The organism is Streptomyces sp. NPDC004111 (assembly GCF_042874215.1).
GTDB lineage: Bacteria > Actinomycetota > Actinomycetes > Streptomycetales > Streptomycetaceae > Streptomyces.
The window spans coordinates 223,548-338,890 of sequence record NZ_JBIAMU010000010.1 but is presented as its reverse complement, the minus strand read 5'-3'; the positions used below and the strand labels follow the sequence as shown (position 1 = coordinate 338,890).

Below are 115,343 nucleotides of genomic sequence, written 5' to 3'. Positions count from 1 at the left end.
CATCCGCACCCACCACCGGGCCCGCCGCCTCCCGCACCCCCGGTTCCGGCGTCACGACCGGTGGCGGCACCACGGCGGACGCCCCGGTACAACGAGCCGCCAAGGGACAGGCCCGTACGCCGGACAGCGGTCCGACCGGCACCGGGACGCGCCCTGCGGCCACCTCCGGGAGGCGTGCGTCCGACTCGCGCCCCGGAGAGGGTTCTTCCGGCACCGCTTCCGCACCGAAGTCCTCGAAGTCCTCGGCGACGGCACCTTCTTCGGTGCCCGCGCCTCCGCCCATACGCCCCGACCGGGCAGCCTCAACCGCGCAGCCATCGGCAGCCCGCACCGGTGACGGCGGGACGGTCAACTCCCCTTCTTCCCAGTCCACTTCGCCGGGTAGGTCCGCCGCACCCGCTCCCGTGCAGCTGAAGCGCGCACAGCCCGCGGACGGGCGCGGGTCCGCGGAGAGCCCCGGCCCCGGTTCCTCGGCCGCCTCCTCCGGGCCGTCGTCCGCCCGTACTCCGGACAGCCCCCGTCCCGTGGAGCGCGCCGACCGGCACCCGGCAGCAGCGAACCCGGCTCCGCCCGCCGTTCAGCGTTCCGCACAGCACGGCCCGGGTACGGCGGCACCTCGTCCCGGCACACCGGCCCCCTCGGCGGACCGTTCCGCGCCGGGCGCGCCCGGCGTCGAGCACCCCCGGGCCGCCGGTACCGCGGGCTCCGAGCGCCCCGGCACCACGGCCGCGCACCCGGTCCAGCGGTCCGCCCGGCAGCCGCTTGCGGGCGCCGCCGAATCGACGTCCCCCGCACCCCGCGCGGAACGAAGCGGCACTTCGGCGGGCAGCGGAGCGACCCCGGTCGTGCACCCGCTGCCGCCCGTCCAGCGCAGTGCCTCCGCCCGGCGTCCCGGTCTCGGCGCACCGCTCCCGTCGACGTCGGGAACCGCTGCTCCGGCCCCGGCTCCCCGCGCGGTCGCGCCCGCTTCCACGGCTCCGTCCGTTACTCCGTCCGTTCAGACCTCCCGGGCCGCCGCCGCAGCGACGAACGTGCCCGCCGCGTCACCGGCTTCGCCGACCGCGCCGACGGCCGCACCCAGGGCGCCCGCCCTGCCGACGGCCCCGTCCGCCGGCAGCTCCGCCGTCCCTCCGCAGCCGGCCCCCGCGCCGCAGCCTGCCCCCGCACCTCAGTCGGCCCCCGCGCCGACGGTGGCCCGGCGCCGCTCGCCGCTGGGCGCGCCGCTCCAGGCCGCACCGGCCGACAGCGCACCGCTCGCCGCACCGGGCGGCATGCCCGTCCCCGCGGTCTCCGTACCCCGCACGGCGGGCGCCGCTCCGCCGCAGGTGCAGCGTGCCGTCACACGCACTGCTCCTGCGGCCCCGGCCCCGGCCGGTCCACCGGGCGGTGCGCCCCTGCCGCCCGTCGCCACAACTGTCCTGCCCGTCGCCACAACCGTCCCGCCCGCCGTCACGGCGCCCGTACCTCCTGCCGCCACGGCACCCGCACCGCCGACCGTCACCGCGCCCACGCCACCGGCGGCCCCTACTCCCGCCGCCACCGGTCCCGCCGTCCAGCGGGCCGCCGCCGCACGTCCGGCGGGGGCCGCCTCGGTGGTTCCGCTGCGCCGGGCCGCCCGGTCCGGTGCGCCCGTGCCGCTGCCCGTCGCCCCCCTCAACGCCCCCGCTCCCGCGTGGTCGCCGCCCACCGGCCCCGCGCAGCCGGCACCTTCCGCCGGGCCCGTCGGCCCGGTGGGGCCCGTCGCCGCTCCGGCCGCTGCGGCCGCTCCTGTCGTGCAGCGTGCCCCGGGCGGTTCCGGCGGCTTCACTGGGGCGCTCGCCGCCGCGGCGGCGGCCACCGTCTCCTCGGCCATGAACCGCTTCACCGGTCAGTCGGCCCCGCAGCACGCGCCGCCCGGCGGTCCGCCGCCGCCCTACAGCCCGCCCGCCCCGCAGGGTCCGCCGCCGCCGTACTCGGCCGCCGCACCGGCCAACGGCTCGGCGCCGCCCCCGTACTCGCCGGTCCCCGTCTCCGGCTCCGAGCCGCCGCCCGGGTACTCACAGGCCCCGCCCGGCGGGTTCGACCCGGACGAGCTGACCGACTTCCAGCTCGACGCGCTGACGCACCGGCTGATCGGCCGGATCACCCGGCTCGTCCGTACCGAACTGCGGCAGGACCGGGAGCGGATCGGCCGGCTCCGGGACCCCCGGCACTGACCGGAGCGCTCCTGTCCGCCGCCCGTTCACCTCGTCCGTCCGTACACCCCGTCCGCCGTCCACCGCCCGTCACTCGCCACCCGCACCACCGCCGTCGGTCCCCGTCGCGGAGACCACAGAAAGAGGCCCCGATGCCCCGTCAGGACCCGGGCTCCACCATCTGGTTCACGCTGACCATCGACGGCGAGAGCCTCGGCTACTTCAACGGGTGCGACGGGCTGTCCTCCCAGGTGGAGGTCGAGCACCGGCAGGAGGGCGGCAACAACGGCTTCGTCTGGACGCTGCCGACCCGGCTCACCTTCTCCACCATCCGGCTGACCCGTCCGCTCACCCCGGACACCACGAAGGTCGCCAAGTGGATCTCCTCGGTGCAGACCGGGATCAAACGGCCCACCGCCCAGATCGCGGCGCTGCGGGCGGACGGTTCGGAGGTCGCCCGGTGGGGGCTGATCGACGTACTGCCCGTCAGCTGGCAGGGACCCACGCTCAACCCGGACAGTCCCGCCGTCGCGACGGAGGTCCTGGAGATCGCGCACCACGGCTTCACCGACTGACCGAGGACGAGCGGCCGAGGACGAGAGACGGCCGACGCAGGACCCCACCGGCACCGGAACCGGCGGGACGCAGGACCGCAGAGGAAGACCACGAAGACCCCATGGCCAACAGCAGCAAGGGCGCGGGCAAGAGCCTGGTACGCGCCACCCTCGCCATCCACGAACCGCCCCTGGGCACCAGCACCAACCCGGGCGGGCTGATCCGGACGTTCTCCTTCTCCTTCAACCCGTCCGAGCTCACCATCAGCCGCCGCGCCCAGTGGAAGGTGACGACGGCGCCCGCGGTGCGGGACGGTGCGAAGCCGGAGTTCCTGGGGCCCGATCCGCGCGAGATGAGCGTGGAGATCTTCCTGGACTCCTCGGCCAAGCCGACGAGCAACACCGTGCTCAAGCAGGTGGAGACGCTGCTGGGCTGCTGCGAGACGACCGCCAAGTCCATCGCCGCCGACCAGCCTTCGCCGCCGTGGGTGGTGTTCGAGTGGGGGGCGTTCGCCACGGCGCGCTTCGTCGCGTACGTCTCGTCGGTCGAGGCCTCGTACACCCTCTTCAGCACCACCGGCACGCCCATCCGGGCCACCTGCCGGATGCAGCTGCACGAGATCCCGTCCAAGACGAAGTACCAGAACCCGACGTCGGGGGCGCTCACCGCGCAGCGGGTGCACCGGGTGGTGGCGGGCGACACGCTCCAGTCGCTGGCCTGGCGGGAGTACGGGGACTCCACGGTGTGGCGGGCCATCGCGGAGGCCAACGGGATCGACGACCCGTCCCGGCTGCCGTCCGGTGTCGAACTGGTCCTGCCCGCCGCCGGGGAGGTGCGTCGCTGATGGTGCAGACCGCGTTCTCCAGCATCATCCGGGTCACCGTCGGCGGGGCGAAGCTCCCCGCGGACATCGCCCCGCTGCTCGTCGACGGCTGGGTGGACCAGGGCGTGGGCGTGCCCGCCGCGTTCCGGCTGACCTTCCGCGACCCCTACCGGCTGGTGCTGGGCGAGCTGAAGGCCGAGTTCGGCACGAAGGTGGTGCTCACCCCGGTCGCCGACGGCAAGGGGCTCGGCACTCCGCTGCTGACCGGTGAGATCACCGCGCTGGAGGCCGACTACGACGGGGCGGGCAGTTTCACCGTGATCCGCGGCTACGACTACGGGCACCGGCTGATGCGGCAGCGCCGGGTGGCCGCGTACCGCAACCAGGCCGCCTCCGACATCGCCCGCAAGCTGGCGGCGCAGGACGGTGTGCCCATCGGCAGGATCGACGCGACCAGCGGGCTGTACGAGTTCATCAGCCAGTCCAACGTCACCGACTGGGACTTCCTGGCCCGGCTCGCCGACGAGAACAACATGGTCATGTCGCTGGACGCCAAGGGCCGTTTCCAGTTCGTCGAGCCGAAGTCGTCGGCGGGTGCGCCCTCGCCCACCACGGACGGCGAGAAGAGCGCCTTCGTGCTCCAGGCGGGGCACGACATCCTGCGGCTGCGGGCCGCGGTCACCGCCGCCGACCAGGTCAGCAAGGTCGAGTCGCGGGGCTGGAACGTCACCACCAAGAAGAAGATCACCGAGCTGCGCCCGATCTCCTCGGACAAGGGCATCAGCATCGGCACCACCCCGGGGAAGATCGCCGGGAAGTTCAAGACGGCCAAGCTCGTCGAGACGGCCGTGCCCTACGACCGGCAGTCGGACGTGCGGCACGCGGCGAAGGCGCTGGCGGCCGACGTCACCTCGTCGTTCGCGGAGCTGGAGGTGATCGCGCGCGGCAACCCCGAGCTGCGGCCCGGTGTGCCGGTGGCGCTGGCCGACGTGGGCAAGCCGTTCGAGGGCAAGTACACGGTCACCTCGGTGCGGCACGTGTTCGGCGACGGCGACCACTACGAGTCCTGGGTGACGGTGAGCGGCCGGCAGTGGCGTTCGCTGTTCGGGCTGGCCTCGGGCGGCGGCGCGGAGAGCGGCACCAGGCTGCCGAGCGTGGCGAACGCGCTGGTGACCGATGTGCAGGATCCGTTGAAGCAGGGCCGGGTCAAGCTGACCTTCCCGTGGCTGGACGACGCGTACGTCAGTGACTGGGCGCGCACCGTGCAGCTGGGCGGCAAGGGCGGCGGCGGGATCTTCCCGATGGACGTGGGCGACGAGGTGCTGGTCGGCTTCGACCGGGGCGCCCTGGACCACCCGTTCGTGATCGGCGGGCTCTACAACGGCCGCGACAAACCGACCGTGGTCAGCGACGTGCCGTTGCACGACGGGCTGCGCAAACAGGCCACCCGGCACACCGTGTCCGACCGCAAGGGCAACCGCGTCGACCTGCTCAGCCAGCAGACCGGTGGCCGCAAGCAGGGTGTGCGGATCGCCACCGGCAACGACAAGCTGGTGGTCAATCTGGACCGCACCAAGACGGAGATCACCGTCGACAGCAGCGGCGCCGTCAAGATCAAGGGCGGCCGGTCGGTGTCGGTCGACGCGGGCACCGACCTGACCCTCAGCGCCAAGCGCAACCTGACCATCCGCAGCGGCGGTCAGGTCAACATCCAGGGCGGCGCGATGGTCAGCCTGCGGTCGCTGGGCGGAGTGGTGGGCATCTCGGCCGCGGCTGCCCTCGACCTCAAGGCGGGCGCCGCCGCGATGATCAATGCCGGTGCGGGCGTCATGGTCAACTCGACCGCGAACGTGGGCATCCGGGCGGCCACGCTGATGCTCAACGGCATCGTGCTGGTCAACAACAAGCCGTACCCGATCCCGTGACCGTCACCGCACGCGACGCCCCGCGGCACGCCCCGGACGGCGGGCCCGGCGGCGTGCGGGCCGACGGCCCGCTTCACGTACCCGAAGAACGGGAGATTCCCTGATGGCCGAACAGTTCGTCGGCTCCGGCTGGTCCTTCCCCCTGCGCATCGGCCCCACCGGGGGCATCGCCCTGGTCAGCGGCGAGCGGGAGATCGAGGAGGCGATCCGGCTGGTGCTGGCCACCGCGCCGGGCGAGCGGCCGATGCGGCCGGAGTTCGGCTGCGGGGTGCACGACCTCGTGTTCGCGCCGGTCAACGAGCAGACCGCGGGCCGCATCCAGCACGAGGTGCTGGTGAGTCTGGACCGCTGGGAGCCGCGGATCGAGGTGCACGACGTGGAGGTCACCGCGGGCGGCGACCGGAGCGTGCTGTACATCGACGTCCGGTACTCCATCCGCGGCACCAACAACCCGCGCAGCCTGGTCTTCCCCTTCTACGTCATCCCCTCCCACGAGGAGTCCGGTCTGCCGGGCGCCTCCGAAGGACCGGGCCCCTCCGACGGGCCGGGTGCCGCCCGCGGTCCGGCCGGTCCCGGCAACTCCCCCGAAAGCGAACGCTGATGCCCCTGCCCTCCCCCAACCTCGACGACCGGCGCTTCCAGCAGTTCGTCGACGAGGCCAAGCGCTACATCCAGCAGCGCGCGCCCGAGTGGACCGACCACAACGTCTCGGACCCCGGCGTCACCCTGGTCGAGACGGTCGCGCACATGGCCGACCAGATCGTCTACCGGCTCAACCGGGTTCCGGAGAAGAACCACCTGGCCTTCCTCGACCTGGTGGGCATCACGCTCTTCCCGCCGACCGCGGCCCGTACCGACGTCACGTTCTGGCTGTCGGCACCGCAGGAGGAGGCGATCTCGGTGCCGGTGGGCACGGAGGTGGCCACGCTGCGCACGGACCGCGAGGAGGCGGTCGTCTTCACCACCGAGCGCGAGCTGTCCGTCGTGCCGTGCTCGCTGCAACGGCTGGTGGTGCAGCGCCGGGGCGACTCCGTCACCGACCGGACGGCCGAACTCGCCGAGGGCAAGGACCTGTTGTGCTTCAGCGAGACGCCGGTGCCCGGTGACTGTCTGCTGCTGGGCCTGTCGGCCGCGGCCCCGCACTGCGCGGTCGCCCTCGAACTCGACAGCCGGGTCGACGGCGTCGGTGTGGACCCCCGCCAGCCCCCGCTGGTGTGGGAGGCGTGGACCGAGGACGGCTGGCAGGCGTGCGAGGTCGACCGGGACGGCACCGGTGGTCTGAACCGCCCCGGCGACATCGTGCTGCACGTCCCCGGCGGCCACGTGCTGTCCCGCACCGGCGGCCACGAGGCGGGCTGGCTGCGCTGCCGGGTCACCGAACCGCTGGCCGGGCAGCCCTTCTACTCCACCTCGCCCACCCTGCGGGCCGCCGACGCCTTCACCGTCGGGGGCACCACCCGGGCGGTGCACGCGGAGACCGTGGACGACGAGGCGCTCGGCGAGTCGACGGGCCTGCCGGGACAGCGGCTGCGGCTCGCGCACGCCCCCGTGGTCGGCGACGACCCGCCGCTGCTGCTCCAGACCGCCGGGTACGAGGGCTGGCAGGACTGGCGGGTGGTGCCGCACTTCGCCGCTTCGGGGCCGGGCGACCGGCACGTCACCCTCGACGCGGCGACGGGTGAGATCGCGTTCGGGCCCTCGGTGCGCGAACCGGACGGCAGCCTGCGGCAGTACGGTGCGGTCGCCCCCAAGGGCGCGGTCGTCCGGGCCCGCCGCTACCGCACCGGCGGCGGCCGGGCGGGGAACGTGGCGCGCGGCTCGGTCCAGGTGCTGCGGACGTCGATCCCGTACGTCTCGGAGGTGGTCAACCGTGAGGCGGCGCGCGGCGGGGTGGACGGCGAGACGGTCGAGGAGGCGAAGCTGCGGGCGCCGGTGACGCTGCGCGCCCAGGAGCGTGCGGTGACCCTGCGCGACTACGAGGAGCTGGCGCGCAGGGCCGCCCCCGAGTGCGCCCGGATCACCTGCCTGGCGGGCGAGGAGGGCGAGCACGGCGCGTACGCGGTACGGGTGCTGGTCGTGCCGCAGGCGGTCCCCGACCCCGGGGGCCGGCTCCGCTTCGAGCAACTGGTGCCCGACGACGGCCTGCTGGGGCGGATCACCCGCCACCTCGACGAGCGCCGGCTGATCGGGACCCGGCTCGCGGTGGGCCCGCCGTACTACCAGGGCGTCACCGTCGTCGCCACGGTGCACGCCTTCCGCGGCGTGGACACCGACCGGGTGCGGCGGCAGGCGCACGACGCGCTCTACCGGCACCTCGACCCGCTGACCGGCGGTGCGGACGGGCGGGGCTGGCCGTTCGGCAGGCCGGTCCAGTCCGGCGAGGTGTTCGCCGTGCTCCAGCGGGTGCCGGGCGTCGAGCTCGTCGACGAGGTGGTGCTGCACCCGGCGGACCCGCTCACCGGCAAGCGCGGCGACCCGACCGACCGCATCGACCTCAGGGACCCGGCCCTGGTCTTCTCCTTCGACCACCGCGTCCGGGTCGTCGGGGGCACCTCGTGACCGGCGGCCCGGAGGACGGGTACGGGCCGGGCTCGGCGGGCGACGGGTACGGTCCCACCGGCTCCGGCGGCGCGGGCTCCGCGGGCGGCGGGTACGGCTCGGGACGCACCGGCAGCGGCGGCTCCGACGACGGGCGCGCCGCGGCGGGCGCCACCGGGAGCGGGTACCCGACCGGTCTGCGGGTCGGCGTGGACGGCCTCGGCTCGTCCGCGCCGCTGGGCACCATGCTTCCGGCGGTCTTCGCCGACGACGACCTCGCCCAGCGCTTCGTCGCCGGGCTCGACGAGGTCCTCGCACCGATCCTCAACGTGCTGGACTGCCTCGACCGCTACTTCGACCCGGCCCTGACCCCCGTCGACTTCGCGGCGTGGCTGGGCACCTGGGTCGGCGCCGAGACGGACGGCACCGAGCCGGAGGCCCGGCTGCGGGACGCGGTCGCCTCGGCCGCCGCGCTGCACCGGGTGCGCGGCACCCGGCAGGGTCTCTCCGAGGCCGTACGGCTCGCCTTCGGCGTCACGCCCGACATCACCGAGAGCGGCGGCGCCGACTGGAACGCCCGGCCGCTCGGCCCCTTCCCCGGCGCCCCGCGCCCCCGTCTCCACGTCGCCCTGCGACTGCCCGCGCCGACCACCACCGACGTCCACCGCCTGGACTCCCTGGTCGCCGCGGCGCGCCCCGCCCACATGCCCTACACCGTCGAAGTGACGACTTCCGAAAGGACCCTGGAGCGATGACCGTCCAGAACTGCGCCGAGTGCGGAACCCGCGCGGAACCGGGCCAGTCCTTCTGCGACGCCTGCGGCGCCGTGCTCGGCTGGAACCGGTCCGGCAGTGCCGCCCCCGCCCCCGCCGCCGCGCCGCCCGCCACGTCCGCGGGCTCCTCCGGCGCTCCGGGCGGCGCGGCCTCCGCGTCCGACGGGAGCCCCGGGTGGAACGCCTTCGACCGCCCCGGCCCCGGCGGTACGGGGCTGGCCCCGGCCCGGCGCACCGGGCCGGCCGGCGGCGCACAGCCGCACACCGCGGACGCCCCGCAGGCCCCCGAAGGGGCGGCACGGGAGCACCGGCCGGCCGACCCGGCCGCGCCGGAGCACCGGTCGCCCGAACCCGGGCACCGGGCCGCCCCGCACACCGCCGCCCCCGAGGGGAACTCCTCCGTGGCGGCGCCGCACGGGATGCCCCTGGACCGGGAGGACGACGACACCGTCCCCCGGGACCCGGTCCCCGCGTACGACCCGCCCGCGCCGACGGCACACACCGCGCCGCCCGCGTCGTCCGCGCACTCCGCGCCCCAGGTCTCCGCCGACCGGGCCCGCTCCCTGCTCGTGCCCGTCGACGACCCCGGGCCCGCCCGGGACGCGCCGCCCGCCGTCGCCCCCGTACTGCCCGGCCGTCCCGACGCGGAACGGCCGCACGTGCGCACCCCGGTACCGCCGCTGCACACCGAGGACGGCCCGCCGTGCCGCTGGTGCGCCACGCCCAACCGCGTCGACCGGCACTTCTGCGCCCGCTGCGCGATGCCGCTGGCCCAGGAGACGGCCACCACGGCGCCCGGCCGACTCCCCTGGTGGCGGCGCCTGTTGGGGCGCGGGCAGCGGGACGTGCCGTGGGCGGGCGACCGGCCGCCGCTGCGCCGGGTGCTGGACCGGATCGGTACCTGGATCGGTGTGCTGGTTGCGCTGGCCCTCGTCGCGCTGGCCATCGTCTTCCTGCCCGACGGCATCCGCGCCACCAGCGACCACTTCGCGAAGCGGGCCCCCGTCTCGCCGGACAACATCAAGGCCTCGCACGAGTTCCCCGGACACCCGGCGAAGCTGGTCATCGACAAGCGGAGCAACACCTGGTGGGGGCCGGGGGTCACGGAGTCCGGGCAGGGCGAGTGGGTCGAGGTCGGCTTCACCGAGCCCACCCGGCTGCTGGACGTGATCATCACCCCGGGCGTCTCCAAGCGCCCGGAGAAGATCAACGAGTCGGCGCTGCCGCACCGCGTCCTGGTGACGCTCACCGGCGCGGACGGCAAGACCACCACCCGCAACCTCACCCTCGACCAGGGTGCGGGCCCCCAGCGGCGCCCGTTCCGGGTCGGCGAGGTCACCAAGGTCCGGTTCACCGTCCAGTCCGCGCACGCGGCCTCCGCCGAGAAGCAGGTGGCGCTCGCGGAGATCGAGCTGTTCGGCCCGTCCAGCGCGAGCCGCTTCTGACCCCGTGACCGCGGCGCGGGGCTCGTCCCCCGCGCCGCGGCCGGTGTCCGGCCCCCGGAGCGGTCGCGGTCCGCTCCCGCAGCTCGGTCCGCTCCCACGTCGCAGGCCGGCCGCCATCACGGTCACGGGCGGACCGCGATGGCGGCCGGCCTGCGACAACAGGCATGATGGGCACATCAGTTCCACACGCCCCACCACATGCCGCGCGTCCCCGCCGTCCCAGCGGCCCCGGGGGCCGGGAGGTCAGATACGTGTCACGTCAGATGCTCACCGTCGCAGCGGACGGTTCGGGTGAGTTCCGAACCGTCGCGGAGGCCGTCGCGCGGGCCCGCACCGGCGCAGTCGTCAGCATCGGCCCCGGCCGCTACCAGGAGGCCCTCACCGTCTCCTCCGCGATCACCCTGACCGCCGCCGAGGGCGCCGGCACGGTGGAACTGGCGCCCCGGCGCGGGACCGCGCTGACCCTCACCGGGGACGCCGTGATGGTCAGCGACCTGGTGCTGCGCGGGCACGACGACGAGCTTCCGGTGGTGGACGCGCCGCGCGGGCAGCTCGCGATGGACCGTTGCGAGGTGCACGGTTCGGCGTGGGCGGCACTGTTCGCGCGGGGCAGCGGATCGCTGGCGCTGCGCGAGTGCCGGGTGAGCAACCCGGCGGGCGCAGGTGTCGTCTCGACGTCCGGGAACGAGAGCTTCCTGGAGCACTGCGTGGTGGAACACCTGGGCTCCTCCGGGGTGGTGGCGGGCGAGCGCGGCCGGGTCACAGTGCGGCGCAGCCGGCTGCGCGACGCCCGGGGCAACGGGGTGCTCACCAACGGCCAGGCCCATGTGCTGCTGGAGGACTGCGAGATATCCGCGGCGGACAAGCCGGGCGTCGCCGTGGAGGAGGACAGCACGGCGCGGATGGTGCGCGGCACCGTCCGCGAGAGCGTGGTGGGCGTGTACGTCAGCTCCACGGGGCCGACCGTGCTGGAGGAGGTGACGGTCACCGACACCACCGGCCACGGCTTCGTCCTGGGGGCGGGCAGCTCCCCCTCGCTGACCGGCTGCCGCAGCGAACGCACCGCGGGGCACGGCCTGTTCGTGACCGAGCGCAGCAGGGGCACCTTCAAGGACTGTGTGTTCGCCTCGGCCCAGGACGCGGCGGTCCGGGTGAACGGGTTCTCCTCGCCGGTGCTGACCGGCACCGTCGTACGGGACGCGAAGGCGGTCGGGGTGCTGCTCGACGAGGACTCGGCGGCCGAGTTCGACCGTCTGGAGGTCCGCGACGCGGGCGCCTCGGGCATCGTCGTGCGCAGCGGCGCCAACCCGCTGCTGCGCCGCGCGGCAGTCGTCGGCGCCGCCTCGCACGGGGTGGAGGTCGCCAAGGACGGGCGGGGGCGGCTGGAGGAGTCCGTGGTGGAGGGCTCGGGCGGCTCGGCCGTGCACGTCCGGGGGCACGGCAACCTGTACGTCGGCGGAAGCACCCTGCGCACCTCGGCCGGGGCGGGCGTGCTGGTGGGCGCGCTCGGCACGCTCACCCTGCGGGACACCGTGGTGGAGGAGGCCGCCGCGGCCGGTGTCGAGGTGGCGGCGGAGGGCGAACTGTCCGCCGCGCGGGCCCGGGTCGTGGGCGCGGGCGAGCACGGTGTGCTGGTCGCCGCGGGCGCGCGGGCTTCGCTGAACGCGTGCGAGGTGACCGGCTCGGGCGCCGACGGCGTACGCGTCGAGGGCGCCGACCCGGTGTCGCTGATCGGCTGCACGGTGCGGGACAACCGGGGCAGCGGGCTGCGCCAGGCGGTGCCGGGCGACCGGCTCGCGGTCGAGGGGCTCAGCAGCGCGGGCAACGGGGCTCCGGACGCGTGGGGCTCCACGGCGGGCGCGGAGGCGGCGGGCGACGGGCGGCTGCCCGGCGGAGCGGTGCCGGTGGCGGCGGAACCGGAGCAGGGCACCGGGCCGGTGGCCGAACTGGAGTCGCTGATCGGCCTCGACGACGTGAAGCAGCAGGTGCTGACCCTGATCAATCTGAACCGGCTGGCGCAGCGGCGCGCCAGTCTCGGTATGCCCGCCCCGCCGATGAGCCGCCATCTGGTGTTCGCGGGCCCGCCCGGCACCGGAAAGACGACGGTGGCCCGGCTGTACGGGTCGATCCTCGCCTCGCTCGGGGTGCTGCGTTCCGGGCACCTGGTGGAGGTGTCGCGGGCCGATCTGGTGGCGCAGATCGTCGGCGGCACCGCGATCAAGACGACCGAGACCTTCAACAAGGCGCTCGGCGGTGTGCTGTTCGTCGACGAGGCGTACACCCTGCTCTCGGACGGCGGCGGTTCGGGTGCCGACTTCGGCCGGGAGGCCATCGACACCCTGGTGAAGCTGATGGAGGACCACCGGGAGGACGTGGTGGTGGTGGCGGCCGGCTATCCGAAGGAGATGACCGACTTCCTCGCCTCCAACCCGGGTCTGGCCTCCCGCTTCACCCGCAACGTGGAGTTCACCGACTACACCTCCGACGAGCTGGTCACCATCGTCGAGCGGATGTGCACGGGGCACCACTACGAGCTGGAACCCGCCGCCCGCACCTCGCTGCGCGACCACTTCGAGGCGATTCCGCGCGACGCGGGCTTCGGCAACGGGCGTACCGCGCGCAAGGTGTTCGAGGAGATGGTGGACCGGCAGGCCTCCCGGCTGGCCGGGCTGCCGGAGGTGAACGAGCGGGACCTGGCGGTGCTGACCGCCGAGGACGTGGGCACCACGGTGGCCGGTGAGCGGACCGACGCCGGGGACCCGCTGCTGCGGCTGGACGCGCTCGTGGGGCTCGCCGCCGTCAAGCGGGAGGTGGGCGACCTGGTCAATCTGCTGGCAGCCGCCCGCCGCCGCACCGAGGCCGGGCTGCCCGCCCCGCGCATCAGCAACCACCTGGTGTTCGCGGGCCCGCCCGGTACCGGCAAGACGACGGTGGCCCGGCTGTACGGGGAGCTGCTGGCCTCCCTCGGGGTGCTGCCGCGCGGCCAGTTGGTGGAGGTGTCGCGGGCCGATCTGGTGGGCCGCTGGGTCGGGCACACCGCGCAGCTCACCAAGGAGGTCTTCGAGCGCGCGCTCGGCGGGGTGCTGTTCGTCGACGAGGCGTACACGCTGACCCCGGCCGGGGGCGGCGGCTCCTCGGACTTCGGCCAGGAGGCCGTGGACACCCTGCTGAAGCTGATGGAGGACCACCGCGACGAGGTGGTGGTGATCGTGGCGGGCTACACCGAGGAGATGGAGCGCTTCCTGGGCTCCAATCCGGGTCTGGCCTCGCGCTTCCCGCGGCACATCGAGTTCCCCGACTACTCCTCCGACGAACTGGTCACCATCGTGCGCCAGCACGCCGTCGACAACGGCTACGAGTGCGCGCCCGGCGCGGCCACCGCGCTGCGCACCCACTTCGACGGCCTGCCCCGGGGCCGTACCTTCGGCAACGCGCGGCTCGCCCGGCAGACGCTGGAGCACATGATGACCCGTCAGGCGGGGCGGTTGAGCGCGGTCGCCGCACCGAGCCTGGACGATCTGCGGATGCTGCTGCCGGAGGACCTGCCGGGCCCCCGCTGAGCCGGGCGGCCGGCGGCCCCGGCTCCCGTACGTCCGCGTACCGCCCCACCCCCTCGTACGTCCCCCTGTCTCCCTCCCGTACGTCCCGTGTCCTGCTCCGGATCCGAATCGAGGATCGGCCCCATGCGCCGCCGTACCACCGCAACCCTGCTCGCCACCGCCCTCGTCGCGCTGCCCGCACCGATCGCCGCCGCGGACGACGGGGGCCCGGGGAAGGTCGTGCTGCCGGGCGTCCCCGAGCGGCTGTCCCCGCAGCAGAAGTGCACCACCTTCCCGGGGCGTGCCACCTCCGACGCCCCGTGGAGCCGCAACGCGCTCGCCCTGGACCAGGTGTGGACCCTCTCGCAGGGGCGGGGGGTGAAGGTCGCCGTCGTCGGCACCGGGGTGAGCGACGCGCCCGCGGTGCTCGCGGGCCGGGTCCGGGCGCTCGGCGGGGCGGACGAGGACTGCGTGGGCCGGGGCACCTTCCAGGCGGGGCTGATCGCCGGTGCGGCGTCCCCGGGCCAGGGCTTCGCGGGTGTCGCGCCGCTGGCGACGATCCTCGCGGTACGGGGCACCGGCACGCGCGGCGAGAGCGACCCGGCGCGGCTGGCCGCCGGGGTGCGGGAGGCGGCGGAGGCGGGGGCCCGGGTGATCGCGGTGACGGCGCCGATGGACGGCACCGACAGGACGGTGCGGGCCGCGCTGTCGGCCGCCGCGCGCGCCGACGCCCTGGTGGTGGTGCCCGCGGCGGCCGACAGCGTCCCGCCGGGCTCGGGCAAGCCGCCCGTCGCACCCGCGCCGCCGCAGGACGCTCTCGCGGTGCTGGACACCGGCCCGCAGGGCACCCGCCCGGACTCCGCGCCGCCCTTCACCCGGGCCGATCTGACCGCCCCCGGTGACGCGCTGGTCGGGCCGGGGCCGGTGGGCAACGGCAAGTGGACGGGTTCCGGCTCCTCGCTGGCTGCCGCGGTGACGGCGGGCGCCGCCGCCCTGGTGCGTTCGTACCACCCCGAGCTGACGGCGCCCCAGGTGCGGGCGCGGCTGCTGCGCACCGCCTACCCGGGCGACCTGCCCGCGCTGGACCCGTACGGTGCGGTGGCCGGCGCCGGCGCGGGCAGCGCACCGGCCGCCGCCGCGGGGGCGGTGACGGCCGCCCGCCCCGGCCCGGTGCGGCTGGCGTCGCCGCCGGACACCTCGGGGGCCAGGAACACCTCGCTGCTGGTCGCTGCGGGATCCGTGGGGGTGGTTCTGCTGGTCGCGTTCCTGGCGGTGGTGCTGCCGCGGGGCCGGGCGCGCGGCTGGCGTCCGGGGCGGCTGGGGGCGGACGGGCCGGGCCCGGCCTGAGCACGGCGGCCCGCCCGGAAGGACCACGGGGGGGGGGGGGGGGGGGGGCGGGGGGGGGGGGGGGGGGGGGGGCGGGGGGGGGGGGGGGGGGGGGGGGGGGGGGGCGGGGGGGGGGGGGCCGCGGGGGGGCCCGGGGGGCCCGGGGGGGGGGGGGGGCCCCCCCGCCCGCCGCCCCCCCCCCCCCCCCCCCCCCCCCCCCGCCGGCTGCCCGGCCGCACCGGGCGCCGGGAGTGGGTCAGGCGCTCTCCTCCGGTGTCTCCGTCGGCAGGGCCAGCTGGACCAGGGCCGCCTTGCGGCGGGCGACGCGCAGGGCGCGGCCCGGGGGCAGGATGCGCGCCTTGACGCTGTCGAAGACGTAGCCCTCCGAGGGCGGGCAGGACATCTGCAGGGCCGGCGAGTTGACCTCCTGGAGCTTGCGCATCAGCGGGTCGACCCGGGAGGCGCCCGCCGCGGCGCGGGCGACGACGAGGTGCAGTCCGACCTCGTAGCCCAGCGGCAGGTGCGCGAGCAGCGGCTCGAAGGGGCCGCTGAAGCCGCTGCCGACCATCTCGTAGTCGTCGACCAGGACGAACAGGCGCGGGCCCGTCCACCAGTCGGCGCGCCGCATCCGGGCCGGTGAGATGTCCTCGCCGGGGGCCCGGACCACCATCGCGCGGGCGACCCCGTCGACGAGTTCGCGCAGCGGGTCGGCGGCCACCGCGTGGCCGAGCCGGTACTCCTCGGGGACCGCCTCGACGAGTTCCCGGCGGTAGTCGACGACCAGGATGCGGGCCTCGTCGGGCGTGTGGGCGGCGACGATCCGTTCGGCGATCAGGCGCAGGGCGCTGGTCTTGCCGCTCTCGGTGTCGCCGACCAGCACCAGGTGCGGACTCTGCGCGAAGTCGTGCCAGACGGGGGCGAGTTCGGCCTCGTCCAGGCCGAGCGCGACGCGCAGCGGCTGCTGCGGGTCGACGGCCGGGAGCTCGGCCGCGGTGAACCGGGTGGGCAGCATCCGTACCGGCGGTGCGGGCGGCGCGTCCCAGTTCTCGGCGACCGCCTCGACGAGGTCGTCGAGCGCCTCGGAGAGGTCGTCGGCGCCCTCGACGCCGTCGATGCGCGGCAGTGCGACCAGGAAGTGCAGCTTGTCGGGGCTCAGGCCGCGTCCGGGTACGGCGGGGACGGTGGCCGCCTTGCGGATGTCGACGGCGGAGTCCAGCGGGTCGCCCATCCGCAGCTCCAGCCGGTTGCCGACCTGGTCGCGCAGGGCGGCGGACAGCTCCACCCAGCGGGAGGTGCTGACCATCAGGTGGACGCCGTAGTTGAGGCCCCGGGTGGCGATGCCGTTGAAGACGCCGATGTCGTCGAACATGTCGCTGCGCACGGTGGACCAGCCGTCGACGACGAGGAAGACGTCGCCCAGCGGCTCGTCGGGGTACTGGCCGGCCGCCCGGCGCTTGCGGTAGGTGGCCATCGAGTCGATGCCCTGCTCCTGGAAGAACACCTCGCGCCGGTTGAGCAGCGAGGTGACCTCGGCCAGGGTGCGGGAGATCCGCTCCCGGTCCAGGCGGCTCGCGACTCCGCCGACGTGCGGCAGTCCGGTGAGGCCGAGGAGGGCGCCGCCGCCGAAGTCCAGGCAGTAGAACTGCACTTCGCGCGGGGTGTGGGTGAGGGCGAGCGCGGTGATGAGGGTGCGCAGCACGGTGGACTTGCCGCTCTGCGGTCCGCCCGCGACGGCGAAGTGGCCGCCCGCGCCCTCGAAGTCGACGGTGAGCAGGTCGCGGACCTGTTCGAAGGGCTTGTCGACGATGCCTACGGGGACGCGCAGCCTGCCCCGGTCGGGCGAGCCGGCGGTGGTGAGGCCGAATTCGGGGTCGGGCACCAGCGGCGGCAGCAGCGCGTCGAGGGCGGGCGGGGTGTCCAGCGGCGGCAGCCACACCTGGTGGGCGGGCGGTCCGCTGTCCCGCAGCCGTTCCAGGGCGAGGCCCAGCAGGGTCTCCCCAGTGTCCGGTTCGGTGGTCACCGGGTCGGGGTCGGGTGCGGCGGGCAGGGTGCGCGGCACCACCCAGCCGGTGCCCCAGGGCACCACCTGGCGGGCGATCTGCGCCTGCTGGACGCTGCCCCGCTTGGGCTTGTACGAGCCGGACACATAGGCGGCGCGGAACCGGGTGAGGGCTTCGACGCCGCTCTTGAGGTAGCCGCTGCCAGGGGTGGGCGGCAGGTGGTAGGCGTCGGGGACGCCGAGGACGCCGCGGCTCTCGATGGCGGAGAAGGTGCGCAGACCGATGCGGTAGGAGAGGTGGGACTCCAGTTGGTGCATGCGGCCCTCCTCCAGTCGCTGGGAGGCGAGCAGCAGGTGGACGCCGAGCGAGCGGCCGAGGCGGCCGATCATCACGAAGAGGTCCATGAAGTCGCGGTGGGCGGCGAGGAGTTCGGAGAACTCGTCGACGACGATGAACAGCGAGGGCAGCGGGGCGAGCGGGGTGCCGGCCGCGCGGGCCTTCTCGTACTCCAGGACCGAGGAGTAGTTCCCGGCCCGGCGCAGCAGCTCCTGACGTCGCATCAGTTCGCCGTGCACGGCGTCCTGCATACGGCCGACCAGGGGCAGTTCCTCGGCGAGGTTGGTGATGACCGCGGAGGTGTGCGGGAGTTCGTCCATGCCGAGGAAGGTGGCGCCGCCCTTGAAGTCGACGAGGACGAAGTTCAGGGACTCCGAGGAGTGGGTGAGGGCCAGGCCCAGGACGAGGGTGCGCAGCAGCTCGCTCTTGCCGGAGCCGGTGGCGCCGATGAGCATGCCGTGCGGGCCCATGCCGCCCTGTGCGGACTCCTTGATGTCGAGTTCGACGGGCAGTCCGTCCTCGCCGACGGCGATCGGTACCCGCAGCCGCTCGCGGCTCTCCAGCGGCCGGTTCCACAGCCGGCCCGCCTCGTGCCTGCGCAGGTCGGGTATGCCGAGCAGGGAGGTGAGTTCGGTGTCGGCGGTGAACGGTTCGGCGGCGGCCGTTCCGCCGCCGAGCCGGTAGGGGGCGAGCCGGGCGGCCAGGGTGCGGGCGGCGACGGGGCCGAGCGCGTCGGGTGCGCCGAGCAGGGTGGCCTGCTCCTTGCGTTCGCGGTCGGTGCGCACCAGGTGCAGTCCGTCGTCCCCGATGCGCAGCCGCAGGGTGCCCCGGGCGGGCTTCCAGGCGAACGACTGGGAGAGGTCGACGACGACGGTGTTGCGGTAGCCGACGCCCTCCAGCCGGTGGCCGCCGGGCACGATGCCGCCGTCCACGACGATCACGGTGAACGGCTCGTCGCGGCCGGGTGCGGTCTCCGGGTCGAAGGGCGGGCGCTCGGTGAAGTCGGCGCCGAGCAGTTCGTCGAGTTCGACGAGTCCGGCGGCGACGGTACGGGCCTGTCCGGCGCCGTCGCGCTGGTAGGCGTGCTGGGTGTGCGGCAGCCACTTCACCCATTCCCAGTCGGCGCGCCGCGCGTCGGAGACGCAGAGCGCGATGCCGAGTTCCTCGGGTGCGTGGAACGCGGCGAGCTGGGCGAGAGCTGCGCGGGCGAGGGCGCGGGCGCGGTCCTGGTCGCCGTGCACCAGGATCCGTGACCAGGCCCGCAGGTAGAGGGCGATGGGCTGGTCGGGGACGGTTCCGTAGGCGCGGATGAAGCTGCGCAGGGCGTGGGCGGAGAGCGGTTCCAGGTCCTCGACGGGCTTGGTGGCCAGCGGGGCGAGCCGGGTGCCGAGCTTCTGTTCGCCGACGGCGACGCGCACCTCGGCGAAGTCCTCGTCGGCGGGGCGGCGTTCCCACTGGCGGCTGGTGCCGGTGAGGGCCCACAGGGCGGCCGGGTCGGGGTGCCGCCAGGCCAGCGCCTTCTGCTGTTCACCGACTGTTCGCCGGATCTTCCGCCGGGTCTGGGCCAAGTAGCGCAGGTAGTCACGGCGTTCGCCCTTGAGCTTGCGCTTGCGTTCGCCCGAGGTGCGGATCAGCTGGCCGACGATCATCGCCACGGACGACAGGAGCATGAGCCCGATCGCGAAGTAGCTGAAGGCGGTGGCCTGGCCGGGCCTGATGAACATCATCAGCATGGCGAGTGACGTCAGGCCCATGGGGAGGTACGTCCACATGGCCGAGGTGTTGGGTTCCGCCTCGGGAAGAGTGGGCGGTTCCTGGAGGCTGATCTCGCCGTCCGGCATGTCGGGACCCCGCCGTCGGGCGGGACGGCGGAACAGTACGGTGCTCACGCGGAATTGCTCCTCGGGCTCGGGCGCGCCGAAATGCGGTGGGGCGGGATGGGGGAAACTCGCACGAAGCGGGCGGAACATGCCCGTACCAGTTGTGAACAACCGGTGTTGCAGTCTGCCGCGTGCACAACGGTAGTGTGCGGAGATCGACTTCGGAATTCCGGCCCCTCGGAGAGGTGTGGCCCCGTCGCCATGACAGACATATCCGCCCCCGGCCTGTGCCGGCTCACGGTAAGAACCCCGGAACGGCTGCTCGACCTCGCGGTCCCCGCGGACGTTCCGGTGGCCGATCTGCTGCCCATCCTGCTCGACCACGCCGGCGACGACCTCGCGGAGAAGGGCATCGAGCACGGCGGCTGGATCCTGCAACGCCTGGGCGGGGAACCGCTGGACGAGGAGGGCACCCCCGAGGGGCTCTCCCTGCGGGACGGCGAGACGCTCCTGCTGCGCCCCCGCACCGAAGCCCTGCCGCCCATCCACTTCGACGACCTGGTCGACGGCGTGGCCACCACGATGCGCGAGCGTCCGCACGGCTGGGCCACCCGCACCAGCCGGTGGCTGCTGCGCGGCACCGCGGTCGTGCTGCTGGCCGCCGGACTGCTGGTGCTGGCCCTGCCCGGCGGCCCGGCCCCGGTACGGGCCGCGGTCGCGGCGGGCACCGGACTGCTGGTGCTGTTCGGGGCCGCCTCGGCGAGCCGCGCGGTGGGCGACTCCGCCGCCGGTGCCGCGCTCGGCGTCCTCGTACCGCCGTATCTCGCGCTGGCGGGCGCCCTGCTGCCCGGCGGCGACCCGGGCACCCAGCTCACCGGGGCCCGGCTGCTGGCCGGTTCGGCCGCCGCGGCGGGCGGTGCGATCCTGGCGGTGGCCGCGGTCGCCGCCTTCGTACCGCTGCTGCTGAGCACGGCGGTGGTCGCGCTCGCCGGTGCGCTCTGGGGCACCCTGATGCTGCTCACCGACTGGCCCGCCGCGCACGCGGCGAGCGTCCTCGCGGTGCTCGCGGTCGTCTTCGGCGGGCTGGTGCCCGGCATCGCGTTCCGCCTGTCCGGGCTGCGGCTGCCCGCCCTGCCCACCAACGCCGAGCAGTTGCAGGAGGGCATCGAGCCGCATCCCAACCAGCGGGTGGTGAGCCGCACCGCGCTCGCCGAGGAGTGGATGACCGCGCTCTACGCGGCGACCGGGGTGATCTGCGCGGGCGTCCTGTCCGCCCTGGTCCTGACCCGCCCGAACACCGCGGCGCTGGTCACCGCGGCCGTGCTGAGCGTGCTTCTGCTGCTGCACGCACGCGGCATCGGCAATGTGTGGCAGCGGCCCGCGGTGATGCTCCCCGGGCTCTACGGCCTGGTCCTGATGGCGGTGCACGCGGCCCGTTCGCTGGACGCCGGGCAGCGGCCCTTCCTGCTCGCGGCGCTCCTCGCCGTGGCCGCAGCGGCGGCCATCGCCTCGTGGACCGTGCCGGGCCGCCGGATGCTGCCCTACTGGGGCCGCGCGGCGGACATCCTGCACACCCTGGCCGCGGTGGCGCTGATCCCGCTGACCCTGTGGGTGCTGGGCGTGTACGCGGCCCTGCGCACCGCGACCGGCTGAGGGGAGGGACGTACACCATGCAGTCCAGGAAGGACCAGGTCCAGGCGCACCTCTTCGTCATGGGCCGGCTCACCAGCGGCATGCTGCGGGGCGACCCGGACTCCCCGGAGTCCCCGGTGGGGCGCACCAACCGCGGCATGGCCTGGGGCATCGGCCTCGGCGCCGTGCTCGTCATCGGCTTCCTGCTCTTCGGCCTGATCTCCCCGGCGGGCTCCAAGGCCTGGCGGCAGGAGTCCGCGCTGATCGTGCAGAAGGACACCGGAACCCGCTACCTCTACCTCGGCGGCCGGCTCCGGCCGGTCCGCAACTACGCCTCCGCGAAGCTGATCGCGGCGGACAAGCTCAAGCCGGTGCAGGTCTCCGCGACGTCCCTGGCGGGCGAGCCGCACGGCACCCCGGTGGGCATCCCCGGCGCCCCCGACACGCTGCCCGCGCTCGGCGACCTGGAGCAGGGCGCCTGGCAGGTCTGCGCGGAGGAGCCGAACCGCACGGGGCCCGACGGCACCGGCCGCCGCCCGGTCACCTCGCTGCGGCTGGGCCTGTCCGCCGAGGGCACCTCGCCCGGCGACGACCGCGCGGTGCTGGCCCAGGGCCCGGACGGAGCCAAGCACCTGTTGTGGGGCGACCACCGGCTGCGGCTCGGCAAGCACGGTGCGGCCCAGGCCCTCGGCTACTCGGGCGCGACGCCTCTGCCGGTGTCCGCCGCGTTCCTCGACAGCGTCCCGGCCGCCCCCGACCTGGCCGCCCCCGAGGTGGACGGCCGGGGCACCCCGGGCCCCAGGATCGGCGGCCGTCCCAGCCGTACCGGCCAGGTGTACGCCCTGACCTCGCCGGGCGCAGCCGCCCAGCACTTCCTGCTGGAGCGGTCCGGGCTGCGCGCCCTGAGCGCCCCCGGAGCCGCGCTCGTCCTGGGCGACGACCGCACGGCGAAACTGGCGTACCCGGGGGCCGCCCCGGCCGCGATCCCGCTCACCGCCGACCAGCTGACGCAGCACCAGGCGAAGTCCGCACGGGCCGGCAAGGACCCGTCGCTCTGGCCCTCCCGCACCCCCGGAGTACGGGACCCCGGTCCCGGCACCTCGGTGTGCGCCCGGATCCAGCCGGAGGGGGCGGCGCCCCGGGTGGCGCTCGCACTGGTACCGGCCGCCGGACGGGCCCCGGCTCCGGCCTCCGGCCCGGAGATCACCCGGGCGTGCCTGGCCGTGGACGGTCTGGAGGTACGGCCCGGCGGCGGCACGCTCGTACAGGCGCTGGGGGCGGGCGGCTCGGTCATCGGCACGACGAGCTATCTGGTCACCGACGTGGGCGTCAAGTACCGGCTGCCGGACGCGAAGTCGGTGGAGCGCCTCGGCCTGAAGGGCGGGCGCGCCCAGGCGGTGCCGTCGCGGCTGCTGGACATGCTGCCGACCGGTCCGGTGCTGGACGCGGCGGCGGCGAGCGGCGAACGGGCCGCCGCCGAGGCGGCGTTGAAGCCCGCGGAGAAGTCCTGCGGGTGAACAGTCGATGAACGTGTGACGCTTCGTCATTCGACGAAGCGTCAACTACGGCCTCTTACCGGCCAGTAGACGGCCTCGGGCCGACAGAAGGATCAAGGCAAGCTCAGATCTCGCCCCAGAGCATTGCCTGCGTCACATCAGCCTCTCTAGCATCAGCAGAAGCTCCCATTCCGGAAAGGACGTCCGACGTGTCGACTCCCCCTGCCCCTCCCGGCAACCTGCAGACTTCGTCGCAGAGCGAGAACCAGAAGGGCCTCAACGCCCTCGGCATGGTCCACAGCGGCATCAAGACGTCGCAGGAGGAAGTACGGACCACCATGGGCTCCCTGATGGACGCGTACGGCGGTCAGGACGGCGGCGCGTTCCAGCGGCTGCTGACCGACTGGAGCAGCCAGGTGGACATCATCACCAAGAACATCAACGAGATGATGCAGAAGCTCCAGGAGACCGGGACCCTCCAGCGCAACCTGCAGAACCAGACCACGGACTCGATCCAGGTCAGCAGCCGGTCGAACGACGTCTTCGCCTCGCTGGTCAAGTAGCGCCCAACAGCTCGCCGTTCGCCCGTTCTCCCTCCCTCTCCCTCCCCACCAGGAGTTCGCGATGTCCACTCCCCCCGCCGGGTACGACCACTCCAACAAGACAGACGGCATCATCCACGTCGAGTACAAGCGCGTGGACCAGGCCGCGGAGGACATGAGCCTCCAGACCACCCGCATCCGGAATCTGGTGCAGGCCCTCAACGAGGAGCTGGCCGGCCTGCACGGCGCCTGGCAGGGCGCCGACGCCGCGACGTACTCGGGTCTGCAGGCCCAGTGGAACCAGGCGGCCGGCCAGCTGAGCGAGGTCCTGACCAAGCACGGCCAGACGCTGACGGACATCTCCGCCCTGTACCGCCAGCACGAGAACCGCAGCGCGTCGGAGTGGGGCAACATCCGCGTCGGCCGCTGACCCCGCCCCTCCTCCCCCGCTCTCCGCACCTCTTCCCCCGCTGATTGCGAGCAGCCATGGCGCCCGACCCGACCGATCTGTCCCATCTGGACACGGACACCCTGACGAAGTTCGTCAACACCGATGTGCAGGGCTTCCTCACCCTGATCGGGGCCCTCAAGAAGGACACCGACGGCCACGCGGTGGCCGCCATGCAGTACCTGGCAACCCAGTTCGGCAGCACCTCGGTCGGTTACGTCAGCTCCGTGCTCAAGCTGGGCAGGCTCGGCGCGACGGGCGACAAGGCGACGGGGCCGCTGTCGGCCGCCCCGTTCCTCGCGTACCTGGCGAAGTCGGCCAAGGAGCTGTCCGCCGTCGAGGACAACCAGGAGAAGCTCTTCACCGACATCAGGGACGGCCTCAACACCGTGCTCACGGACATGAAGAAGCAGCAGCAGAAGAGCCTGGAGGACATCGAGAGCCAGAAGTTCCTCAACGACCTGCGCAACGTCGACGGGGACCTGGCCCCGTCGCAGAAGTCCTGACCTCTCAGAAGGAGTACCGAACCCCCCATGGCCGTTGATTCGAGTTGGGAATCGGTCGTCAAGAACCTCACCGGCTTCGACGGCGGCACCCGGGCCAACGTGGCTGCCGTGGGGGGTGCGGACGAGAAGACGGGCGACGGCAGCGAGTGGATGAAGATCAAGATCACCAACACCGGGGACGGGCGGAGCACCACCGGCCAGGTGGACGCGCCCGGCGCCAAGCTCGGCCGGACGATCAAGTTCTACGGCCCGCGGCAGAACGTGGCCGCACAGCTCTCCGTCTACACGGTGGAGCTGAGTCTGCCCTGGAGTTCGTCGAACGGCGCCGACTGGAGCGACACGGGCAACGCCGGTGCGTACGACTGGGGCTACGGAATGGTCCTGGAGAAGCTGGTCAACGAGCACCGCACCACCGGGTACGGCTCCGAGTACCCGCACAGCAAGCCCGTCGACGCCCTCGACTCGGTGGACCTCACGACGTTCGCCCCCACCGCCAAGGCGTTCGACCGCGTCACGGCGTACTTCCGTACCCAGACTCCGGTCCTGGAGCAGTGGGTCAAGGAACTCAACTCGGAGTACTCCGCCTACCGCGGCAACGGCGCGGACGTGTTCCGCGACCTGATCGACGCCATTGGCGTCGGCTACCGGGACTTCCTGCGGCTGATCCAGTCGGCCGGCGGCGACAAGGGCGGCCAGGCGTCCACCAGCGTGCCCGACTACAAGTCGGACTCCGCCGTCAGCGACAAGATCCTCGAAGCCGAGAAGGCGATCCACACCGCCGCCGTGTCGCTGCACACGGCGTGGAAGACGTGGGTGGGCACCGGCCTGTGGCTGGGGACCGCCCATCTCGACCAGCTGCTGGACGAAGTGGCGACGTGGCTGAACACGAACAACATCGTCAAGATGCAGCAGAACCAGAACGAGGTGTCCCAGGCCGGTGAGGGCTTCCTCTCCGTACACCCCACCTACGGGGACCTGACCCAGGAGGCGAGCTGGAAGCAGCTCTCCCGCGCCGCGCACACCAAGTGGAGCGCCACGCTCGCCGATCTCGACACCGCCGCCAGCACGGCGATGCTGAACCTCAACCAGGCCATGGCGGGGGCCAGCAGCAACACCACCTTCACCTTCAAGGCCGGCGTCTCCAGCCTCAAGGAGGCCAACGCCGTCGACGAGGCGGGCAAGGCAAAGGCCGACGCGGAGAAGGAGAAGGAGGACGCCAAGAAGGAGATGGACAAGCAGAAGGAGGAGATGAACAAGCAGAAGGAGGAATCGGAGAAGAAGCTCGACGAATTCAAGAAGGGCGGCGACGGCAAGCCCGACGTCCCCCCGCTCGGCCAGAACGAGACCGGCGGCAACGGGATGGGCAACCTCGGCGGCGGCGCGGGCGGCCTCGGTGACAAGGGCGGGCAGAAGCCGCCCACCACCGGCGCGATACCCCCGCTGGGCCTCAACGACACAGGCGGCAACGGCACCGGGCTCGGCGGCGACAACGGCCTCGGCAACAGCGTCAAGAACCCCGACGGCTCCGTCACCACGAAGAACCCCGACGGTTCGATGACCACCACCTACCCGGACGGCCACAAGGAGACCACTCCCCCGGGCGTCCTGCCTCCCGCGCTCAACCCCAACGGGACCAGCGGCGGCATCGGCACCGGCGGCGTGCCCGGCAAGACGGTCAAGGGCCCCGACGGCAGCACCACCACGTACAACGCCGACGGCTCGCGCACCACCACGCACAAGGACGGCACGACCACCACCGTCAACCCGGACGGCAGCTCGGTCACCAACAACCCCGACGGCTCGAAGACGGTCCTGAACAAGGACGGCAGCGAGACCATCACGTACCAGGACGGTACGAAGGCCACCATCAAGCCGGACGGCTCGACGATCACCCAGTACCCGGACGGCTCCTCCACGAAGCTGGCGCCGAACGGCACGCTCACCACCACCGACGCCCAGGGCAACAGCACCACCAGCCACCCGGCGCCCGGCTCGACCGTGAAGAACCCGGACGGCTCGTCCACCGTGTACGGCAGGGACGGCTCGACCACCACCACGCACGAGGACGGCACGAAGACCACCGTCTCGCCGAACGGCACCGTGACCACGGTCGACCCGGACGGCACCAAGACCGTCTCGCACCTGGGCAAGGGGACCTCCACCATCACCTACGCCGACGGCTCGGTGGCGCAGGTCGGCAAGGACGGCACGGTCTCCACCACGTACAAGGACGGCAGCACCACCAAGCTCGGCCCCGACGGCACGTACACCACCACCGACGCCGACGGGCACAAGAAGACCGAGCACCTGAACACCACCGGCGGCGGCGCCCAGACCAAGCACAACGCCGACGGGTCGAGCACCACCACCTACCCCGACGGCACCGTCGACAAGAAGCTCAAGGACGGCGGCCACCAGATCACCTACCCGGACGGCCGCACGGTCACCACCGACGCGTACGGCAGGACGACCGGCACCACGGGCGGGACCGGCGGCACCGGAGGGCTCGGAGGGCTCGGACCGAACAGGACCAGCGGCGGCCTCGGGAACTACGACTACTACGACTACCCGGACGCCAAGAACGGCAACTCGCCCCTGACGGGCGGCGGTTACGGCAGTACGGGCGCGGACGCCACCGGGGGCGGCCGGATTCCCCCGCTGGGTCTCAACCCCCTCGGCGGCCAGGGGCTCACGCCCGGCGGCATGGGCGGGGCGGGCGGCCTGGGCGCGGGTGCGGGCGGCGAGCGCACCCGTGCCGGAGCGATGGGAGAGGCCAACGCGGCGCGCAACGGCCGCGCCGCCCAGCTCGCCGCCGAGGAGGCCGCCCTGATGCGGCGCCCCAACACCAGCAGCTCGGGCAGCGGCATGCCGATGATGCCGCCGATGGGCGGCATGGGCGGCGGCGCCGGCGGCAACACCCAGAGCGACGAGCGCGAGCGCTCCACCTGGGTGAGCGAGGACGAGGACACCTGGGGCACCGACGAGGGCGGCGTGGCCGCGGTGATCGGACGGTGAGCCGCCGGGCGGACCGGCCGGGAAAGAACACGCAGCACGGGAAGGGCGCGGAACAGTCATGAGCAACCCGATGGAAGAACACCTGGCCGAGGCATTGGCCGAGTTCGAGGAGACCCGGTCCAAACTGACCGAGGCCGGCGCCGCCGCGGCCCGGATATCGGCGACCGTCATGGCCAAGGACCGTTCCGTGGAGGCCACGGTCGGGCCGCAGGGCGAACTGACGAACCTGCGCTTCCCGACCGCCCGCTACCGGACCATGCCCCCGGCGCAGCTGGCGAGCGTACTGATGGCCACCATCGGCAAGGCCCGTGCGGAGGCGGCCGGTCAACTGGCGGAGATCTACCGCCCGTTCGGCCCCATACCGGGGCTTTCACCGACCGCCGAGGGCGGCTTCCAGGAGCTGGACTGGGACGAGCTGTTCGCGCCGCTGCGCGAGGAGGGGCTGCCGGTGCCGCCGTCGAAGGCACCCACCCGCCCGTCCGGCGGCGCCCTGCTGGACGAGCTGGTCGAGGACGAGGACACGCACACCACCGGCACGAGCGGTTCCGTGGCGGCGGACGGGGGGACGCAGCGATGAGCGGACTGGATGTCGACACCGGCGGACTCGGCAAGAGCGGCGAGAACCTCGACGAGGTGGCGCAGCACATCAAGCTGATCCGCGACGACTACCTGGACAAGCTGACCACGTACCACGGCTGCTGGGGCACCGGTGAGTTCGGCGAGGCGTTCGCCAAGAAGTACCTGCCTGCCGTCGAGGACGCCAAGACGGGCATCACCGAGCTGAGCAACGCCCTGAGCGGCAGCGCGCAGAGCCTGCGCGACACGTCCACCAAGTTCGGCAATCTGCAGAACGACATCACCGGCAACCTGCACGGTGGGAACGGCAGGCGCTGACCCGTGTCCCTGGAGTTCCCTCCCGAATGTGCCTGGCTGTTCGCCGCGCTGACCGGTGAAGTACCGCCGAACGGCGACGAGGACAAGCTGTTCGCGCTCGCCGAGGTCCACAAGGACCTGCACGGCAAGCTGAACAACGACATGAAGCAGCAGATCGCCGCGGCTCTCGGCTACACCAGCGAGACCTTCGACGGCGACGCCGCCGAGATGTACCAGGCCGCGATGAAGAGCTTCATCGGCGAGGAGGGGCTCAACTACTTCGAAGCGGTCGCCAACCAGGCGCAGTTGCTGGCGACGTACACCCGCAAGGCCGCCACCCAGCTCCAGTACACCAAGTACATGATCATCGCCCAGCTGGTGGAGCTGCTGGTGGAGGCGATCGTCGCGGCGGCGCTGGCGTTCTTCTTCGGGGCGTCGATCCAGGCGTACCTGGCGAAGTGCGCGATCGTCCGGTTCCTGATCCGCTCGTGGCTCGGGCGGGCGCTGATGACGCTGCTGATGCACCAGCTCATCAACGTGGGCATGGGCGTCGCGATGGACCTGCTGGTGCAGTGGTCGCAGCTCAACCAGGGCACCCGCGACGAGTACGAGGGCGACCTGACCAAGGCCGCCGCGCTGTCCGGCATGATCCAGGGGCTGCTGGCGGGACCGTTCCAGTTCCTGGGCAACAAGCTGGGCAAGAAGCTCTCCGACCTGTTCGGCAACGGCGGCGGCAAGAACATCGGCAAGCAGCTCGACGAGATGTTCCCGCCGCCGCCCGTGCACGGCCCCAAGGGCCCGACCGGAATCGGCCCCAAGCCGCCGAAGACCTTCGGCGACGACTTCGCCAAGAACTTCAAGGACAACATCCCCAAGACCACCGGCCCGAACGGCAAGGCGGCCGGGGACAAGTTCGTCCGCGACGTCGGCGACACCTTCACCAAGCACCTGGGCGGCGACAAGGCGGGCGACGTCGGCCGCAACTGGGCGCGGACGCTGCTGGAGAACACCGGCAAGAAGGACCTCCCGAAGCTGCTGGGCGACACCCTCAAGCCGCTCGGCAACAAGGAGCTCACCAAGCTGCTCAGCCAGGGCGCCGCCGACCAGCTCGGCCGGAGCGCCGTACGGGCGATGGCCCAGGCGGGCGTGCACGGCACCACCAAGGGCGTGTTCGAGGGTGCGCACGCGGCGGTCTCCGAGGGCTTCTACAACCTGCTGTTCAGCGACGAACACACCTTCAAGACCTCGGCGTTGACCTTCGGTTCCGGCATGGTCGAGGGCCGTCTGGGCCACATCATGGAGGCCGGCGGTGAGAAGCTCGGCGGCAACCTGCGCAACGAGGCGCTGGCGGCCGGGCTGAAGCTCCCAGGTGCGGGACTGGACTCGGGCGGGCCTTCGGGCGCGGGATCCGGGGCCGGTGTCGGCAACAGCGGTACGGGCGCGGGGTCCGGGCTCGGCGGCAACGGCACCGGTGCGGGCACGTCCTCGGTTCCGAACACGGTCGGCAACGGCGGCGGAAGCGGCTCCGACACGTCGTCGCTGTACTCCGACGACGGCGCCTCCCTCTACTCCAACGACTCGTCCTCGGACGACTCCACCTCGAACGACTCGTCCTCCAACGACTCCTCCTCGTACCTCTCCTCGGACGACGACGACAACTCCTCCGAGCACTCGGCGTCGGACTCCGGCGAGTCCCGGACGCTGTACGACGACGAGGGGTTCGAGCTGCTCGACCTCTCCGGGCCCTCGCGCGACGAGGACGGCAACGTCGTCCTCGACACCTCGGACGACGACGAGCCGAGCACCCAGCAGCCCATCGCCGGAGCGGTGCCGACCACGAGCCAGGGGACCACCGGTCCCGCCTCGACGTCCGCGAACGCACCCGCCTCGACGCCGACCACGAGCACCTCGTCCCCGGCGACGAACACGGCCGCGACGAACACGGCGGGTTCCGCGAACGCCAACACGTCCAACTCGTCCAGTCCGTCCAACTCCTCGACCTCCTCCAACTCCTCGAACCAGTCCACGTCGCAGAACGCGGCCCAGAACTCGGCGAAGTCCACCGACACCGGCGCTCCCGCGACCGTCCCGAACACCACCTCCACGGTCTCCACGACGTCCTCGGACACCTCGGGCTCCACGGCCTCGACGACGTCCACCACCTCGGCCAACTCCACCGGCCTGGAGTCCACCGGCCAGGACTCCCCCGCCCCGCTCCAGACCGTCTCCACCGACAACAGCACCCAGCAGACGCAGAGCGGCGACTCGCCGCAGACCCTCTCCCTGAACCAGCAGGACCAGACCGGAGCCACCCCCGCCGAACTGCGGCTCGCCCCGTCCGAGCAGCACGACGAGTCCGACGCCTCGGGCAACTCGCTGGCTCCCGCGTGGACCAGCAGCAAGGCACCGGCGTCCGTCACCCAGCCGCACACCGTCATCGACATGAACCTCGACACGGACGATACGGAGGACGACGGCGCCCCCGGGCCGAGCAACTCCGCACCGCCGCACGTCGTGGTCGACATCGGCCTCGACGGGGACGACGACGGCACGGACCACACCCGCACCACCGCGGAGAACACCACCTCGGAGAACACCACCACGCAGAACACCACCTCGGTGTTCCTCGCACCCCAGCCGACCGCCGCCCGGCTCTCCACCGAGGTCCAGACGTTCGGTACCCAGAACAGCCAGGGCCTCAGCGGCGTCCACCTCGCCCCGATCGACGAGCGGGTGGCCACCGCCCTCCAGCAGCAGACGCTGACCGAGCTGGAGCGGATCACCGGGCGGCTCACCGACGCACAGCGCGCCGGGGCGCGCGAGCGGCTGACCACACTGCTCTCCCCGCAGGCACTCCAGGACAACCGGCTGATGCTGCTCAGCAGGGACGGTCACCGGATCACCCTGGACATCGGGGGCCGGCCGTACTCCCTCGACGTACAGCTCCAGTTGGAGCGGCCGAGGCCGGCCACGCAGTTCGGCTCGGGCGACCGCAAGCCGCCGCACAACAACGAGCAGCGGCAGGCCGCCGCCTTCGACAGCACGTCGACGTCCGCCACCTCCACGGTGCGCACGGTCTCGCTCGCCCCGTTCTCGAACACCTTCGGGCTGATCAAGGGTTTCCTGACCGGTGTCTCCCCCTCGCTGAGCTTCAACGTCTCGCGTCAGCAGACGAGTCTGACGACCACCGTGAGCAGCACCGTCACCTCCACCAGCCTGCTGCGCAGCACGGAGCCGGCCAGCCCCTTCGACTACACGGCCCTCGGCCGGGTGCGGACGGCGGCCAACACGCCGTTCGCGGCACTGCCGCCGGACCGCGCGGGCACCACCGAACTCGGCACGGTCACCGCCTGGTTCCCCGAGCACCTCGCGACGCCCGACTACGGCACGAAGGACTCCGCCGGAGCGGAGCGCCCGAACCACTTCGACCACACGGACCCCGACGGGTTCAACTCCCGGCTGGACCGGTCTCCGCTGTGGGTCATGGACTCCATGGCCGACCCCGGCAGTCTGCTGCGCGAGGTGCGCACCCGGTTCGGCGACCGGCTCGACCTGCTGGCGCCCGAGTCGCTGCTCACCGTGGAGAAGTTCTTCGGACCCGAGCACCTGCTCGGCGCGCTGCCCCTCCAGCGGACGACGGACAACCCCGGCGGCAGCACGGGCACCTGGTCGCCGGTGCTGCTGGACAAGGGCGGCAACGCGCTCGGCCTGTTCCAGGTCACCGCGCAGGTGAGCCCGCGCGAGGGGCGGGACATCGAGGTCGGCCCGAAGTACAGCCTGGAACGCTTCCTGGACCGGCAGCTGAAGGCCGACTCGCTGGCGAAGGTGTCGCAGTCGTACGGCTTCGAGGCGGGGGTCGGCGGCACGTTCAACAAGAAGCCCGCCGAGGCGGACAAGTCGTTCCGGGACTTCCACGTGGGCGGATCCGTAGTGCCCAAGGGCGGCTACACCGGCCAGAAGGACCAGGCGCTGGGCGCGGGTGCCGCGCACAACGTGACCCACAACATCCGCACCAACAACGGTCATGTGCTGACCCCGGCGACCGTGACGTACCACGTGGAGTTCCTCGCTGCGGACGGCACCCCGGACCGGCGCCCGGACCAGCGGCAGCCCTGGTCGGCGCCCGCCACACCGATCCGGATCAGGACCCTCACCCCGGCGACGGCGGAGGGCAGCGGGCCCGCCGCGGCGGGGCAGAAGCTGGCGCCCACCGAGGTGACCCGGCTGGACGCCATCGGGCTCACCACCACTCCGCTGCGGGTGCACGGCGATGCCGTCACGACGGTGTTCGACAGTGCGCGCGGCTGGCTCCAGGACAGGGGCTACCTGCCGGTCGAGGGGCAGCGGGGCGGACTGCGCACGGACGACCGCCTGGTCAAGGCCCGGCTGGAGAACCTGCGCAAACTCTCCCTGCTGGGCTCCCAGCCCGGCCTGCTGGGAACCATGGACGAGCTGGTCGACGGCGGGCTCACCCTGCACTTCACCAAGCCGCTGACGGGGGGCGGCGTCGACCGCGTCCGGTTCCGCTTCACCCTGGACCGGGACACCACGAACGACAGCGCCCCCGTCCACCGCACCACGCTGAGCGACGTCCAGCTGCCCAGCAACAGCAACCTGTCCGTGCCCGGCACCAGCCAGCTGTCGTCGGGCTCCACCACGACCTGGCAGCTCGGCGGCGAACTGACCGGTCTGGCGCGCGGCAACTTCCGGGGCAGCCTGAGCGCGGACTACAAGGGCACCCGGCAGACCACCGAGACCTCCACCGTCGGGGCGTCGGTGTCGCACACCCAGGTGATCACGTCGGCCAACCAGAAGACGGAGGTCTTCCGGATCCCGGCCGTGTTCTCGGTGGAGATCACCGACGGGAACGGCCCGACGGCCACCGGTGCCTTCACCTCGGCCGGGCAGCCCGTGTTCGTCGACCTGGCCGTGCCGGAGGGGCGCACCCACACGTCGTCGGACACCCCGCGGCCCTCGGACGCGTACGGGGACGCGGTGCTCCAGCCGTCGGGCACCCCGCTGCCGCAGAGCGATGTGACGTTCCTGCTGCCGGACAGTTCGCTCGTCGAGGTCGTCCGGGGCAGCGGAAAGCTGTACGAGGCCGTCGACTCCGTCTTGGCCGGCCTCACCGAGCCGGACGCGGACCGGGACACCGTACGACCGGACCCGCAGCAGAGCGAAGGGCAGCACGAGAACGGGCAGCACGACAACGCGCAGCAGGACGACGGCGACGGGCAGCGGGCCGGACGGACGCAGCCCTCCACCACCGCCCCCGCCACGACGAGCTGGTGGGGCGCCGCGGTGGGCGCCGCGAAGTCCGTCCTCGGCTCCGTACTGCACGCGGGCACCGAGGTCCACCGGACGTTCTCCGGCGGCGACCGCTCCGACCAGACGCAGCTGCTGCACGAGGCGCTGCACGCCCAGCTGGCCCCCGCCGCGCTGATGTCGCGGGCGCACCAGATGGTGAAGGGCGTCTTCGTCATCGACGACCTCTTCGTGCCCGGCGCGACCGCGGGCACGGACCTGGTCGTCGAGGTGCGGGCCGTCCTCACCAACCCGCGGGACCTGGGCACGGTCGTGCAGGCGGGCGAGACGGACCTCGGCACCACCGACACCGCCTCCCACCAGGTCACCAGGTCCACCGCCCACGAGGGCGGCCCCGGAGTCACCCTGAAGTACGGCCAGAGCCTCGCGGAGGCCGAGGCCGCGGCGGCGACGCCCACGGGCACCGCCCCGCCCACCGGCACCGCGGCGAAGCCCACCACGGGCGGCGCGGGCCTCAAGGGCGTCTACGGGCAGGGCACCAGCAGCTCCGCGACCACCACCGCGTCCACCAACACGACCCGGGTGCCGTCCGAGAGCGGCCTCCAGCACCGGATCAGCGCGGACATCACGTACGAGGTGACGGTCCACCGGGGTCACCGGCGCGTCTCGCCGCTCAACGAGGGCGCGACGTCGGTGACCCGAACGGTGCACGTGCCGGGCGGCATCAACTTCCTCGCCACGGCCGATCAGCTGCGGCGCGGCGGCACGATGCTGGAGCACCTCGCCGGCCAGGACACCGACACCTCGCGCCCGCACGACGTCAGGCTGCCGTACCGCTTCGTGCGGCACGGTGCGCTCGGTCTCGCGGCGGTGGTGGAGGCGACACCGGTGGCACAACCGCTCCCGGTCCCGGTGGACCCGGACGGGGTCACGCAGCCGTCCCCCACGCAGAACACCGACCAGCAGAACACCGACCCGCAGAACGAGAACTCCCAGAACGGGAACCCGCAGAACGACACCCAGGTCACCGAGAACACCGTCCCGGCTCCGCCCGCCGTCAACACGGACTCCCGCCGCCCCGACCTGCTGCGCCAGCAGCTCACCGATCTCGTCACCCGGCACGCGCCGGGCAGTCTCACTCCCGGCCACCGCGACTACGTCCCCGGGCTGCGCCAGCGCATCGCCGACTACACCTCGCCGGCCGCGCTCGGAGCACTGCCGGGCCGGGGCGCGGACGGTCCGCTGGTCTTCTCCTTCCCGTTCACCGGCGGCGGGAGCACCCGCACCGTCACAGTGCGGGTGCACGGCAGGCCCGCCTGGACCGGGGAACAGCTCGCCCACGTACGGGGCCGCAAGGCCAACGAGGGCGCGGCGGTGGAGAACTACTCCGCGCACGCCCCCGCCAACTTCACCGAGTCCACCAGCCGCACCACCCGCTGGGGCTTCACCCTGCCGGGCAGCATCGTGGTGCCGACGTCCGACCAGACCTCCCGCAAGGCGACCGTCAGCCCCTCGGGCAGCGGCTCCACCGCCCGTACGGACACGGTCAGCACCACCGTCACCGCCGAGGACCGGCTGTGGCAGCGCGTCAAGGGCGGCAACGAGTTCACCCTCGGCTACGTCTTCACCGCCGACCTCCTCGTGGACGGCGACACCACCCGGCACCCGACGTCGGTCGACGGCCGGGTCACCCTGCGCTTCGCCGGGGACCGCGACCAGTCCGTGCCGGAGCCCTCGCAGCACAACCGGCCGCCCACCGACACGGTGCTGCGCGAGGACCCCCGTCCCGCGCACCCCATGACACCGCTCAGGCCGACCGGCAACGAGGTCGTGTACGCGCTCAGCAACCAGCGGCCCCTGCTGGAGGCCGTCCGGCAGGTGGCGCCCGCCCTCGACACCCCCGGCCTCACCTCGGGCAGCACCCACGACGGTGCGGCGGCCCGGCTCACGGAGCTGCTGCACGGCGGGAGCATCGTGCTGGACCCGGTGCGTCTGGCGGCCGGTGCGGGCGGCACGCTCACCGGCACCTCGAAGCACCCCACCGTCACGATGTCCACCCAGGTGTTCAACCCCCGGCTGATCGACAGCACCAAGGGGGTGACCGTCGACCGGGTGCGGATGACGGGCTTCAGCACGACGTCGGGCACCTCGACCGCGCGCGGCGGCGCCTTCACCCTCGGGGTCACCGGGACGCTCTCCGAGAAGGGCGACTACGCGTTCGGCGGGTCGGTGCCCGTCGTGTCGTACCAGTCGACCCCGGGCGGTCAGGGCGGCGGCGTCTCCGCGCTCGCCCGGCACTGGGAGAAGACCGGCACGGACGGCCAGTCCGAGGCCGCCGAGGGGCTGCGCACCCACGAGGTCGAGGTCGACACCGTCACCACGGTGACCGGCCCGAGGGGCGACGTGCGGTACGTGACCGGCACCGCCGTCGTACGGCTGCCGGAGCGCGACCTGCTGGGGCTCGGCGTGCTGCCCGAGGCCGCCCGGGGCAACCAGGTGTGGGACCTGTCGGCACCGGACGTCCGGAACCTGGCGCCCGACCGCGTCGCCGCCCTGCTCGGCACCGAGTCAGGGGCCCTGCCGTCCGTGGCCCCGCAGCTCTGGCTGGACCTGGGGACCCACCCCACCCCGGCCGCGCGCTACGAGGCGCTGCTGCGCGCCCAGGCGGTCGCCGGCGCGAGCGGCCGGCCGGTGGAACTCGCACTGCGCGACGGGGACGGCACCCGCTTCTTCTCCCTCACCCCGGACTCCTCGCCCTTCCCCGACGTGGACGGGGCGAAGCGGCAACTCAACGACGCCCGCTCCCTGTTGAGCGACCTGGAGAACCGGCACGGCCGGCGCGCGCCGGGCCCCGACCCGCGGAACGCGCTCCAGGAGGCCACCGGCCGCCGCGCCGCGCGGGAACAGGACCTCTTCGACGCGCAGCAGGCGCACACCCGGCAGCGCGACCTCGCCGGCACGCTGGAGCGGACCGAGCAGGACGTACGGGACGCCCTCCAGCAGGCCGACGGCATGCTGCGGACCACCCGCGAGCGGCTGGCCGTGGCGACCCCCGACCGGATCGAAGCGCTGCGCCGGCGCGAGACGATGCTCCAGGAGGCGCTGGCCCCGCTGGAGCGGGACGCCGCCGCGTACGACGCCCTGCACGCCGCCGCGCGGGACGAGGCGCGGGCCGTGGACCTGCTCGGCCTGGCACGCCGCGAGGAGGCGGACGCCCGGCACGACCTCGCGTGGCACGAGGCGCAGCAGCGGGTGAACGAGGCCGACGACCTCCTCATCGAGGCCGAGGTGCGCCACCTCGCCCTCCCCGGCGAGATCGCCGAGGCGCACCGTCCCGGCGGCCGTCAGATACCCGGCCTCGTGGTGCCGCCGCCCGCCGACCCGACCGCCCAGTCCCTGGCCTCCCTCACTCCCCGGTGGCCCTCGCCCGGTGCCCCCGGGGACGGGACCGCACCGGCCGCGCCCGGCACGAACGGCTCCCGGCCGCCGGGCGGGCGGACGACGCGTCCGGTCGCCCCGCACGAGGTGGCGGCGTTCCCCGCGACGAAGACCGCCGCCGTGCACACGGAGCGCTTCGACCCGAAGCTGGTGCAGTCGCTGCGCGCCGGGGGGCGGCTCGACGGTTCGATGACGCTGATCCGCAACCATGTGCGCCAGGTGCGGCTGCCGGACGGGCGGACGGTCCGTCAGTTCTATGTGACCCTGCCGTTCCGGCTCACCGACGGGCTGACCGCGCAGGACCTGTCGGCGCTGCACTCTCGGGTGCAGGCGACCCTGGACCGTTACGTCAACGTCGGTTACACGCTGCCCGACTCGGGCGACCAGCTGCACGTCACGGCCGAATTCCTGGAGTCGTCCGCGCACAGCGAGGCGGTGACGCTGTCCCGGTCGCAGAGCATCGTGCCGCGCGCCGACCAGCGCACCTGGGACGTCGGGCACAGCGACGCCGTGCTCACCCACGAGATCCTGCACTACCTGGGTCTCGCGGACGAGTACGCCGAGTCCAGGCCGACGGCCGGCCCCGACGACCGGCACCTGTTCCGCCGCTCGCCCGACGCCTCCGGGGTGCGGCAGCAGGGGCTGATGGTGCGGGTGGACGAGGAGTCGCTGCGCACGCTGCCGCAGGACTACCTCCGTACGATCGAGCAGGTCAGCCGGCACGCGGTGATCCCGCTGCACACCCTGTCCCCGGACACGGCGCCGCTCACCGCGCCCCCGGCCACCGGGCCGGTGCGGCTGGCCTCCTCGGACCCCGACTCGGTGACGCCGCCGACCAGTTCGGCACCGGAAGGCTGGAGCGGGCCGCTCTCGGAGTACGTGCGGCAGTACGGCACCCCGAACTTTCCCGGCGTCGGCATGGAGCACTTCGAGCCGCTGTCGCCGGACACCATGACCGGGCTGCACCGGGACGTGCTGCGGGCGCTCGGCGAGGGGCTGGACGACGCGGACCGGCAGACCGTGCGCGGGACGCTGGAGCGCGAGCTGGGGCCCTCGGCGCTGGACTCGCGGATGCCGTACCTGCTGAGCGGGCACGGCCTGCCGCTCACCGTGCCGCTGGCCTCCGGGCCGCGCACCGTCACCCTGTCGCTCACCCTCTCCGAGCCGCGGACCTCGGACCGGCACGGGGCGTTCACCAAGGAGGACCCCCAGCGGCGCGTCGAGAAGCGGGCCACCAGCGCCCTGGACCACGGTTCCGCCTCCGGTTCGGTGAACCCGCGCACCCTGCCGATCCCGCTGACCGGAAACGTCCTCCTCGGGGTCACCGGCTTCTACACCGGTAGCGCCTTCAGCCCCGCGCTGACGGTGACGCACAACCAGCGGGCGTTCAGCGCCACCACCGCCGAGACCGTTTCCCAGACGCAGGCGATGCGCAACAACACCCCGTCGCATCCGGTGCTGTTCACCGCCGAGTGGCGGGTGGACCAGCAGGACGGGGTGCGGCACGCACCGCTCGTCGTGCAGTTCCCCGACCGGGTGGCGACCACGCCCGACACCCCCGCGCAGCAGACCGCGCCGTCCCCGCACGCCCAGCTGGACGACCTGCCGCTGTGGGCCGTGGACTCGCTGCGCGACCCCGGGTTCGTGAGCCGCGCCGTGCGGAACAACGACGAACTCAGCCGCTTCCTGGACACGCTGTCCGCGCACTCGCGCGCGGAGGTGGCGACCCTGTTCGGCGAGGCCAACCTGCGGGGCGGGCTGCCGCTCCAGCGGCTGCACGAGGCGGCCGGCGAGCGGACCGAAGGCCGCGGCGGCCAGTACAGCCCGCGGCTGTACACCCCCGGCGGCCAGCTCGCCGGAATGCTGCGGCTCACCGCCGACCTGCGGCCGGTCGAGGGCGGCACCATCGGCTCCCTGCCCGGCGACTTCTTCCTGGAGAGCCACCTCACCCGCACCGTGAAGCTGGACACCAGCGTCAAGGTCACCTCCGGGCTCGGCTTCGACCTGCCCGTCAACCTCTCCTTCCTGGTCAACTCCACCCTCTGGGACAAGGCCGTGAGCTGGGCGTACGGGGCAGGTATCGGCTTCGGCGGCAAGGTGGGCGTGAAACACGGCTGGACCCACGGGCACAGCTCGGGCGGTTCCGCCACCGTCAACCACACCCTGCGCACCGTCCGCGCGCACCGGACGGTGCCGTACACGGCCTCGTACACGGTGCACCTCATCGGCCCGGACGGAACGAGCCGGGAGTTCCGGCTGCCGGGGCAGTCGGAACTGCGGCTGCGGACACTGCCGCAGGACGCGGCCACGGATCCCGCCGCCGGAACGCCGCAGCTCCCGGCCGAGCTCGCCCGGCTCAACGGCATCGGGGTGTCGGCCACCCCGCTGCGGGTCGACGGCACGGACCACCTCTTCGACCGGGCCGAACACTGGCTGCGCCAGGAGGGCTTCCTGCCGCCCGCCCAGCAGCCGCCCGCGCACGGTTCGCGCACACCGGCCCAACTCCTGGACAGCGCCCGGCAGTTGCCGTCCCGGTTGCTGAGCCGTACGGACGAGGCGACCCGCGCCGCGCAGCTCGCCAACCTGCGGCTGTTCGAGCAGAAGCGGTCGCAGCTCGGGCTGCGGGCCGCACTCGACGACATGGCGGGCGACGCCCACCGCACCTGGTTCACCCTGCCCGGCGGTCTCACCGGGGGCGAACGGCGGGTGGAGCTGTCCCTGTCGGCGGTACGGCGCGACGGCGCGGCCGTGACCCACCGGCACTCCCTCGCGGACGTCGAGACCATCAACATGGTGGCGCTGTCGCTGCCCGGTTCCGAGCAGCGCTCGGCGGCCACGGCCGCGAACTGGGGCGGCGGCGTGTCCGTGTCGGCCCCCACCCTCTCCCGCACGCCGGGTGTGCCGCCGACCGGCCCCGCGCCGGGCGCCACGATCGCCGGCAACTACCAGTTCACCCGGACGCACAACAACTGGGGCGGCAGCGAGACCAGCGGCAACGGCCTGGGCCACGACCAGCTGGTCCTGACCAGGAACGGCCCGACGGAGGTCTTCGCGGTCCCCGCGGACTTCACGCTGTCGCTGTACGAGGGCACCGGCGAGCTTCCGGTACGGTCCTGGACCTCGGCGGAGCCGGTCGCCCCGCCGGACTCGGTCTCGATCGACATGGAGATGACGCCCCCGGCCGTGCCCGGCAGCGTGCTGCTGGCCGTGCCGTCGGACCGGACCCTCGCGGCGGCCCAGCAGGTCGCGGTGACGGACCCGGTGATCAGGGAGGTGTCCGCGCAGGACACCGAAGCACTGGCCTTCTCGCAGGACACCACCCGGCTTCCGGACGACGCGTTCGTGGATCTGCTGCGGGGCGCGAAGGAACTGCGGCAGGCCGTCACGGACGGCTTCCGGCAGATCCTGGCCGCGCAGAGCCAGGCGGACGACAATGCCCAGGCACAGCAGCAGGGACCGACCACCGCGCCCGCCACCGGCACCTCCGCCCTGAACCGGCTGTCCCGCGCCGTGTTCGGCGGGAAGGTCACCGACCGCGGCACCGCCCTGACCGAGCAGCTGCACACGGCGCTCAACGCCACCCAGCTCACCGCGCGCGCCCACCAGCTCCTCAAGGGCAGCTACGTCATCGAGGGCCTGGTGCTGCCCGGGATGACGGCCGACACCGAGTACTCCGTGGAGATCCAGGCGTACGCGGGTCCGGTCCGACCGCTGACCGGTACGGACGTGCACGCCCAGTACATCGAGACGGGCACCAACACCTCCCACTCGCGCACCTTCCAGCGCACGAGGGGCCAGGCGGACGAGCACAGCGGCGGCGTCACCCTGACGGTGCCCAGCGTCCCGCGCATCCAGCCCTCGGGCGGCTACGCGTACGCCGCGCGCCAGGACCGCACCACCGGTCTGACGACGAGCAGCACCGTCACCCGGACGCCCGCCGAGTCGATGCAGCTGCACCGGCTGGAGTCGGACGTCACCTACGTGGTGACCATCCGCAGCGGTCGCCGCAACCTCTTCCTGAACGCGGCACCCCACGCGGTGCAGAACCTGACCGGGCTCGCTCCCACCGAGTTCCAGGTGGCGGTCCACGTGCCCGCGGGCCTCCAGTACCTCGCCACCGTCGACCAGCTGCGGCGCAACCACGAGTTCTTCCCGAACGGCGTCGCAGGGCTCACCATCCCGACCCCGCTGCCGCCGACGCCCCTGCCCTTCCCCCCGTCACTGCGGGACGGACGGGGATTCGGGGTGGGTGCCGTGCTGAACGCCGTACCCCTCAGCGAGCGCACCGAGGGGGACCACCAACCCGACGACGACGCACGGCTGCGGACGCCCGACCGGAGCGTGCGCGACCGGTTCGGCTCTCTGATCACCACGCTGGTGGAGCGGGCCGCACCCGGTCTGCTGACGCCCGGCGACTCCTTCAGCCCCGGCGCGCGCGAGCGCATCCACGGGCTGACCTCCACGGCCGGAATGCGGGCGCTGCCCTCGCGGGGGCAGGACGACCCGATCCGGCACCGGTTCGTCCACGTGCGCAACGGCACGGTCAAGCTGGTGGAGGTGTCGGTCCACGCGACCCCCTTCACCGACCTGAGCCGGCTCCAGGGCAAGGAGGCCACCGCGAACTCGGGGCAGGAGAACGTCTTCGCCCATTCCCCCGGGAACACCCAGGTCACCGAGACCAACTCCGTGCAGCACAGCCTCAACGCCACCATCGGCACCAGCTACGAGCGCCAGATGGTCGGCCCCCACACGGACGTGACGACCCCCAGGGGGACCCGCAGTTCGACACGCGCGGTGACCACGGGATCGGGCACCTCCAGCGACCAGCGGTTCTGGCTGCGCACGGACAACGCGGCGGAGTACGCGGCCGAGTACGACTACCACGTGGAGGTCCGCACCCACACCCTGCCCTTCTCGCCCGGCGAGCTGACCGCCCGGCTGACCCAGTCGCTGCTGAACCTCTCCGGGCTCGACACCCTGACCCGCTGGGCGGGACGGCTCGACCCCGACATCGAGCGGGGCTCGGTACCGGTACGGGTGGATCTGCGGCTGACCGGCACCGATGTGCACAACGCCGAGTCGCATCTGCGGCAGGCCCAGGGGCCCACGCGCGAGCGGCCGGCCGGGCTGAACCCGGGGCTCGTCCTGTCCGGGCCCGTGATGGTGCACCGCTTCACCGGACTCGAACAGCTGCGCACGGCGCTGTCCGAGGTGGCACCGGACCTGGTGACGCGCGGCGCGCTGCCGGACACCGACACCTCCCTGGTCCGGGACGAGGGCAACACCGGGACGACCGCCAACGACGGTACGGAGGCGGGCGACCGGGCCGCGGTACAGTTCACCGAACTCGCCCACGCCACCGCCCTCGGGGCGACCGGCTCCACACAGCTCGGCGATGTCGCTCTCGCCGCGCTCTTCGGCGGCACCCTGTCGACCCACTCGGCAACGGCCGGGCCCGTGACCGTCACGGTCGGGCTGCACAGCCCCACGCTGCTCTCGCCGACCGGCGCGCTGGCGATGGACCGGGTACTGATCCAGGCCACGTCGGGCACCTCGTCGGTGACCCGGTCCAGCGCGACCGCCCTGACCCTCCAGACCAAGTACGACCTGAACGAGAAGAAGACCGCGTCGTTCGGCCCGAACGTCCCGCTCCTCCAGACCCAGACCCAGCAGCCGGGTTCCGCCGACACGCACACGGCGACCACCCGCGACTGGAAGCGGCAGGGCGTGACCTCGCAGCCGCAGGGCGAGCGCCGCTGGCAGACGCATCTGGCACGGGTCCAGACCCTGATCACGGTGACGGGCCCGTCCGGCGAGGTGCGCCACGTGCAGGGCGAGGCGCTCGTACGGGTGCAGGAGCGCGACCTGCTCGGCCTCGGCGCCCTGCCGTTCCGGGTCACCGAGCACGTCTTCGACGTGGCGACACTGCTCAACGAGCCCCGGCCGGAAGGCCAGGCGCGGAACGCCACACTCACCGAGGAGCAGCTGACGCAGCTCCTGGCGACCCGCGTCGCGACGGAGGAACCGACCGCGCCGGGTGCGGAGCTGTGGCTCGACATCCGCGAGGGAACGCCCGGCCGGGACGGCACCGACGACGAGGCGGCGGCACGGCACCGGGCGAGCCTGTGGGCCGCCGGGGTGGCCAACGCACTCGTTCGTCCCGTGGAACTGAACCTGCTGACCGCCGACGGCATCGTACGGCTCGACTTCCACCCGGTGCCCGAATCCACGGACACCACTACGACGGAGCAGGAGGAATCGGAGAGCGAGTCCGGTCACGAGTCCGTGGACGAGTCTGTTCATGAGTCCGCGGACGAGTCCGATGACGAGTCCGATCTCGATGCTGATGAGTCGGACCTCTTCGATGACTCCGACGACTCGGATGACTCAGACGACTCGAATGACTCGGACACCTCCTACGACAGCGAAGACTCCGACGACTCCGACGACTCGGACACCTCCCACAGCAGCGACGACTCCGACAACAGCGACACCGAGAATCGCGCGCTGGACGCACTGCGCGCCATCCAGGAGAGTGACGAACAGAACGTCCTGCGGCAGTTCCAGGCGTCGCAACAGTCCGACCACGAGTCCACCCGCGAGTCCGAACCAGAATCCCAACCCGAATCCGACAACAGCGACACCGAGAACCGGGCGCTGGACGCACTGCGTGCCGAACGAGAGGCACTGGAACAGCGCGTTCTGCAAGCTCTCCAGGAGTCGCGGCGCGCCGACGAAACCGCGGCCCTGATCCAGCGGGAGATGGACCGCCGCACGGCCGAGGAGGAAGACCAGGACGATCTTTCTCCGTCCACCCCGGTGACGGCGACCTCTTCGACCACCTCGAACTCGTCCACCACCTCCCTCCTCTCCGATTCCATGCGTGCCAGGAACGAAGTGGTGCGGCAACGTGTCGTCGGCGACACCACGGGCGAGGTGGCCGAGCAGCGGATCGACGCCTGGACCCGTTACGAGCGCGCGAACAGCGAACTCGCGGCGGCGGAACAGCGGCTGGCCGCGCTCTTCGACTCGAACGTGGGCGAGAGTTCGCGCGGGCCCTCCCCCACGGTGCTCGCGATGCGCCAGCGCGCGCAGGACGAGGTCGCGGAAGCCACGCAGGAGCGGGACAGCGCCTACAACGGTCTCCTCGAACTCAACATGCATCCGCCCGCGATCAGCCAACTCATCCAGCACGATCTGAACCGGCTCGCCACAGAGACCGGCGGGCTCTTCGGCGGCTCCTCGACCCACACCCCGTTCACCACGAACGAAGCCGCCGAGGCGAATGCGACCACGGATGCGGACGCGACCCTGTCCGAGGACGCGGAGACGACGGCGTCCCTCGCCTCGACCGCCTCGACCGCCTCGACGCGCCCGAACCAGCCGTGGCTGCCTCCCACCCCCGGCACCTCCTCGTCGTCGGTCACCACGGAACAACACGCCACGAGGGCACACGTCAACCAGGCTTTTCTCGATCTCCTGAGCACCAGGGGCACGACCTCCCCCCTGAGTGCGTCCGACGGGACGTTGACCGGCACGCAGTACCTCAACTGGGTGGAGCAGAGCCTGAACGACTCACGCGAGATCTCCTACGTCGTCAACGCGATGGTCAGTGCGAAGGAGTTGGGGGATCATCCGGAAAAGCTCCAAGCCTTCCTGAATTCCATCCAGCACGGGCTGAACGGCTTCGGCGAGCGCGTCGCCGTCGTCGTAGGGGTCAACGCCATGCACGTGATTGCGAACGACAAGAAGGTGACCACAGGCGAAGTCGCGCAGAAGAATACTGCCCTCGCTCAGATCCACTCGGCCATCGAACGGGCCGCCGCGATGTCGCACTCTCCGTTTCCCCTGGCTCTGGTTCCCACCCCCATCTCCAGCAAGAAGACGGATTTCCTGTACGGCAAGGCCCGCAACGCCGTACTGGAAAGCCCGGCCAACCGACAGACGATCCTCACGATGATGGACGGTCGGGAGCAGTCCACCCACCCGTACGTCGCGTTCATGGACTTCGACGAGTACCCGCACCTCACGCCCGAAGGCAAGCACAGCTTCAACCACTTCGAGCACCGGCTCAGTGACGATCCGGTGGCGGTGCACGAAGACAGCTCCACGGAAGACAGCAACGCGGAGCAGAACGAAATCCTCACCCCGTCTCATTTCCGCCCCTTGCTGATGTCCGGCGGGTACCGGCTCCCAGCGAAGAACGACCCGGTCGCGCTCTCTCGCACGCATGAAATGACGGTACGTAACTTCGAGAAGTCCTTGGCAGCCAAGTGGGCGGCAGATCCGACGGCAAAAATGGCAGAACTCGGAGAAGAGCTGGAAAAGCCCGCCTCAAGGCGTGTGGCACGAGACGTCACCACGCTCGTCAAAATGCTCGGAGACCACACCGGCAAAGATTTCTCGGATCTGCCGAAGCCGAAGGATTGGACCGAAGAAGACGACGCGGCAGTCAAGGGTGCGCTGGCCGGCATCAAGTCAGCGCGAGCCAAAACGATGACAGTCCAGAGCGGCGAAATGGCCGACCTGCTGGGCATACCGCCGGCCGAGCGAACGGCGAGCGACGAAGCGCTGATCAACGTTCTGCTGAAGCGTCCCAGGGAAGGGGAACGGTCACCGGAAGAGCAGAGCCACCTCACCGCTCTCGTCAACACGCATCTCGACAGCATCGCGAGAAACGCGATCGACCAGGACATCCGGATCCGCACGAGGCAGGCGAGGATCAACCCCCTGACGCCCTACTCGCCGGAACCGAACCTCTTCGTGGACGCGGCCGCCACGCTCCTGCGCTCGGACGTGCTCAACCCGGTCAGGTTCGCCGAGGGCGGCTCGGAGTTCCGTGGCCTCTCCGAGTCGCTGAACATGCTCGTCGCCTGGGAACTGTCGGAGAACCTGCCGTACCGGCAGCCGGACCCGTCGAACTCCGAGGAACAGCGCACGAGCGATCAGCCGGAAGATCCGGCGATCCAGGAACAGCGCCGCATCGAAGAACTGAAGAGGGCGGCCGTGCTGCGTGAGGAATTCCTGGCGCAGCAGACGCTCCGTCAGGTCCATGCCTCCAACAACCGGCTTCCGCTGCGCGGCATGGCCTATCTCGTGGAGCCCGTGGACGCCTCGACCGAGACCGACCTGTCCAGGCTCGTGGCCGGTCTGATGGAAACCGGTCAGCTTCCGCAGCGCCACGACCCCGTGCAGAGCATCTTCGGCCAGGTCTTCCACCCCGGCACCCTCCGCGAGCCGAACCCTTCCGCCCCGGTGTCCCGGGAGACGCAGACCTCTGCGGAGAAGCCCCCGGTGGAACGAAAGTCCCTGAGCGTCGAGCCCTTCGTCGAAAGCCGGTTGAACCACAGGAATCAGCACGACGCGCTGTGGCCCGTGCGCCGCACCGATGGGCACGCCACCCCCTCGGACGCCCACGACGGTCACCTCGGAAAGGGCCATACGGTCAACAAGTCGATGGCGGCGAAGGTCCCGGCCGCCATCCCGGCCGGGATCTCCCCCAACGACGTCGTCACCATCTTCGCGGGGATGGATCCCGGTCAGATCACACGTCTCACCGAGTCGCTGGCACAGACGCCCAACGAGCTGTACCTGCTGCGCAATCTGGACGCGTTCGCCCGCGAGTACCTGACCAGTTTCCAGGAGGGTCACACACCGCTGAACGAGTCCGGAGGGCTGAACAACCCGCCCGGTTCCCTCTTCGCCGCACTCGACGCCCTCACCCCCGACCCCACTCCCGCACCGGGGACGACCAGCACGCGAACAGCCCTGTACACCATGCTCAACAACCTCTACACCGCGACGACCACGCCCGCCGAAGAACTGGGCCACAGGTCCACCGACCGGGCACACGTGACCGCGCTGACCAACGGGGCTCTGGAAACCGGGATGCAGGTCGACGACTTCTTCATCAGGCTGGTCACCGGCAGGCTCCACCCGTTCGACGCCACGACGGAGACCGCGCACGGCACGGAGACTCCGGGCGACGGTGCGGTGACCTTCGCCGACTACCGGAACCCGGACTCGGGCAGGACGTTCGCCCTGGACGCCGCCGCCCTGTACCTCCTGAAGCAGTACGCCGCCGCGCTGGGCATGGACATCCACGTCACGGGCCCCGACGGCACCGTCCACGAGGTGCTCACCGGCACCGGTCCCACCTCGCGGCATCTCGTACTGACCTGGGACTTCCGGACCGAGGAATCCCCGGACAGGGACGTCTGGGGCAACCCGATCGCACAGGAGCCGTCGCGCTCGCTGGGCGGATGGCGGGCCGAGATCCGGTCCGGCGCGCTTCCCCAGGCCGGGAACCCGGACGACGGCCGCCCGGCCGGAAACGCCACCGGCAACCCTCCGCAGCAAAGTTCCCTCGACATCACCAACATCCTGCTGGGCAACCCGCGGAGCAGCACGGCGAACAGCGGCTCCTCGCCCAGCCCGGAAGGGGCGACCACCCGATGACGCCGACCCCGCCCCTGCCGTCCGCTGCCGCCCTCTCCGCAGCGACGTGGGAGGAACTCACCGAGTGGGCAGCCCTGGCCGCGCAGGAGCAGCAACTCCGGCAGGCCGAACTGGACGCCGCCAGAGAGGCCTGGGAGCGGGCCTGCCGGGCGGTGGAACAGCACGAGGAGCGGATGGCGCGACAGCGCGCGGACGCGTCCGCCCCGGTGCCCGAGCCCGACACCGAACCGGCCCCCGGGCCCGCTGCCGAACCCGTCCGGTCCGCTCCCTCCGCGCTCTCCGAACTGGCTCTCGGCATCCTCACCGGCCCAGGCCCCGCCCGCCCCACCCGTACCACCAGCCCCGGGGACACCGCATGAGTCCACGGAAGCTATGTTCAACATCACATTCGGGCACGGCCGTTGATGGAGGAGCAGTGCAGCACAGCAGTCGCAGCCGCCGGGGGCACACCACATGAGCAAGGTGCCCTCACGGCTTCCCCGTTGGCTCGGGCGCCGCACCACCTCCGCGGCGCCGAGCGCGACTGTGCCTGGTCCGGGGGCGGGTGCCGCGGCCCCGTACACCGTTCTGGAGGAGGACGACGGCAGATATCTGCTCCGTTCGTCGGCCGACCGCCGCACATCGGTCGGCGAGTTGGCCCGTGCGCTGCCCGTCGAGCCGGACAGGCCGGTGGTGGTCGTCGACGTGGCCGCCGAAGCGGCCGGGAACCTCGGCGAGGAACTGGGCGGTCTGCTCGCCCGGCTCAGCGGCGGTACGCACACGGGTGCGCGGCTGGTGATGTCCGGCGCCGCGGCGTCGACGTCGGGCCGGCTCCCGCTGGCGCAACGCCTCGCCGACGCCTGGGAGCTGGAACTCGACGCTCCGGACTCGGCGGCCGTCCTCGTACCGGGCGGCGGGCTGTACGTCACCGAGCCGGCCTCTCGCTCCGGCGGCTGGTGGCGGTTCTCCCCCGGCTGTGCGCCCGAGGCGCTGGGCGCACGCATACCCGCGCCGAGCTGGCAGCGGGCGCTGGCCCGGGTGCCGCTCGGCGAGCTGGGCGGCGGCTGCACGGTGCAGCAGATCCCGGCGGGACTGCTGCTGCGTCCCACGGAGACGGCCGCACCCCGCCCCGGGGACCCCGCGTTCACCCTCGCCGTACACCCTGAACGGCTGACCGTGCTGGTGAGTTCCGGGAACACACCTCGGGATGCCCTCGCCGAGGACCTGGCGACCCTGCTCGCCGGACTGCCCGCCGAACTGCGCAGGTCGGTGCGGCTCGCACCGGGCGACGGCCGCGATCAGCTGCCGGTCGCGGAGACCGTGGCCGACCTGCTCGGCACGGAGGTCGAGCTCTGCACGGGTCTGCCGCTCGCCACCCCCGGCACAGGGGCGGAAGGCGGCGGAGCGCCTGCGCGTACCGAGTCCGTACGACTGCACTCGCCCGAGGGCGAGTTCACCTGGCCGGCTCTGCTGACCGCCGTACTCTGCTCCCCAGCCGGGGAGGACGGGCACCGTCCCGCCGCGCGGCCGGTGCACTGGCAGCTTCCGGAGGGCCTGGGCGGCCCCGCACTCGAACCGGGCGCACTGCGGCTGACGGACGACGCGTACGTGGTCGCGGTACGGGCGGGCCTGTGGGTCGGCGCCTCCCCGGTACCGCCCGACGACGTCCGCGACCGCCCCGCCGATGCCCGTGCCGCCCGGATCGAGGTGGAGGACACGGGAGCGAACGACAGGGCACGCGGCCGTCTGCTGAAGTCGCTCGCCGCGCTGCTGCCCGAACTGGACGAGGAGATAAGGGAACACGCGGAGATCGCCGCACCCGCGCGGGCAAGCGCGGAGACGGTGGGCGCGCTGCGCCGCTTCGCCGTACGCAACGGACTGAGGTACGCCACGGGAGCGCGCACAACATCGCGTACGGCATCCGGAAACGCACCGGCCGAACCGACAGCGACGGACGGCCAGACAGCTGCGGGCGGCGAGACGGCGGCGGTCCGGCCGGACGTGCTCAGTGTCTCCGGGGCCCCCGTCCGGCCGGGAGCGCTCGCCTCGGTCTCCGCTGCCGGGGCGTCCCGGCCGGCCGTCGCCTCCCGGCACGAGACGGCCACGGCTGTCGCCGGACCGGAGACCAACTCGCAGGTGACCGCTTCCGCGACATCCACGAGGCACACTTCGGCGGCATCCCCGGAACGAACCACCCGGGGCACCGCCACGACCCCGCCACCACCGGCCGGGGCAGGGGGCGAAGCTGCGGCTGGGACTGAGGCTGGGGCTGGAGATGGAGCTGGGTCCGCGTCGGAGGGCGCATCGGAGGCTGCGCCCGCGCCCGCTCCGACAGGCGTCACCGAGCCGTCCGGCCCGCCTTCCACACCGTCCACGGAACCGACCACGGCTCCAGTTGGGACCACGACCGAGGCTGCGGCTGCCCCTGCGGCCGAGACCACGACCGAGGCTGCGGCTGCGGTCGGAACCACGACCGATCCTGCGGCTGCGGCTGAACCCACCTCTGAGGCTGCCACTGCGGTCTCGACCGCTCTCACGGCCCCGCCCGTCGCCCCCGTTCGCCTTACCTCCGCGCGTCCCGCCACCAGCAGCGGCTCCCCCGCTCCGAAGACACCGCAAGCGCCGGATGCGCCGGAAGCACCGGAAGCACCGGAAGCACCGGAAGCACCGGAAGCACCGGAAGCACCGGCAACGGCGGAAGCACCGAAAGCGGCGGAAGAACCCGAAGCACCTCAAGCACCCGAGGCCACCCCTCCGTCCTCGGCCGTACGCTCCGGGACCCGCGCCCCGGAGAGCCCCTCCGCGACTCCCGCCCCGCCCGTCGTCCGGACCGCCGCACCCCGCCGGGCCGGAGCCGCCGCCGGTCCTTCCGGCAGCGGTTTCAGCGGCAGTGACGACCGGGCCGCGTTCCGGGAGCTGGCGGCGGCCGTCTGGGAGGAGCACACCGGGCCGGTGAACCAGGCACTCATCCGGCTGCCCGCCCTGCGCGGTCCCGGTGAGAGCGCCGCGCGTACCGACCTGATCGCCGTACACCTCTATCTGTCGTCCCCGCCGGACGGACGGTTCGGCTCACTCGCGCTCGCCGCAGAGGCGGGGGCCGGGGCCGGTGGCGGCGAACTCGGCCCGTACGCCGCCTGCCTGGCCTCCGGGCTGCGTCGGCTGCCCGCGCTGCGCGGCACGCTGATGCGGGCCGTGCCGGGGCCGGAGATCGCGGACGATGTCGTACCGGGGGCGTTTCTGTACTGCGACGCGCCGCTGGACGTCGTGCACCTGGAGTCGAAGGGCGCGCCGCTGCCGCCGGAGGAGCATGTGCGGTACGTCGTCAGGCCGTTGACGGCGCGCCGCACCTCGGCACTCCAGGCGTCCGCATCGGCGACCGACGGCGATCGTGCGACGGCGCTGTTCGGTGCCGGGACCGAGTTCTCCGTACTGGCCAGGCACGAAGCGGCGGAAGGTCTGCCCGCGCGCGTACTGCTGGCCGAAGTGCCCGCCGGGGCGGCTCAGTTCCGGGTGCCGTCGGACGAGGCGGTCGCCCGGTTGGACGCGGCGGCCCTCAGGTCCGACGGGACCGACGCCCGCTGGCCCGCCCGGTGCACGGGGGCGTTCCCCACCGCGCACCTTTCCTGAACCCACCTGAACCTTCCCTACTGCTTTTCCCCCTCCCCCACCTGTCCCCTCAGAGAGGCATGTCATGGCTAGCAGCGAGTCGGCTCCCGCCGGAGCGACGTCCGGCACCTCAGGCTCACCCGTTCCCCGCGCGGCGGAACTCGCGGTGCTCGCCGAGGAACCGACTTCGGGCCTCTTCCCCGAGAAGGCCCAGCCCGAAAAGACCGAGGCAGAGCCCGAGCCGAAGAAGGCAGAGCCCAAGAAGACGGCGAAGGCAGCCAAGGCGGCGAAGGCAGCCGCTGTCCCGACCGCTTCGACGGCGGCGAGCACCGGGTCGCAGACCACGGCAGCTGAAGGCAAGAAGAAGCAGGAGGAGGAAGCGGCGGCCCCCGAGTCCGAGGCGGCAGCCAAGGAGACGGCGAAGGCGAAGGCGACAGCCACCGCCTCGTCCACGTCCACGTCCTCGTCCTCGGCTCCGGCGAAGGCGCAGAAGGAACAGACGCCACAGAAGCCGCAGCAGGCGCAGGAGAAGGCCCGGGAGACGTCCACCGCCGTCGCAGGAGAGACGCCCGGGAAGTCCAAGTCGCCCGCGCAGAAGTCCGGTTCCACCACCGCTGCCGCCGCCACTGGGACGGCAGTGGCAGGTACGACGGCCACGGTGGCCACCGCCTCGGCGAGCACCACCGGCACGAAGACTGCCACGGCCACCAAGGCGGCCACCGGCAGCACCGCCCGCCGTTCCTCCGGCCTCGCCCTCGGCCGCCCCGGCAAGCCGATGATCGCCGCGGCCGTGGCCGGTGGGCTGCTGCTGGTCGGGGTGCCGTTCCTGATCTCCGGGCTGTCCGGGTCGGACGACGAGATCGGCCCGGCAGCCGCTCAGGGCCCCGCGGGCAGCCGGATGGGCCCGGACGGTTCGGGCCCCGGCATCGTGCCCGGTCAGCAGAACGCCCCGGGCGAGAACCTTCCGGGCGCCGGCGCCGGTGGCGCCAAGGCGGGCGGCTCCCTCGCGGAGCGCAGCACCGGCGCGACGGGCGGCCTGCACGAGGGCGGCACCACCGGCGACAAGGGCGCGGTCACCAAGGCCGGGGCCGGTGTCGGCACCGGCACCGTCCCCGCGGAGGCCGGCACCAAGCCCGTACCCGGTGACAAGACCCCGCCCACGGCCCCCGGCACCACGACCGGCGGGAACACCGCCGACAAGCCCGCCGAGGGTACGAGCGGCAGCACCTCCGGCGGCACCCAGAAGCAGCAGCCGGCCACCGTGGCCACGTACAACCACCTCATAGGCCCCGGCTGTGACACCGCCGGGTTCGCCACCTCCGACCAGTGGCGGGACAGCAACAAGGGCTGGCGCGGCAGCAAGGGCAGCCAGACGGGTTACGGGTGCAGCGGTTTCTACTACAGCGTCCCGCTCTCCAACAGCACGTCGACTTCCAACGGCTTCGCCCAGTGGAAGTTCTACACGGGGGAGGTGACGAAGGGCAGTTGCCAGGTCTCGGTCTACATCCCGAAGGTGAGCGACATCAGTTACGTGGGCGGCAGCCCCGCGTACTACACCGTCCACCGCGCCTTCGTGCCCAAGTCGAGCACGGTGATCGGCAGCTTCGAGATCAACCAGACCGCGCACCTGGGTGAGTGGGTCAACGCCGGGACGTTCCCGGCGACGGGCAAGGTATCCGTCGTCATGGACAACCGCGGCAAGACCTCGGGGAACCGGCACGCGGCGGCGGCCCCGATCAAGGTGAGCTGCACGGCGTAGGCTCCCCCGCCGCTGACGCCCCTGGCACTTCTGCCACCCCTGGCGTTTCGCGCGGCCCAGGCGCTTCGCGCACTCCTCCGGTGCGCCGCGGCCCCGGTGCCCCCGGTCCTGCCTCTCCGCGGACCGGGGGCACCGCTGTGCCGCCGCCGGGACGGCCGGTGCCGTGCGAAGTGCCGTACTCGGCGAACGAGGGCATTGCACGAATGCTGCGGCGCGGCAACTCGCGGGCCGCGCGTCGATCACTTCTGATCTGGTGCTGCGGAACGGAACCGGTTCCGGTGCTCGGACCGCTCGACGGTCGGAGCACTCCTCGTCCCGGACAGCGGAGAGCGACATGCACGACCCGAACAGCACGGCCCGGCGATCCGGAAGCCGCACCCTGGCCCTGGCGTGCACCGTGGTCGCGCTCCAGGCGGGCGGCCTCTCCCCGGCGCACGCGGCCGACCCGCTTCCGGTTGCGGTGGTCAACGGCACGTTCGCGGGCACCGTCGTCCCGCCGGGCGACCAGAGCTTCACGAGCGGCGCGGTCCCCGGCTGGGGAGCCACCACGGAGGTCTACTCCGCCGCGATGGCCAAGCGCGCCGACGGACTCCAGGCCGTCGACCTCAACGGCGGCGCGCCGGTCACCCTCAGCCAGCAGCTCACCGGGGTGCCCAAGGGAGCCAGGGTCACCGTGACCTTCGGCAACAGCCCGAACACCTGGAGCGGTTGCAGCACGGCCCAGTTGGCCAACGGCCAGCCGTTCACCGTGTCCGGTACGGGAGGCGCCGACACCCCGTACACCACCCTGGGCGTGGCCACCCGCAACACCGGCAACTGGCAGGACAGCACGTACACCTTCACCGCGTCGGCGGCCAACCCGACGCTGAAGTTCACCTCCACCGAGACGCGGTCCTCCGCCGCGTGCGGCGCGCTGCTCGCGAACGTACGGGCCGTCCAGCAGCCGCCCGCCGCGGACCTGCGCATCAGCAAGCGGATGACCACCAAGGAGGTGAGTGCCGGGGGTGGCGTCGCCTGGCAGATCACCGTGACCAACGCGGGTCCCGAACCCTCCGAGGGCGTCGTGGTGCACGACCGCATGCCGCCCACCGTCGTGGGACCGCAGGCGTCCGTCGTCCAGGGCGGCGGGCCCTGCACCACCACCGCGCTGACGGGCGGGGCGGGCACCCGGCTCGACTGCCCGGTTCCCACCATCCCCTCCGGGGACTCGGTCACCGTCGTGGTGAACGGCACCATGGCGGCCACCGCCGAGAACATGCCGATGAACCAGGCCTGGGTCAACGCCACCACGGCGGACCCTGACACCTCCAACAACGGCCCCGTCACGGCGGACACCACCCAGTCCACCTTCACCCCGGCCATCACCCGCCAGGGCCCGCCCGGCCCGAAGGGCGACCCGGGCGCCAAGGGCGACAAGGGAGACCCGGGTTCGACCGGCCCCACCGGCCCCAGAGGCGACAAGGGCGACACCGGCAGCCAGGGCCCGACGGGCGCGACAGGACAGGCCGGTGCACCGGGAGCGGCGGGCCCCGCCGGACCGAAGGGCGACCCGGGCGCCGCCGGCCCCACCGGGGCCAAGGGCGACACGGGCGCCGCCGGCCCTGTGGGGGCCAAGGGAGACACGGGCTCGGTTGGCCCTGCCGGACCGAAGGGCGACCCCGGCGCCACTGGCCCCACCGGACCCAAGGGAGACACCGGCGCAGCCGGACCCGCCGGGCCCAAGGGCGACACGGGGGCGGCAGGCCCTGCCGGGTCAAAGGGTGACCAGGGCGTCAAGGGCGACGCGGGTCCGGTCGGTCCCGCAGGGCAGAAGGGCGACACCGGAGCCGACGGCGCAGCGGGCCCGAAGGGTGACACGGGAGCGCAGGGTCCCGCAGGGCCGAAGGGTGACACCGGAGCGCAAGGGCCCACAGGTATGAAGGGCGACACGGGAGCCGACGGACCCGCAGGACCGAAGGGCGACACCGGAGCGGACGGACCCGCAGGTCCCCAGGGCCCTCAGGGCACCCCGGGTGCCCAGGGCGCCAAGGGAGACAAGGGCGACATCGGCGCGACCGGCCCGACAGGGCTCAAGGGCGACACCGGAGCAGACGGACCCGCAGGACCGAAGGGCAACACCGGAGCAGACGGACCCGCAGGCCCCCAGGGGCCTCAGGGCGCCCGCGGCGACATCGGCCCCACCGGCGCTGACGGCCCCACAGGTCCCCAGGGACCCCAAGGCCCCCAGGGCAACCCCGGCCCCGCAGGCACTACCGGCCCCACCGGACCTCAAGGACCTCAAGGACCTCAGGGACCTCAAGGCCCCCAGGGCAACCAAGGCACCCCTGGCGCCTCCGGGCCGCGCGGCCCCGTCGGGCCGCAGGGGGTGTCCGGGCCTCGGGGGCCCGTCGGGCCGAAGGGGGATCGTGGTCCGCGGGGGCCCAAGGGTGAGGGGGGTCACGGGCGGAACGACCACACCAAGCCCGGCCCGTACCGCGTCCGCGTGATCCCCGGCACGCTGTCCGTCCGCAGCGGCCCCGGGCTGCGTTACAAGCCGGTCGGCTCCCTGCCCCAGGGGCTGATCGTCAACATCACCTGCAAGGTCGACTCCGACAAGGTGCGGGGCAATCCGCGGTGGTACAAGCTCGCCGACGGCCGCGGCTGGATCGCCGCGGGGTGGGCCCGCAACGTGGGAGCCGTGGAGCCCTACTGCCGCTGAGCCGGTCCAGGCGCCCCGGCGGGGCCGTACGGCAGGTCACCAGATGGCCTGCCGCACGGCCCCGGCCGGCTCCCCACAGCCGGTCCCATCCGCACGCGCGCCCGCACGCACACCCCCACACACCCACCGCGCCGCCCGACGCCGCCTCAGTTCAGCGGCATGTCGGGGGTCCAGTCGATCGGGATGTCCGGGGATCCGAACGCCTCGGCGATCAGCCGGTCGTCGTGTGCGTCGGGGGTCTCCACCGCGCGGACGGGCTTGCGGCCGTAGATGTAGAGCCGGGCGCCGATCTTGAGGTACTTGTAGAGCCGTTGGGCGTCCTTCAGGTACATGTTGACGCAGCCGCCGGAGCCCGACTCGAAGAGGTCGTGGTACGTGCCGTGCAGGGCTTGGCCGCCGTTGAAGAACTGCGAGTACGGCATGGGCGCGTTGTCGTAGATGGTGGAGAAGTGCGACCTCTTCTTGAGGTAGATCCGCTGCCAGCCCGTACGCGTCTCCAGCCCCTTGCGCCCGCTGCGGATCGGGATCGGCGCGAACGTCACCTTCTTCCCCTTCTGCACCCACAGGATCTGCCGGGACAGGTCCACGCACGTCACCCGGTAGTTCGGTGCCGGGCAGCGCTTCTTCGCGTTGGGGTTCTTGCGCACCTCGTACACGAGCAGCATCCGGTAGGTCTTGAGATCGGCTGCGCCGTTCACCGGGCTGATTTTGAGCCGGGTCTGGAGCTTCTTGATGGCTGCGCAGTCGGTGGCGGACATCCGGCCGTCCTGGCGCAGCTTCAACTTCTTCTCCAGCTGCCACTGGTAGGGCCCGGTGCTCGCCGTGCAGCCCGCCGCCGACCGTACGGCAGGCGCCGGCGGACCGGCAGGAGCGGCGTGGGCGGCGGCAGCGGGGAGTGCTGTCGTCAGTACGAGCCCGAGGAGGGCCAGGGCTGCGCCCGTGGTCCGGTGCGGCGACGAGTGGTCACGCGTCAACTTGTACTCCAGGGAGGCGACGGCCGGGGCGGTTCCCTCAGGGATATCCCGGGCCGTCACCGGCGACCAACCGGAGTTGGGCCACGTGCATGACAACGGCCTCCGGAGCGAGTTATGCCTTTCGCGCGATTCGGGCCGTATACGAATCCCAAACCCACCGGCAGGGCCATTCACTGATACCGCATCAGGCAGCACCCCCTCTCTCTCCTCCTGAAAGGACAAGGAAGGGAATCTGCTCACCCGATCCTCACCTGATAAAGAAGTGGAGCCGTCTGGAGCAATTCCACCTCCATGTGGGGTGTTCAGCCGTGCCCTTTACAGAACTTTGAGTTCTTCTGGGTCTGCTCAATGCCCGTTGGCTATGTGGTTGACGGACGAAGACGAGGACTGGGAGATGTCTTGCCAACGTTCATTCCTGCCGCACTTCGCGGGAGACAGGTGACCCGCAGGGTCGGTGCGCTGAGTGTGGTGCTGCCCGTCATGGCTTCGGGTGCCGTGCTCAGCGTGCAGTCGGCCTCGGCGGACGCCGGTGACGGCAGCGCGAAGATCCGTGTCGTGCGTGAGGTCAACGCGAACGGCAAGTGGGACCAGGTGCTGGAGCCCGGCCTGGGCGGGGTCACCGTGGTCCTGACGGACGCGGACGGCCGCAGCATCACCGGGAAGACCGCGGCCGACGGCACGGTCACCCTGGCGCCGGGTGCGCAGCTGCGCGGTGGCAAGTACCGCGTCGAGGTCAAGAACCCGAAGCCGGGCGTGATGTTCCCCGGGTTCGCCTCGCCGAAGGACGACCTGAGCGACCCGACCGTGCTGTCGTCGAACGTGGAGTTCGTCGACCTCAAGGGCGGCCAGGACGCCGAGGTCACCACCTCGTTCTGGAATCCGGCCGACTACTGCCAGAAGAACGCCGAGCTGCTCACTGCCTGCATCGGCAAGGACGTCGAGGGGTTCAACGACCCGGACACCCGCCGGACGCTCGTGGGCTTCCCGTACGACGCGCGCGGCGTCGACAACCAGACCACGAATCTGTCGGACAAGGCCACCACGGGTGCCCTGTACGGCATCGGGTGGAGCAAGCAGAAGAAGTGGGTCTTCTCCGGCGCGCTCGCCAAGCGCGGTTCGAAGTACGGTCCCGGCGGCCCCGGCGCGATCTACCTGACGGACCGGCAGAGCGAGCAGACCAGCCTGTTCACCACGGTCCCCAACGTGGGCGACACGGCGCACGACATGTCCCGCCCGGACATGGACGTCGCCTTCGCCCCGACGGTGACCAAGGAGTCGCTGGGCGACGTCGAGGTCTCCGAGGACGGCAAGGACCTCTACGTCGTCAACCTGAACGACAAGAAGCTCTACCGCTACGACGCCACGCAGAAGACGGCCGCCGCGCCGAAGGGCTCGTACACCATCCCGAACCCGGGCTGTGGCGACGACTGGCGTCCGTTCGGTCTGGGCGTGCAGGACGGCACCGTCTACGTCGGCGGTGTCTGCTCGGCGGAGTCGACCCAGGACAAGGCCGACATGCGGGCCGTCATCCACACGTTCAACCCCAAGACCAGCGCCTTCACCGGCACGGTCATGGACGAGAAGCTCGACTTCCCCCGCGGTATCGCCGACACCTTCACGGCCAACTGCGCCGGCAAGGGCTGGTTCCCGTGGAAGGGTGAGTGGCCCAGCACCGAGGCAGGAGCCAGGTGTGCCGCGCGGTCCGCCTACCCGCAGCCTGTCCTGGGCGACATCGTGGTGGACACCGACGGCGAGCTGATCCTGGGCTTCCGCGACCGCTTCGGTGACCAGTTCGGCTGGGACATGCCCCGGTGGTCCGGCGACGCCGCGGTGGGTCAGGCCACCATGGGCGGTGACCTGAACCGGGCGTGCAAGGGCGCGGACGGCAAGTTCAAGCTCGACGGCAACGGCGGCTGCACGAACAACGCGGCGACCCAGCCGAACGGCGGCCAGTCCGCCGACGTCAAGGAGTTCTACCCGGGCGACTACCGGACCGGCTACCACCAGGAGGCGGCGTTCTCGGGCATCGCGCTGTCCAAGGTCGAGGACTCCATCGCCTCTTCGGGCATCGACGTCGTCGGCGCGCTGTACAACGCGGGCACGATGCACGTGAACCGTGACGGCAGCCGTGAGGGCAACGCCCAGGCCGGCAACCAGCTCACCGACATCTGGGGCAAGGGCGGCGGCATGGCCGACCTTGAGGTCCTCTGTGACGAGGCCCCGTTCCAGATCGGCAACCGCGTCTGGTACGACAACGGCAAGCGCCAGAAGAACGGCATCCAGGACCCGGACGAGAAGCCCGTGGTGGGCGCGACCGTGAACCTGTACGACAAGGACAACAAGAAGATCGGCACGACGAAGACCAACGCCCGGGGCGAGTACTACTTCGACTCCACGCTGGTCAAGAACGTCGCCGAGGCCGACTGGGTCTACGGCCGCAAGTACTTCGTGCGGATGGACAACCCCGCCGACTACGCCGCCGGCGGCGTGCTGGAGGGCTACGAGCCCACCCAGTTCGGCAAGGACGGCAACATGATGGTCGACTCCAAGGGCAAGCCCTACGGGAACGGTGGCCGGTTCGCCGCCGCCGACGTCAAGATCGACGGCGCCGGTGAGAACGACCACGACATCGACTTCGGTTTCCTGAAGCCGACCCAGATCATCCTGTCGAAGATCAGCTCGAAGGACAGCAAGCCCGTCGCGGGCGCGGTCTTCCAACTGTGGCAGGAGTCGAACGGCGTCGCCGGTCTCCAGCGCACCGGCGCCAAGCGCGACATGCGCCGTGACGAGTGCGCCACGGACTCCATGGGCAAGTGCACCTTCGACAAGATCAAGATCGGCAGTTACTACCTCGTCGAGACCGCCGTTCCGGAAGGTTTCGAGCTGCCCGTGGGCAACAGGGCCGTCACCGGCCCGCTCAAGGTGACCGACCGCAACTGTGAGAAGAACCCGGTGCGCGTCACCCTGAAGAACAAGCCCAAGGAAGAGGAAAAGAAGAAGAAGTAGTTCCGCGGCTCCGGACTTCCGGAGCATCGCCCGGCGGCCTCCCTCTGGCACAGAGGGGGGCCGCCGGCGCGTCGGTGCGCCGTCCGGAGTTCGTCGGGGCTGTTCGAGTGACCCCCTGCGCGCGGCGTCTCCCCGCGTCCACCGCGCCGATGACGATCACTAGCAAACTCACCGCCCGGCGGAAGACCGTCCGCGGTGTGAGCGACGGCCGCCGGAAGGGAATCACTCATGCGTAGCGCCATCTCTGTTCTGCCCCGACGGCCACGGCACCGAGGACTGCTGTTCACCGCCCTGGGACTCGGCGCTGGGGCACTTGCCGCACTCCTGTGCCTGCCCGGGAACGACGCGGACACGCCCCACCCGGTGACCACCGGGCAGGCCGAGCAGATGGCCGTGTCCCGGTTCGAGCTGTACGAGAAGAGCCCGCTGGAGGTGGTGGCGAGGGCTCCCATGGGCGACGACACGGTCGAGGTGCGGGCGGTGATCGACTACCGGGCCCACCGCGCCGTGGGCGCCTACTCGACCGCCGCCGCGCGGGGACTGGTCGCCTGGGACGCCGGCGGGCTGGCCGTCGCGAAGGGAAAGGCCGCAGGCGGAGCCGAAGCCGCCGCGGCGGCCGCGAAGCTGAAGCCCCGTGCCTGGTCCCCCCGCACCTTCGGCGGCGACCCGCTGGACCTCGTGCTGCGCGTCGCCATGGGGCTGGGCACCAACCGCCCGGACAACCCGCAGCTCATCGCCCAGCACGGCGCCCAGTACCTCGGCCGGGGCGAGCGCGACGGGGACACCTACAGCCTGTACTCCGGCCCCCGCCCCACGGCCGACCGCAGGGACGCGGTGCGCAAGGGCTCCGGCGCCGCCCCCGGGGGCACCCCGTCGGGCGCGGCGGGGGCCTCGCCCGGCGGGTCCGCCCGGCCGGCGCAGGCGCGCTCCCCCCTGACCTACTGGATCAGTGAGCAGGGAGGACTGGGCCGGGTGGAGATCCGTCCCGCAGGTTCCGAAACGCAGTCCCGGATCGACTTCGGCCCCACGGTCCGAACGGCGGTGCCGCATCAGCCGTGGGGCGGGCGGGCCGGCCGGACGAGCGGGACGCCCCAGGGGCGCTGAGGCTCAGCCGGGCAGGGGTACGTCCTCGACGCGCACCTTGCCCGGCAGGCCCACGGCCGGCAGCGCCGGCCTGTTCGGAGCACCGGGGGCCTGCGGCTGGGCCGCGGGCTTCGGGGCGCTCCGGAAGGAGACGCCGGGCGGCACCCGCACACCGGCGCCGCGGCCCTTGGCGGCGAGCGCCCGCTCCGGTGCGGCGCCGCAGCCGCCGGCCCCGGTCAGCCCGGCGGGGCTGACGGTCCGTTCGGCGTTGCCCGCGAAGCAGTTGCCTGCCGAACCTGCCGCGTTGAGCACGAGGTCGACGCCGTTGCCGTGCACCCGGTTGCCCCGGACCACGTTGTCCCGCACGGGGTAGCCCTGGAGATCCTGGAGGACGATGCCCGCGCTGCGGTTGCCGGTGACCAGGTTGCGCTCGAAGGTGTTGCGCAGTCCGCCGCCGACTCCGACGCCGATGCCGAAGCCGCCCTCGGCCTGCTCGGGCCCCTGGTCGTCGTTGTTGTCGGTGATCCGGTTTCCGGTGAAGACGGCGGCGTGCTGGGGTCCGAGGGCTTCCAGGTCGTTGGAGTTGGCGGTGACGCCGACCCGGTTGCGGTGCACGGTGTTCGCGAGGAAGTAGAGGTTCTCCGAGGCGTTCGTGACTTCCAGGCCTACGGCGTTGTGCTCGACGGTGTTGTGCCGGACGACGGTGGAGCACGGGCGGCACTGGCCGACGTAGATGCCGGAATCGGCGTGGCCGGACGCGTAGGAGTTCTCGATGACGCCGTCCTTGGCGTCGAACGCGTAGATGCCGTACAGGGCGTTGTTGTGCGCGGTCACATAGGAGGCACGGAAGCCCTTCAGGGGCGGGAACTTCGCCGTGTCCAGCGGGCTGTACCCGGCGCCGCCCGCGCCCCGGGCCTGGAGCTGACTGTCCGTCACACCGGTGAAGAGCACCCCGTTGACCAGGTGGTTGCGGACCGTGAGGTTCTCCACCACGGACTGCGCTCCCGTCACCGTGATGCCGTTTCCGCGCCGGAACTCTCCGTCGACGACGACCTTGTTCCGGTCGACGCCGCGCAGCACGACACGCTCCGTCTTCATCACCACGCTTTCCCGGTAAATACCCGAAGAGACCAGTACCAGGTCACCCGGACGAGCGAAATCAACAGCCTGCTGAATTGACGGAGCGTTCTGCGGAACGCGAATCACGGAATGCCCGTCGGCACCGGGGGCGGGTCGTACGGAGGGGGGTTCGGCGCATGCGGAAGCCCCGGTGAGCAGGGCGAGCAAAAGGGTGACGCGCCCTGCGACGGCGAGAACGCTTCGGATACGGGGAGATGTTGCCGGGATGTGCATGAGGACAGGTGTACCGTCCTGCGCATTGATCTCCGTTTCACGTTTCCCCTTTCTCTTCGATGCACGGAACGAGATGCCAGAGACCCTCTCCGAATTCGGCCCGGCGCGGCGCACTCTGCTCACCGGCACGGCCGCCACCGTCGTCACCGGTTGCTCTGCGGCCGGGCGGCGCCCCTCCGTCGGGACCGGCCCCGCCCAGCCGGACGCGGAACGCTCGCCCGCCCCCTCCCCGTTCCGGCAGTCCGGCGTGGTCGACCCTCCGCCGCTTCGCGTTCGCGTGCTGGCCTTCGACCTGGATCCGGGCCTGCGCGGGGGGCCGGGCGCGCACCGGCTGCGCCGGCTGTTCGCGGAGTGGACGGCCTACGGCCGCAGGGATGAGCGGGACGGCCGGAGCGCTGCACCGGCCGTCGCGGGCGCCTCCCCGGTCACGGTGACCGTGGGCATCGGCCCCCGGACACCGGCCCTGCTCGGTGTGCGCGCACCGGCGTTGCTGGCGGAGCTGCCCGCCTTCCCCGGGGACCGGCTCCAGCCGCGGAGGTGCGGCGGCGACGTGCTGGTGCAGGTCTGCGGCGACAGCGCCACCGCGGTCGCCTCCGCGGGGCAGAAGCTCACCCGGCTCGCCGCGGGCGTGCTGCGTGCCCGCTGGAGCCAGCCCGGACACCTGCCCCCGCACCGGCCGGGCGAGACTCCCCGCAACCTCTTCGGGTTCAAGGACGGCACGATCAACCCCACGCACACGGAGTCCGAACGGTGGGTGTGGGTGGGTGAGGGCCCGGACGAGAACGGCACCTATCTCGTGGTCCGCCGTATCCACATGGACACTCCGGCGTTCGAAGCGCTGCCGACACGCCGTCAGGAAGCGGTGATCGGACGCACGCGGGCCGAGGGAGCGCCCCTGGGCCACCACGAGGAGCACCGGGAGGTCGACCTCTTCGACAAGTCCCCGGAGGGGCGGTACGTCCTGCCGGTCGACGCCCACGTACGGCAGGCCCACTCCCGGCTGGACCGGGGGGCGCGCATGCTGCGGCGCGGCTACAGCTACGACAACGGGCCCCAGGACCGCGGTCTGCTCTTCCTCGCCTGCATGAACGACCCGGCGCTCTTCGTACGGGTGCAGGAGCGGCTCGCGGTGAAGGACGCCCTCTCGCGCTTCGTGGAGCACCGGGGCTCGGCCCTGGCGTACGTGCTGCCGGGCCCGGGGCCGACGGGCGGACTGGGCGACGCGCTCTTCGAGACCTGACGGGGACACGGCGTCGGCGACTCGCTCGGGGGGCTCTCCCCGCGCCCCGGTGCCGCGACTGTTCGAGTGAAGCCGTGCGCACCACGGGGCCGCGCGGGGCGCTTCGCCCGGCGGCGGGAGCAGCGCGGTGGCACGATGCCCGTCCCGCCCGCATTCCGACCCAGGAGCCGTATGTCCCGCTTCCGTATCTCCCTCGCCCTGCTGCTGTGTGCGGCGGCCGGTTCCTTGGGGGCGGCGGCGCCCGCCCTCGCCCAGTGCCCCAGCCCCGAGATCGCCGCCCTCTCCGACGACGCCTACGACCGCTATTCCCGGGCGTCCCCCGACGAACGCCAGCTGATCGAGGAGAACGCGCGCTACCGCACCGTCTGGGTGCGTTGCCTTCCTCCGAACCGCGTCGAACGGAACGCCGGCGGAAAGGGCGGCTACTTGTGCGTGGGGAAGGGGACCGTGCGGTAGCACGCCCACGGGTCCGCCGAAGGGGCCGCGGAGCGGCAGTGGCATCGTGTGCCCCATGGACGAACTGGTCGACCGGGTCGACGAACAGGACGAGGTGCTGGGTGCCGTCTCCCGGCGGGAGGCGCAGCGCCGTCGGTGGCTGCACCGCATCGCCACGATCGTGTGCCGCGACGAGGAGGGCCGGACCCTCGTGCACCGCCGTCCGGCCGGCGCACCGCGCTTCGCGGGCCAGTTCAACTGGATGCTGGGCGGTGGGGTCGACGCCGGGGAGACCTACGAGCGGGCCGCCGCCCGGGAGCTGGCGGAGGAGCTGGGGGTGCGGGCGAGCCCGCGGTTCGTGTTCAAGTTCCGGTGCGAGGGAGTGATCAGCCCGTACTGGCTCGGCCTGCACGAGGTCGTGGTGACCGGACCCGTCGATCCCGACCCCGAGGAGATCGGCTGGCACGCGTGGCTCACCGAGCCCGAGCTGGCGGCACTGGTCCGCCACGAGGAGTTCGTGCCCGACGCCCGCGAGGCCTACGACCGCTACCGGGCGCTCCGGCAGCGGGGCTCCGCGGGCTGATCCGGGGCGACGGGGAGCGTGCGGACGCGGATCGTGCGGGCGGGGAGCGTGCGGGCGGGGAGCGTGCGGGCGGGGATTTTGATACGCGGACGATAGGCGCCGGTTCGTAGCATCGACGGTATGCGTGTTCTGATCGTCGAGGACGAGCCCTTTCTGGCCGAAGCCATCCGCAATGGTCTGCGCATGGAGGCGATCGCCGCCGACATCGCGGGTGACGGCGACACCGCTCTGGAACTCCTGAGCATCAACTCCTACGACATCGCCGTCCTCGACCGCGACATTCCGGGGCCCTCCGGGGACGAGATCGCCCGGCGCATCGTCGCGTCCGGCAGCGGTATGCCGATCCTCATGCTCACCGCGGCCGACCGGCTCGACGACAAGGCCTCCGGGTTCGAGCTCGGCGCCGACGACTACCTCACGAAGCCCTTCGAGCTCCGCGAGCTGGTGCTGCGGCTGCGGGCGCTGGACCGCAGGCGGGCCCACAGCCGGCCCCCCGTGCGGGAGATCGCGGGGCTGCGGCTGGACCCGTTCCGCAGAGAGGTCTACCGGGACGGCCGGTATGTGGCGCTGACCAGGAAGCAGTTCGCCGTGCTCGAAGTGCTCGTGGCGGCGGAGGGCGGTGTGGTGAGCGCCGAGGAACTGCTGGGGCGCGCCTGGGACGAGAACGCCGACCCGTTCACCAACGCCGTACGCATCACCGTCTCGGCCCTGCGCAAACGGCTCGGCGAACCCTGGATCATCGCCACGCTCGCGGGTGTCGGCTACCGCATCGACGTACCGCCGGGGACCCCCGGCCAGGACGGCCCGAGCGACCCGGACGGCGACCGGGGGCCCGGTGGAGCGGGCCGTGAACTCCGTGGCTAGGCGCCCCGGGCTGAGCGTCCGGGTCAAGCTCACCCTCAGCTACGCCGGGTTCCTGATGCTGGCCGGCGCCCTGCTGCTCGGCGCCGTGTGGGTGTTCCTGCTGGACTACGTTCCCGACGACTGGGACCGGCGGATGCTGCACCAGAACCCCAACCGGCAGTTGCTGTTCGGCACGTTCGCCCCGGCGGCGGCCTCCGTGATGGCGTTCCTGTTGGTGTTCGGCCTGCTGGGCGGCTGGGTCCTGGCGGGCCGGATGCTCTCCCCGCTGACCCGCATCACCCAGGCCACCCGTACCGTCGGCGACGGCGCGCTGTCCCACCGCATCCGGCTACCGGGCCGTCAGGACGAGTTCCGCGAGCTGGCCGACGCCTTCGACGCCATGCTCGTACGGCTGGAGGCGCACGTCGCCGAGCAGAAGCGGTTCGCGGCCAACGCCTCGCACGAGCTGCGCACCCCGCTCGCGATCTCCAAGACCCTGCTCGACTGGGCCCGCACGGACCCCGGCCACGACACCGGCGAACTCATCGACCGGCTGCGCACCGTCAACACCCGGGCCATCGACCTCACCGAGGCGCTGCTCCTGCTCAGCCGCGCCGACCAGCGGTCCTTCGCCAGGGAGCCCGTCGACCTGTCGCTGCTCGCGGAGGAGGCCACCGAGTCGCTCCTGCCCCTCGCGGAACGCAACGGAGTCACCGTCGAGACCACCGGCGAGATCACTCCCGCCGTCGGCTCCCCGGCGCTCCTGCTGCAGTTGACGACGAACCTCGTGCACAACGCGATCGTCCACAACCTGCCGGAGAAGGGCACGGTACGGGTCACCACCGGCACCCGGGCCGGGGACGCGGTCCTGAGCGTGGAGAACACCGGTGAGCGGCTGTCCCCCGAGCGGCTGGCGACCCTCACCGAGCCGTTCCGGCGCGGGACCGAACGCATCCACACCGACCACGCGGGCGTCGGTCTCGGGCTGGCGATCGTCAAGACCATCGCCCAGGCCCACGACGGCACCCTGACCCTCGTTCCGCGCCCGGACGGCGGCATCCGCGTCACGGTGTCACTGCCCACGGGGCAACCGCCGTCGCCTCCTCTGGCCGGGCCGGGCTAGCCGTCGCCGTCCCGGGCCTGACCGGGGCGGCCGTCGCCGCCCGGGGCCGGGGCCGGGCGGTCCTCGTACCGTTCGGCGAGCGTGCGGGCCCGCGCGCGCAGGGAGTCGCGCAGGGACTGCGGGGCCAGCGCCTCCGCGTCCGTACCGAGCTGCCACAGCGACCAGGCGGCGTGCCGCGCGTCCTGGTAGGTCACCTCCAGGCGCAGCCATCCGTCCGCCCCGGGCTCCTCCGCGCGGACGGCGAGCGCGGTGTCAAGCAGTTCCTCCCGCCGGACCGGGTCTAGGCGGACCAGCACGGTGAGGTGGTCGCTGCCGGAGAGGAAGCGGGCGGAGCGCTCCCGCCAGATGCGGTCCAGATCCACCCGGTTCGGGCGCTGGGCCGGCTCGGGAAGTTCCTCGGCGGCCAGTACCCGCGACAGCCGGTAGGTGCGGTCCTGGCCCGCTCTCGTGGCCAGCAGGTAGGCCCGGTCGCGCACGGTGACCAGGCCGACCGGGTCCACGGTGCGCCAGTCCGGCGCCCGGCCCACGGCCTCGTAGTGGATGCGCAGCTTGTGTCCGGCGAGCACCGTGCGCCGCACCACCGCCATGGTGGTGGCGGGCACCTGGTCGGTCACGAGCCGCCGCGAGAGCAGGTCGCTCTCCGGGTCGACGAGGAAGCGCTGGGCGGCGTCGCTGGCGGTGGCCCGGTGGCCCTCGGGCAGTGCGTCCACGACCTTGCGCATCGCCGAGGCGAGTGCGGAGCCGAGGCCGAACGCCTGCTCCGCGCGCGCGGATCCGGCGGTCAGTACGGCGAGGGCCTCGTCGTGGTTCAGCCCGGTCAGCTCGGTCCGGAAGCCGGGCAGGAGCGCGAACCCGCCGTGCCGCCCGCGCTCGGCGTGCACCGGCACCCCGGCGGCGGACAGCGCCTCGATGTCGCGCAGCACGGTGCGGGTGGACACCTCCAGCTCGCGGGCCAGCGTGTCGGCGGTCATCCGGCCGTGCCGACGGAGCAGCAGCACGAGGGAAACCAGCCGGTCGGCGCGCATGCGCGAAGTCTAGGCAAATACCTGACCGAGGGTGTCATGAATTGTTGGGAGGCTCGTTCACGCGACGCCGAAGCCGGCGGCCTCCGGGCCTGCGGGCGGGCGCGCGCACCTCACAACTCCCCAGCGAACGAATGGAATCGACGTGGCGATGCAACGGACTGCGGTCAACCCGGTGAAGTGGTCGGTGCCGCTGGGCTTCAACCAGGGCGAGCTGGTGACCGGGCAGACCCGGACCCTCCACTGCTCCGGTCAGACCGCGGTGGACGGCGAGGGCAAGCCCCTGCACGAGGGCGACATGGCGGCCCAACTCGCCCTCACCGTCGACAATCTGGAGGCCGTGCTGGCCGAGGCCGGGATGACACTGGCGAACCTCGTCCGGCTCAACGTCTTCACCACCGACGTCGATCTGCTCATGGCGCACTACGGCACGCTGGCGGCCCGGCTGGGTGCCGCCGGGGTTGCCCCGGCGACCACGATGCTCGGAGTCGTGCGGCTGGCGATCCCCGGCCAACTGGTCGAACTGGAGGGGACCGCGGTGTCCTGAGGCACCGGGGGCGCCGTGTCCTTGAGGGGCCGGGGGCGGCGCCGCGCCGTCGCCGGCCCCTCTCTGCCGCCCTCGCGGTGCACCCCTGGCCGGCGGGCGGTCAGCGGCTCGCCAGGACGGCGAGCGTGCCGAGTGCCACCAGGGCTCCGCAGACGGAGAAGTTGACCTTCCCGTAGTGGACGAAGACGGCGACGAACTCCCGCAGTGTGGCGCTCGGCCAGAAGTAGCGGGCGGTGGGCGAGCCGACCACCTGTCCCCGCACGCCCTGGCCCCGGGCGAACATCGCGGCACGGAAGGCGTGGAAGTTGTTGGTCACGATCAGGCAGCGGTAGTCGGGCTTCGCCTCCTCCATGATCGCCCTGCTGAACCGCAGGTTCTCCTCGGTGGTACGGGACTTGTCCTCGCGGACCAGGCTCTCCCCCGGTACGCCGCGCTCGGCCAGGTAGTCCGCCATGGCGTGCGCCTCGGGGATCTCCTCGTCCGGCCCCTGCCCGCCCGAGAGGACGAGCACCGGGGCGGTCCCGCCCCGTTCGGCCTGGGCGTCGTACACCGCGCGTCCCCGGTCCAGCCGGCTTGCCAGCAGGGGCGACACCCGGCGCCCGCCGAGCAGTCCGGACCCGAGCACCACCACGTAGTCGAGGTCCTCACGCACCTTCTGGCGGCCGTAGAGGAATCCGTAGCCGACGAAGCAGAGGAAGAGGAAGGAGACGTACGCGGCGACGGAGAGGGCGACGACGGCGAAGGCGGTCAGCAGCCACGACTCGGTGCGCACCGCCACGACCAGCAGCGCGATCAGCCCGAACGCGGTCAGTCCTGCCAGGAGGGAGAGCAGATTGCCCAGGCTGCGGCCCTCCTTGCGGACCATGGTGACGCCGTTGGCGACCAGCAGGCAGGGCAGCACGAGGATGCCCAGGCCGCACAGGAGCAGGGCCAGGGTGGCCGGTACGGAGACGAGCGGTGAAGGGCTGCCGGCGAGCGTGCCCACCAGGGCGGGGAGCGCGAATGCCACGCTGAGCCCGAGCAGCACGGCGTTGCGGAAGCGTCTGGGGTCCTGCCGCACGCGGTAGCAGAAGAGGACGAAGAAGAGGAGGGCAAGGGCGTAGGCGAACATCAGGGAATCCTAATTGCCCTTGATAGCTACGATTGAACCCCTTGTCCGAAATGACACCGACCGAGGCGAACGTCGCGCCCCGTACGGCCCGCACCCGCACCCGCAGCCACCCCCGCACCCACCCGTCAGGCCTCCGCCGCCCGCCCCTTCGACGCGAGCAGTTCCCGGCAGTGCGCCAGGAAGCCCGCGAGCGTGAGGTCGAAGGCCAGGTCCGCGCGGTCCGGTCCGGTCGCCGCCTGGGCCTCGGCCAGCCGCGGGGCCCTGGACTCCTCACCGACGATCCACATGACCTCGGGGGCGGACATGTCCAGGGCGGAGCCGAGGACGATGTTGTCGAGTCCGGTGACGATCGGCATGACCGCCGCGGGCGCGAACCCCGCCTCCCCGAGCAGGCTCACCACCCGCTCGTAGTGCTCGATCACCCGCACGGCGCGCACCGGCGAGGTCATCAGCATGGCGATGGCCCGGGGGTGGGCCGCGAAGGCCGCCCGGTAGGAGCGGGCCCACACCTCCAGGGCGACGTCCCAGGGGCCCGTGGCGAGCGTTCCGGCGTCCAGCCCCGCGACGACCTGCTCCCGGAGCAGTTCGATCACGCCCGCCCGGCCCTCCACGTGATGGTACACCGAAGCGGTCTGCACCCCGAGCCGGCGCGCGACCTCGGGGACGGTGAAGTCGCCCGTCTCGTCGACGAGTTCGAGGGCCGTACGGCCGATGCGCGTCCGGTCGAGCAGGGCCTTTTTCGGCCGCCCCATATTGCCTTCTCCTGACGTGAGGTCTTCCCGGATCCTACGTCGGGCGTCTACATTACCTAAACCGAAACGGTTTAGGTTTTGGCGCCCCTGTCCGGCGCCGTCCTCCCGACCCCGGAAGTCCCTGGCCGTCTCCCTGCCGCCGCACCCCTGCCTGTTCGCCCGCCCGCCTGCCCGCGCCCTCCCCTCCCTGCCCGGCTGCCCTCCCACGCCCCTCCTGCACCACCCTCCTGTCACCACCCCCGACGCAAGGAACGCACTCGTGTCACACCCCACCGAGACCTTCCCCGCCGCCGACACCCTCCTGGTCGGCGCCCGTGTCCGCACTCTCGACCCCGAGCGGCCGTGGGCGGAGGCCGTCGCCGTCAAGGACGGCCGCATCGTCGCCGTGGGTGACGAGGCGGACGTACGGAACTGGCGGGGCGCCCGCACCGAGGTCATCGACCTGGCCGGGGCCACCCTCTTTCCCGGTCTGGTCGACGGGCACAGCCACCCGTACCTCGGGGTGACGACGGCCGCCGGGCTCGACCTCTCCGCCTGCCAGGACCTCGACGGGCTGCGCACCGCCCTGGCCGGCGCGGCCCGCGCCGCGCGGCCCGGCGACTGGGTCGTCGCCCACGGCCTGGACCACAACGCCTTCGGCGGCCGGCCCGTCCACCACGAGCTGATCGACCGGGCGCTCGCCGGTGTGCCCGCCTTCATCCGGCTCTACGACGCGCACTCCGCCCTGGTCAGCGGCCCCGCGCTGGCCGCCGCCGGGATCGAGGGGCCGCACCGTTTCGAGCAGCGGGCGCAGGTGGTCTGCGACGCGGACGGACGGCCCACCGGGCACCTCGTGGAGTTCGCCGCGATGAGCCTGATGGACGCCGTACTTCCGCGCGAGAGCGAGGCCGTGCGCCGGGAGCGGCTGCTCGGCGTGCTGCGCGACATGGCAGCCACCGGGCTCACCGGCGCCCATGTCATGGACCTTGAGGAGCCCGACGTGCTGGGCCTCCTGGCGGACATCGAGGAGAGCGGCGAGCTGCCGGTTCGGCTGCGGATCTCGCCCTGGTGCATGCCGGGCACGGACGCTGCGGGCCTCGACCACCTCGTGGAACTGCAGCGCGCGCACGGGCGGCGCTGGCGGGTGGGCGGCGTGAAGTTCTTCATGGACGGCACCATCGAGGGCGGTACCGCCTGGCTGGAGCACGCCGACTGCCACGGGCAGGGCACCGAGGCGTTCTGGCCGGACCCGGCCGCGTACACCCGCGCCGTCCACCATCTGGCCCGCGCCGGGGTGCGCACCGCCACGCACGCGATCGGGGACGCGGCCGTACGGCACGTGCTCGACACGGTGGAGCTCCTCGACGACCCTGCGCTGCGGCCCCTGCACCGGATCGAGCACATCGAGACGGTGCCGGGCAGCCAGTTGCCGCGCTTCGCCCGGCTCGGCGTCGCGGCGTCGATGCAGCCGTCCCACCTGGCGTTCACCCGCGCCGACCACACGGACGAGTGGTCGCGGCGGGTGGGCGAGGAGCGGGCCGGCCGTGCCTGGCGCTGCCGTGACCTGCGGGACGCGGGCGCGACGCTGGTACTCGGCTCGGACTGGCCGATCGCGGACTTCGACCCGCGCGAGGTGCTCGCCACCGCGCGGCTGCGCCGGCTGCCCGGCCGGCCCGAGGTCGAGCCGGTCACGGCCGGGCAGTCGCTGACCGGGCTGATGGCGCTGGAGGGGTACACGTCGCACGCCGCGCGTGCGGTGGGCGAGCAGGACGAGGCGGGCCGGGTGGCGCCGGGCCTGCGGGCCGACCTCACGGCGTTCGCCGTCGACCCGGTAGCCGCGCCCGCCGACGAGCTGGCCACGGCGCCGGTCGTGCTGACGATGACCGGCGGGACTGTCGTTCACCGGGGCTGAGCCCGGCCCGTGCCCCGGAGCGCGGTGAGGTGCTCCGGGGCCGCGCGTCCCGCGCCCGCGGGAGTTCCGGGCGCGGGGCGCGGGTCAGGCGCTGCGCAGGGTGACCCAGGGGCGGGTGGTGCGCTCGGCGGGGGTGCCGTCGAGCACCCTGGCGGTGCGGGCCGCCGGGTCGAGCACGACCGTGGCCAGGCTCGCCCAGCGCTGTCCCGGTGCGGCGCCCAGGTCGGGTACGCAGGTCACCGGCGGCTCCCCCGCCCCGGTGACCAGCCGCTCGATCAGCTCGTCGGCGCGCTCGACGGGCTCGCGCGCGATCCGCTCGCGCAGGAAGTCGTAGCGCTCGCCGGAGTCCGGCTGGTACAGCCACGTCTTCTCGTGCGCGGCGGGGGTGGCGGTGAGGAAGTGGTTGGTGCGCAGATGGGTGCCCTCGGCCACTTCGGGCACCTCGAAGATCCCCTCCGGGCTGAGGTCGAGGAGCAGTGCGCTGTGCTCGTCGAAGAGGGTGAAGGAGCCGGACGAGGTGAGGGGGGCCTCGTTCAGGATCTCCCGCGCGTGGGCGGTGCTCTCGGCCTCTTCGAGGACGAGCGCGGCCAGGACGTGCACCGGGATGCCGCCGATCCGGTCGTCGCGGTGGCCGAGGATGTTGAAGTGCAGGGCCAGTCCCGCGCTGTTCACGCCGATCTTGGCGAGGATGCCGTGCTCGGTGATGCCGGTGTAGCGGTGTGCGCCGCCCGCGCTGTCGACGGTGTGCCAGGAGGAGCTGAGTTCGACGTGCCAGTCCCAGGTCTGCACGCCGACGTGGGTGCTGCCGCCGTCGGCCGTGCGCAGCCGTCGGACCAGGGTGGAGCACTCGCCGGGCGGTACGGCCCGGCTGCGGGCCAGGATCTCGGTGCGGGCGTTGAGCGCGCCGATCCGCCAGGTGTCGATGCCGGCCCCCTCGGCGATGCCCTCGATCTGTTCGCGCAGCCCCGGGCGGAAGGCGCCGACGGCGTCGAGAGCCCGCTCGGCGTCCTCGCGCACGGTCTCCTGCGGGATCTCCGCGAGGGCGAAGAGCCGGTCGTACGCGTCCAGGGCGCCGGGCAGCCCGTCGGCGAGCCGCTGCCCCCGGGCCCGGCCGCGCCGGCGCGGGTCGGCGTCGTCGACGCTCACCCGCAGGCGGGTCGCGGGGCGGGCGTAGGGCGCTGCGTCGGCGGGCCGGGCGTCCTGGCCGGAGGGCGGAATGGCGGTCATGAGGCGTGCTCCTGGGGGGTGCGGGGGATGAAGCCGCCGTCGACGACCGTGCCGAGCACGGGGTTGGCGGCCTGCTCTTCGGGGGTGAGGTCGAGGGGGTTGCGGGCGAACACGGTGAGGTCGGCGAGATGGCCCGGGGCGATCCGGCCGAGCCGTTCGGCGGCGCCCGCGGCGATTGCCGGGGCCCGGGTCATTCCGGCGTAGGCCTCCCGTGCGGTGATGCCCTGGCCGGGCTGTACGGGCGCGAGGTCGGGACGGCCGACGGGGCGCCGCAGCTGGGCGTCGGCCAGCGCGATCCGCGGGTCGCCGATCCCGATGGGCCAGTCGGAGCCGAGTGCCACGACGGCCCCGTGGTCCAGCAGGTCACGGGTGCGCCAGCCGCGCGCGGCGCGCTGCGGGCCGATCCGCCGGGACCAGTTGTCGCTCTGGTCGGCCCTGGTCATGCGGGTGGCGTGGACGGGCTGGAGCCCGGCGGGGACGCCGAGTGCGGCGAAGCGCGGCACGAGGGCGTCGGGGATGGACTCGATGTGCTCGATGCGGTGCGGCCCCGACGCGGGGTGGCCCGCCTCCTCGATCACGTCGAGTGCGGTGCGTACGGCCAGGTCGCCGATGGCGTGGGTGGCGGTGGGGACGTCGTGCGCGGTGAAGAAGCGGACGGCCTCGCGGTAGCGGTCCACGTTCGTCCACAGCGGTTTGCGGTTCTGGCCGTGCACATCGGGGTGCTCGAACCACGCGGAGCCGTTGTCGGCGGTGCCGTCCAGCATGAACTTGGCGCCCGCGACGTGCCAGCGGCGCCCGGCGAGCCGCTGCTGGGCGACGACCTCCTCCCACACGTCGCGTCCCGAGTCGGCGGGCACGAGCGGGGAGCAGCGGATCCGCAGCGGCAGGTCGCCGTCCTTCTCGATCAGCCGGTAGACGTCCTCGGAGGGTGCGGTGAAGTCCAGTGCGTGCAGTCCGGTCAGGCCGGTGGCGGCGAACTCGCGCAGTTGCCGCTCGACGTGCCCGGCGGCGGCCGGCAGCGGCACCTCGGGGTAGTGGGCGAGGACCAGGTCCATGGCCTGGAGTTCCAGGACGAAGCCGGAGGGACTGCCGTCGGGGCCGACGACGATCTCGGAGGCGTCGTCGAAGGTCTCCCTGCCGGTGAGGCCGATCTGCTGGACGACGGCGGGGCTGACCACCAGGGAGTGGGCGTCGCTGGTCATGAGGGAGACCGGTACCCCGGGGAAGCGCCGTTCCAGCGGGTCGCCGGTGGGTGCCCCGTCGAACACGTTGAGGTCGAGGTCGTAGCCGGTCACCCAGGCGCTGGTGCCGCGTTCCGCGATCCGGCCGGCGATGCGTGCGCACACCTCGTCGAGGGTGGCCGCCCCGCCGAGGTCGAGTCCGGTGGCGACCTCGATGGCGCCCCACACCGGGTGGGCGTGGGAGTCGGTGAGCCCCGGGGTGACGGTCGCACCGGGGAAGTCGAGCACTTGGGTGGCGGGTCCCGCCCAGTCGTCCAGGACGCGGTCGCCGCCGACGGCGACGATCCGGCCGTCGCGGACGGCCACCGAGGTGGCGGGGTACGGGTCGGGGCCGGGGTCGAAGTTCTCGATCCGTGCGGCTCGCACGATGAGGTCGGCGTGCATGGTGGTTCCTTCAGCGCTGAACGGTGGGGGACGCGGTGGGGGAAGGGAGGGTGCCGAGGGCACGGGTCAGGATCCAGTACAGGACCGCCGAGCCGGCGATGCCCACGGGGATTGCCAGGTTGACTCCGCCGAGCGCCGAGGACAGCGGCCCGCCCCAGGTGGTGGAGCTGGCGCACAGGGTGGCCGCGCCCGCGCCCGCCAGGACGGCAAGTACGCCGGCCCAGTTGACGCCGCCCGCGTACCAGTGCGGTCCGGTGCGGCTCTCGTCGTGGAGGGCGTGTCCGTCGTAGCGGTTGCGGCGCAGGACGATGTCCGTGGCGTAGACGGCCATGCAGGGGCCGGTGATCACCACGACGAGTTCCATCATCGTGTTGACGGCGGTCAGGAAGTCGAAGACCAGCAGTGCGAAGAGGGTCATGGTGGTGCCGATGACGCCGATGACGAGCACGGCGAGGGTCCGCGGCAGCCGTACGCCGATCGACTGCATGGAGAGCCCGGCGCTGTAGGCGGTGATGCCGTTGTTGGCGACGGTGTTGACGACGACCGCGATGACGAAGGGGGCCACGAACCAGCCCGGCATGATGCTCTCCAGCGCGGCCTGCGGGTCGTTCATGTCGAGGGTGGTGGCGGCCAGTGCCCCGATGGTGGTGAAGGCGACGCTCGGCAGGAAGGCGCCGACGGCGGTGGCGAGTGTGATGGACGCGCCGCTGGTGTGCCGGGGCAGGTAGCGGGCGAGGTCGGGGCTGTTGGCGTACGACAGCGGCGCGGACGCGACGAGCGTGAATCCGGCGGCCAGTACGGCGAGGTGCGCCACCCCGGTGAGCGGTTCGGCCGGGGTGTACGACCAGTCGGTGTGCCCGAGGACCATGACGCTCAGGGCGAGGAAGACCACGGTGAGGAAGACGGTCAGTACGCCGTACAGGCGGACGATCGTCGCGTGTCCGAAGATCGCGACGAGGATGGTGGCGCCGGCGATCAGGATCACCACCGCGGCGTTGAGGGCGGTGGAGTCCGGGAGGCCGAGCCGGGCCGCCATGCCGAGGCCGGCCGTGGAGGCGGCCGACCAGTTCAGCGCCAGGTAGAGCGAGGCGATCAGCCAGCCGGTGACGGCGACGACGGCCTTGTTGCCGACCACGCCGTACATGGCGCGGGAGATCACCGACCCGGAGGTGCCCGCCGCGGGGCCGCTGATCGCGATGAAGCCGGTGAGCAGCCACAGCAGGTTGCCCAGGACGATGACGGCGAACGCCTCGCCCAGCGAGAGGCCCGTCAGGACGAGGGTCCCGCCGACGACGAAGCTGAGGTAGCTGACGTTCGGCGCCGCCCACAGGGCGAACAGCTCACGGGCCCTGCCGTGCCGTTCGTCGTCGGGCACGACGTCGATGCCCCGGCTCTCGACCGATCCTGGCTGGTCTTGTCCGGGGGCCCGGTCCTGCCCTGGGACGGGTGCGGCCGTGACGGGATCGTCCGGAGAACGCTGCATGGGGTGGTTCCTTCGACGAGAAGAAGACGGCACTGTCCTCGCCACCGAGGTGTCCGGGAGGGTGCGGCCAGAAGCGACCCAGCTTCATTGGTGTCCACACCAATAAGCTGTTGGTGCGCAATCCAATAGTCTGTTCCGCATGACGTCAACCCCCCGAGCCGTACGGACGCGCAAGACCGCGCAGGAGCGCCGGACCGAGATCCTGCGGACCGCCGCCCGACTCGCCCTGGAACGGGGCCTGGAACGCGTGACGATGCAGCTCGTCGCCGATGAGCTGGGGGTACGTCCGGGTCTGATCAGCCACTACTTCCCGGCCATCGACGACCTGCTGTGCGACGCCTTCGCGTGCGCGGTCACCCGGGAGCGCGACGCGCTGCATCCGGAGGGTGACGCCGAGCTTCCGCCGACCCGGCGGCTCGGCCGGCTGCTGCACCGCTTCCGCGGCGAGGAGTTCACCGACCTCGGCAGGCTCTGGCTGAACGCCCGGCACCTCTCGCGCTACCGCCCCAAGCTCCGGGACGTCGTCGCGGCGCAGGAGGCGATCATGCGCGACAGCGTGACCGCCCTGATCGAGGACGGGATACGTACGGGCGAGTTCCGCACGGACGACGCCTTCGGGGTGTGCCTGGCCCTGCTGGTGACGATCGACGGGCTCGGCGCGTACGCGAACGACGACCCCGCGTTCACGCACCCGGCGCTGGACAATCTGCTGTTCACGACGGCCGAACGCGAGCTGGGCCTGGCCGCGGGGACGCTGCGGAACGCCGTCTGAGGGCCACCGGCAGCACGGCCGGCGCCCGCGCTACGCCCCGCCCCGCGCCCCGTCCCCCGGCGCGAGCGTCTCGTCGAAGAAGTCCCCGACGTGGGCGAGCACGTCCGCCGGTTCCGAGCCCGGCAGTCCGATCGCCACATGGGTGCTGAAACCGTCGAGCAGGGCCCGGATCCTGGTCGCGCAGCGGTCGGCGTCCACCGCCCGCAGCTCGCCGCGCGACGCCCCCTCGACGAGCAGCGCGACCAGGTCACGGTGCCAGGACAGCTCGATGTCCAGCAGCCGGCCGCGGGCCTCGTCGTCGAGGGCCCGCACCCGGTTCCACAGCTCCAGCCAGAGCGTCCAGTGCGGGTCGCCCGCCGCCCTCGGCAGGTACAGCCGCACATAGGCGTCGAGGCGCTCGCGCACCGGGACCTGCCGGGCCAGCGCCGCCCGCCGCTCCACTCCGAGCCGCTCCTCGCTCCACTCCAGGGTGCGCAGCAGCAGTTCGTCCTTGGAGCGGAAGTAGTAGAGGAGGTGTCCGCTGCTCATGCCGACCTCCCGCCCGAGGCCGGCCATGGTCAGCTTCTCCAGGCCGGCGTCGGCGATGGCCGCCATGGCGGCGGCGAGCACGGTCTCGCGCGGGGGCGCGGTTCTGCGGCGGCGGGGGGCGGGGTCGTTCCTCACCCGTATGTTCTACCCGATGGCACCCGCCGCCCGGCCCGGCAGTTCCGCCGGGCCGGGCGGCGGTGCCGCGCGGGCCCTACGGGGTGTAGACGGCCGTGCTGCCGTACAGCTCCTTGGTGAAGCCGGAGACGTACGACTGCCGGTTGGCGCCGTCGAGGTTGTAGGTCAGGTACACGCCGTAGTTCTCGCGCACGGTACGCCGGGCGAGGTCGGCCGCGGTGCCCGAGGACGTGGCGCCGATGTCGACGGCAGCGGGCGAGAGGCCCGACTTGGGCAGGGCGATGCCGGGCACCTGCCAGGTGCCGTACCAGGGGTTCCAGGCGTAGTTGAACTTGGACGAGACGTCCACGCCGCCGTAGGACAGCCGGGACGCGGACGGGCCGATGTTGTAGAGCGAGACGATCTTGTCGGGCATGTTGGCGCGCAGCGCGGTGACCAGGTGGACGAAGGAGCTCGCGTTGGGCTGGCCGGTCCCGTTCCTGCCGTACTCGGCGTACTCGTCGTCGAAGTCGATGCCGTCGAGCCCGTAGTCGCGCACGGTGTCGGACAGCTGCTTGGCGAAGGCCGAAGCGGCCTCCTTGGAGGGGAAGTTGGCGAATCCGGCGCCCTCGTGGTTGCCGAGCACGGACAGGACGACCTTGATGCCCTTGGCCTGCAACGGGCGGATCTGGGTCTGCGCGTTGTCCAGTACGCGCTTCACGTTCTCGTTGAAGTAGAGGTAGGCGGACTTCTTGGTGGTGTCGTAGTTGATGTTCGCGGCGAAGATGACAGCGATGTCAAAGACGTTGCCACCACCGTTCGCCAGCTTGTACTTGCCCACGTTGAGCATGCTGTTGCTGTTCACCTCGACATAGGCCACCGATATCGGCCCCTGCTTGGCGGGCGCCGCCTTGGCGGGCGCGGCGGCGGGTTCGGCCGCAGCGGGGGTGGTCACCGCGGCACCGGCGACGAGCACCGCGGCCAGCAGGCCCAGCGCGGCCGTCCTTACTCTGTTTCGCCCAAGAGTCAGCATCTTCTGGTCGGTGTCCCTTCGGGGTTCGCTCGGGTTCGCTTCCTCGTTCCGTTGCGCACGCCGTACGGTAGCGAAGTGTCGTGTACCTGCCTACTACGGCGGAACGGGAACCCCCGGTACGGGAACGGCCCGCCCCGGTCGTACGCGGCGGGCCGTGAGCGGGCGTCAGACCCGGGGCTGCTGCTGGGTGATGCAGTGGATGCCGCCGCCGCCCGCGAAGATCGTCCGGGCGTCGACCAGGGTGACCTCGCGGTCGGGGAAGAGCCGGCGGAAGAGCGCGGCGGCCTGCTCGTCGCGGGGGTCGTCGAAGGCGCAGAGCACGACGCCGCCGTTGCAGAGGTAGTGGTTGATGTACGAGTGGTCGACCCAGTGCCCGTCCTCGTCCTTGACACCCTCGGGCGCCGGGACCTCGATCACCTCCAGCGGGCGGCCCTTGGCGTCGGTCTCCTCGCGCAGCAGTTCGGCGATGCCCTTGCACACCTCATGGTCGGGGTGAGCCGGGTCGGGCTGGGAGTGGACGAGGACCACGCCGGGCGCGGCGAACGCGGCGACGATGTCGACATGGCCCAGGGTGCCGTAGCCGTGCGGCGGGTAGTCGCCGGTCAGGCCGCGCGGCAGCCAGATGGCCTTGGTGGTGCCGAGCCTGGCGTGGATCTCGGCCTCGACCTCCTCGCGGGTCCAGTCCGGGTTCCGCTCGGGGCCGAGCTGGACGGTCTCGGTGAGCAGGACGGTGCCCTCGCCGTCGACGTGGATGCCGCCGCCCTCGTTGACGAGCCGGGAGCCGTGCACGGGGACGGCGAGGAGGTCGGCGACCTGTGCGGCGATCTTCGAGTCGTGCTCCCAGGAGGCCCACTCCTGGGCGCCCCAGCCGTTGAACACCCAGTCCACGGCGGCCAGTTCACCGGTCCGGTCGTCGGTGACGAAGGTGGGCCCGATGTCCCGCATCCAGGCGTCGTCGAGGGGCCGCTCGACGAGGTCGACGTCGGGACCGAGGAGCGCGGCGGCACTGTCCGTCTGCCCGGGGCCCACGACCATGGTGACGGGCTCGAACCGGCGCACCGCACGGGCGACGGCTGCCCAGGCGGCACGGGACCCGGCGAGCTCGGCGGGGTCGGAGAAGGTGGTGTTGGGGCCGGGCCAGGCCATCCAGGTGCGCTCGTGCGGGGCCCATTCGGCGGGCATACGGAACATGACGGTCGTCCTTAGCAGGGGGGTGGGGCGGACCGGCTTGGAGGGAGCGCCGGGCGCGGCGGGGTCGCACGCGGTCGCTCCTCCAGGCACTGCTTTTGAACGACACTCTAAACATGTGGTGCCGGAACGGAAAGCACCGGCTCCGGAACGCGGAATCCCACGACCGCACCGGCCCTCCCCTCCCGGCACGGCCCGCAATCATGACACCGCCGGGTTGGAGCACTGCTCAAAGCGTTCCCCGCACGGGCTCCCGGCACGCCGGTCAGCCGTGGAACCGGTCGGGGTCGGGGCCGGTGCGCTCGCCGCGGTCGAGTGCGGTGATGTCCCCCATGTCGCTCTCGGTGAGTTCGAAGCCGAAGAGGTCGATGTTGTCCCTGATGCGCTCGGGCGTCACCGACTTCGGGAAGACGATGTCGCCGCGCTGGAGGTGCCAGCGGAGGGTGACCTGCGCCGTGGACCTGCCGACGCGCTCCGCGATCCGTACGAGGGCGGGGTCGTCCAGCACCTTGCCCCGCGCGATCGGCGACCAGGCCTCGGTGGCGATGTCGTGCTCGGCCCCGAAGGCGCGCACGGTGTCCTGGGTCAGGTACGGGTGGACCTCGATCTGGTTCACGGCGGGGACCACGACGGAGTCCTCCATCAGCCGGCGCAGATGGTGCGGCTGGAAGTTGGAGACGCCGATGGACTTCGCCCGGCCGGAACGGTAGATCTCCTCCAGCGCCTGCCACGTCTCCACGAAGTCGCCCCGGTCGGGCAGCGGCCAGTGGATGAGGAAGAGGTCCAGGTGGTCGAGTTCCATCTCCTCCAGGCTGCGGTCGAACGCGCGGAGGGCGTTGTCGTGCCCGTGCGCCCCGTTGTTCAGCTTGCTGGTGACGAAGACCTCGGAGCGGTCGAGCCCGGAGTCCCGTACGGCCTGGCCGACCCCCTTCTCGTTGCCGTACATCTGCGCCGTGTCGATGTGCCGGTAGCCGGCCTCGAAGGCGTCGAGGGTCGTGTCGCGGGTGTCCTTCGGCGGGATCTGGTAGGTGCCGAAGCCGAGCTGGGGAATGGTGACGCCGTTGTTGAGGGTGATGTCGGGTACTGCGGGCATGAGTGGGTCCTTCGTTGTGGGTCGTGGTGGGTGGCCGGGCCGGTCGGGGCGGGCGGCCCTGACGGGCTCCCGGCCGGTCGTGGCGGGCTCCCGGCCGGTCGTCGCGGGCGGCCCGCGTCCGTGGTCAGCCCGCGATTCCGCGCAGCTCCGCGTCGGGCGGCAGGACGCGGACCAGCTTGCGGTTGACGAACTCCCGCATCCCGAGCTTCGAGAGCTCCCGGCCGTAGCCCGAGCGCTTGATGCCGCCGAACGGCAGGTCGGCCTGGGTGGAGGTGGGGTGGTTGACCCAGACCATGCCGGTCTCGATCCGCTCCGCCACCCGGCGGCCCCGCTCGACGTCCGCGCAGAAGACGGAGCCGCCGAGCCCGTACTGGCTGTCGTTGGCGAGGGCCACCGCCTCGTCCTCGTCCGCCACCCGGTAGACCACCGCGGCAGGGCCGAACAGCTCCTCCGCGTACGCCCGCATTCCCGGGGTGACGCCGGTGAGGATCGTCGGCTCGACGAAGGCGCCGGGGCGGTCGATCCGGTCGCCGCCCAGGACCAGCTCGGCCCCCTGCTCGACCGTCTCGCGGATCTGGTCCACCAGGTCCGCGGCCGCCCGCTCGGACGAGAGGGGCCCGAGCGTGGTCCCCTCGTCGGCGGGGTCGCCCGGCTTCAGCTCCGCGAAGCCGCGGCGCAGTCCGGCCACGAAGTCGTCGTAGAACTCGTCCAGCACGATGAACCGCTTGGACGCGACACAGCTCTGCCCGGTGTTCGCCATCCGCCCGGACACCGCGGCGCCGACCGTGCGCCGCAGGTTCTCCCCGTCGAGGACGACGAACACGTCGCTGCCGCCGAGTTCGAGCAGACTCGGCTTCATGTTCCGCCCGGCGCGCTCGGCGACCTTGGCGCCGGCGCCCTCGCTGCCGGTGAGCGAGGCGCCCCGGACGGCCGGGAGGTCGATGACGCGGGAGATCTCCTCGTGCCCGGCGAACAGGTTCGTGTAGACGCCCGCGGGCGCGCCCGCGTCGGCGAACAGCTTCTCCAGGGCGAGGGCGGACTGCGGACAGATTCCGGCGTGCTTGACCAGGACGGTGTTGCCCAGCACCAGGTTGGGGCCGGCGAAGCGCACCACCTGGTAGAGCGGGAAGTTCCACGGCATGACGCCGAGCAGGACGCCGAGGGGCTCGTTGACGAGGTACGCCTCGCCCTCGTCGACCTCCAACGGTTCCGCCGCCAGGAAGTCGGGGCCGTTCCTCGCGTAGTACGCCAGGATCGAGGCGGCGAGGTCCACCTCCCCGCGCGCCTCGGAGATCAGCTTGCCCATCTCCAGCGTGACGGTCCGGGCCAGCTCCTCCTTCCGCTCCTTCATCAGGCCGGCCGCCCGTTCCAGCACGGCGGCCCGCTCCTCGACCGGCCGCTTCCGCCACGCGGCGAAGGCCCGGTCCGCGGCCTCCACGAGGGAGTCGACCTCCTTGCCCTCGATCTGCGGGAACTCCGCGACGGTCTCCCCGGTGTACGGGTTGACGGTGGCGAAGGCGCTCCCACGCTGCTCAGGCATCCGAACCTCCAGAATTGCGAATAGCGCTACGTATGTCCTCGTACGGTGCGTTTTCGTGCGGCACCACCCTGCGGGGTACCCGATACGTAAATCACCAAACGGGACGAAAGTGGCGCACAGTCGCATCCCGGATCGCGGGGAGCGGTACGAGGAGGGAGCGCCGGCCGGGGCGGAGGCGGCGGTCCGCCCCGGCTACACGGAGGCCGCCCGCGCCCGTACCGTCATCCGGATGCCGTCCCGGGCCCACAGCACGAAGCGTTCCACCGGCGTCACCTCGTGGCCGGGCGCGGGGCCGAAGCGCAGCCGTTTGAGGAGGACGGCGAGGACGAGTTGCGCCTCGACCGTGGCCAGGGCGGCGCCCTCGCAGCTGCGCGGACCGATCCCGAAGGGGACGTACGCGAGCCGGGGCCGGGCGGCCGTCTCCCCCGGAGCGAACCGCTCGGGGTCGAAACGGGCCGGGTCGGGCCAGTACTCGGGGTTCAGGTGCACCGCCCAGAAGGGGTAGAAGACCGTCGTGCCCGCGGGGATCTCGTACGGGCCCAGGGTCAGGTCCTCGGTGGTCTCGCGCGCACCGTAGGGGCCGGGCGGGAACAGCCGCATCGACTCCTTGAGCACCATGTCGAGGTACGGGAGCCGGCGCAGGTCGGCGTAGTCGGGTGCGGTGCGGTCCCCGAGTACCTCGTCCAGTTCGGCGGCGACCCGGTCGGCGGCCCCGGGGTGGCCGCCCAGCAGGTGCAGCGTCCAGGAGACCGCGACGCCCGTGGTGTGGTGGGCGGCCAGCAGCGTCACCATCACCGTGTCGCGGATCCGCGCCGGGCTCTCCCCGGCCTCGACGAGCGCCCCGATCAGATCGCTGCGGCCGGTGCGGCCCGCGGCGCCGGCGTGCGCGGCCACCACGCGGTCGACCGTGGCTCGCAGATAGGCGAGGGATTCCTCGGCACGCTCCGCCGCGCGCGGGTCGTCCCTCGGCACCTGGTAGAGCCGCCCGAGGTACTCGGTGAGCACGTCCTCGAACGCGGCGGCGACGCGCTCGGCGTCCACCTCGGCCCCGGCGGCCGTGCCGTCGCCCGCGCCGTCGAACGCGAAACCGCAGATCAGCCGGAGCGACAGCGCGGTCAACTCCTTCTGCAGTTCGACGGGTTCGCCGTCGGCGGCCCCGGCCCAGCGGTCCGCGAGGTCCTGGGCGAGCCGGGTGAAGCGGGCGAAGTGCCGCTCGTGGGCCGGGCGTCCGGCGAACACCGAGAGCAGCAGCCGCCGCCAGGGCGCGTGTTCACCGGCGGGCAGCACTTGCAGGTTGCCCGCCTCGCACAGCGGGTCCAGGAAGGCGAACAGTGCCGCCGGACGCTCGTCGAGGTGTGCCGTGGCCTCCAGGAGCACGGGGTCGGCCACCGACACGGCCGTTTCCGCGCCCGGCAGCTGGAAGCGCACGACCGGTCCGTACGTGTCGTGGAGCTGGAGCTGGTACCGGTGCAGCCCGCCGGCGGCGGCGACGGCGCCCAGCCCGCCGTCCGTCCGGTGCTCGGGTCCGGGGATGCGCATGTGCTCGGGTCCGGGGATGCGCATGACGGGATCTCCTTCGCTGCGGGGTCCCGGCCGGGTCGCGGCCGTGTGCTGTCGGAGACCTGCCCGTGGGGCGGCCGACGATGCCTCGGCACCGGGACCGGGCACGTACGTGGGCCCGGTCCAGGGCGAGCAGCTCCCCGCCCCGGCCCTGACGCGGCGTTTGCCACGCCAAACGATCAAGCCTAGGGTCGCCCCCCATGGGGGAATGCGAACATCGTGCCACCGGCGGCCCGCCGCCCGCCGACGGCCCCGACGCCCCGCGCGGGAAGCTCCGTTGGGCCGCCCTGACGCTGGGTGTCGCACTGCTGGCCGCCGCCGGCTGGACCACGGTCACCAGCAAGTGGCCGTGGAGCGGTCTGCCGGACCGTGCCTGCTGGGGCAGCGTGGACAGCGCCCTCCTCAGCACCGCCGCCGATGCCGCCCGTGCCGACGGGTCGTGGAAGGTCGAGGAGGACAAGGACACCTGGGACGACCCGTCGTGCAAGGTGAGCCGGGGCGACTGGAACGTCGAGGCCACCGTGATGAAGACCCCGCTCAAGTCCCATCTGTGGTGGGGCACCGGCAGGTTCCCGCTGCCCCGTAACCTGCCCGGGATGGTCCATGTGCACGGTGACCGGGTGGACGGCTGGCTCCACCTCCCGCAGTGCGGGAACAGGATGGTCAACGTCAACGTCCCTGGCGCGGAGCGCGACAGGCGCGCCGCCGCTGACCTCGCGGCACGCCTGCTGCTCGCCGTGGGCAACGCGCGGGCCGGCTCCTGCGGCGGCAAGCCCTTCCCCGAGCCGCCGTCGCTCGACTGGCCCGCGCTGAAGTCGGTGCCGCTGGCGCCCGGGGCGAAGCCCTGCGGCCTGTCCGGCGACCTGCGTCCGTCGCGGCGGGAGACGTCCGGGTCGTCGCAGACCGGCTCGCTCGGCGACGGCGTGATCAGCAGGTGCGGGTGGAGCAGGGGGTCGAGCGGCGAGGAGGACGGCACGATGAGCGACATCGCGGCCCTGGTCCTGCGGGACAGAAGCATCGTGGACGCCTTCTCCCCCACCGGAATCCGGGCCGTCGTGAAGGTGACCCCCGGCCGGCCCCTCTCCCTGTCCCGCGAGGACCTGCGCTACGACCGGGACGGCGTCACGGCGCTGGTGTGCGCCGAGGACGACGGGACCGACCGCCGGTACGTGCACGTGTTCGCGAGCGGCTCCGACGCGCAGTACGCGGCGGCGAAGCGCGCGGTGCTGCACAAGGTGGCCGCCCTGATGCGCTGCGGGTGACCACGCGCCGGGGGTGAACGCGTCCCGGCGGTGGCCGTCGGCGGTGCGCGCGGGTGAGCCGGCAGGCCGCCGCACCCCGCTCCGTCACCGGGCCCCGGCCGGCGCGCCCCCTTCGAACCCGTACGCCTCCCAGCGCTCCAGCACCCGGCGGCGCACGTCCTCGGGGAACGACGTCCCGAAGGAGGCCGTGGTCCCCCGCGTCCCGCCCGCGAACTGTTCCGGCAGCAGGCAGCTGGTGACCGACTTCCCGCCGCGTCCGGTGCGCACCTCCTCCTCCGTGAGGTAGGGCACCATCGGGATGCCGGGCGCCCGCGGGTAGGAGTAGTGGCCGGTGCCGGGGTGGTGGCGGGTCGCCAGGGCCCACACCACCTGGTCGATGTCGGTGATGTCGATGTCGTTCGCGACGAGCAGCACCTTGGGCACCAGCCAGCCCGTGTGCGAGCCGAAGAGGACGTCGGCGACCGCGTCGGCCAGCTCCCGTTCGCCCAGTCCGCTGCGGGCCAGCTTCGCGAGGTCGACGGAGACGACGATCCAGCAGGTGGCGGCCTCGTACGAGCACCAGGCGAGATCCACCGGCAGTCCGCTGGAGCGCAGGACGTCCAGGCTGGCGGCGGAGATCATGGTGCCCCAGACGGTGTGGTTCTCCTCGGGCGGCAGGCCCGCCGCGCAGACCGGCAGGATGGGGTCGTCCCGGTGGGTGACCGCCTCCACGTGGAAGACGGGCTGCTGCTTGCCCTCGGCGAACGAGTAGCCGTGGTACTCGCCCATCGGCCCCTCCAGCGCCGTCTCGTCGGGGCTGATGCAACCCTCCAGCACGATCTCGGAGTTGGCCGGGACGTACAGGTCGTGGAGTTCGGTGCGGACCACGTCGACGGGACTGCCGGTGAGCGCGCCGACGTAGCCGCTCTCGTCCACCTCGGCGGGCAGCGGCATGCCCGCCGCGGCCAGTGCAGCCGGCGGGGCGCCGAGGACCATCGCCCACGGGGTGGGCAGTCCCTTCTCGCGCCACATGCGGTGGATCATCCCGAGGTGCTGCTGCGCCATGGCGGGGCCGACCAGGGTCGTGCGGCCGTGGAGCATGGTCCGGCTGACCGACCAGCTCGTCCACCGGCCGTCCGGGGTGCGCACCACGTGGAAGCCGTACGTCCCGAAGTAACGGCCGCCGTCCTCCTGGTGCAGCAGCGGGACCGGGAAGCGCTCCAGGTCCACGGCGTCGCCGGTCAGCACGTTCTCCTTGCAGGGTCCGGTGGCGACGACGCGCGGCGGGAGCGGCCGGGCGTGCATGGCCGCGATGAGCTTCTCCAGGAGCTGTCGGGGCGTGGTGTCGCGCGGCAGTCCGAAGTGGGCGGCGAGCCGGCCGTAGGTGCCTTTGCCGGAATGGCTGAGTCCGGCCGGGGCGCCCAGGATCCGGAAGCCGGGTTCGGTGCCGGTGAGGTTGCCGAACAGGGGTGCCGGGCTCCGGGTCTCGTAGACGCGCCGGGTGACGGCGCCGACTTCGAGGTCGGGGCTGACCGGTTCCCGGATGTCGACGGCGTCGCCGATCGCGAGGAGTTCGCCGACGAAGTCGCGGAAGTTGAGGGCGCTGCCGCGCTGTGTCATGACTGGGGCCTTTCTGCGGGGACTGTCATGCCCTGCCAGCGGCGCGCCGTCGGCAGGTCCAGTCCGAACTGGTCGAGGATGCGGGCCGCGAGGTGTTCGACGACGTCGGAGAGGCTCTCGGGCCGGTGGTAGAACGCCGGGACGGGCGGCATGACCACCGCGCCCATCCGGGTCAGTTCCAGCATGTTCTCCAGGTGCACGGCCGACAGCGGGGTCTCCCTGGCGACCAGGACGAGCCGGCGCCGTTCCTTGAGCATGACGTCGGCGGCGCGGCCGATCAGGCCGTCCCCGTACCCGGTGCGGATCGCCGCCAGGGTCTTCATGCTGCACGGCACGACCACCATGCCGTCGGCCCGGAACGAGCCGCTGGAGATGGGTGCGCCCTGGTCGTCGGGGCTGTGCGTCACCGTGGCCAGGGACTTCAGGTCGCGCACCGTGCGGCCGGTCTCCTGCGCGAGGGTGGCCCGCGCCCACCGGCTGACGACCAAGTGCGTCTCCACTCCCAGCTCCTGGAGCGCTTCGAGCACACGGACGCCCAGGGGCGCTCCGGTGGCACCGGTCATCGCCACGACGAGTCTCATGCGGTCTCCCTTCAAAGAAAGGACGTACACGTCCTATATGGCCGAAGATATAGTACGTGTACGTCCTTACCAACTCGACCTCAGCCCCGGGAGCCCACCGACCATGGCGGAAGAGAACGCGGAGGCGGGCGCCGTGCTCGCCGCAATCGAGGGCATCGGCCCGCTGGCCCGCAGGCTGAACCAGGCGCACACCCGCCTCTGGTACGACCAGGTGCACCAGGACCTCACGGGGCCGCAGTTCACCGTGCTGAGCCTGCTGCACGCGCACGGCGCGATGGACCAGGGCACCCTGGGCGCGCTCGCCCACCTCGACAAGTCGACGGCCGCCCCCCTGCTCGACCGGCTGCGGCGCCGGGGGCTGGTGGAGTTCGCGCAGGACGAGGCGGACCGGCGGCGGAAACTGGTGAGCGTGACGGACGAGGGGAGGAGCCTGGCCGAGGCGCTCGCTCCCGCGGTCATGTCGGTGGGCGAGCAGTTGCTGGATCCCCTGTCGCCCGAGGAGCGCGAGGTGTTCCTCGGACTGTTGCGCAGAACGGTCCGGCAACCGCGGGACTGACCGCACACCCGGAGGCCCCCGCGCAGCACTCGACTCCCCCCGGGGGAGAGCCCGAAGGGGTTCAGCGGGTTCTCAGTCGATGCAGAACTCGTGGCCCTCGATGTCCTGCATCGCGATGCACGACTCGTTCTCCTCGTCGGCGTACAGCGTCCTGTCGTGCACCGCGCCGAGGGCCACCAGCCGTGCGCACTCGGCTTCGAGGACGGCCAGCCGCTCCGCACCCACGAGACCGGTGCCGACCCGCACGTCGAGGTGCACCCGGTTCTTGGCGACCTTGCCCTCGGGCACCCGCTGGAAGAACAGGCGCGGCCCCTCGCCCGAGGGGTCCGTGCACGCGAACCACGCGCCCCGCTCCTCGGCGGGCAGGCTGCGGTGGTAGTCGTCCCAGGTGTCGAACCCCTCCGGCGGCGACGGTACGACGTACCCCAGCACCTCGCACCAGAAGCGGGCCACCCGCTCCGGATCCGCGCAGTCGAAGGTGACCTGGAACTTCTTGCTCGTTGACATCGGCGCACGATAGCAGGGGGGTTGCGGTGCCTCCGAGTCCTCCCTGGGCGGCAGCGGAACGGCGCCAAGCGCCGGGGGGTGTATCCATTCTCGCCGCACGGGACGGGCGCTGTCACCGTTCTCCGGAATGATCTTTACACCGGAAATGCGTATTTAGGGTTGGGGCCATGGAGATTGAGCCCCGATCGGCTCAACTCGCCCAGATGTCAAAGGAGTTGAGAGTGACGCACGACGTTTCCGCGCTGGCGGCCGAACTGCGGGAGATGGCCGCGGCCGACCACCGGGCCACCGTTCACGCGAACAGCGAGGACCCCGCCGAGCAGTTGGCGTGGCGGCGGCTGACCGCCGAGCACGGCGACCGGCTCGGCGCGATCATGGCGGAGCACGGCTGGCCGACGGCCGAACTGGTCGGTGCGGAGGCCGCCCGCGCGGCGTGGCTGATCGCCCAGCACGCGGACCGGCAGCTCGACGTCCAGCGCCGCGCTCTGGAGCTGATGGAGCAGGCGGTGGCGGCGGGCTCGGCCGAGCCCCGGGACCTGGCCTTCCTGCGCGACCGCACGTCGGTCAACGCGGGCCGCAAGCAGATCTACGGAACCCAGATCGCCGGTGTGAAGGACGGGGCGCCCGTGCCGTGGCCGTGCGAGGAGCCGGAGCGGATGGACGAGCTGCGCGTGGGGGTCGGCATCGAGCCCTTCGACCAGTACGTCGCACGGTTCGCGATGCCCTGAAACGGGGGCTGCGTCACCCTGCGGGCCGGTGGGCCGGGCGGGCGAAAAGGAGATCACTCCCCCGCCACTTTCAACCTATAGCGCACCGGGGGGCTTGCGGCAAGGCCCCGTCGGTGCCGCAGAATCGTGCGCCGAGGCCACAACCTGCAGAAATGAGGACACACGGTGCGTGTGGTGTTGTCGACGTACGAGGGACGCGGTGCCGTGCGGCCCGTGGTCGCGACCGCGACCGCGGCCGTGCCGCCTGCGCTCGGAACGGGCGTACCGGTGGTTCGACCGGCCGGTGCGGTGCGGCGGAGCAGGATCGCCTCCGGGGAGTCGCGGTGAACGAGCGGTACGTGTGGGACCTTCAGGAGATCGACGCGTCCTGGGGCGCGGTCGTCGGCGGCAAGGGCGCGCACCTGGGGGCGCTGTCGCGGATCGACGGCGTCCGCGTGCCGGAGGGGTTCGTCGTCCCGACGGACGCCTACCGGCGGGTCGTCGCCCTCTCGCCGTCGGTGGACGACCTGCTCGACCGGCTGTCGCGGCTGGACCCGCTGGACTCCGGCGACCGGGAGACGCTCCGCGTGCTCAGCGCGGAGATCCGCAAGGCCGTCGAGGGGATCGCCGTCCCGGACGGCCTCGCGTCGGCGATCACCGGCGCGCTCGCCCGGCTCGGTGACCGCGAGGGGTACGCCGTCCGTTCCAGCGCGACGGCGGAGGACCTGCCGACGGCCTCCTTCGCCGGGCAGCAGGACACGTATCTGAACGTCGTGGGGCCCGAGGAGGTCCTGCGGCACGTCAGCCGGTGCTGGGCCTCGCTGTTCACCGAGCGGGCCGTGGTCTACCGGGCCCGCAACGGCATCGACCACCGCACGGTGCACATGGCCGTGGTGGTGCAGCGGATGGTCCTCCCGCGGGCGTCCGGCATCCTGTTCACGGCCGACCCCGTCACCGGGGACCGGAAGACCGCCACCGTGGACGCCGGTTTCGGGCTCGGCGAGGCACTGGTCTCCGGCCTGGTGAACCCGGACGTCTTCAAGGTGCGCGGCGAGACGATCACCGAACGGGCCGTCGCCGCCAAGGAGCGCGCCCTGCGGGCACTGCCGGGCGGCGGTACGCGGGAGGTGGCGATCGACGGGCCGCAGCGGGAGCTGCCCGCGCTGACCGACGAGCAGGTGGTGCGGCTGGTACGGCTGGGGCGGCGGATCGAGGCGCACTTCGGCGGCCCGCAGGACATCGAGTGGTGCCTGGCCGACGACGGCTTCCGGATCGTGCAGAGCCGGCCGATCACCACGCTGTTCCCCGTTCCGGTACGGCCTGCCGACCCCGGCACCGGGGGCGCGGACCGGGGCAACCACGTCTACGTCTCGGTGGGCCACCAGCAGATGATGACCGACCCCATGAAGCCCCTGGGGTACTCCATGTGGCAGCTGACGGCCATGGTGCCGATGTACGAGGCGGGCGGGCGGCTGTTCGTCGACGTCACCCGGAGCCTGGCCTCGCCCGCGAGCCGGGCCGGTCTGCTCGACCTCATGGGCAAGGGCGATCCGCTGGTCAGGGACGCGCTGGAGACCGTCATCGACCGCGGCGACTTCGTCCCCTCGCTCCCGGACGCGGACCCCGGCCCCGGCAGGCAGTCCCGTACGGCAGCGGCTGCCTCGGCGGCGGAGGAAAGGGCGGACGGCGGGCTCGCGCCGGACGGGGTCGATCCGGCCGTCGTCCCCGAACTGGTGGCGCGCAGCCGGGCGTCCGTCGCCGCGCTGGAGGACGGCATCCGGACGAAGCGCGGACCGGAGCTCTTCGAGTTCCTGCTGGAGGCCTTCGAGGAGCACAAGCGGGTGCTGAGCGACCCGCTGAACTTCAAGGCGATCATGGCGGGGATGGAGGCCACCTGGTGGCTCAACGACCGGTTGCGCGACTGGCTGGGCGAGAAGAACCCGGCCGACACCCTCACGCTGTCCGCGCCCGGCAACATCACCTCCCGGATGGGGCTTGAGCTGCTCGACATCGCGGACGTGATCCGCCCGCACGCGGAGGTCGTGGCGTACCTCCAGAGCCTCCAGGACGGCGCGCCCGGGGGCACGCGGGACGGCGGGGACGAGGACTTCCTGGCCGAGCTGCCGAAGTTCCCGGGCGGGACCGAGGCCCGCGAGGCCATCGAGGGCTACCTCGACCGGTACGGGATGCGCTGCGTGGGCGAGATCGATATCACGAGGCCGCGCTGGCGCGAGCGCCCCGCCTCGCTCGTGCCGGCCGTCCTCGACAACGTACGGAACTTCGCTCCCGGCGCCGCCGGGCGGCGTTTCGAGGAGGGGCGGCGCAAGGCGCGGCAGAAGGAGGAGGAGGTACTGGCGCGGCTGCGGGACCAGCCGGACGGCGCACGCAGGGCCGAGGCGACCAAGCGGATGATCGACCAGGTCAGGGCCTTCATCGGGTACCGGGAGTACCCGAAGTACGACATCGTCCGCCGCTACTTCGTCTACAAGCGGGCACTGATGGCGGAGGCGGAGCGCCTGGTGCGGGCGGGTGCGCTGGCCGAGCGGGACGACGTCTTCCACCTCACCTTCCCGGAGTTCCACGCCGCGGTGCGCGCGGGCGAGGTGGACGGCGAACTGGTGCGGCGGCGCAAGGAGGCGTTCCGGTCGTACGGGGCGCTCACCCCGCCCCGGGTGCTCACCTCCGACGGCGAGGCCCTGAGCGGGGCGTACCGCCGGGACGACGTACCGGCCGGTGCGCTGGTCGGTGTGCCGGTCTCGGCCGGGACCGTCGAGGGGCGGGCCCGGGTGGTCCTCGACGTGGCGGACGCGGATCTCGCGGCGGGCGACATCCTGGTCACGCCGTTCACGGACCCCAGCTGGTCGCCGCTGTTCGTCGGGATCGCGGGCCTGGTCACCGAGGTGGGCGGGCTGATGACCCACGGCGCGGTGATCGCCAGGGAGTACGGTCTGCCGGCCGTCGTGGGCGTGGACGGTGCCACCCGACTGATCCGCGACGGGCAGCGGATCCGCCTGCACGGGACCGACGGGTACGTGGAGCTTCTGGACTGACCGCACGGAAGGCGGACCACCGGAGGCGGCGACCGGGGCGGCGGCTGCGCGACGAGCGGCAGCACGCCGCCCGCCGTGCCCCGGGGCGCTCGCGGCCGGGCAGCCCTCCACGCTCTCTTGTGGTGACTGAGGAACCGTAGGAGAGTGAGGGTCGGCCCGGCCCCCACGCGGCGAACGAGGAACGTGATGGCGAGCAAGCAGCAGCGCGAGACCCTGCCCGAGGGGGCGGACCTCAGGCGTGCGGATTCCCTGGCGCGGGAGATCTTCTCCGACGTCGCCAACAAGTGGGCCCTCCTGATCATCGAGGCCCTCGGCGAACGCACCCTGCGCTTCAGCGAGTTGCGCGGCGAGGTCGAGGGCATCAGCCACAAGATGCTCACCCAGAACCTCCGCATGCTGGAGCGCAACGGCCTGGTGACCCGCAAGGTGCACCCCACCGTGCCGCCGCGCGTCGAGTACACCCTCACCGGACCCGGCCGCGCCCTGCGCGCCACCGTCGACGCCCTCTGCGACTGGACCCAGCGGCACCTGGACCACATCGAGTCCGCCCGCCGCGACTTCGGCGCCTAGCGAAGGGGCCCGCGAAAAATCGGTGGCACGGCCGCGACGTGCCCGTCTACCGTGCCGTCGATCCGTACTGCCCAGGCGAAGGCGTCCCGTTGTACACCGTGTGAGACCTCCCGTGCGCTGAACCGTCGCGCGGCGCGCAACCGCGCCGCGCTCCTTCGTGCTGTGTATCTCTCACGGAAAACGGTGTACCTCCGTGCTCCACACCTGGGCCGTCGCGCCCACCTGTCTGCCTCTTGTCCGCCGACGCTGCCACACGTGCGCGTCCGACCGTTTCCGGGCGAGCGGCAAATTCCGCGTCAACGCCCACCACAAGCTCCTCGACATCTGGCTCCTCGTGCTCTGTGCCGGATGCGGGGAGACCGCCAAGCTCACGGTCCTGGAGCGGACACATGTCCGCTCCGTACGGCCCGAACTGCTCGACAAATTGCACGACAACGACCTCGGTCTGACCGCCGAACTGCTCCAGGACCCGGCCCTGCTGCGGCGCAACCGCGTCGCGCTCGACTGGACCGGTGCCTGGCGCCTGGACACCGGCGGAACGGACCACCTGGACCGCGAGGTGATCGACGTGTCGGTCCGCTTCGCGGCACGGATCCCGGTCCGGCCGGTTCGGTTGATCGCCGACGGCTGCCGTCTGCCGCGGGCCGAGGTCGAACGGCTCGTCACGGAAGGGAAGCTGGTGTCGGCCGTCCGGCCGGGCGGCCGGACCACCGGCGACTTCACCTTCACGCTCAAGCGCTGAACGGTCCCCACCGACCGATCGGCGCCGAGCGTTCCGCGACACCCGGGGGCCGGTCCGGCAGATCCCGCCGGACCGGCCCCCGGGGCCGCCCCTCGCCCCGGCCGTCCGCCGTCGCCCCGTCAGGACTGGGGCGCGGAGGGGCGGTCGAGCGGTTCGCGCTCCCCCGCAGAGGCGGGCGGTGCCTGGGGCCGCCGGTACGGAGCCTGGTCCTCCAGGACCGCGGTGAGGACGGCGACGGCGGCCGTCTCCTCGGCCCGGAACGCCAGGAGCGCGGACTGCGCCGCGTTCACCACGATGTCCGCCCGCACCCGTTGCTCCTCCAGGAAGGCAGCCTTCTCCTGGGCCCGGCGGTAGTGCAGCTGTGCCTCTTCGAGCGCCCGCTCGGCCGCCCGGCACTGGGCGACAGCGTCGCGCAGAGCCTCGTTGTCGTACCTCATACCGCATTCAACGTCCGCCACGCGCAAGGGATGTGGGCTGCACCGTTTAGAGCGGAAACGATTCACCGACACGGCCCACCGCAGGCCCCGGCGCCCGGCCGCCGCCGCGTGGGCGGGGGCCGGGCGCCGCCCCGGTGGAGCGAGGGTCAGCCCGTCCGTTCCCCCGGCCGTCCGGCCGGTCGTTCACCCGGTCCGGTGCCGGGCCGCTCGCCCGTGGGCGGTGCGGGCATCCGCCCCGCCACGACCGCGCCGATCACCAGGCCCACCCCGGCCAGCAGCGTGGCGAGGACGAACGGGTCGACGGAGTGCAGGGCCGGGGCGAACCCGACCCCGACGCAGAGCGCGGTCCCGGTCGCACCGCCCAGCTGGTCGGCCGCGCGCTGCACCCCCGAGGCGGTCCCCGCGTCGTCCTCGGTGACGCCGCTGACCGCGACGTACTGCAGTCCCACGATGCCGAGCCCCATGCCGGCCGCGATCAGGAACATCGCCGGGACAAGCGCCGGCCCGTCCGCCCGCAGGACCGCCACGAGCGCGATCACCGCCAGCGCAGCCGCCGTGAAACCGATCCCGGCCAGTACGCACGCGCGTGCCCCCCAGCGTCCCAGCAGCCGGGGCACCAGCAGCGCGCACGCGATCAGCGACACCGCCAGCGGCAGCATCGTCAGACCCGCGCCCAGCGGACCCGTGCCGAGGCGGTCCTGGAGGTAGAAGGTGAACAGCAGGAACGAGGTCGACAGCGCCCCGCTCAGCAGCATCGTGGTCAGATTGGCCGCCACCCGCGCCCGGTGGGCGAAGAAGCGCGGCGGCAGCAGCGGATCGCGCGCGCGTGCCTCGACGCGTACGCACGCGAATCCGGCGGCCACCGCCCCGGCCGACGCCCCCGCGACGAGCCAGCCGGGGGTTGCCGGTTCACCGGCCCCGACCACGGCGAGGGTGAACAGCAGCGGGCAGGCGGTCAGCAGCAGCGCACCGCCGAGCCCCGGCCGCCGGGGCCCGGGGGACAGGGGCGCGGCGCCCTCGGCGGGCGGCACGGCGGGCCGGTCCCCGTCGATCAGCAGCACGGCCGCCAGCAGCACCACCAGGACGAACGGCACCGACAGCAGGAAGATCCACCGCCAGCCCAGCTGGGCGGTGATCACGCCGGACACCGCGAACCCGAGCGCCAGACCGCAGCTGGCGACCGCGCCCCACACGCTCAACGCGCGGGACCTCAGCGGCCCTTCGGGGAACAGCAGGACGATGGTGGCCATCGCGGCGGGCAGGGCGACGGCCTCACCGGCACCCTGGAGCAGACGCGCGAGCACCAGCAGTTCGAAGGTGGGGGCGAGCCCCGCCAGCAGCGAGGCGGCACCGAACAGGCCGGTGCCGAACAGCAGGACGCGCCGCCGCCCGTACAGGTCGCCCAGCCGGCCGCCGAGCAGCAGCAGTCCGCCACCGGTGATCGTGTAGCCGACCACGACCCAGGTGAGGGCGTGTCCGCCCACGCCGTACTCGTCGCCGATGGAGGGCAGGGCGATGTTGACCACGGTCACGTCGACCGCGAGGAAGAACTGGAGCAGGGACATCGCGCACAGCACGAGCCACGCGCGCGCGGTGGACGGGCTGTGCCGTCGGGAAAAGGGGATGCGTGAACGCATCGGGAACTCCGTCGCTCGGAAGAGGTTCCGGGCAGCACGAAGGTGCCGCTCCGGTCTGATCACGGAGCGACGCGACGTCCAGGACGAAGGTCGAAGGTGTGGGTAGGACGTCCCGCCGCTAGCGGGGCGTCCTGGTCACCGCGGCGCACCCGGCCGCGCTCGGAGAAGCAGACATGCCGGGGACGCTACCAGGGGTGCCGGGGACGCGTCACGGGACGGTGATCCAGCGGGCCGCCGCGTCGTAGCTGTCCGTCGGACCGGTGTTGAACGCGATCGCCGCGTTCGGCGCGTGCCTGCGCACCAGGTTGATCACCTTCTCGAAGAGTTCGAGGAGTTCCCCGGGCTTGCGCAGGCCGCCGCCGACCACGACGCACTCCCAGTCGCGGGAGCGCAGCGCCGCGGTGACGACCTCCGCCACGTCCTGGCTGCCGTCGAGGCCGAACAGGCACATCTCGACGCCGACGCCGTGCTCGGCGAACCGGGCCGTGCCCTCTTCGAGCGCCTTGGCCACGGGCTCGGGGGCCCAGGGGCCGGGGACCCGGTAGGGGTCGAATCCGATCAGAAGAACGCGGGGCGGCAGGGAAGTCGTGTTCACCCGACGGACCCTACGCCGGGTCGCGCGGGGCCGACAGCCCGGTCGCGGCGGGTCCGGCGCGGTCGGCGGATATTCGCTTGACCCCCGTCCCCGGCCGCCGTTGGACTGTGGCGGGGCCGCACGCGCCGTGCCGCCCGTTTCCGAGGAGGCAGCCGAACCCATGCGGATCCGTACCACCACCGACCAGGATCTCGGTGTCTTCGTCGACACGATGCACCTCGCGTTCGGACGCTTCCCGGAAACCCCCACGGAGGAGGGCGGGCTCTGGTGGTCGGCGCTGGAGATGGACCGGGCGCTGCTCGCGGAGACGGACGACGGGCAGCCGGTGGGCACCGCTGCCGCGTACTCCTTCGAACTCACGCTGCCGGGTGAGGTGATCGTCCCGGCGGCCGGTGTCACCGCCGTCGGCGTCGTGCCCTCGCACCGGCGCCGGGGCGTGCTCAGCGCGATGAAGCGCCACCAGCTCGCCGAACTGCGCGAGCGGGGAGAGTTCCTGTCCGTGCTGCTGGCCTCGGAGGCCCTGATCTACCGCAGGTTCGGCTACGGGCCGGCCACCTACACCCGGCGGCTGACGGTGCCGCGCCGGCGGGCCGCGCTCGCCGAGCCCCGGGGGCGGACGGCCGGGCCGGACACCGGGTCGGTGGAGGTGCTGCGGCGGGAGCGGTGCGGCGACCTCCTGGAGGAGATCTACGACCGGTACCGCCGCACCCAGCCCGGTGCGCTGTCCCGGCCGAACCGGTGGTGGGCGCGCAGCGCGGGGCAGCCCCCGGTCTCCCGGGCGCCGCGCTACGTGGCCGTCCACCGGGACGCCGACGGCGTCCCCGACGGGTACGCCAGCTACTCGCTGGACGACTCCCGCAACCTGACCGTCGACGAGACCATCGCCACCGACGACGCGGCCGTCTCGGCCCTGACCCGCTTCGTGCTGGGCCACGACATCGTCACCGACGTCGTGTTCCGGCACCACGCCCCCGGGCACCCGCTGCGCTGGCAGCTGGCGGACTTCCGGGCCGGCCAGGTGAGCGAGGAGACCGACTGGCTCTGGGTCCGGCTGCTCGACGTGCCACGGGCGCTGACCGCGCGCGGCTGGTTCACCGACGGCGAGATCGTGCTGGACGTCACCGATCCGTTCCTCGGCGAGCACGGCCGCCACCTGCTGACCGTCCGGGACGGCAAGGCCGAGTGCACACCGACCGACCGGGAACCCGACCTGTCCATGGACATCGGCGACCTGGGCTCGGTCTATCTGGGCGGCACCGCCCCGAGCACGCTCGTGCGCGCCGGACACGTCCGGGCCCACCGGCCGGGCGCCGCCGTCCTCGCCGACGCCCTCTTCGGCACGGACCGGCCCCCGCACTGCCTGCACTGGTTCTGAGCACGGGCGGTACGGAGGCCCCGGCGTCCCCGGGGTCGGACCGGGCGACGTCCGCACACGTCCTCCCGCCCGTCGGTGTTCCGTGCGTCGGTGTTCCGTGCGTCGGTGTTCCGTGCGTCGGCGGGGCTCGGGGAGGACGCTTCGTAACGCCGGTATGAAGGCCTGTTACGGCTGTCCGACGGGTGCGGCGGAGGCGTTGACGCGCTTTCGCGGGCGTGGGTACGTTGCCACGGAGACAGGCCACGAGCGTCGGTGCGAGACGGGCCCCCAGGGGCGGAACGGTGACGGTGAACGCGATGCGGGCAGCAGAGGGGACGACCGTACGGCGGTCCCACCGCCGCGTCGCGCTGGTCGCGGACCGCTCCGTGGACCTGCTGCGGGTCAGCAGCGCGCTGTGTAGCGCCACTTGCCGCACCCTGCCCTGTCGCCCGCTGCCGCGGGGCTGACGACCGCCTTCCCGGCAGCGCCGTCCGGATCGGCCAACCGTCCCTGAGCGGTGGCCCCGGCCCCGGCCGGCGGCACCCCCTCGGTGCCCGTCGTCCGGTGCGCGTCGCCGGGTGCGCGTCGCCCCCGTGTACGCCGTCCCCCGTGCCCGCCGCCGGGTTCCTCCGCGCCCTGCGGCCCTCGCGGCGGCGGCCCTTCACCTCTTCCGTGCAGCCCTCGCCTGTTCCGCTGGAGCTCCGCATGCCCTCTTCCCGCGAGTCCCCCGGCGCCGCCGTGACCCTCGCCGACGTACCCGGCCCGGTCCCGGAACCCGGCCCGGCCGGGCCACCGCCCACCGAGAAACCCCCGGCCGCCCAGCGGGTGCTGCCGCTTCGGCGTCCCGGCCGCTGGCTCGCCGCCGCCGTCGTGCTCGTGCTGGTCGCCCAGATCGTCCACGGCCTGGTGACCAACCCGTTCTACCAGTGGGACCGCTTCGCGTACTGGTTCCTGCGTCCGGCCGTCCTGGACGGTCTGCTCGTCACGCTCGAAGTCACCTTCCTGAGCGCGGTGCTGGGGCTGCTGGGCGGTGTGCTGCTGGCGCTGGCGAGGCTGTCGCCGAGTCCGGTGCTGCGGACGGTGAGCTGGTTCTACCTCTGGCTGTTCCGGTCGGTGCCGCTGATCGTCGTCCTGCTCTTCCTCTACAACTTCAGCGCGCTGTACCAAACGGTGAGCCTGGGCATTCCGTTCGGCCCGGCGTTCTTCACCTTCGACGAGAACCGGCTCGCCACCGACATGGCCGTCGCGGTCGTCGGGCTCAGCCTCCACGAGGCGGCGTACGCCTCGGAGGTGGTGCGCGGCGGGATCCTCTCGGTGGACCAGGGACAGCACGAGGCCGCCGCCGCGCTCGGGCTGCCGAAGCGGTACCAGTTCCTGCGGATCGTGCTCCCGCAGGCCCTGCGCTCGTTCGTGCCGAACTACGTCAACCAGCTCATCGGTCTGATCAAGGCGACCTCGCTGGTCTTCTACGTGTCGCTGCTCGACCTGTTCGGCGCGGCGCAGAGCATGAGCAGCACCTATCCCGGCGACATCGTGCCGCTGCTGCTGGTGGCGACGGTCTGGTACCTGATCCTCACCAGCGTCGTGTCCGTCGTCCAGTTCTACGTCGAGCGGCGGTCCTCGCGCGGTGCGCTGCGCACGCTTCCGCCGACCCCGTGGCAGCGGCTGCGCACCGGCGCGGCCGAGCTGCGGGTCCGCGCCCGGAGGGAGACCGCGTCATGACCACCGAAACCCTCCAACCCCGCCCGGCCGCCGTCGAGGTGCACGGAGTGTCCAAGTGGTTCGGCACCCAACGCGTACTGGATCGCGTGAAGTTGACCGTGCGGCCCGGTGAGGTCACGGTCGTCGTCGGGCCCTCGGGGTCCGGCAAGTCGACCCTGCTGCGGGTGATCAACCATCTGGAGAAACCGGAACTGGGGCACGTCAGCCTGAACGGCGAGCCGGTCGGGGTGCGGCGGCACGGCAAGCGGCTCAAGGAGCTGAGCGAGCGGGCGATCCTCGCCCAGCGTGCCGGGATCGGCTTCGTGTTCCAGAACTTCCACCTCTTCCCGCACCTGACGGTGCTGGACAACGTGGCCGCCGCCCCGGTGGCGACCGGGAAGCTGACCAAGCCGGAGGCGCAGGCACTCGCCCGCGACCTGCTGGCCCGGGTGGGGCTGGGCGACCGGGCCGGGGCGTACCCCCGGCAGCTGTCCGGCGGCCAGCAGCAGCGGGTGGCCATCGCCCGCGCCCTCGCGCTGCGGCCCGGCGTCATCCTCTTCGACGAGCCGACCTCCGCACTCGATCCCGAGCTGGTCGGCGAGGTGCTGGCCGTCATCAAGGACCTGGCCCGCAGCGGCACCACCCTGGTCGTGGTCACCCACGAGATCGGTTTCGCCCGGGAAATCGCCGACCGGGTGGTCTTCATGGACGAGGGGCGGATCGTCGAACAGGGGCCGCCCGCCCAGGTGTTGGACCACCCCGAACATCCGCGGACGCGGGACTTCCTCAGCAGGGTGCTGTGACCGCGCCCCGGCCCGCGACGCCGCTCCTTCCCTGCCGTCCGGGCCCCGACCGTCCGGGCCCCGACCGCGCCGCCGCACCCCCGTCGCCGTACCCCTCCCAGCCGACAAGGACCCCCATGCGCAGCCCCGGTTCCAGCACCCGTCCCGGCCCCCTCGCCCGAACCGGTCCCCTCGCAGGTGCCGGCCCGCGTCACCGCCGCCGCCCGTCGCGCGGACTCACCGCCCTGGCCGTCGCCGTCGCCCTGGCCGCCTCGCTCGCCGGGTGCGGGGGCGACAGCGACGCCGCCACCACGGCCGGCGGCGGCGCACCGGACGGGACGGTGGTCGTGGGGGCCCTGTCCAACGGTGCCGCGACCGAGACCCCGCTCAAGGTGCCGGAGGTGAAGTCCCTCCGCGCGCAGCTGCCGAAGGAGGTCGCCGCGCGGGGGACGCTGACGATCGGGGTGGGCGCGCTGCCCGCCGGGGCCGCGCCGCTGTCGTACGTCGGCGGGGACCAGAAGACCCTCACCGGCGCCGAACCCGACCTCGGGCGGCTGGTCGCCGCGGTCCTCGGCCTGAGGCCGGAGGTGAAGAACTCGACCTGGGAGAACATGTTCGTCGGCGTCGACAGCGGCCGGACCGACGTGCTGTTCTCCAACGTCACCGTCACCGAGGAACGCAAACGGAAGTACGAGTTCGCCTCCTACCGGCAGGACAACCTGGCGTTCGAGACGTCGCGCGGCAGCACCTGGGAGTTCGGCGGCGACTACCGCAGGCTGGCGGGCCGTACGGTCGCCGTCGGCGCGGGCACCAACCAGGAGCGGATCCTCCTGGAGTGGAAGGCGAAGCTGGCCAAGGAGGGCAAGCAGCTCACCGTCAAGCACTTCCAGGACTACAACGCCACCGCCCTGGCACTGACCAGCGGCAGGATCGACATCTATCTGGGCCCCAACCCCGCGGTGGCTTACCACGTCGCGCAGACCGCGAAGTCGCCCAGGCCGACCCGCAACGCGGGCACCTTCTCCGGTGCCGGCACCTCGCTCCAGGGCCTCATCGCGGCCACCGCGCGCAAGGACAGCAAGCTCGCGAAGCCGGTGGCGGGCGCGATCAACCACCTGATCCAGAACGGGCAGTACGCCAAGTGGCTCGCCGCCTGGCACCTGTCCAACGAGGCCGTCGACAGGTCCCGGATCGACCCGCCCGGCCTGCCCCTGAACAACTCCTGACCGGCCCGCCCACCGCCCGGCCGCCGAGGCCCCGGCACCGTCCGCCCCGCACGTCCCGGCACCGCCCGCCCCTCCCCCGGTTCCGATACGGAGACACAGCACTGCCATGACCCTCAGCGTCCCGCCCACCACGCCCGCCGCACCGGCGGCCCCGCCCGCCACCACGACCACCGCCACGGCGGCCCCGCCGTCCACCGTCCCCCGGCATCCGGACGTACTGCTGGACAACCCCGCCTGGGCCGCGCTGACCGGCCCGCACGCGCACCTCGCCGAGCGCGTCGGGCGGGCCGCCCGCTACCCGGCGGACATCTCCCCGTTCACCGCGCTCGGCGATCCGGCCGACCCCGGTGCCTGGGACGACCTGGCCCGGCTGCTCGGGCCGGGAACGACGGCCGCGGTCACCGGCGTCCAGGACGTGCCCGAGGGGTGGGAGGTCGTCGAGAGCGGTACCGGCGTCCAGCTGACGGACACCGCGCTGCGTGCCGAACGGGCGCCGGAGGCGGTGCGGCTGGGGCCCGGTGACGTCCCGGAGGCGCTCGCGCTGGTCGCGCTCACCCGGCCAGGCCCGTTCCGGCCCCGCACCGTGGAGCTCGGCACGTATCTGGGTATCCGCGCGGACGGCGGCCGGGGCCCGCTGATCGCGCTGGCCGGGGAGCGGCTGCGTCCGCCGGGCTGGACGGAGATCAGCGCCGTCTGCACCCACCCCGACCACCGGGGGCGCGGACTGGCCACCCGGCTGGTGCGCGCGGTGGCCGCGGGCATCCGGGAGCGCGGCGAGACCCCGTTCCTCCACACGGCCGCGAGCAACGCCCCGGCGATCCGGCTGTACGAGTCGATCGGGTTCACCCTGCGCCGCCGCACCCGGTTCCTCCTGGTGCGCGCGCCCGGCACGGTCCCGCGGGGCCGGGACTGAGCGGTCCCCTCCGTCCACCCCTCCCACAGGAAGGCACTTCCCGTGTCCTCAGCACCCCTGCACCTGGCCGTCGCCCTGGACGGCGCCGGCTGGCACCCGGCCGCCTGGCGCGAGCCCGTCTCCCGGCCCGGCGAGCTGTTCACCGCCGGCTACTGGGCCGATCTGGTCGCCGAGGCCGAACGCGGCCTCCTCGACTTCGTGACCATCGAGGACTCGCTGGGCCTCCAGACCCCGTACGACAGCCCGTACGACGGCCCCGACGAACGCACCGACCAGGTGCGCGGGCGGCTGGACGCCGTGCTCGTCGCGGCCCGGATCGCACCGCTGACCCGGCACATCGGCATCGTGCCGACGGTGGTGGCCACCCACACCGAGCCGTTCCACCTCTCCAAGGCCGTCGCCACCCTGGACTACGTGAGCGGCGGCCGGGCGGGCCTGCGCGTGCAGGTGACCACGCGCCGCAACGAGGCCGCCCACTTCGGCCGCCGCACCTTCCCGGTGCTCGGCGAGGCGGGCTACCGGTCGCCCGCCGGGCAGCGGACCGCGCGCGAGGTGCTGGACGAGGCCGCCGACTACGTCGAGGTGGTGCGCAGGCTCTGGGACAGCTGGGAGGACGACGCGGAGATCCGGGACGCGGCGACCGGCCGGTTCGTCGACCGGGAGCGGCTGCACTACATCGACTTCTCCGGCCCGCACTTCAGCGTCAAGGGGCCCTCGATCACGCCCCGGCCGCCCCAGGGCCAGCCCGTGGTCAGCGCCCTGGCGCACGGGGACCTGCCGTACCGGCTGGTGGGCAGGGCCGCCGACATCGGGTACGTCACCGTGGGCGACGCCGGGCGGGCCAGGGACGCGGTCGCGGAGATCCGCAAGGAGCAGTCGGCGGCGGGCCGCGCCCAGGAGACGCTGCACGTGTTCGGCGATCTGGTGGTGCTCGTCGACGAGGAGCCGGGGGCCGCCGCGGCCAGGCTGGCGCGGCTGGACGGCGTCGCCGGGGCCCCGTACCCGAGCGACGCCCCGGTCTTCACCGGCACCTCCGCCCAACTCGCCGACCTGTTGGAGGAGTTGCGGGAGGGCGGGCTGACCGGGTTCCGGCTGCGGCCCGCCGTGGTGGGGCACGACCTCCCGGCGATCACCCGTGGGCTGGTGCCCGAACTCCAGCGCCGGGGCGTCTTCCGGACGGCGTACGAGGCGGACACGCTGCGCGGGCTGCTCGGGCTGCCCCGGCCGGCCAGCCGCTACGCACCGGCCGCGCACTCCGAGAACGCGGCCGTCTCCCCCGCCGACGCCGCCCCGACCCGCTGAGCCGGAAGGACCTCCGACCATGAGCAAGCCAGTCAAGCAAGTCCACCTCGCGGCGCACTTCCCGGGCGTCAACAACACCACCGTGTGGAGCGACCCCGAGGCCGGCAGCCACATCGAGTTCCGTTCCTTCGCGCACTTCGCGCGGACCGCCGAGCGCGCCAGGTTCGACTTCCTGTTCCTGGCCGAGGGGCTGCGGCTGCGCGAACAGGGCGGCAAGCTCTACGACCTGGACGTGGTGGGCCGCCCCGACACCTTCACCGTGCTGTCCGCGCTGGCCGCCGTCACCGACCGCCTCGGTCTGACCGGCACCATCAACTCCACCTTCAACGAGCCCTACGAGGTGGCCCGCCAGTTCGCCTCGCTCGACCACCTCTCCGGCGGGCGCGCCGCCTGGAACGTGGTCACCTCCTGGGACGCCTTCACCGGCGAGAACTTCCGCCGCGGCGGTTTCCTGCCGCAGGAGGAGCGCTATTCACGGGCCCGGGAGTTCCTGGCCACCGCCAACGAGCTGTTCGACTCCTGGCGCGGTGACGAGATCGTCGCCGACCGGGACGCGGGCACCTTCCTGGGCGACGCGCGGGCCGGGAGCTTCGCCCACCGGGGGCAGCACTTCGACATCGAGGGGCGGTTCAACGTCCCACGCTCCCCGCAGGGCCGTCCGGTGATCTTCCAGGCCGGTGACTCGGAGGAGGGGCGCGAGTTCGCCGCCGCGCAGGCCGACGCGATCTTCAGCCGGTACGCGACCCTCGACGAGGGCCGGGCGTTCTACGCGGACGTCAAGGGGCGGCTCGCCCGCCACGGCCGTACCCACGACGAGCTGCTGATCCTGCCCGCCGCGACGTTCGTGCTCGGCGACACGGACGCCGAGGCGCGGGAACTGGCCCGGGAGGTGCGCCGGCAGCAGGTCAGCGGCGCCACCGCGATCAAGCACCTGGAGTTCGTCTGGAACCGCGACCTGTCGGGCTACGACCCGGACGGACCGCTGCCGGACATCGACCCGGACCCGGGCGAGCACACCCTGGCGCGGGGCCGCGCCCAGGTCCGGATGTACCGCGACCCGCTGGCGGTGGCCCGCGAGTGGCGGGAGCGTGCCGCCGCCAACAAGTGGTCGATCCGGGACCTGGTCATCGAGACCGGCAACCGCCAGTCCTTCGTCGGCTCCCCGGCCACGGTCGCCGAGGAGATCAACACGCTCGTCCAGGAGGACGCCTCCGACGGGTTCATCCTCGTCCCGCACGTCACCCCGGGCGGTCTCGACGTCTTCGCGGACACGGTCGTCCCGCTCCTCCAGGAGCGCGGTGTGCACCGCACGGAGTACGAGGGCAGCACGCTGCGCGACCACCTGGGCCTCGCCCATCCGGACGTGCGGGCGCGCGCCCGGGGCGGGCAGGACGGCGCGGAGCCTTCGGCGGCGGGCCGGGTGGCCTCGTGAAGTTCCTGGCCATCACCCTGATCGTGCACGCGCCGCACCCGGTGACCGGGGTGCGCAAGCCGACCCGGGAGCGCTTCCGGGAGGTGGTCGACAACGCGCTGCTGGCCGAGGAGCTGGGCTTCGACGGCTTCGGCGTCGGGGAGCGGCACGAGCGGCCGTTCCTCTCCTCCTCGCCGCCGGTCGTCCTGAGCCACCTCGCCGCGCTCACCTCCCGGATCAGGCTGTTCACGGCCGTCACCACGCTCAGCCTGCTCGACCCGGTGCGGGCGTACGAGGACTACGCGACGCTGGACCACCTCTCCGGCGGGCGGCTGGAGCTGATCGTCGGCAAGGGCAACGGGAGCGCGCAGCGGGATCTGTTCGCGGTGACGGCCGAGGACCAGTGGGAGCGGAACGCGGAGAGCTTCGAGGTGTTCCGCAGGCTCTGGCGCGAGGAGCGGGTGACCGCGCGGACCCGGTTCCGGCCGCCGCTGCGGGACGCGGAGGTGTGGCCCAGGCCGCTCCAGCAGCCGGTCCGGGTCTGGCACGGCAGTGCGACGAGCCGGGAGTCGGTCGATCTCGCCGCGCGCCACGGCGACCCGCTGTTCTCGGCGAACGTCAGCAACCCGATCGGCCCGTACGCCGAGTTGATCCGGTACTACCGCGAGCGCTGGGCGCACTACGGGCACGATCCGGCCGCGCTCGCGGTGGGCGCGGGCACGGCGGGCTTCTGCGCGGCCCGCACCTCGCAGGAGGCGCTGGCGGCCTACCGGCCGGTCTTCGAGGGGAACCTGGCGTTCCAGCGGAGCCTGGGGCTGGATCCGGTGTTCTTGACGCTGGAGGACTTCGTGGAACGCAGCTCGGCGCTGATCGGCAGTCCGCAGCAGATCGTCGACAAGGTGCACAGGTACCACGCGGAGTTCGGCCACTCGGTGCTCCATCTGAACGCCGACGCGAGCGGGCTGACGGACCGTCAGCACCGCGATTCGCTCGCCCTCTTCCAGTCGGAGGTGGCCCCGGTGCTGCGCCGCGAGATCCCCGACCCGCCCTTCGCCTGGGGCCCGGTCGGCGCACCGGCCACCCCGGTTCACAGCCCCGGCCCCGACCCCGGCCCCGTCTCCGTCTCCGTACCGACACCGGCGCCCGCGGAGCACTGACCGCTGCCCGCTGCCCGCTGCCCCCAAGACCTTTGACCGCCCGACCGACGGACGGCCCGACCTGCTGACCGACCGACCGAGGAGACCACCCCATGTCCGGCATCCCCCTCTCCGTCCTCGACCTGATACCGATCTCCTCCGGCTCCACCGCCGCCGAGGCGCTGCGCCGCTCCATCGACCTGGCGCAGCACACCGAGCGCTTCGGCTACGCCCGTTACTGGTTCGCCGAACACCACCTCAATCCGGGGGTGGTCGGCGCCTCGCCCGCCGTCGTGATCGCCCTGACCGCCGCCGCGACCTCGACCATCCGGCTCGGCTCCGGCGCCGTACAACTCGGTCACCGCACCGCGCTGTCCACGGTCGAGGAGTTCGGGCTGATCGACCTGCTGCACCCCGGGCGGATCGACCTGGGGCTCGGACGTTCCGGCGGGCGTCCGCCGGGCGGCACCGCGGCGCCGCGGCCGACCGCGACCCCGGTGGTCGACGGGTTCACACCGAACGGGCTGCGCGTTCCGCCCCGGTTCTCCTTCGACAACGTGCTCGGCTCGCCGCGCGTGGCCGTCCAGCGCACCCTGCTCCAGCAGCCGGACGCCACGTCCCAGGACTACGGCGAGCAGGTCGACGACATCCAGGCGCTGCTGGCGGGCACCTACCGCAGCCCGGACGGCATCGCGGCACGCGCCGTCCCCGGCGAGGGTGCCGGTCTGGAGCTGTGGGTCCTGGGCAGCAGCGGCGGCGAGAGCGCCGAGGTCGCGGGCCGGGGCGGGCTCCGCTTCGCGGCGAACTACCACGTCAGCCCCGGTACGGTGCTGGAGGCGGCGGAGGGCTACCGGGCCGCGTTCCGGCCCTCGGACGAACTCGACAAGCCGTACCTGATCGTGTCTGCGGACGTGGTGGTGGCCGAGGACGACGACCGCGCCCGCGAACTCGCCACCGGTTACGGGGTCTGGGTGCGCAGCATCCGCAACGCGGAGGGCGCAATCGAGTTCCCCACCCCCGAGGAGGCCCGCGCGCACGTCTGGTCGCAGGAGGACCGGGCGCTGGTGCAGGACCGGCTGGACACCCAGTTCGTCGGCTCGCCCGCGACGGTCGCCGACCAGCTGTCCCGGCTCCAGGAGGCCACCGGCGCCGACGAGTTGCTGATCACCACGATCACCCACGGCCATGCGGACCGGGTGCGGTCGTACGAGCTGCTGGCCGAGGAGTGGGGCAGGCGGTGACGCACGGGGGCGTGCCCCGGGCGGCTCCCGGGCGTCCGGAGTCTTCGTCCCTGGCCGGACCGCTGTGGAGCGGCCCCTCATAGGGCGGGTGTAGACCGCCGGGCGAGCGTGGCGGCAACTCCGCGTCGGCGCAGCGCCCGGGGGGTGCACCGATGCGCTCCGCCCCGGGACGCACCGGCGCGCCCACCCAGAGGAGAGTCATGGCCGGGCAGGAACACGAGACGCGGTTACCCCTTTCGGCGGCACAGGCGGGCGTCTGGTTCGCCCAGCAGTTCGATACGAGCGGGTCGATGTACAACATCGCGGAGTACATCGAGATCACCGGCCCGCTCGACCCCGGGCTCCTCTGCGTCGCGGTACGGCGCGCCTACGCCGAGGCGGAGGCCGCGAAGGTGCGCTGCGGCGAGGACGACACCGGGCCCTGGCAGCAGCCCGTCGAGGGGGACGGCGGGGGCCGGGACGCCATGTCCCGGCTGGACCTGACCCGCGAGCCGGACCCGCTGTCCGCGGCCCACGCCTGGATGGACGCCGATCTGGCCGTGCCGGTGGACCTGTCGGGCGGCAAGCACCTGTTCACCCAGGCCGTCCTCACCCTGGGGCCGCAGCGGCACCTGCTGTACCAGCGCTTCCACCACCTGCTCCTCGACGGTTACGGCGGCTTCCTGCTGACCCGGCGGGCCGCCGAGATCTACACCGCGCTGCGGCAGGGCACCACCGTGCCCGCGAGCCGGGCGGGCGGGCTCGCGGAACTGCTCGCGGAGGACACGGCGTACCGCGCCTCCGCGGCGCACGCGGAGGACGGGGAGTTCTGGCGGCAGCAGATGGCCGGCCTGGGCGAGCCCGCCGGTCTCTCCCGGCGCCGGGCACCGATGGCGCCGGGCGTCCGCCGCGACTCCTGGCACCTGCCGCCGCGGGAGTACGAGCGGCTGCGCAGGACCGCCCAGTCGTTCCGGACGTCCTGGAGCGTGCTGATGTTCGCCGCGCTCGCCGCGTACACGCACCGCGTCACCGGCAGCGAGGACGTCGTGCTGGGCATGTCGGTGGCGGGCCGCAGCTCCGTCCTGGCGAAGAACACCCCGGGCATGACCGCCAACGTCGTGCCGCTGCGGCTGCGGGTGCGCCCGGAGACGACGCTCGCCGAGCTGATCGGGCAGGTGAACTCCCGGGCCAGGCAGGCATTGCGGCACATGCGCTACCGGTGCGAGGAGCTGCGCCGCGACCTCGGTCTGATCCAGGAGCACAACCGGCTGTTCGGGCCGCAGATCAACGTCATGCCGTTCGACTACGGGCTGCCGTTCGCGGAGGCGCACGGCGTCTCGCACAACCGGGCCGTCGGCCCCGTCGACGACTTCATGGTGGCGGTGTCCGTCCGGGGCGAGGGCCTGCAGATCGTGTGCCACGCCAACCCGAAGATGTACGGCGCCGACGAACTGGCCGTGCACCGCACCGGCTATCTGGGCGCGCTGCGCGCCGTCATCGACGCGGACACCGCGCCGCACCGGCGCGTCGGCGCGATCGACACGGTCGGCGCCGAGGGGCTGCACGCGATACGGGAGTGGACGCGCGCGGGCGGTGAGGCGGAACCGGTGCGCCACACCGATCTGGCCGCGGCCTTCGCGGAGCGGGCACGCCGGGACCCGGACCGCGTCGCCGTCTGCGCGGGCGACGAACGGCTCGGCTACCGCGAACTCGACGCCCGCGCCGACCGGCTGGCCGCGCACCTGGTCCGGCGCGGCGCGGGCCCGGGACGGTACGTGGCGGTGTCGCTGCCCCGCTCGGCCGACCTCGTCGTGGCCCTGCTCGCCGTCCTCAAGTCGGGTGCGGCGTACGTGCCGGTCGACCCGGACCTCCCGGCCGGGCGGATCGGCTACATCCTGTCCGACGCCCGCCCGGCGATGGTCGTCTCGACGGCGGAGCGGGCGGACGGGCTGCCGCCGGGGGGCCCGCCGGTCGTGCTGCTCGACGACGTACCGGACGTACCGCACGACCCCGAGTCTGCTGACGATACGTCAGTTCCGTTGCCGGACGCGGTCCGGGACCCGGGGCGGCCCGCCTATGTGATCTACACCTCGGGGTCCACCGGCCGTCCCAAGGGCGTCGTCGTCACGCACGCGAACGTACTGGCCCTGATGGGCGGGGCGCAGCAGCTGTTCGGCTTCGGCGCGGACGACGTGTGGACCATGTACCACTCGTACGCCTTCGACTTCTCCGTATGGGAGTTGTGGGGTCCGCTGCTGCACGGCGGGCGGCTGGTGGTCGTGCCGTACGGGGTGAGCCGGTCGCCGCAGGACTTCCTCGACCTGCTCGTACGGGAGCGGGTGACAGTCCTCAACCAGACGCCGTCCGCGTTCCAGCAGCTGACCCGCGCCGACCGGGAGGACCCGGCGACCGGTGACCGGCTGGCCCTGCGCTACGTGGTGTTCGGCGGCGAGATGCTGGACCTGGACCGGCTCGGCGACTGGTACGAACGGCACGCCGACGACGCGCCCGCACTGGTCAACATGTACGGCATCACCGAGACCACCGTGCACGTCACCCACGCGGCGCTGGACCGGCGGCTGGCGGCGAGCGGCCGGGGCAGCGTCATCGGGTCCGGGCTGCCCGGCCTGGAGACGCATGTGCTCGACAGCGCCCTCCGGCCGGTCGCACCCGGGGTGGCCGGTGAACTGTACGTGGCGGGGCCGCAGTTGGCGCTCGGCTACCTCGGGCGCCCCGGGCTGACCTCGGAGCGGTTCGTCGCCAGCCCGTTCGGGGCGGCGGGGAGCAGGCTCTACCGCTCCGGGGACCTGGCCGAGTGGACGCCGGACGGCCGGCTCGTCTATCTGGGCCGCTCCGACGCGCAGGTCAAGCTGCGGGGGTTCCGCATCGAGCCGGGCGAGATCGAGGCGGTGCTGCGCGAGCACGAGGCGGTGGCCGACGCGCGGGCCGTCGTGTGCCGGGACGCGGTGGGCGACTCGGTGCTGGCCGCCTACGTGGTGCCCGCACCCGGTGCCGACGACCGGACGGCCGCGCTGCGCCCGTGGCTGCGCGAACGGCTGCCGGCCTACATGGTCCCCTCGGCGATCGTGCTGCTGGACGCGATCCCGCTGACGGGCAACGGGAAGCTGGACGTCGCCGCGCTGCCCGCCCCGGTCCCGGACGCGCGGCGGACCGCGCCCGCCGTGGCACCGCGGAACGCGGCGGAGTCCGCGCTCGTGGAGGTGTGGCGGGAGTTGCTGGGCGTGCCGGACGCGGGCATCGACGACGACTTCTTCGACAGCGGCGGCGACTCGTTCAAGGCGGTGACGCTCGCCCGGCGGGCGGGCGGCGGACGGCTGTCCGTGGTCGACGTGTTCCAGCACCCCACGCCGCGCCGCCTCGCGGCCCGGCTGCGGGTCGCCGAACCCGAGGAGGCGGGGCGGTGGCTGCACCGGCTCGTCCCCGACGACGGGCGGCCGGTGCGGCGGGCGGTGGTCTGCATCCCGTACGGGGGCGGCAGCGCCACCGCGTACCAGGCGCTGGCGACCCACCTGGCGCCCGGCAGCGTGCTGTGGTCGGCGGCGCTGCCCGGCCACGACCCGGTGCGCCCCGAGGAGCCCCTGGTCGGCTGGGCCGTGGCCCGCGACCATCTGGTGGCGGAGATCGCCCGGCTCCGCGCCGCCCACCCGGACGTCCCCGTCACGGTCTACGGCCACTGCGTGGGCACCGGTCTGGCCCTGGCCGTCGCCCGGCGGCTGGAGGACCTGGACCTGCCCGCCGCGTCCGTCTGCCTGGGGGCGGCACTGCCCCGGGCGCAGGAGGGCGATCTGGACGACGCCGAACTGCACGCGTTCCTGAGCGGCCTGGGCGGCTTCGAGGGCGCCCTGGACCAGGAGGACCTGCGGCGCGTACTGACCGTGGTGCGCCACGACATGGCCCAGGGGGCGGCGCTGCTGCGCGAGGCGTCGGCGGGCTGGAAGCGGCTGCGCACCCCGGTCCGGGTGGTCATCGGCGACGCGGACGCGGCCACGGAGGGCTACGAGAGCGGCTATCTGGCGTGGCAGCGGTTCGCCCGCGACGTGACGCTGGAGGTCGTCCCGGGCGGCGGCCACTACTTCGTCAAGAGCGAGGCGCGACGGCTGGCGGAGGTGATCGGGTAGCCCATCGGCCCCGGCCGGGCGGCGGCCTCACCCGGCCTGGGCCGGGCGGGGTCATTCGACCGCGGCGAAGAAGCCCGCCACCTGCTGGGGCGTGGGGTGGGCGTCGGTCGCGGCCTCGGCCGCGGCCACCTCGGCGCTGCGCGGGAACAGGGCCCCTTCGTAGACGGCGAGCGCGGTCTCGACGTCGCCGGGGTGCGCGGCGAGCGCCCGGCCGAGTTCGGCGCCGTCCTGCATGGCCAGGTTGGCGCCTTCGCCGTTCGGCGGGATGAGGTGCGCGGCGTCGCCGAGCAGCGTGACCCCCGGCACCCGGTCCCAGCGGTGCCCGACCGGCAGCGTGTGGTGCGGGCGCAGGACGGGCACCGTGTCGCTCTCGCTGATCAGGGCGGTGAGTTCCGGCGCCCAGCCGTCGAACTCGCGGGCGATCCGCGCGGTGGCCGCGGCGGTGTCGGTGAAGTCGACGGCGGCGAACCAGTCCTGCGGCCTGGCCAGGCTGATGTAGGCGTGCAGGGTCCCGCCGTGCTCGCGGTGCGCGGAGATCCCCTGCCCGCTCCCGTCCTGGTCGAGGGCGAACAGGGCCCCGCCGCCGACCGCCTTCGCGGCGGCGGGGTGGCGGGTGTCCGCGTCGTACAGGAAGGTCTCGACGAACGACGTGCCGACGTACGCGGGGGTGGCGGCGGAGAGGAGGGGGCGTACCCGTGACCACGCCCCGTCGGCGCCGACCAGCAGGTTCGTGACGGCGGTGGTGCCGTCCGCGAAGCTCACCTCGTACGGCCGGCCGTCGCCCCGCTCACCGAGGGCGCGCACGCCCACGGCCTTGTGGCCCCACCGGACGGTGCCGGCCGGGAGCGAGTCGACGAGGATGCGCCGCAGTGCGCCGCGCGGCACCTCGGGGCGTCCGCCGGTGCCGTCGTCGGGCTTGTCGAGGTGGACGGTCCCGTCCCGGTCGAGCACCCGTATCGCCTGCCGGCCCGGCAGCACGATGCGGTGGAACTCGTCGGTCAGCCGGGCTTCCGCGAGGGCGGGTTGGCCGTTGTGGTCGTGGATGTCGAGCATCCCGCCCTGGGCGCGCGCCGTCGGTGAGGCCTCCGCCTCGTAGACCGTGGCCGGGATGCCGTGGACGTGCAGGACCCGGGCGAGCACGAGGCCGCCGAGGCCGGCCCCGACGATCGTGACGTGCGTTCCGGACGTGCCGTGGGTGCGCATGGCGACTCCTCACACGGGGCGCGCCTGCCGGACGGGCTGCGGCGCACCTTCTCTGGAATACCGTTCCAGCGCCACTCTGGAACAGCGTTCCAGTGATGTCAAGGAGAAGCTGGAACGGGGTTCCAGGGCTGTGCCAGGATGTGCGCATGGCAACCAGGACGCGTCGCACCGAGCGACGGGAGGAGCCGCTCTCCCGGGAGCGGATCGTCGAGGCCGCGATCGAACTGCTCGACACGGCGGGCGAGGGCGGGCTGACCTTCCGGGCGCTCTCCGAGCGTCTGGCCACGGGTCCCGGGGCGATCTACTGGCACGTGGCGAACAAGGGCGAGCTGCTCGGCGCCGCCACCGACGCGGTGGTGGCCGCCGCCCTGACGGTAGACCCCGCCGGGGCGCCCCCCTCGCCCCGGGACGGCATCCGCCTTGTCGCCCTCGGGCTGTTCGAGGCGTCGGAGGCACATCCGTGGCTCGCCACGCAACTCGCCGCCCAGCTCTCCCGGAGCCCCGCGCGGACGGTGGCGCCGCGGCTCTTCGAGAGCATCGGCCGCCGGGTGAGCGACCTGGGCGTGCCGCGGGAGGACTGGTTCACGGCGGCCTCGGCGCTGATGCACTACATCCTCGGCGCCGCCGGGCAGAACGCCGCGAACATCGCGGCCACCCGTTCCCTGGGGCCGGGCGAGGACCGCGCCGGGTTCCTCGACGCGGTGTCCCGGGCGTGGGAGGCGCTCGACCCCGACGACTACCCGTTCACCAGGGCCGTCGCCCGGCAGGCGCGCGAGCACGACGACCGCGCGCAGTTCCTCGACGGGCTCGGCCTGGTCCTGGACGGTGTGACCGCTGCCGCGGCGCGGCCCCAAGCCTGAGAGGATCGGGGCACGTTCACCGCTCGCACCACTCGTCACTCGTACAGGAGGCGTTGATGTCGGTCCGTCGTGTCGTGCCCAACATCCGGTCCACGGACATGGAGAAGAACCGGGACTTCTACGGTCTGCTGGGCTTCGAGGAGGTCATGAACCACGGCTGGATCATGACGCTCGCCTCGCCGTCCGCACCCGGGGCGCAGGTCAGCGTGATGGCGCGGGACGAGACCGCGCCGGTGTGCCCGGACCTGAGCGTCGAGGTGGACGACGTGGACGCGGCCTACGCGAGTGTGCTGGCGAGCGGCGCGGAGATCGTGCACCCGCTGCAGGACGAGGAGTGGGGAGTACGGCGGTTCTTCGTCCGGGACCCCGACGGCCGGGTGGTCAACGTACTGGGTCACCGGTAGCCACTGGCCACCGGTGACCCGGGCACGACGTCCGCCGCCCCGTCTCACGCCCCCAGCGCGATCAGTGCCGCCACCGCGGGCCCGAAGGCACCGCCGAGCTGGTAGCAGAGGTTGAACAGGCCGATCGCCGTGGGACGTTGGGCGGACGGCAGGCTCTGGGTGCCGTACACCGAGAGGGTCGCCAGGCCCCCGCTGGTCGCGAGGACGGCCAGCACCGCGACCAGCAGGAGCAGCGGCGGCCAGGGGCCGAGTACGGCGAGCAGCGGGGCCAGCGGGCCGACCGTCAGCAGCACCGCCAGCACCTTGCGCCGCCCCAGCCGGGCGGACACCGCGGCCAGCGCCATGGACAGCGCGGAGCCGACGAGGAGGGCGACGAGCTGGCCGGTGCCGATGACGGACGTCGACCAGTCGGTGCGCTCCCGCAGCAACTGCGGGACGGTGAACAGCAGAGTGAAGTACGAGGTCGCCAAGGCGCAGGAGAGCAGGGCGTACACGACGTACGTCCGGTTGCGCAGCAGCGCCGCGGGGACGAACCCGTGGGGGTGCGAGCGGATGTGCAGCGCCAGCAGCAGGGCCGCCACCAGGGCGGCGGCCACCGCCGGGAGCGGGTGACGCGGCACGAGCACCAGGGCCGTGGCCAGCAGGACGAGCAGCGTGGCGCCCCGGCCGTCGAAAGGGTTGCTCCGCGGCGGCGCGGACAGGTCGGCGTGGCGCACGACCGCGGGGAGGGCGAGCAGGGCGAGGCATCCGACGGCGAGGGCCGCCCGCCAGGAGACCGCGCCGGCGACCGTCGAGCCGAGCAGCGGGCCGACCGCGCCCAGCGTGCCGAACCCGGCCGTGATCACGCCCATCCGGCGGACCGAGCCGGCCAGGCTCATCGCCACGGTGACCAGGCCCGCACCGCCCGCCGCCTGGGCCGCCCGGCCGGCCATCGCGAGCGGCAGCCACGGCGCCACTGCGACGGCCGCGGTGCCGGTCAGGATCAGGGCGGTGCTCAGCCGGAGCACGCTGCCGAGGCCCCTGCGGCGCAGCAGTCCCGCCATCAGCGGGGTGCCGACGGCCATGGCCCAGGCGAACGCCGTGACGAGCCAGGTGGCCGTGGCCGTCGGGACGCCGAGGGCGCCCGCCATGCCGGGGAGGATCAGCACGGGGCTGTTGGCGCTGGCGGCGATCGGGGTGGCCAGCAGGGCGAGCCACCCGACGGGCACTTGGTGCGCCTTCGCCGGCCGCGGCGCCTGCTCGGGCGCCTGCGCCCGCTCAGGTCCCGGTGCCCGCTCAGGCACCTGCGCCCGCCCTCGTTCCCGCGACTGCTCTCGGGAGGGGTCCGCACCGCTGCGAATGGTCAGGGCCATGACAGTCTCCGGTTACTGATAAGGGGTTGAAGGGGGGGTGGATCCGGGGGGCGCACCGCCGGGTACGAACGGTCGCGCCGCACCTCAGACCGTCGTGACGACCTCGTCGTACGCGAGTCGCGGCGAGCGCGGGTACCAGGCGTCGGCGCCCGGCCGGCCGATGTTGACGACCATCAGCGGCGTGTGGTCGTCGTCCAGGAACTCCTTGCGCACGGCAGGGAAGTCGAATCCGGTCATCGGTCCGGCGGCCAGCCCCGCCGCACGCACGCCGAGGAGGAAGTACCCGGCCTGGAGCGTGGCGTTGACGAGGGCGGACTCCTCGCGGACCGGACGCTCGGCGAAGAAGAGGTCCTTGGCCTGGGGGAAGTGCGGGAGCAGGGCGGGGAGTTCCTCGTGGAACTCGTTGTCGGCGGCGAGTATCGCGACCAGCGGCGCACTCGCCGTCTTCGGGCGGTTGCCCTCGGCCATGTGCGCCACGAGCCGTGCCCGCGCGTCGTCGGAGCGGACCAGGACGATCCGCAGCGGCGACTGGTTGTAGGCGGTGGGGGCGTACTTGATCAGGTCGTAGACCGCCTGGATCTGCTCCTCGTCCACCGGCTCGGCGGTGAAGGTGTTCGCGGTGCGGGCCTCGCGGAAGAGCAGGTCCTGGGCGGCGGGGTGCAGGGGAAGCCGGGCGTGGAGGGCGTGCTCGGACATGGCGTGCTCCTGTCGTTCAGCCTTGATAATCTCAACGTTGAGACAAATAAAGCAGCGGACCCTCTCAACGTCAAGTGTCTTAACGTTGAGAAGGTAGCCATTGAGAGGAGTGCGGCGATGAGCGACGCCGTGGACGCGATCATCGAGCAGTGGGTCACCGAGCGCCCCGACGTGGCGGACGACCTGTGGCCGGTACAGCTCTTCGCCCGGGTCCAGCGGCTCGGCCAGCTGGTGGAGAAGTCCGCGAAGGCGGTGGCCGCCACCTACGGCGTGGAGCGCGGCGAGTTCGACGTACTCACCACGCTC

The 115,343-nt window shown here is 72.9% G+C and carries 76 protein-coding genes (2 of these 76 cut by a window edge); 52 read left to right on the top strand and 24 right to left on the bottom strand.

The window, feature by feature from the left end; genetic code table 11:
• The 10 genes from ACFYVL_RS21575 to ACFYVL_RS21530 form a co-directional block, all read left to right on the top strand.
• On the top strand, window positions 1-2,195 hold the 3' portion of the coding sequence (locus tag ACFYVL_RS21575; protein ID WP_389247097.1) for a hypothetical protein. Its footprint begins 1,603 nt before the window's first position; 2,195 of the gene's 3,798 nt are visible here — the last part of the coding sequence; the start codon falls outside the window, past its left edge; the stop codon is at window positions 2,193-2,195.
• A 131-nt stretch (window positions 2,196-2,326) separates the two neighbouring features.
• Entirely contained in the window at window positions 2,327-2,749 is a 423-nt protein-coding gene (locus ACFYVL_RS21570; protein WP_389247095.1) for a phage tail protein, read from the top strand.
• Between the two features lie 101 nt (window positions 2,750-2,850).
• The gene (locus tag ACFYVL_RS21565; protein WP_389247093.1) at window positions 2,851-3,573 is read left to right on the top strand and encodes a LysM peptidoglycan-binding domain-containing protein; all 723 of its coding nucleotides are present in this window, start codon (window positions 2,851-2,853) and stop codon (window positions 3,571-3,573) included.
• On the top strand, window positions 3,573-5,477 hold the full coding sequence (locus ACFYVL_RS21560) for a VgrG-related protein (protein ID WP_389247091.1): 1,905 nt from the start codon (window positions 3,573-3,575) through the stop codon (window positions 5,475-5,477). The genes ACFYVL_RS21565 and ACFYVL_RS21560 overlap by 1 nt, the downstream gene beginning before the upstream one ends.
• Window positions 5,478-5,580: 103 nt before the next feature.
• Entirely contained in the window at window positions 5,581-6,078 is a 498-nt protein-coding gene (locus tag ACFYVL_RS21555) for a GPW/gp25 family protein (RefSeq protein WP_389247089.1), read from the top strand.
• Complete coding sequence (locus ACFYVL_RS21550; RefSeq protein WP_389247087.1) at window positions 6,078-8,036, top strand: putative baseplate assembly protein; 1,959 nt, start codon at window positions 6,078-6,080, stop codon at window positions 8,034-8,036. Before ACFYVL_RS21555 ends, ACFYVL_RS21550 begins: the two co-directional genes overlap by 1 nt.
• A gap of 224 nt (window positions 8,037-8,260) precedes the next feature.
• Window positions 8,261-8,770, top strand: coding sequence for a phage tail protein (locus ACFYVL_RS21545; protein WP_389247136.1), 510 nt, complete (start codon window positions 8,261-8,263; stop codon window positions 8,768-8,770).
• Complete coding sequence (locus tag ACFYVL_RS21540) at window positions 8,767-10,233, top strand: NADase-type glycan-binding domain-containing protein (RefSeq protein ID WP_389247085.1); 1,467 nt, start codon at window positions 8,767-8,769, stop codon at window positions 10,231-10,233. The genes ACFYVL_RS21545 and ACFYVL_RS21540 overlap by 4 nt, the downstream gene beginning before the upstream one ends.
• A gap of 263 nt (window positions 10,234-10,496) precedes the next feature.
• Window positions 10,497-13,793: a right-handed parallel beta-helix repeat-containing protein gene (locus tag ACFYVL_RS21535; protein WP_389247134.1), complete on the top strand. Its 3,297-nt coding sequence runs from the start codon at window positions 10,497-10,499 to the stop codon at window positions 13,791-13,793.
• A gap of 123 nt (window positions 13,794-13,916) precedes the next feature.
• Window positions 13,917-15,119 (top strand): S8 family serine peptidase, encoded by a 1,203-nt coding sequence (locus ACFYVL_RS21530; protein ID WP_389247083.1) that lies wholly within the window; start codon window positions 13,917-13,919, stop codon window positions 15,117-15,119.
• A gap of 235 nt (window positions 15,120-15,354) precedes the next feature.
• On the opposite strand, the gene eccCa is transcribed toward ACFYVL_RS21530, so the two are convergent.
• Complete coding sequence (gene eccCa / locus ACFYVL_RS21525) at window positions 15,355-19,323, bottom strand: type VII secretion protein EccCa (RefSeq protein ID WP_389247081.1); 3,969 nt, start codon at window positions 19,321-19,323, stop codon at window positions 15,355-15,357.
• A gap of 192 nt (window positions 19,324-19,515) precedes the next feature.
• Between eccCa and eccD the strand changes: the two genes are divergently transcribed.
• The 13 genes from eccD (at window position 19,516) to ACFYVL_RS21460 (ending at window position 54,969) form a co-directional block, all read left to right on the top strand.
• Window positions 19,516-20,907 (top strand): type VII secretion integral membrane protein EccD, encoded by a 1,392-nt coding sequence (gene eccD / locus ACFYVL_RS21520; RefSeq protein WP_389247079.1) that lies wholly within the window; start codon window positions 19,516-19,518, stop codon window positions 20,905-20,907.
• 17 nt (window positions 20,908-20,924) lie between these two features.
• A complete protein-coding gene (gene eccB, locus ACFYVL_RS21515; RefSeq protein ID WP_389247077.1) occupies window positions 20,925-22,403 on the top strand; it encodes a type VII secretion protein EccB in 1,479 nt (492 codons plus the stop codon).
• A gap of 188 nt (window positions 22,404-22,591) precedes the next feature.
• The gene (locus ACFYVL_RS21510) at window positions 22,592-22,945 is read left to right on the top strand and encodes a hypothetical protein (protein ID WP_389247075.1); all 354 of its coding nucleotides are present in this window, start codon (window positions 22,592-22,594) and stop codon (window positions 22,943-22,945) included.
• Window positions 22,946-23,006: 61 nt separating this feature from the next.
• Window positions 23,007-23,354 carry a WXG100 family type VII secretion target gene (locus ACFYVL_RS21505; RefSeq protein WP_389247073.1) on the top strand — a complete coding sequence of 116 codons (348 nt, stop codon included), beginning with the start codon at window positions 23,007-23,009 and terminating at the stop codon, window positions 23,352-23,354.
• Window positions 23,355-23,410: 56 nt separating this feature from the next.
• On the top strand, window positions 23,411-23,878 hold the full coding sequence (locus ACFYVL_RS21500; RefSeq protein ID WP_389247072.1) for a type VII secretion system-associated protein: 468 nt from the start codon (window positions 23,411-23,413) through the stop codon (window positions 23,876-23,878).
• A gap of 27 nt (window positions 23,879-23,905) precedes the next feature.
• Window positions 23,906-26,893 carry an AAWKG family protein gene (locus tag ACFYVL_RS21495; RefSeq protein WP_389247070.1) on the top strand — a complete coding sequence of 996 codons (2,988 nt, stop codon included), beginning with the start codon at window positions 23,906-23,908 and terminating at the stop codon, window positions 26,891-26,893.
• 58 nt (window positions 26,894-26,951) lie between these two features.
• Entirely contained in the window at window positions 26,952-27,470 is a 519-nt protein-coding gene (locus tag ACFYVL_RS21490; protein WP_389247068.1) for a YbaB/EbfC family DNA-binding protein, read from the top strand.
• Complete coding sequence (locus tag ACFYVL_RS21485) at window positions 27,467-27,787, top strand: hypothetical protein (protein ID WP_389247066.1); 321 nt, start codon at window positions 27,467-27,469, stop codon at window positions 27,785-27,787. The genes ACFYVL_RS21490 and ACFYVL_RS21485 overlap by 4 nt, the downstream gene beginning before the upstream one ends.
• Before the next feature lie 3 nt (window positions 27,788-27,790).
• Window positions 27,791-46,927 carry a hypothetical protein gene (locus ACFYVL_RS21480; protein WP_389247064.1) on the top strand — a complete coding sequence of 6,379 codons (19,137 nt, stop codon included), beginning with the start codon at window positions 27,791-27,793 and terminating at the stop codon, window positions 46,925-46,927.
• Entirely contained in the window at window positions 46,924-47,286 is a 363-nt protein-coding gene (locus tag ACFYVL_RS21475) for a hypothetical protein (protein ID WP_389247062.1), read from the top strand. The genes ACFYVL_RS21480 and ACFYVL_RS21475 overlap by 4 nt, the downstream gene beginning before the upstream one ends.
• 94 nt (window positions 47,287-47,380) lie before the next feature.
• On the top strand, window positions 47,381-50,533 hold the full coding sequence (locus ACFYVL_RS21470) for a hypothetical protein (protein WP_389247060.1): 3,153 nt from the start codon (window positions 47,381-47,383) through the stop codon (window positions 50,531-50,533).
• A 64-nt stretch (window positions 50,534-50,597) separates the two neighbouring features.
• The gene (locus ACFYVL_RS21465) at window positions 50,598-52,271 is read left to right on the top strand and encodes a hypothetical protein (RefSeq protein WP_389247059.1); all 1,674 of its coding nucleotides are present in this window, start codon (window positions 50,598-50,600) and stop codon (window positions 52,269-52,271) included.
• A gap of 334 nt (window positions 52,272-52,605) precedes the next feature.
• Complete coding sequence (locus ACFYVL_RS21460) at window positions 52,606-54,969, top strand: SH3 domain-containing protein (RefSeq protein ID WP_389247057.1); 2,364 nt, start codon at window positions 52,606-52,608, stop codon at window positions 54,967-54,969.
• 146 nt (window positions 54,970-55,115) lie between these two features.
• Here the strand turns inward: ACFYVL_RS21460 and ACFYVL_RS21455 are convergent, their stop codons facing one another.
• Window positions 55,116-55,943 carry a L,D-transpeptidase gene (locus ACFYVL_RS21455; protein WP_389247055.1) on the bottom strand — a complete coding sequence of 276 codons (828 nt, stop codon included), beginning with the start codon at window positions 55,941-55,943 and terminating at the stop codon, window positions 55,116-55,118.
• 438 nt (window positions 55,944-56,381) lie between these two features.
• Between ACFYVL_RS21455 and ACFYVL_RS21450 the strand changes: the two genes are divergently transcribed.
• Both ACFYVL_RS21450 and ACFYVL_RS21445 read left to right on the top strand, forming a co-directional pair.
• Complete coding sequence (locus tag ACFYVL_RS21450; RefSeq protein WP_389247052.1) at window positions 56,382-58,949, top strand: SdrD B-like domain-containing protein; 2,568 nt, start codon at window positions 56,382-56,384, stop codon at window positions 58,947-58,949.
• 228 nt (window positions 58,950-59,177) lie between these two features.
• Window positions 59,178-60,053 carry a hypothetical protein gene (locus ACFYVL_RS21445; protein ID WP_389247051.1) on the top strand — a complete coding sequence of 292 codons (876 nt, stop codon included), beginning with the start codon at window positions 59,178-59,180 and terminating at the stop codon, window positions 60,051-60,053.
• A gap of 3 nt (window positions 60,054-60,056) precedes the next feature.
• On the opposite strand, the gene ACFYVL_RS21440 is transcribed toward ACFYVL_RS21445, so the two are convergent.
• A complete protein-coding gene (locus tag ACFYVL_RS21440) occupies window positions 60,057-61,130 on the bottom strand; it encodes a right-handed parallel beta-helix repeat-containing protein (protein WP_389247049.1) in 1,074 nt (357 codons plus the stop codon).
• Between the two features lie 328 nt (window positions 61,131-61,458).
• Here ACFYVL_RS21440 and ACFYVL_RS21435 point away from each other — a divergent pair, with 328 nt between their 5' ends.
• The 5 genes from ACFYVL_RS21435 to ACFYVL_RS21415 all read left to right on the top strand — a co-directional run bounded on the left by ACFYVL_RS21435 (window position 61,459) and on the right by ACFYVL_RS21415 (window position 65,609).
• Window positions 61,459-62,625 (top strand): Dyp-type peroxidase, encoded by a 1,167-nt coding sequence (locus ACFYVL_RS21435; RefSeq protein WP_389247047.1) that lies wholly within the window; start codon window positions 61,459-61,461, stop codon window positions 62,623-62,625.
• 171 nt (window positions 62,626-62,796) lie between these two features.
• A complete protein-coding gene (locus ACFYVL_RS21430) occupies window positions 62,797-63,081 on the top strand; it encodes a hypothetical protein (protein WP_389247045.1) in 285 nt (94 codons plus the stop codon).
• A gap of 55 nt (window positions 63,082-63,136) precedes the next feature.
• On the top strand, window positions 63,137-63,643 hold the full coding sequence (locus tag ACFYVL_RS21425; protein ID WP_389247043.1) for an NUDIX hydrolase: 507 nt from the start codon (window positions 63,137-63,139) through the stop codon (window positions 63,641-63,643).
• A gap of 120 nt (window positions 63,644-63,763) precedes the next feature.
• Entirely contained in the window at window positions 63,764-64,507 is a 744-nt protein-coding gene (locus ACFYVL_RS21420) for a response regulator transcription factor (protein WP_389247041.1), read from the top strand.
• Window positions 64,500-65,609 (top strand): sensor histidine kinase, encoded by a 1,110-nt coding sequence (locus tag ACFYVL_RS21415; RefSeq protein ID WP_389247133.1) that lies wholly within the window; start codon window positions 64,500-64,502, stop codon window positions 65,607-65,609. The genes ACFYVL_RS21420 and ACFYVL_RS21415 overlap by 8 nt, the downstream gene beginning before the upstream one ends.
• Here the strand turns inward: ACFYVL_RS21415 and ACFYVL_RS21410 are convergent.
• Window positions 65,606-66,634 carry a helix-turn-helix transcriptional regulator gene (locus tag ACFYVL_RS21410; RefSeq protein WP_389247039.1) on the bottom strand — a complete coding sequence of 343 codons (1,029 nt, stop codon included), beginning with the start codon at window positions 66,632-66,634 and terminating at the stop codon, window positions 65,606-65,608. The two genes, ACFYVL_RS21415 and ACFYVL_RS21410, sit on opposite strands and share 4 nt — an antisense overlap.
• A gap of 148 nt (window positions 66,635-66,782) precedes the next feature.
• Here ACFYVL_RS21410 and ACFYVL_RS21405 point away from each other — a divergent pair, with 148 nt between their 5' ends.
• A complete protein-coding gene (locus ACFYVL_RS21405) occupies window positions 66,783-67,178 on the top strand; it encodes a RidA family protein (RefSeq protein WP_389247037.1) in 396 nt (131 codons plus the stop codon).
• A 100-nt stretch (window positions 67,179-67,278) separates the two neighbouring features.
• Here the strand turns inward: ACFYVL_RS21405 and ACFYVL_RS21400 are convergent, their stop codons facing one another.
• Window positions 67,279-68,289: an ElyC/SanA/YdcF family protein gene (locus tag ACFYVL_RS21400; RefSeq protein WP_389247035.1), complete on the bottom strand. Its 1,011-nt coding sequence runs from the start codon at window positions 68,287-68,289 to the stop codon at window positions 67,279-67,281.
• 125 nt (window positions 68,290-68,414) lie between these two features.
• Window positions 68,415-69,041: a TetR/AcrR family transcriptional regulator C-terminal domain-containing protein gene (locus tag ACFYVL_RS21395; RefSeq protein WP_389247033.1), complete on the bottom strand. Its 627-nt coding sequence runs from the start codon at window positions 69,039-69,041 to the stop codon at window positions 68,415-68,417.
• A 259-nt stretch (window positions 69,042-69,300) separates the two neighbouring features.
• Here ACFYVL_RS21395 and ACFYVL_RS21390 point away from each other — a divergent pair, with 259 nt between their 5' ends.
• Window positions 69,301-70,932: an amidohydrolase gene (locus ACFYVL_RS21390; RefSeq protein WP_389247031.1), complete on the top strand. Its 1,632-nt coding sequence runs from the start codon at window positions 69,301-69,303 to the stop codon at window positions 70,930-70,932.
• Between the two features lie 84 nt (window positions 70,933-71,016).
• Here the strand turns inward: ACFYVL_RS21390 and ACFYVL_RS21385 are convergent, their stop codons facing one another.
• From ACFYVL_RS21385 to ACFYVL_RS21375, 3 genes are read right to left on the bottom strand one after another with little or no spacing between them, the layout of a single operon-like run.
• Complete coding sequence (locus ACFYVL_RS21385) at window positions 71,017-72,159, bottom strand: C45 family autoproteolytic acyltransferase/hydolase (protein ID WP_389247029.1); 1,143 nt, start codon at window positions 72,157-72,159, stop codon at window positions 71,017-71,019.
• Window positions 72,156-73,784 carry an amidohydrolase gene (locus ACFYVL_RS21380; protein ID WP_389247027.1) on the bottom strand — a complete coding sequence of 543 codons (1,629 nt, stop codon included), beginning with the start codon at window positions 73,782-73,784 and terminating at the stop codon, window positions 72,156-72,158. Before ACFYVL_RS21380 ends, ACFYVL_RS21385 begins: the two co-directional genes overlap by 4 nt.
• A gap of 10 nt (window positions 73,785-73,794) precedes the next feature.
• Window positions 73,795-75,267 carry a purine-cytosine permease family protein gene (locus tag ACFYVL_RS21375; protein ID WP_389247025.1) on the bottom strand — a complete coding sequence of 491 codons (1,473 nt, stop codon included), beginning with the start codon at window positions 75,265-75,267 and terminating at the stop codon, window positions 73,795-73,797.
• A gap of 139 nt (window positions 75,268-75,406) precedes the next feature.
• Here ACFYVL_RS21375 and ACFYVL_RS21370 point away from each other — a divergent pair, with 139 nt between their 5' ends.
• Window positions 75,407-76,039: a TetR/AcrR family transcriptional regulator gene (locus ACFYVL_RS21370; RefSeq protein WP_389247023.1), complete on the top strand. Its 633-nt coding sequence runs from the start codon at window positions 75,407-75,409 to the stop codon at window positions 76,037-76,039.
• 30 nt (window positions 76,040-76,069) lie between these two features.
• Here ACFYVL_RS21370 and ACFYVL_RS21365 read toward each other — a convergent pair whose 3' ends face one another.
• From ACFYVL_RS21365 to ACFYVL_RS21340, 6 genes are all read right to left on the bottom strand, one after another.
• Window positions 76,070-76,633 (bottom strand): TetR/AcrR family transcriptional regulator, encoded by a 564-nt coding sequence (locus tag ACFYVL_RS21365; protein ID WP_389247131.1) that lies wholly within the window; start codon window positions 76,631-76,633, stop codon window positions 76,070-76,072.
• Window positions 76,634-76,778: 145 nt separating this feature from the next.
• The gene (locus tag ACFYVL_RS21360) at window positions 76,779-77,714 is read right to left on the bottom strand and encodes an endo-beta-N-acetylglucosaminidase H (RefSeq protein ID WP_389247021.1); all 936 of its coding nucleotides are present in this window, start codon (window positions 77,712-77,714) and stop codon (window positions 76,779-76,781) included.
• Between the two features lie 165 nt (window positions 77,715-77,879).
• Complete coding sequence (locus ACFYVL_RS21355; protein WP_389247020.1) at window positions 77,880-78,905, bottom strand: agmatine/peptidylarginine deiminase; 1,026 nt, start codon at window positions 78,903-78,905, stop codon at window positions 77,880-77,882.
• Between the two features lie 262 nt (window positions 78,906-79,167).
• Window positions 79,168-79,995, bottom strand: a complete 828-nt coding sequence (locus ACFYVL_RS21350; RefSeq protein WP_389247018.1) for an aldo/keto reductase — start codon at window positions 79,993-79,995, stop codon at window positions 79,168-79,170.
• 124 nt (window positions 79,996-80,119) lie between these two features.
• Window positions 80,120-81,535 carry an NAD-dependent succinate-semialdehyde dehydrogenase gene (locus tag ACFYVL_RS21345; protein WP_389247016.1) on the bottom strand — a complete coding sequence of 472 codons (1,416 nt, stop codon included), beginning with the start codon at window positions 81,533-81,535 and terminating at the stop codon, window positions 80,120-80,122.
• A 192-nt stretch (window positions 81,536-81,727) separates the two neighbouring features.
• A complete protein-coding gene (locus ACFYVL_RS21340; protein ID WP_389247129.1) occupies window positions 81,728-83,074 on the bottom strand; it encodes a cytochrome P450 in 1,347 nt (448 codons plus the stop codon).
• 221 nt (window positions 83,075-83,295) lie between these two features.
• Here ACFYVL_RS21340 and ACFYVL_RS21335 point away from each other — a divergent pair, with 221 nt between their 5' ends.
• Window positions 83,296-84,357: a hypothetical protein gene (locus ACFYVL_RS21335; RefSeq protein ID WP_389247014.1), complete on the top strand. Its 1,062-nt coding sequence runs from the start codon at window positions 83,296-83,298 to the stop codon at window positions 84,355-84,357.
• An 84-nt stretch (window positions 84,358-84,441) separates the two neighbouring features.
• Here ACFYVL_RS21335 and ACFYVL_RS21330 read toward each other — a convergent pair whose 3' ends face one another.
• The gene (locus tag ACFYVL_RS21330; RefSeq protein ID WP_389247012.1) at window positions 84,442-85,956 is read right to left on the bottom strand and encodes a UbiD family decarboxylase; all 1,515 of its coding nucleotides are present in this window, start codon (window positions 85,954-85,956) and stop codon (window positions 84,442-84,444) included.
• Entirely contained in the window at window positions 85,953-86,537 is a 585-nt protein-coding gene (locus ACFYVL_RS21325; RefSeq protein ID WP_389247010.1) for a UbiX family flavin prenyltransferase, read from the bottom strand. Before ACFYVL_RS21325 ends, ACFYVL_RS21330 begins: the two co-directional genes overlap by 4 nt.
• 103 nt (window positions 86,538-86,640) lie before the next feature.
• Here ACFYVL_RS21325 and ACFYVL_RS21320 point away from each other — a divergent pair, with 103 nt between their 5' ends.
• Window positions 86,641-87,093, top strand: coding sequence for a MarR family winged helix-turn-helix transcriptional regulator (locus ACFYVL_RS21320; RefSeq protein ID WP_389247008.1), 453 nt, complete (start codon window positions 86,641-86,643; stop codon window positions 87,091-87,093).
• Between the two features lie 72 nt (window positions 87,094-87,165).
• Here ACFYVL_RS21320 and ACFYVL_RS21315 read toward each other — a convergent pair whose 3' ends face one another.
• Window positions 87,166-87,600, bottom strand: a complete 435-nt coding sequence (locus ACFYVL_RS21315) for a VOC family protein (protein WP_389247006.1) — start codon at window positions 87,598-87,600, stop codon at window positions 87,166-87,168.
• Window positions 87,601-87,821: 221 nt separating this feature from the next.
• On the opposite strand from ACFYVL_RS21315, the gene ACFYVL_RS21310 reads away from it, so the two are divergent.
• The 4 genes from ACFYVL_RS21310 to ACFYVL_RS21295 all read left to right on the top strand — a co-directional run bounded on the left by ACFYVL_RS21310 (window position 87,822) and on the right by ACFYVL_RS21295 (window position 92,669).
• Window positions 87,822-88,328 (top strand): DUF6624 domain-containing protein, encoded by a 507-nt coding sequence (locus ACFYVL_RS21310; RefSeq protein WP_389247004.1) that lies wholly within the window; start codon window positions 87,822-87,824, stop codon window positions 88,326-88,328.
• A 323-nt stretch (window positions 88,329-88,651) separates the two neighbouring features.
• A complete protein-coding gene (rph, locus tag ACFYVL_RS21305) occupies window positions 88,652-91,357 on the top strand; it encodes a rifamycin-inactivating phosphotransferase (RefSeq protein WP_389247002.1) in 2,706 nt (901 codons plus the stop codon).
• Between the two features lie 186 nt (window positions 91,358-91,543).
• Complete coding sequence (locus tag ACFYVL_RS21300) at window positions 91,544-91,927, top strand: winged helix-turn-helix transcriptional regulator (RefSeq protein WP_389247000.1); 384 nt, start codon at window positions 91,544-91,546, stop codon at window positions 91,925-91,927.
• 193 nt (window positions 91,928-92,120) lie between these two features.
• The gene (locus ACFYVL_RS21295) at window positions 92,121-92,669 is read left to right on the top strand and encodes a DUF1062 domain-containing protein (protein WP_389246998.1); all 549 of its coding nucleotides are present in this window, start codon (window positions 92,121-92,123) and stop codon (window positions 92,667-92,669) included.
• A gap of 119 nt (window positions 92,670-92,788) precedes the next feature.
• On the opposite strand, the gene ACFYVL_RS21290 is transcribed toward ACFYVL_RS21295, so the two are convergent.
• The 3 genes from ACFYVL_RS21290 to ACFYVL_RS21280 form a co-directional block, all read right to left on the bottom strand.
• On the bottom strand, window positions 92,789-93,106 hold the full coding sequence (locus ACFYVL_RS21290) for a hypothetical protein (protein ID WP_389246996.1): 318 nt from the start codon (window positions 93,104-93,106) through the stop codon (window positions 92,789-92,791).
• A 146-nt stretch (window positions 93,107-93,252) separates the two neighbouring features.
• Complete coding sequence (locus tag ACFYVL_RS21285) at window positions 93,253-94,671, bottom strand: MFS transporter (RefSeq protein ID WP_389247127.1); 1,419 nt, start codon at window positions 94,669-94,671, stop codon at window positions 93,253-93,255.
• 280 nt (window positions 94,672-94,951) lie between these two features.
• A complete protein-coding gene (locus ACFYVL_RS21280) occupies window positions 94,952-95,338 on the bottom strand; it encodes a hypothetical protein (RefSeq protein ID WP_389246994.1) in 387 nt (128 codons plus the stop codon).
• 160 nt (window positions 95,339-95,498) lie between these two features.
• On the opposite strand from ACFYVL_RS21280, the gene ACFYVL_RS21275 reads away from it, so the two are divergent.
• The 10 genes from ACFYVL_RS21275 to ACFYVL_RS21230 all read left to right on the top strand — a co-directional run bounded on the left by ACFYVL_RS21275 (window position 95,499) and on the right by ACFYVL_RS21230 (window position 110,522).
• On the top strand, window positions 95,499-96,713 hold the full coding sequence (locus ACFYVL_RS21275; protein WP_389246992.1) for a GNAT family N-acetyltransferase: 1,215 nt from the start codon (window positions 95,499-95,501) through the stop codon (window positions 96,711-96,713).
• A 684-nt stretch (window positions 96,714-97,397) separates the two neighbouring features.
• A complete protein-coding gene (locus tag ACFYVL_RS21270) occupies window positions 97,398-98,414 on the top strand; it encodes an amino acid ABC transporter permease (RefSeq protein ID WP_389246990.1) in 1,017 nt (338 codons plus the stop codon).
• Window positions 98,411-99,196: an amino acid ABC transporter ATP-binding protein gene (locus ACFYVL_RS21265; protein WP_389246988.1), complete on the top strand. Its 786-nt coding sequence runs from the start codon at window positions 98,411-98,413 to the stop codon at window positions 99,194-99,196. Before ACFYVL_RS21270 ends, ACFYVL_RS21265 begins: the two co-directional genes overlap by 4 nt.
• A gap of 116 nt (window positions 99,197-99,312) precedes the next feature.
• A complete protein-coding gene (locus ACFYVL_RS21260; protein WP_389246986.1) occupies window positions 99,313-100,401 on the top strand; it encodes a transporter substrate-binding domain-containing protein in 1,089 nt (362 codons plus the stop codon).
• Window positions 100,402-100,507: 106 nt separating this feature from the next.
• On the top strand, window positions 100,508-101,314 hold the full coding sequence (locus tag ACFYVL_RS21255) for a GNAT family N-acetyltransferase (RefSeq protein WP_389246984.1): 807 nt from the start codon (window positions 100,508-100,510) through the stop codon (window positions 101,312-101,314).
• A 42-nt stretch (window positions 101,315-101,356) separates the two neighbouring features.
• On the top strand, window positions 101,357-102,616 hold the full coding sequence (locus tag ACFYVL_RS21250) for an LLM class flavin-dependent oxidoreductase (RefSeq protein WP_389246982.1): 1,260 nt from the start codon (window positions 101,357-101,359) through the stop codon (window positions 102,614-102,616).
• Window positions 102,617-102,635: 19 nt separating this feature from the next.
• Entirely contained in the window at window positions 102,636-104,048 is a 1,413-nt protein-coding gene (locus ACFYVL_RS21245) for an NtaA/DmoA family FMN-dependent monooxygenase (protein ID WP_389246980.1), read from the top strand.
• Window positions 104,045-105,184 carry an LLM class flavin-dependent oxidoreductase gene (locus ACFYVL_RS21240; protein WP_389246978.1) on the top strand — a complete coding sequence of 380 codons (1,140 nt, stop codon included), beginning with the start codon at window positions 104,045-104,047 and terminating at the stop codon, window positions 105,182-105,184. The genes ACFYVL_RS21245 and ACFYVL_RS21240 overlap by 4 nt, the downstream gene beginning before the upstream one ends.
• Before the next feature lie 92 nt (window positions 105,185-105,276).
• Window positions 105,277-106,404, top strand: coding sequence for an LLM class flavin-dependent oxidoreductase (locus ACFYVL_RS21235; protein ID WP_389246976.1), 1,128 nt, complete (start codon window positions 105,277-105,279; stop codon window positions 106,402-106,404).
• A gap of 200 nt (window positions 106,405-106,604) precedes the next feature.
• A complete protein-coding gene (locus ACFYVL_RS21230) occupies window positions 106,605-110,522 on the top strand; it encodes an amino acid adenylation domain-containing protein (protein WP_389246975.1) in 3,918 nt (1,305 codons plus the stop codon).
• Between the two features lie 51 nt (window positions 110,523-110,573).
• Here the strand turns inward: ACFYVL_RS21230 and ACFYVL_RS21225 are convergent, their stop codons facing one another.
• Window positions 110,574-111,725 carry an FAD-dependent oxidoreductase gene (locus ACFYVL_RS21225; protein WP_389246973.1) on the bottom strand — a complete coding sequence of 384 codons (1,152 nt, stop codon included), beginning with the start codon at window positions 111,723-111,725 and terminating at the stop codon, window positions 110,574-110,576.
• Between the two features lie 146 nt (window positions 111,726-111,871).
• Between ACFYVL_RS21225 and ACFYVL_RS21220 the strand changes: the two genes are divergently transcribed.
• Both ACFYVL_RS21220 and ACFYVL_RS21215 read left to right on the top strand, forming a co-directional pair.
• Window positions 111,872-112,585 carry a TetR/AcrR family transcriptional regulator gene (locus tag ACFYVL_RS21220; RefSeq protein WP_389246971.1) on the top strand — a complete coding sequence of 238 codons (714 nt, stop codon included), beginning with the start codon at window positions 111,872-111,874 and terminating at the stop codon, window positions 112,583-112,585.
• 56 nt (window positions 112,586-112,641) lie between these two features.
• Window positions 112,642-112,989 carry a VOC family protein gene (locus ACFYVL_RS21215; RefSeq protein ID WP_389246969.1) on the top strand — a complete coding sequence of 116 codons (348 nt, stop codon included), beginning with the start codon at window positions 112,642-112,644 and terminating at the stop codon, window positions 112,987-112,989.
• A gap of 44 nt (window positions 112,990-113,033) precedes the next feature.
• On the opposite strand, the gene ACFYVL_RS21210 is transcribed toward ACFYVL_RS21215, so the two are convergent.
• Window positions 113,034-114,197, bottom strand: a complete 1,164-nt coding sequence (locus ACFYVL_RS21210) for an MFS transporter (protein ID WP_389246967.1) — start codon at window positions 114,195-114,197, stop codon at window positions 113,034-113,036.
• Window positions 114,198-114,425: 228 nt separating this feature from the next.
• Window positions 114,426-115,037, bottom strand: coding sequence for a malonic semialdehyde reductase (locus tag ACFYVL_RS21205; RefSeq protein WP_389246965.1), 612 nt, complete (start codon window positions 115,035-115,037; stop codon window positions 114,426-114,428).
• Between the two features lie 117 nt (window positions 115,038-115,154).
• On the opposite strand from ACFYVL_RS21205, the gene ACFYVL_RS21200 reads away from it, so the two are divergent.
• A protein-coding gene (locus tag ACFYVL_RS21200) for a MarR family winged helix-turn-helix transcriptional regulator (RefSeq protein ID WP_389246963.1) crosses the window boundary here: on the top strand, window positions 115,155-115,343 show its beginning. It continues 318 nt past the right edge of the window; only the first 189 of its 507 coding nucleotides appear in the window; it begins with the start codon at window positions 115,155-115,157; its stop codon lies off the right edge, out of view.

What these genes read in the sequence shown, in the direction of transcription:
- ACFYVL_RS21570 (WP_389247095.1), top strand. Translation starts at nt 2,327, where the DNA reads ATGCCCCGTCAGGACCCGGGCTCCACCATCTGGTTCACGCTGACCATC.
- ACFYVL_RS21565 (WP_389247093.1), top strand. Translation starts at nt 2,851, where the DNA reads ATGGCCAACAGCAGCAAGGGCGCGGGCAAGAGCCTGGTACGCGCCACC.
- ACFYVL_RS21560 (WP_389247091.1), top strand. Translation starts at nt 3,573, where the DNA reads ATGGTGCAGACCGCGTTCTCCAGCATCATCCGGGTCACCGTCGGCGGG.
- ACFYVL_RS21555 (WP_389247089.1), top strand. Translation starts at nt 5,581, where the DNA reads ATGGCCGAACAGTTCGTCGGCTCCGGCTGGTCCTTCCCCCTGCGCATC.
- ACFYVL_RS21550 (WP_389247087.1), top strand. Translation starts at nt 6,078, where the DNA reads ATGCCCCTGCCCTCCCCCAACCTCGACGACCGGCGCTTCCAGCAGTTC.
- ACFYVL_RS21545 (WP_389247136.1), top strand. Translation starts at nt 8,261, where the DNA reads ATGCTTCCGGCGGTCTTCGCCGACGACGACCTCGCCCAGCGCTTCGTC.
- ACFYVL_RS21540 (WP_389247085.1), top strand. Translation starts at nt 8,767, where the DNA reads ATGACCGTCCAGAACTGCGCCGAGTGCGGAACCCGCGCGGAACCGGGC.
- ACFYVL_RS21535 (WP_389247134.1), top strand. Translation starts at nt 10,497, where the DNA reads ATGCTCACCGTCGCAGCGGACGGTTCGGGTGAGTTCCGAACCGTCGCG.
- ACFYVL_RS21530 (WP_389247083.1), top strand. Translation starts at nt 13,917, where the DNA reads ATGCGCCGCCGTACCACCGCAACCCTGCTCGCCACCGCCCTCGTCGCG.
- eccD (WP_389247079.1), top strand. Translation starts at nt 19,516, where the DNA reads ATGACAGACATATCCGCCCCCGGCCTGTGCCGGCTCACGGTAAGAACC.
- eccB (WP_389247077.1), top strand. Translation starts at nt 20,925, where the DNA reads ATGCAGTCCAGGAAGGACCAGGTCCAGGCGCACCTCTTCGTCATGGGC.
- ACFYVL_RS21505 (WP_389247073.1), top strand. Translation starts at nt 23,007, where the DNA reads ATGTCCACTCCCCCCGCCGGGTACGACCACTCCAACAAGACAGACGGC.
- ACFYVL_RS21500 (WP_389247072.1), top strand. Translation starts at nt 23,411, where the DNA reads ATGGCGCCCGACCCGACCGATCTGTCCCATCTGGACACGGACACCCTG.
- ACFYVL_RS21495 (WP_389247070.1), top strand. Translation starts at nt 23,906, where the DNA reads ATGGCCGTTGATTCGAGTTGGGAATCGGTCGTCAAGAACCTCACCGGC.
- ACFYVL_RS21490 (WP_389247068.1), top strand. Translation starts at nt 26,952, where the DNA reads ATGAGCAACCCGATGGAAGAACACCTGGCCGAGGCATTGGCCGAGTTC.
- ACFYVL_RS21485 (WP_389247066.1), top strand. Translation starts at nt 27,467, where the DNA reads ATGAGCGGACTGGATGTCGACACCGGCGGACTCGGCAAGAGCGGCGAG.
- ACFYVL_RS21475 (WP_389247062.1), top strand. Translation starts at nt 46,924, where the DNA reads ATGACGCCGACCCCGCCCCTGCCGTCCGCTGCCGCCCTCTCCGCAGCG.
- ACFYVL_RS21470 (WP_389247060.1), top strand. Translation starts at nt 47,381, where the DNA reads ATGAGCAAGGTGCCCTCACGGCTTCCCCGTTGGCTCGGGCGCCGCACC.
- ACFYVL_RS21465 (WP_389247059.1), top strand. Translation starts at nt 50,598, where the DNA reads ATGGCTAGCAGCGAGTCGGCTCCCGCCGGAGCGACGTCCGGCACCTCA.
- ACFYVL_RS21460 (WP_389247057.1), top strand. Translation starts at nt 52,606, where the DNA reads ATGCACGACCCGAACAGCACGGCCCGGCGATCCGGAAGCCGCACCCTG.
- ACFYVL_RS21445 (WP_389247051.1), top strand. Translation starts at nt 59,178, where the DNA reads ATGCGTAGCGCCATCTCTGTTCTGCCCCGACGGCCACGGCACCGAGGA.
- ACFYVL_RS21440 (WP_389247049.1), bottom strand. Translation starts at nt 61,130, where the DNA reads ATGAAGACGGAGCGTGTCGTGCTGCGCGGCGTCGACCGGAACAAGGTC.
- ACFYVL_RS21435 (WP_389247047.1), top strand. Translation starts at nt 61,459, where the DNA reads ATGCCAGAGACCCTCTCCGAATTCGGCCCGGCGCGGCGCACTCTGCTC.
- ACFYVL_RS21430 (WP_389247045.1), top strand. Translation starts at nt 62,797, where the DNA reads ATGTCCCGCTTCCGTATCTCCCTCGCCCTGCTGCTGTGTGCGGCGGCC.
- ACFYVL_RS21425 (WP_389247043.1), top strand. Translation starts at nt 63,137, where the DNA reads ATGGACGAACTGGTCGACCGGGTCGACGAACAGGACGAGGTGCTGGGT.
- ACFYVL_RS21420 (WP_389247041.1), top strand. Translation starts at nt 63,764, where the DNA reads ATGCGTGTTCTGATCGTCGAGGACGAGCCCTTTCTGGCCGAAGCCATC.
- ACFYVL_RS21410 (WP_389247039.1), bottom strand. Translation starts at nt 66,634, where the DNA reads ATGCGCGCCGACCGGCTGGTTTCCCTCGTGCTGCTGCTCCGTCGGCAC.
- ACFYVL_RS21405 (WP_389247037.1), top strand. Translation starts at nt 66,783, where the DNA reads ATGCAACGGACTGCGGTCAACCCGGTGAAGTGGTCGGTGCCGCTGGGC.
- ACFYVL_RS21400 (WP_389247035.1), bottom strand. Translation starts at nt 68,289, where the DNA reads ATGTTCGCCTACGCCCTTGCCCTCCTCTTCTTCGTCCTCTTCTGCTAC.
- ACFYVL_RS21395 (WP_389247033.1), bottom strand. Translation starts at nt 69,041, where the DNA reads ATGGGGCGGCCGAAAAAGGCCCTGCTCGACCGGACGCGCATCGGCCGT.
- ACFYVL_RS21385 (WP_389247029.1), bottom strand. Translation starts at nt 72,159, where the DNA reads ATGACCGCCATTCCGCCCTCCGGCCAGGACGCCCGGCCCGCCGACGCA.
- ACFYVL_RS21380 (WP_389247027.1), bottom strand. Translation starts at nt 73,784, where the DNA reads ATGCACGCCGACCTCATCGTGCGAGCCGCACGGATCGAGAACTTCGAC.
- ACFYVL_RS21375 (WP_389247025.1), bottom strand. Translation starts at nt 75,267, where the DNA reads ATGCAGCGTTCTCCGGACGATCCCGTCACGGCCGCACCCGTCCCAGGG.
- ACFYVL_RS21370 (WP_389247023.1), top strand. Translation starts at nt 75,407, where the DNA reads ATGACGTCAACCCCCCGAGCCGTACGGACGCGCAAGACCGCGCAGGAG.
- ACFYVL_RS21365 (WP_389247131.1), bottom strand. Translation starts at nt 76,633, where the DNA reads ATGGCGGCCATCGCCGACGCCGGCCTGGAGAAGCTGACCATGGCCGGC.
- ACFYVL_RS21360 (WP_389247021.1), bottom strand. Translation starts at nt 77,714, where the DNA reads ATGCTGACTCTTGGGCGAAACAGAGTAAGGACGGCCGCGCTGGGCCTG.
- ACFYVL_RS21355 (WP_389247020.1), bottom strand. Translation starts at nt 78,905, where the DNA reads ATGTTCCGTATGCCCGCCGAATGGGCCCCGCACGAGCGCACCTGGATG.
- ACFYVL_RS21350 (WP_389247018.1), bottom strand. Translation starts at nt 79,995, where the DNA reads ATGCCCGCAGTACCCGACATCACCCTCAACAACGGCGTCACCATTCCC.
- ACFYVL_RS21345 (WP_389247016.1), bottom strand. Translation starts at nt 81,535, where the DNA reads ATGCCTGAGCAGCGTGGGAGCGCCTTCGCCACCGTCAACCCGTACACC.
- ACFYVL_RS21340 (WP_389247129.1), bottom strand. Translation starts at nt 83,074, where the DNA reads ATGCGCATCCCCGGACCCGAGCACCGGACGGACGGCGGGCTGGGCGCC.
- ACFYVL_RS21335 (WP_389247014.1), top strand. Translation starts at nt 83,296, where the DNA reads ATGGGGGAATGCGAACATCGTGCCACCGGCGGCCCGCCGCCCGCCGAC.
- ACFYVL_RS21330 (WP_389247012.1), bottom strand. Translation starts at nt 85,956, where the DNA reads ATGACACAGCGCGGCAGCGCCCTCAACTTCCGCGACTTCGTCGGCGAA.
- ACFYVL_RS21325 (WP_389247010.1), bottom strand. Translation starts at nt 86,537, where the DNA reads ATGAGACTCGTCGTGGCGATGACCGGTGCCACCGGAGCGCCCCTGGGC.
- ACFYVL_RS21320 (WP_389247008.1), top strand. Translation starts at nt 86,641, where the DNA reads ATGGCGGAAGAGAACGCGGAGGCGGGCGCCGTGCTCGCCGCAATCGAG.
- ACFYVL_RS21315 (WP_389247006.1), bottom strand. Translation starts at nt 87,600, where the DNA reads ATGTCAACGAGCAAGAAGTTCCAGGTCACCTTCGACTGCGCGGATCCG.
- ACFYVL_RS21300 (WP_389247000.1), top strand. Translation starts at nt 91,544, where the DNA reads ATGGCGAGCAAGCAGCAGCGCGAGACCCTGCCCGAGGGGGCGGACCTC.
- ACFYVL_RS21290 (WP_389246996.1), bottom strand. Translation starts at nt 93,106, where the DNA reads ATGAGGTACGACAACGAGGCTCTGCGCGACGCTGTCGCCCAGTGCCGG.
- ACFYVL_RS21285 (WP_389247127.1), bottom strand. Translation starts at nt 94,671, where the DNA reads ATGTCCCTGCTCCAGTTCTTCCTCGCGGTCGACGTGACCGTGGTCAAC.
- ACFYVL_RS21275 (WP_389246992.1), top strand. Translation starts at nt 95,499, where the DNA reads ATGCGGATCCGTACCACCACCGACCAGGATCTCGGTGTCTTCGTCGAC.
- ACFYVL_RS21270 (WP_389246990.1), top strand. Translation starts at nt 97,398, where the DNA reads ATGCCCTCTTCCCGCGAGTCCCCCGGCGCCGCCGTGACCCTCGCCGAC.
- ACFYVL_RS21265 (WP_389246988.1), top strand. Translation starts at nt 98,411, where the DNA reads ATGACCACCGAAACCCTCCAACCCCGCCCGGCCGCCGTCGAGGTGCAC.
- ACFYVL_RS21260 (WP_389246986.1), top strand. Translation starts at nt 99,313, where the DNA reads ATGCGCAGCCCCGGTTCCAGCACCCGTCCCGGCCCCCTCGCCCGAACC.
- ACFYVL_RS21255 (WP_389246984.1), top strand. Translation starts at nt 100,508, where the DNA reads ATGACCCTCAGCGTCCCGCCCACCACGCCCGCCGCACCGGCGGCCCCG.
- ACFYVL_RS21245 (WP_389246980.1), top strand. Translation starts at nt 102,636, where the DNA reads ATGAGCAAGCCAGTCAAGCAAGTCCACCTCGCGGCGCACTTCCCGGGC.
- ACFYVL_RS21235 (WP_389246976.1), top strand. Translation starts at nt 105,277, where the DNA reads ATGTCCGGCATCCCCCTCTCCGTCCTCGACCTGATACCGATCTCCTCC.
- ACFYVL_RS21230 (WP_389246975.1), top strand. Translation starts at nt 106,605, where the DNA reads ATGGCCGGGCAGGAACACGAGACGCGGTTACCCCTTTCGGCGGCACAG.
- ACFYVL_RS21225 (WP_389246973.1), bottom strand. Translation starts at nt 111,725, where the DNA reads ATGCGCACCCACGGCACGTCCGGAACGCACGTCACGATCGTCGGGGCC.
- ACFYVL_RS21220 (WP_389246971.1), top strand. Translation starts at nt 111,872, where the DNA reads ATGGCAACCAGGACGCGTCGCACCGAGCGACGGGAGGAGCCGCTCTCC.
- ACFYVL_RS21215 (WP_389246969.1), top strand. Translation starts at nt 112,642, where the DNA reads ATGTCGGTCCGTCGTGTCGTGCCCAACATCCGGTCCACGGACATGGAG.
- ACFYVL_RS21205 (WP_389246965.1), bottom strand. Translation starts at nt 115,037, where the DNA reads ATGTCCGAGCACGCCCTCCACGCCCGGCTTCCCCTGCACCCCGCCGCC.